This is a genomic window from Pseudoalteromonas sp. T1lg23B, assembly GCF_002964665.1.
Classification (GTDB): Bacteria; Pseudomonadota; Gammaproteobacteria; order Enterobacterales; family Alteromonadaceae; genus Pseudoalteromonas.
The window spans coordinates 190,059-305,401 of the sequence record NZ_PQBZ01000030.1 but is presented as its reverse complement, the minus strand read 5'-3'; the positions used below and the strand labels follow the sequence as shown (position 1 = coordinate 305,401).

At 42.7% G+C, this 115,343-nt stretch carries 109 protein-coding genes, 3 tRNA genes and 1 pseudogene (2 of these 113 cut by a window edge); 43 read left to right on the top strand and 70 right to left on the bottom strand.

The window, feature by feature from the left end; translation table 11 throughout:
- Nucleotides 1-170, top strand: the end of a protein-coding gene (locus C2M32_RS08115) for a hypothetical protein (protein ID WP_105167944.1). Its footprint begins 592 nt before the window's first position; the window shows 170 of its 762 coding nt (coding positions 593-762); its start codon lies off the left edge, out of view; the stop codon is at nucleotides 168-170.
- Between the two features lie 38 nt (nucleotides 171-208).
- Here C2M32_RS08115 and C2M32_RS08110 read toward each other — a convergent pair whose 3' ends face one another.
- Entirely contained in the window at nucleotides 209-1,498 is a 1,290-nt protein-coding gene (locus tag C2M32_RS08110; protein WP_105167943.1) for an NCS2 family permease, read from the bottom strand.
- Between the two features lie 119 nt (nucleotides 1,499-1,617).
- Between C2M32_RS08110 and C2M32_RS08105 the strand changes: the two genes are divergently transcribed.
- The 3 genes from C2M32_RS08105 (at nucleotide 1,618) to C2M32_RS08095 (ending at nucleotide 3,143) form a co-directional block, all read left to right on the top strand.
- Nucleotides 1,618-2,067 carry a tetratricopeptide repeat protein gene (locus C2M32_RS08105; RefSeq protein WP_105167942.1) on the top strand — a complete coding sequence of 150 codons (450 nt, stop codon included), beginning with the start codon at nucleotides 1,618-1,620 and terminating at the stop codon, nucleotides 2,065-2,067.
- 167 nt (nucleotides 2,068-2,234) lie between these two features.
- Nucleotides 2,235-2,672, top strand: coding sequence for a SulA-like leucine-rich domain-containing protein (locus C2M32_RS08100; protein WP_105167941.1), 438 nt, complete (start codon nucleotides 2,235-2,237; stop codon nucleotides 2,670-2,672).
- Between the two features lie 12 nt (nucleotides 2,673-2,684).
- Complete coding sequence (locus C2M32_RS08095; RefSeq protein WP_105167940.1) at nucleotides 2,685-3,143, top strand: YchJ family protein; 459 nt, start codon at nucleotides 2,685-2,687, stop codon at nucleotides 3,141-3,143.
- Nucleotides 3,144-3,152: 9 nt separating this feature from the next.
- Here the strand turns inward: C2M32_RS08095 and C2M32_RS08090 are convergent, their stop codons facing one another.
- Nucleotides 3,153-3,674, bottom strand: coding sequence for a VC2046/SO_2500 family protein (locus C2M32_RS08090; protein WP_105167939.1), 522 nt, complete (start codon nucleotides 3,672-3,674; stop codon nucleotides 3,153-3,155).
- 112 nt (nucleotides 3,675-3,786) lie between these two features.
- Between C2M32_RS08090 and C2M32_RS08085 the strand changes: the two genes are divergently transcribed.
- From C2M32_RS08085 to C2M32_RS08075, 3 genes are all read left to right on the top strand, one after another.
- Nucleotides 3,787-3,871: transfer RNA gene (locus C2M32_RS08085), tRNA-Tyr, on the top strand.
- 21 nt (nucleotides 3,872-3,892) lie between these two features.
- Nucleotides 3,893-3,977, top strand: a tRNA-Tyr gene (locus tag C2M32_RS08080).
- A 17-nt stretch (nucleotides 3,978-3,994) separates the two neighbouring features.
- Nucleotides 3,995-4,079 (top strand) — tRNA-Tyr (locus C2M32_RS08075).
- A 5-nt stretch (nucleotides 4,080-4,084) separates the two neighbouring features.
- Here C2M32_RS08075 and C2M32_RS08070 read toward each other — a convergent pair.
- The gene (locus C2M32_RS08070) at nucleotides 4,085-4,756 is read right to left on the bottom strand and encodes a M48 family metallopeptidase (RefSeq protein WP_105167938.1); all 672 of its coding nucleotides are present in this window, start codon (nucleotides 4,754-4,756) and stop codon (nucleotides 4,085-4,087) included.
- 91 nt (nucleotides 4,757-4,847) lie between these two features.
- On the opposite strand from C2M32_RS08070, the gene C2M32_RS08065 reads away from it, so the two are divergent.
- Nucleotides 4,848-5,828, top strand: coding sequence for an ion channel (locus C2M32_RS08065; protein WP_105167937.1), 981 nt, complete (start codon nucleotides 4,848-4,850; stop codon nucleotides 5,826-5,828).
- 16 nt (nucleotides 5,829-5,844) lie between these two features.
- Here the strand turns inward: C2M32_RS08065 and C2M32_RS08060 are convergent, their stop codons facing one another.
- The gene (locus tag C2M32_RS08060; RefSeq protein WP_105167936.1) at nucleotides 5,845-6,471 is read right to left on the bottom strand and encodes an HD domain-containing protein; all 627 of its coding nucleotides are present in this window, start codon (nucleotides 6,469-6,471) and stop codon (nucleotides 5,845-5,847) included.
- Nucleotides 6,472-6,659: 188 nt separating this feature from the next.
- Between C2M32_RS08060 and C2M32_RS08055 the strand changes: the two genes are divergently transcribed.
- On the top strand, nucleotides 6,660-7,850 hold the full coding sequence (locus C2M32_RS08055) for a class I SAM-dependent methyltransferase (protein WP_105167935.1): 1,191 nt from the start codon (nucleotides 6,660-6,662) through the stop codon (nucleotides 7,848-7,850).
- A 231-nt stretch (nucleotides 7,851-8,081) separates the two neighbouring features.
- Nucleotides 8,082-8,555, top strand: coding sequence for a hypothetical protein (locus tag C2M32_RS08050; RefSeq protein WP_105167934.1), 474 nt, complete (start codon nucleotides 8,082-8,084; stop codon nucleotides 8,553-8,555).
- Nucleotides 8,556-8,574: 19 nt separating this feature from the next.
- Here the strand turns inward: C2M32_RS08050 and C2M32_RS08045 are convergent, their stop codons facing one another.
- The 11 genes and pseudogenes from C2M32_RS08045 to pgi form a co-directional block, all read right to left on the bottom strand.
- Nucleotides 8,575-8,865: a PilZ domain-containing protein gene (locus C2M32_RS08045; RefSeq protein ID WP_105167933.1), complete on the bottom strand. Its 291-nt coding sequence runs from the start codon at nucleotides 8,863-8,865 to the stop codon at nucleotides 8,575-8,577.
- A gap of 10 nt (nucleotides 8,866-8,875) precedes the next feature.
- Complete coding sequence (locus C2M32_RS08040; protein ID WP_070986943.1) at nucleotides 8,876-9,259, bottom strand: response regulator; 384 nt, start codon at nucleotides 9,257-9,259, stop codon at nucleotides 8,876-8,878.
- An 88-nt stretch (nucleotides 9,260-9,347) separates the two neighbouring features.
- Nucleotides 9,348-13,231, bottom strand: a pseudogene (hrpA, locus tag C2M32_RS08035) (ATP-dependent RNA helicase HrpA).
- 405 nt (nucleotides 13,232-13,636) lie between these two features.
- Complete coding sequence (locus C2M32_RS08030) at nucleotides 13,637-14,065, bottom strand: CBS domain-containing protein (RefSeq protein WP_105167932.1); 429 nt, start codon at nucleotides 14,063-14,065, stop codon at nucleotides 13,637-13,639.
- Nucleotides 14,066-14,133: 68 nt separating this feature from the next.
- A complete protein-coding gene (locus C2M32_RS08025) occupies nucleotides 14,134-15,168 on the bottom strand; it encodes an isoaspartyl peptidase/L-asparaginase family protein (protein WP_105167931.1) in 1,035 nt (344 codons plus the stop codon).
- Between the two features lie 139 nt (nucleotides 15,169-15,307).
- Complete coding sequence (locus tag C2M32_RS08020) at nucleotides 15,308-16,018, bottom strand: SapC family protein (protein ID WP_105167930.1); 711 nt, start codon at nucleotides 16,016-16,018, stop codon at nucleotides 15,308-15,310.
- Nucleotides 16,019-16,291: 273 nt separating this feature from the next.
- Nucleotides 16,292-17,815: a tryptophan halogenase family protein gene (locus tag C2M32_RS08015; RefSeq protein ID WP_105167929.1), complete on the bottom strand. Its 1,524-nt coding sequence runs from the start codon at nucleotides 17,813-17,815 to the stop codon at nucleotides 16,292-16,294.
- Between the two features lie 57 nt (nucleotides 17,816-17,872).
- Nucleotides 17,873-20,527 (bottom strand): TonB-dependent receptor, encoded by a 2,655-nt coding sequence (locus C2M32_RS08010; RefSeq protein ID WP_105167928.1) that lies wholly within the window; start codon nucleotides 20,525-20,527, stop codon nucleotides 17,873-17,875.
- Between the two features lie 613 nt (nucleotides 20,528-21,140).
- Nucleotides 21,141-21,848 (bottom strand): 6-phosphogluconolactonase, encoded by a 708-nt coding sequence (gene pgl / locus C2M32_RS08005; RefSeq protein WP_105167927.1) that lies wholly within the window; start codon nucleotides 21,846-21,848, stop codon nucleotides 21,141-21,143.
- Nucleotides 21,848-23,320 carry a glucose-6-phosphate dehydrogenase gene (zwf, locus tag C2M32_RS08000; RefSeq protein WP_105167926.1) on the bottom strand — a complete coding sequence of 491 codons (1,473 nt, stop codon included), beginning with the start codon at nucleotides 23,318-23,320 and terminating at the stop codon, nucleotides 21,848-21,850. The genes pgl and zwf overlap by 1 nt, the downstream gene beginning before the upstream one ends.
- 355 nt (nucleotides 23,321-23,675) lie before the next feature.
- A complete protein-coding gene (pgi, locus tag C2M32_RS07995; protein WP_105167925.1) occupies nucleotides 23,676-25,316 on the bottom strand; it encodes a glucose-6-phosphate isomerase in 1,641 nt (546 codons plus the stop codon).
- Nucleotides 25,317-25,614: 298 nt separating this feature from the next.
- Between pgi and C2M32_RS07990 the strand changes: the two genes are divergently transcribed.
- Nucleotides 25,615-26,646, top strand: coding sequence for a LacI family DNA-binding transcriptional regulator (locus C2M32_RS07990; RefSeq protein ID WP_105167924.1), 1,032 nt, complete (start codon nucleotides 25,615-25,617; stop codon nucleotides 26,644-26,646).
- Nucleotides 26,647-26,667: 21 nt separating this feature from the next.
- Here C2M32_RS07990 and C2M32_RS07985 read toward each other — a convergent pair whose 3' ends face one another.
- Nucleotides 26,668-27,753: an AI-2E family transporter gene (locus C2M32_RS07985; protein WP_105167923.1), complete on the bottom strand. Its 1,086-nt coding sequence runs from the start codon at nucleotides 27,751-27,753 to the stop codon at nucleotides 26,668-26,670.
- Nucleotides 27,754-28,130: 377 nt separating this feature from the next.
- On the opposite strand from C2M32_RS07985, the gene C2M32_RS07975 reads away from it, so the two are divergent.
- From C2M32_RS07975 to C2M32_RS07955, 5 genes are read left to right on the top strand one after another with little or no spacing between them, the layout of a single operon-like run.
- Nucleotides 28,131-28,796 carry a hypothetical protein gene (locus tag C2M32_RS07975; protein ID WP_105167921.1) on the top strand — a complete coding sequence of 222 codons (666 nt, stop codon included), beginning with the start codon at nucleotides 28,131-28,133 and terminating at the stop codon, nucleotides 28,794-28,796.
- A gap of 1 nt (nucleotide 28,797) precedes the next feature.
- Entirely contained in the window at nucleotides 28,798-30,252 is a 1,455-nt protein-coding gene (locus C2M32_RS07970; protein WP_105167920.1) for a M48 family metalloprotease, read from the top strand.
- Nucleotides 30,253-30,302: 50 nt separating this feature from the next.
- Nucleotides 30,303-30,650, top strand: coding sequence for an arsenate reductase (glutaredoxin) (gene arsC / locus C2M32_RS07965; RefSeq protein ID WP_105167919.1), 348 nt, complete (start codon nucleotides 30,303-30,305; stop codon nucleotides 30,648-30,650).
- Nucleotides 30,650-31,201 carry an NAD(P)H:quinone oxidoreductase gene (gene wrbA, locus C2M32_RS07960; RefSeq protein ID WP_105167918.1) on the top strand — a complete coding sequence of 184 codons (552 nt, stop codon included), beginning with the start codon at nucleotides 30,650-30,652 and terminating at the stop codon, nucleotides 31,199-31,201. The genes arsC and wrbA overlap by 1 nt, the downstream gene beginning before the upstream one ends.
- On the top strand, nucleotides 31,198-31,641 hold the full coding sequence (locus C2M32_RS07955) for a DUF2069 domain-containing protein (protein ID WP_105167917.1): 444 nt from the start codon (nucleotides 31,198-31,200) through the stop codon (nucleotides 31,639-31,641). The genes wrbA and C2M32_RS07955 overlap by 4 nt, the downstream gene beginning before the upstream one ends.
- 31 nt (nucleotides 31,642-31,672) lie before the next feature.
- Here the strand turns inward: C2M32_RS07955 and C2M32_RS07950 are convergent, their stop codons facing one another.
- Nucleotides 31,673-33,004 (bottom strand): ankyrin repeat domain-containing protein, encoded by a 1,332-nt coding sequence (locus tag C2M32_RS07950; RefSeq protein WP_105167916.1) that lies wholly within the window; start codon nucleotides 33,002-33,004, stop codon nucleotides 31,673-31,675.
- Between the two features lie 197 nt (nucleotides 33,005-33,201).
- Here C2M32_RS07950 and C2M32_RS07945 point away from each other — a divergent pair, with 197 nt between their 5' ends.
- Entirely contained in the window at nucleotides 33,202-33,366 is a 165-nt protein-coding gene (locus tag C2M32_RS07945) for a DUF2897 family protein (protein WP_105168034.1), read from the top strand.
- Nucleotides 33,367-33,414: 48 nt separating this feature from the next.
- Here C2M32_RS07945 and C2M32_RS07940 read toward each other — a convergent pair whose 3' ends face one another.
- Together C2M32_RS07940 and bamC are read right to left on the bottom strand one after the other, a co-directional pair.
- Entirely contained in the window at nucleotides 33,415-34,788 is a 1,374-nt protein-coding gene (locus tag C2M32_RS07940) for a YjiH family protein (RefSeq protein WP_105167915.1), read from the bottom strand.
- Nucleotides 34,789-34,857: 69 nt separating this feature from the next.
- A complete protein-coding gene (gene bamC, locus C2M32_RS07935) occupies nucleotides 34,858-35,919 on the bottom strand; it encodes an outer membrane protein assembly factor BamC (RefSeq protein ID WP_105167914.1) in 1,062 nt (353 codons plus the stop codon).
- A 348-nt stretch (nucleotides 35,920-36,267) separates the two neighbouring features.
- Here bamC and C2M32_RS07930 point away from each other — a divergent pair, with 348 nt between their 5' ends.
- Together C2M32_RS07930 and bcp are read left to right on the top strand one after the other, a co-directional pair.
- Nucleotides 36,268-36,801, top strand: coding sequence for a glycine cleavage system protein R (locus C2M32_RS07930; protein WP_105167913.1), 534 nt, complete (start codon nucleotides 36,268-36,270; stop codon nucleotides 36,799-36,801).
- An 8-nt stretch (nucleotides 36,802-36,809) separates the two neighbouring features.
- On the top strand, nucleotides 36,810-37,280 hold the full coding sequence (gene bcp, locus C2M32_RS07925; RefSeq protein WP_105167912.1) for a thioredoxin-dependent thiol peroxidase: 471 nt from the start codon (nucleotides 36,810-36,812) through the stop codon (nucleotides 37,278-37,280).
- A 63-nt stretch (nucleotides 37,281-37,343) separates the two neighbouring features.
- Here the strand turns inward: bcp and queE are convergent, their stop codons facing one another.
- Nucleotides 37,344-38,009 (bottom strand): 7-carboxy-7-deazaguanine synthase QueE, encoded by a 666-nt coding sequence (gene queE, locus C2M32_RS07920; RefSeq protein WP_105167911.1) that lies wholly within the window; start codon nucleotides 38,007-38,009, stop codon nucleotides 37,344-37,346.
- Nucleotides 38,010-38,131: 122 nt separating this feature from the next.
- Between queE and queC the strand changes: the two genes are divergently transcribed.
- From queC to C2M32_RS07905, 3 genes are all read left to right on the top strand, one after another.
- Nucleotides 38,132-38,791, top strand: coding sequence for a 7-cyano-7-deazaguanine synthase QueC (queC, locus tag C2M32_RS07915; protein ID WP_105167910.1), 660 nt, complete (start codon nucleotides 38,132-38,134; stop codon nucleotides 38,789-38,791).
- Between the two features lie 151 nt (nucleotides 38,792-38,942).
- Nucleotides 38,943-39,716, top strand: coding sequence for a class I SAM-dependent methyltransferase (locus tag C2M32_RS07910; RefSeq protein WP_105167909.1), 774 nt, complete (start codon nucleotides 38,943-38,945; stop codon nucleotides 39,714-39,716).
- Between the two features lie 16 nt (nucleotides 39,717-39,732).
- Nucleotides 39,733-40,140, top strand: a complete 408-nt coding sequence (locus C2M32_RS07905) for a lysozyme inhibitor LprI family protein (protein ID WP_105167908.1) — start codon at nucleotides 39,733-39,735, stop codon at nucleotides 40,138-40,140.
- A gap of 63 nt (nucleotides 40,141-40,203) precedes the next feature.
- Here the strand turns inward: C2M32_RS07905 and C2M32_RS07900 are convergent, their stop codons facing one another.
- From C2M32_RS07900 to rpoE, 14 genes are all read right to left on the bottom strand, one after another.
- A complete protein-coding gene (locus C2M32_RS07900) occupies nucleotides 40,204-40,788 on the bottom strand; it encodes a hypothetical protein (RefSeq protein WP_158678169.1) in 585 nt (194 codons plus the stop codon).
- 35 nt (nucleotides 40,789-40,823) lie between these two features.
- Nucleotides 40,824-43,283 carry a YHYH protein gene (locus C2M32_RS07895; RefSeq protein WP_158678168.1) on the bottom strand — a complete coding sequence of 820 codons (2,460 nt, stop codon included), beginning with the start codon at nucleotides 43,281-43,283 and terminating at the stop codon, nucleotides 40,824-40,826.
- Nucleotides 43,226-43,543 (bottom strand): hypothetical protein, encoded by a 318-nt coding sequence (locus tag C2M32_RS07890; RefSeq protein WP_105167905.1) that lies wholly within the window; start codon nucleotides 43,541-43,543, stop codon nucleotides 43,226-43,228. The genes C2M32_RS07895 and C2M32_RS07890 overlap by 58 nt, the downstream gene beginning before the upstream one ends.
- A gap of 192 nt (nucleotides 43,544-43,735) precedes the next feature.
- The gene (locus tag C2M32_RS07885; RefSeq protein WP_105167904.1) at nucleotides 43,736-44,602 is read right to left on the bottom strand and encodes a kinase; all 867 of its coding nucleotides are present in this window, start codon (nucleotides 44,600-44,602) and stop codon (nucleotides 43,736-43,738) included.
- A 58-nt stretch (nucleotides 44,603-44,660) separates the two neighbouring features.
- Nucleotides 44,661-45,395 (bottom strand): pyridoxine 5'-phosphate synthase, encoded by a 735-nt coding sequence (gene pdxJ / locus C2M32_RS07880; RefSeq protein ID WP_105167903.1) that lies wholly within the window; start codon nucleotides 45,393-45,395, stop codon nucleotides 44,661-44,663.
- A gap of 4 nt (nucleotides 45,396-45,399) precedes the next feature.
- Nucleotides 45,400-46,089 carry a DNA repair protein RecO gene (recO, locus tag C2M32_RS07875; RefSeq protein ID WP_105167902.1) on the bottom strand — a complete coding sequence of 230 codons (690 nt, stop codon included), beginning with the start codon at nucleotides 46,087-46,089 and terminating at the stop codon, nucleotides 45,400-45,402.
- Nucleotides 46,090-46,989: a GTPase Era gene (era, locus tag C2M32_RS07870; protein WP_105167901.1), complete on the bottom strand. Its 900-nt coding sequence runs from the start codon at nucleotides 46,987-46,989 to the stop codon at nucleotides 46,090-46,092.
- Nucleotides 46,979-47,656, bottom strand: coding sequence for a ribonuclease III (gene rnc / locus C2M32_RS07865; protein WP_105167900.1), 678 nt, complete (start codon nucleotides 47,654-47,656; stop codon nucleotides 46,979-46,981). The genes era and rnc overlap by 11 nt, the downstream gene beginning before the upstream one ends.
- Before the next feature lie 2 nt (nucleotides 47,657-47,658).
- Nucleotides 47,659-48,594 carry a signal peptidase I gene (gene lepB / locus C2M32_RS07860; protein WP_105167899.1) on the bottom strand — a complete coding sequence of 312 codons (936 nt, stop codon included), beginning with the start codon at nucleotides 48,592-48,594 and terminating at the stop codon, nucleotides 47,659-47,661.
- 13 nt (nucleotides 48,595-48,607) lie between these two features.
- Nucleotides 48,608-50,395, bottom strand: coding sequence for a translation elongation factor 4 (gene lepA, locus C2M32_RS07855; protein ID WP_105167898.1), 1,788 nt, complete (start codon nucleotides 50,393-50,395; stop codon nucleotides 48,608-48,610).
- 68 nt (nucleotides 50,396-50,463) lie between these two features.
- Nucleotides 50,464-50,913, bottom strand: a complete 450-nt coding sequence (locus tag C2M32_RS07850; protein ID WP_105167897.1) for a SoxR reducing system RseC family protein — start codon at nucleotides 50,911-50,913, stop codon at nucleotides 50,464-50,466.
- Nucleotides 50,910-51,860 (bottom strand): MucB/RseB C-terminal domain-containing protein, encoded by a 951-nt coding sequence (locus C2M32_RS07845; protein WP_105167896.1) that lies wholly within the window; start codon nucleotides 51,858-51,860, stop codon nucleotides 50,910-50,912. The genes C2M32_RS07850 and C2M32_RS07845 overlap by 4 nt, the downstream gene beginning before the upstream one ends.
- A gap of 4 nt (nucleotides 51,861-51,864) precedes the next feature.
- Complete coding sequence (locus tag C2M32_RS07840; protein WP_105167895.1) at nucleotides 51,865-52,476, bottom strand: sigma-E factor negative regulatory protein; 612 nt, start codon at nucleotides 52,474-52,476, stop codon at nucleotides 51,865-51,867.
- Nucleotide 52,477: 1 nt separating this feature from the next.
- Nucleotides 52,478-53,059 carry an RNA polymerase sigma factor RpoE gene (gene rpoE, locus C2M32_RS07835; RefSeq protein WP_105167894.1) on the bottom strand — a complete coding sequence of 194 codons (582 nt, stop codon included), beginning with the start codon at nucleotides 53,057-53,059 and terminating at the stop codon, nucleotides 52,478-52,480.
- A gap of 266 nt (nucleotides 53,060-53,325) precedes the next feature.
- Here rpoE and nadB point away from each other — a divergent pair, with 266 nt between their 5' ends.
- Nucleotides 53,326-54,921 (top strand): L-aspartate oxidase, encoded by a 1,596-nt coding sequence (gene nadB, locus C2M32_RS07830; RefSeq protein WP_105168033.1) that lies wholly within the window; start codon nucleotides 53,326-53,328, stop codon nucleotides 54,919-54,921.
- Between the two features lie 395 nt (nucleotides 54,922-55,316).
- Here nadB and C2M32_RS07820 read toward each other — a convergent pair whose 3' ends face one another.
- Nucleotides 55,317-55,568 (bottom strand): FAD assembly factor SdhE, encoded by a 252-nt coding sequence (locus C2M32_RS07820; protein WP_105167892.1) that lies wholly within the window; start codon nucleotides 55,566-55,568, stop codon nucleotides 55,317-55,319.
- A gap of 199 nt (nucleotides 55,569-55,767) precedes the next feature.
- On the opposite strand from C2M32_RS07820, the gene ygfZ reads away from it, so the two are divergent.
- The gene (ygfZ, locus tag C2M32_RS07815; protein WP_105167891.1) at nucleotides 55,768-56,685 is read left to right on the top strand and encodes a CAF17-like 4Fe-4S cluster assembly/insertion protein YgfZ; all 918 of its coding nucleotides are present in this window, start codon (nucleotides 55,768-55,770) and stop codon (nucleotides 56,683-56,685) included.
- Nucleotides 56,686-56,697: 12 nt separating this feature from the next.
- On the top strand, nucleotides 56,698-57,183 hold the full coding sequence (locus C2M32_RS07810; RefSeq protein WP_105167890.1) for an FKBP-type peptidyl-prolyl cis-trans isomerase: 486 nt from the start codon (nucleotides 56,698-56,700) through the stop codon (nucleotides 57,181-57,183).
- Nucleotides 57,184-57,200: 17 nt separating this feature from the next.
- Here the strand turns inward: C2M32_RS07810 and C2M32_RS07805 are convergent, their stop codons facing one another.
- The 3 genes from C2M32_RS07805 to C2M32_RS07795 all read right to left on the bottom strand — a co-directional run bounded on the left by C2M32_RS07805 (nucleotide 57,201) and on the right by C2M32_RS07795 (nucleotide 58,827).
- Nucleotides 57,201-57,641: a hypothetical protein gene (locus C2M32_RS07805; RefSeq protein ID WP_105167889.1), complete on the bottom strand. Its 441-nt coding sequence runs from the start codon at nucleotides 57,639-57,641 to the stop codon at nucleotides 57,201-57,203.
- Nucleotides 57,642-57,652: 11 nt separating this feature from the next.
- On the bottom strand, nucleotides 57,653-58,438 hold the full coding sequence (locus tag C2M32_RS07800; protein ID WP_105168032.1) for a DUF481 domain-containing protein: 786 nt from the start codon (nucleotides 58,436-58,438) through the stop codon (nucleotides 57,653-57,655).
- Nucleotides 58,439-58,503: 65 nt separating this feature from the next.
- Nucleotides 58,504-58,827: a DUF440 family protein gene (locus C2M32_RS07795; RefSeq protein ID WP_105167888.1), complete on the bottom strand. Its 324-nt coding sequence runs from the start codon at nucleotides 58,825-58,827 to the stop codon at nucleotides 58,504-58,506.
- A 163-nt stretch (nucleotides 58,828-58,990) separates the two neighbouring features.
- On the opposite strand from C2M32_RS07795, the gene C2M32_RS07790 reads away from it, so the two are divergent.
- The 4 genes from C2M32_RS07790 to C2M32_RS07775 all read left to right on the top strand — a co-directional run bounded on the left by C2M32_RS07790 (nucleotide 58,991) and on the right by C2M32_RS07775 (nucleotide 61,737).
- Nucleotides 58,991-59,782 carry a crotonase/enoyl-CoA hydratase family protein gene (locus C2M32_RS07790; RefSeq protein WP_105167887.1) on the top strand — a complete coding sequence of 264 codons (792 nt, stop codon included), beginning with the start codon at nucleotides 58,991-58,993 and terminating at the stop codon, nucleotides 59,780-59,782.
- Nucleotides 59,783-59,897: 115 nt separating this feature from the next.
- A complete protein-coding gene (locus C2M32_RS07785; protein ID WP_105167886.1) occupies nucleotides 59,898-60,209 on the top strand; it encodes a CidA/LrgA family protein in 312 nt (103 codons plus the stop codon).
- A complete protein-coding gene (locus C2M32_RS07780; protein WP_105167885.1) occupies nucleotides 60,202-60,891 on the top strand; it encodes an LrgB family protein in 690 nt (229 codons plus the stop codon). The genes C2M32_RS07785 and C2M32_RS07780 overlap by 8 nt, the downstream gene beginning before the upstream one ends.
- 30 nt (nucleotides 60,892-60,921) lie before the next feature.
- On the top strand, nucleotides 60,922-61,737 hold the full coding sequence (locus tag C2M32_RS07775; protein ID WP_442792700.1) for a mechanosensitive ion channel family protein: 816 nt from the start codon (nucleotides 60,922-60,924) through the stop codon (nucleotides 61,735-61,737).
- A 52-nt stretch (nucleotides 61,738-61,789) separates the two neighbouring features.
- Here C2M32_RS07775 and C2M32_RS07770 read toward each other — a convergent pair whose 3' ends face one another.
- The 3 genes from C2M32_RS07770 to cysS form a co-directional block, all read right to left on the bottom strand.
- Nucleotides 61,790-62,245 (bottom strand): hypothetical protein, encoded by a 456-nt coding sequence (locus C2M32_RS07770; protein WP_105167883.1) that lies wholly within the window; start codon nucleotides 62,243-62,245, stop codon nucleotides 61,790-61,792.
- Nucleotides 62,246-62,489: 244 nt separating this feature from the next.
- Complete coding sequence (locus C2M32_RS07765; RefSeq protein ID WP_105167882.1) at nucleotides 62,490-63,359, bottom strand: mechanosensitive ion channel family protein; 870 nt, start codon at nucleotides 63,357-63,359, stop codon at nucleotides 62,490-62,492.
- 79 nt (nucleotides 63,360-63,438) lie between these two features.
- The gene (gene cysS, locus C2M32_RS07760; protein ID WP_105167881.1) at nucleotides 63,439-64,818 is read right to left on the bottom strand and encodes a cysteine--tRNA ligase; all 1,380 of its coding nucleotides are present in this window, start codon (nucleotides 64,816-64,818) and stop codon (nucleotides 63,439-63,441) included.
- Between the two features lie 202 nt (nucleotides 64,819-65,020).
- Here cysS and ppiB point away from each other — a divergent pair, with 202 nt between their 5' ends.
- Together ppiB and C2M32_RS07750 are read left to right on the top strand one after the other, a co-directional pair.
- Nucleotides 65,021-65,512, top strand: a complete 492-nt coding sequence (gene ppiB / locus C2M32_RS07755; RefSeq protein ID WP_105167880.1) for a peptidylprolyl isomerase B — start codon at nucleotides 65,021-65,023, stop codon at nucleotides 65,510-65,512.
- A gap of 51 nt (nucleotides 65,513-65,563) precedes the next feature.
- Nucleotides 65,564-66,298: a UDP-2,3-diacylglucosamine diphosphatase gene (locus C2M32_RS07750; protein WP_105167879.1), complete on the top strand. Its 735-nt coding sequence runs from the start codon at nucleotides 65,564-65,566 to the stop codon at nucleotides 66,296-66,298.
- Between the two features lie 32 nt (nucleotides 66,299-66,330).
- Here C2M32_RS07750 and miaE read toward each other — a convergent pair whose 3' ends face one another.
- Nucleotides 66,331-67,089, bottom strand: a complete 759-nt coding sequence (gene miaE / locus C2M32_RS07745) for a tRNA isopentenyl-2-thiomethyl-A-37 hydroxylase MiaE (RefSeq protein WP_442792699.1) — start codon at nucleotides 67,087-67,089, stop codon at nucleotides 66,331-66,333.
- Between the two features lie 432 nt (nucleotides 67,090-67,521).
- Between miaE and C2M32_RS07740 the strand changes: the two genes are divergently transcribed.
- The 3 genes from C2M32_RS07740 (at nucleotide 67,522) to C2M32_RS07730 (ending at nucleotide 72,153) form a co-directional block, all read left to right on the top strand.
- A complete protein-coding gene (locus C2M32_RS07740; protein ID WP_105167877.1) occupies nucleotides 67,522-68,121 on the top strand; it encodes a Yip1 family protein in 600 nt (199 codons plus the stop codon).
- Between the two features lie 196 nt (nucleotides 68,122-68,317).
- On the top strand, nucleotides 68,318-69,694 hold the full coding sequence (locus C2M32_RS07735; RefSeq protein ID WP_105167876.1) for an alpha-xenorhabdolysin family binary toxin subunit A: 1,377 nt from the start codon (nucleotides 68,318-68,320) through the stop codon (nucleotides 69,692-69,694).
- A 71-nt stretch (nucleotides 69,695-69,765) separates the two neighbouring features.
- A complete protein-coding gene (locus C2M32_RS07730) occupies nucleotides 69,766-72,153 on the top strand; it encodes a hypothetical protein (protein WP_105167875.1) in 2,388 nt (795 codons plus the stop codon).
- Between the two features lie 49 nt (nucleotides 72,154-72,202).
- Here C2M32_RS07730 and C2M32_RS07725 read toward each other — a convergent pair whose 3' ends face one another.
- The 10 genes from C2M32_RS07725 to C2M32_RS07680 form a co-directional block, all read right to left on the bottom strand.
- On the bottom strand, nucleotides 72,203-72,829 hold the full coding sequence (locus C2M32_RS07725; RefSeq protein ID WP_105167874.1) for a response regulator: 627 nt from the start codon (nucleotides 72,827-72,829) through the stop codon (nucleotides 72,203-72,205).
- A gap of 13 nt (nucleotides 72,830-72,842) precedes the next feature.
- Entirely contained in the window at nucleotides 72,843-74,399 is a 1,557-nt protein-coding gene (locus tag C2M32_RS07720) for a sensor histidine kinase (protein WP_158678167.1), read from the bottom strand.
- Nucleotides 74,400-74,572: 173 nt separating this feature from the next.
- Nucleotides 74,573-76,054 (bottom strand): transporter substrate-binding domain-containing protein, encoded by a 1,482-nt coding sequence (locus C2M32_RS07715; protein WP_105167872.1) that lies wholly within the window; start codon nucleotides 76,052-76,054, stop codon nucleotides 74,573-74,575.
- A gap of 211 nt (nucleotides 76,055-76,265) precedes the next feature.
- Nucleotides 76,266-77,789 carry an amidophosphoribosyltransferase gene (gene purF / locus C2M32_RS07710; protein ID WP_105167871.1) on the bottom strand — a complete coding sequence of 508 codons (1,524 nt, stop codon included), beginning with the start codon at nucleotides 77,787-77,789 and terminating at the stop codon, nucleotides 76,266-76,268.
- Nucleotides 77,790-77,806: 17 nt separating this feature from the next.
- Nucleotides 77,807-78,301: a CvpA family protein gene (locus C2M32_RS07705; protein ID WP_105167870.1), complete on the bottom strand. Its 495-nt coding sequence runs from the start codon at nucleotides 78,299-78,301 to the stop codon at nucleotides 77,807-77,809.
- Nucleotides 78,302-78,362: 61 nt separating this feature from the next.
- A complete protein-coding gene (locus C2M32_RS07700; protein ID WP_105167869.1) occupies nucleotides 78,363-79,007 on the bottom strand; it encodes an SPOR domain-containing protein in 645 nt (214 codons plus the stop codon).
- An 11-nt stretch (nucleotides 79,008-79,018) separates the two neighbouring features.
- Complete coding sequence (gene folC, locus C2M32_RS07695; RefSeq protein WP_105167868.1) at nucleotides 79,019-80,281, bottom strand: bifunctional tetrahydrofolate synthase/dihydrofolate synthase; 1,263 nt, start codon at nucleotides 80,279-80,281, stop codon at nucleotides 79,019-79,021.
- A 26-nt stretch (nucleotides 80,282-80,307) separates the two neighbouring features.
- On the bottom strand, nucleotides 80,308-81,183 hold the full coding sequence (gene accD, locus C2M32_RS07690) for an acetyl-CoA carboxylase, carboxyltransferase subunit beta (protein WP_105167867.1): 876 nt from the start codon (nucleotides 81,181-81,183) through the stop codon (nucleotides 80,308-80,310).
- A gap of 150 nt (nucleotides 81,184-81,333) precedes the next feature.
- Nucleotides 81,334-82,119 (bottom strand): tRNA pseudouridine(38-40) synthase TruA, encoded by a 786-nt coding sequence (gene truA / locus C2M32_RS07685; RefSeq protein WP_105167866.1) that lies wholly within the window; start codon nucleotides 82,117-82,119, stop codon nucleotides 81,334-81,336.
- Between the two features lie 125 nt (nucleotides 82,120-82,244).
- Nucleotides 82,245-85,226 (bottom strand): EAL domain-containing protein, encoded by a 2,982-nt coding sequence (locus tag C2M32_RS07680; protein ID WP_105167865.1) that lies wholly within the window; start codon nucleotides 85,224-85,226, stop codon nucleotides 82,245-82,247.
- Between the two features lie 341 nt (nucleotides 85,227-85,567).
- Here C2M32_RS07680 and C2M32_RS07675 point away from each other — a divergent pair, with 341 nt between their 5' ends.
- Complete coding sequence (locus C2M32_RS07675) at nucleotides 85,568-86,722, top strand: chorismate mutase (RefSeq protein ID WP_105167864.1); 1,155 nt, start codon at nucleotides 85,568-85,570, stop codon at nucleotides 86,720-86,722.
- 69 nt (nucleotides 86,723-86,791) lie between these two features.
- Here C2M32_RS07675 and tyrA read toward each other — a convergent pair whose 3' ends face one another.
- The 6 genes from tyrA to C2M32_RS07645 form a co-directional block, all read right to left on the bottom strand.
- The gene (tyrA, locus tag C2M32_RS07670; RefSeq protein ID WP_442792698.1) at nucleotides 86,792-87,913 is read right to left on the bottom strand and encodes a bifunctional chorismate mutase/prephenate dehydrogenase; all 1,122 of its coding nucleotides are present in this window, start codon (nucleotides 87,911-87,913) and stop codon (nucleotides 86,792-86,794) included.
- Between the two features lie 185 nt (nucleotides 87,914-88,098).
- Nucleotides 88,099-88,458, bottom strand: coding sequence for a 50S ribosomal protein L19 (gene rplS / locus C2M32_RS07665; RefSeq protein ID WP_070992439.1), 360 nt, complete (start codon nucleotides 88,456-88,458; stop codon nucleotides 88,099-88,101).
- Nucleotides 88,459-88,491: 33 nt separating this feature from the next.
- The gene (trmD, locus tag C2M32_RS07660; protein WP_105167862.1) at nucleotides 88,492-89,274 is read right to left on the bottom strand and encodes a tRNA (guanosine(37)-N1)-methyltransferase TrmD; all 783 of its coding nucleotides are present in this window, start codon (nucleotides 89,272-89,274) and stop codon (nucleotides 88,492-88,494) included.
- Nucleotides 89,274-89,807, bottom strand: coding sequence for a ribosome maturation factor RimM (rimM, locus tag C2M32_RS07655; protein WP_105167861.1), 534 nt, complete (start codon nucleotides 89,805-89,807; stop codon nucleotides 89,274-89,276). Before rimM ends, trmD begins: the two co-directional genes overlap by 1 nt.
- A gap of 17 nt (nucleotides 89,808-89,824) precedes the next feature.
- Complete coding sequence (gene rpsP, locus C2M32_RS07650) at nucleotides 89,825-90,073, bottom strand: 30S ribosomal protein S16 (protein WP_105167860.1); 249 nt, start codon at nucleotides 90,071-90,073, stop codon at nucleotides 89,825-89,827.
- A 221-nt stretch (nucleotides 90,074-90,294) separates the two neighbouring features.
- Nucleotides 90,295-92,382 (bottom strand): TonB-dependent receptor domain-containing protein, encoded by a 2,088-nt coding sequence (locus C2M32_RS07645; protein WP_105167859.1) that lies wholly within the window; start codon nucleotides 92,380-92,382, stop codon nucleotides 90,295-90,297.
- Between the two features lie 215 nt (nucleotides 92,383-92,597).
- Between C2M32_RS07645 and C2M32_RS07640 the strand changes: the two genes are divergently transcribed.
- The 6 genes from C2M32_RS07640 (at nucleotide 92,598) to C2M32_RS07615 (ending at nucleotide 98,536) form a co-directional block, all read left to right on the top strand.
- On the top strand, nucleotides 92,598-93,413 hold the full coding sequence (locus tag C2M32_RS07640) for a heme/hemin ABC transporter substrate-binding protein (protein ID WP_234401255.1): 816 nt from the start codon (nucleotides 92,598-92,600) through the stop codon (nucleotides 93,411-93,413).
- A complete protein-coding gene (locus C2M32_RS07635; protein WP_105167857.1) occupies nucleotides 93,410-94,459 on the top strand; it encodes a FecCD family ABC transporter permease in 1,050 nt (349 codons plus the stop codon). Before C2M32_RS07640 ends, C2M32_RS07635 begins: the two co-directional genes overlap by 4 nt.
- Nucleotides 94,452-95,249 carry a heme ABC transporter ATP-binding protein gene (locus C2M32_RS07630; protein ID WP_105167856.1) on the top strand — a complete coding sequence of 266 codons (798 nt, stop codon included), beginning with the start codon at nucleotides 94,452-94,454 and terminating at the stop codon, nucleotides 95,247-95,249. The genes C2M32_RS07635 and C2M32_RS07630 overlap by 8 nt, the downstream gene beginning before the upstream one ends.
- Complete coding sequence (locus C2M32_RS07625; RefSeq protein WP_105167855.1) at nucleotides 95,242-95,994, top strand: HugZ family pyridoxamine 5'-phosphate oxidase; 753 nt, start codon at nucleotides 95,242-95,244, stop codon at nucleotides 95,992-95,994. Before C2M32_RS07630 ends, C2M32_RS07625 begins: the two co-directional genes overlap by 8 nt.
- Before the next feature lie 829 nt (nucleotides 95,995-96,823).
- Entirely contained in the window at nucleotides 96,824-98,329 is a 1,506-nt protein-coding gene (locus C2M32_RS07620; protein WP_105167854.1) for a tetratricopeptide repeat protein, read from the top strand.
- Nucleotides 98,330-98,332: 3 nt separating this feature from the next.
- Complete coding sequence (locus tag C2M32_RS07615) at nucleotides 98,333-98,536, top strand: hypothetical protein (protein ID WP_105167853.1); 204 nt, start codon at nucleotides 98,333-98,335, stop codon at nucleotides 98,534-98,536.
- A 127-nt stretch (nucleotides 98,537-98,663) separates the two neighbouring features.
- Here C2M32_RS07615 and C2M32_RS07610 read toward each other — a convergent pair whose 3' ends face one another.
- Nucleotides 98,664-99,029 (bottom strand): HopJ type III effector protein, encoded by a 366-nt coding sequence (locus tag C2M32_RS07610; RefSeq protein ID WP_105167852.1) that lies wholly within the window; start codon nucleotides 99,027-99,029, stop codon nucleotides 98,664-98,666.
- 165 nt (nucleotides 99,030-99,194) lie between these two features.
- Between C2M32_RS07610 and C2M32_RS07605 the strand changes: the two genes are divergently transcribed.
- The gene (locus C2M32_RS07605; protein WP_105167851.1) at nucleotides 99,195-100,568 is read left to right on the top strand and encodes a hypothetical protein; all 1,374 of its coding nucleotides are present in this window, start codon (nucleotides 99,195-99,197) and stop codon (nucleotides 100,566-100,568) included.
- 179 nt (nucleotides 100,569-100,747) lie between these two features.
- Here C2M32_RS07605 and C2M32_RS07600 read toward each other — a convergent pair whose 3' ends face one another.
- Nucleotides 100,748-108,304 (bottom strand): Ig-like domain-containing protein, encoded by a 7,557-nt coding sequence (locus C2M32_RS07600; RefSeq protein WP_158678166.1) that lies wholly within the window; start codon nucleotides 108,302-108,304, stop codon nucleotides 100,748-100,750.
- Nucleotides 108,305-108,467: 163 nt separating this feature from the next.
- On the opposite strand from C2M32_RS07600, the gene C2M32_RS20480 reads away from it, so the two are divergent.
- Nucleotides 108,468-108,617, top strand: coding sequence for a hypothetical protein (locus C2M32_RS20480; protein WP_158678165.1), 150 nt, complete (start codon nucleotides 108,468-108,470; stop codon nucleotides 108,615-108,617).
- A 373-nt stretch (nucleotides 108,618-108,990) separates the two neighbouring features.
- Here C2M32_RS20480 and C2M32_RS07590 read toward each other — a convergent pair whose 3' ends face one another.
- From C2M32_RS07590 to C2M32_RS07535, 10 genes are all read right to left on the bottom strand, one after another.
- Complete coding sequence (locus tag C2M32_RS07590) at nucleotides 108,991-109,161, bottom strand: hypothetical protein (RefSeq protein ID WP_158678164.1); 171 nt, start codon at nucleotides 109,159-109,161, stop codon at nucleotides 108,991-108,993.
- A gap of 186 nt (nucleotides 109,162-109,347) precedes the next feature.
- The gene (locus tag C2M32_RS07585) at nucleotides 109,348-109,755 is read right to left on the bottom strand and encodes a hypothetical protein (RefSeq protein ID WP_105167847.1); all 408 of its coding nucleotides are present in this window, start codon (nucleotides 109,753-109,755) and stop codon (nucleotides 109,348-109,350) included.
- Between the two features lie 159 nt (nucleotides 109,756-109,914).
- Entirely contained in the window at nucleotides 109,915-110,460 is a 546-nt protein-coding gene (locus tag C2M32_RS07580; RefSeq protein ID WP_158678163.1) for an RDD family protein, read from the bottom strand.
- A 368-nt stretch (nucleotides 110,461-110,828) separates the two neighbouring features.
- On the bottom strand, nucleotides 110,829-111,311 hold the full coding sequence (locus tag C2M32_RS07575) for a DUF1579 domain-containing protein (RefSeq protein WP_234401254.1): 483 nt from the start codon (nucleotides 111,309-111,311) through the stop codon (nucleotides 110,829-110,831).
- 773 nt (nucleotides 111,312-112,084) lie between these two features.
- Nucleotides 112,085-112,462, bottom strand: a complete 378-nt coding sequence (locus tag C2M32_RS07565) for a hypothetical protein (protein WP_158678162.1) — start codon at nucleotides 112,460-112,462, stop codon at nucleotides 112,085-112,087.
- Nucleotides 112,463-112,673: 211 nt separating this feature from the next.
- On the bottom strand, nucleotides 112,674-113,087 hold the full coding sequence (locus tag C2M32_RS07555) for a GNAT family N-acetyltransferase (protein ID WP_105168031.1): 414 nt from the start codon (nucleotides 113,085-113,087) through the stop codon (nucleotides 112,674-112,676).
- Nucleotides 113,088-113,198: 111 nt separating this feature from the next.
- The gene (locus C2M32_RS07550; RefSeq protein ID WP_105167841.1) at nucleotides 113,199-113,513 is read right to left on the bottom strand and encodes a hypothetical protein; all 315 of its coding nucleotides are present in this window, start codon (nucleotides 113,511-113,513) and stop codon (nucleotides 113,199-113,201) included.
- Nucleotides 113,514-113,876: 363 nt separating this feature from the next.
- On the bottom strand, nucleotides 113,877-114,716 hold the full coding sequence (locus C2M32_RS07545) for a hypothetical protein (protein ID WP_105167840.1): 840 nt from the start codon (nucleotides 114,714-114,716) through the stop codon (nucleotides 113,877-113,879).
- Nucleotides 114,717-114,789: 73 nt separating this feature from the next.
- A complete protein-coding gene (locus C2M32_RS07540) occupies nucleotides 114,790-114,951 on the bottom strand; it encodes a hypothetical protein (RefSeq protein WP_199886133.1) in 162 nt (53 codons plus the stop codon).
- A 94-nt stretch (nucleotides 114,952-115,045) separates the two neighbouring features.
- A protein-coding gene (locus C2M32_RS07535) for a LysE family translocator (RefSeq protein ID WP_105167839.1) crosses the window boundary here: on the bottom strand, nucleotides 115,046-115,343 show its final stretch. The gene runs 320 nt beyond the window's last position; 298 of the gene's 618 nt are visible here — the last part of the coding sequence; the start codon falls outside the window, past its right edge — the gene reads right to left on this strand; its stop codon occupies nucleotides 115,046-115,048.

Below are 115,343 nucleotides of genomic sequence, written 5' to 3'. Positions count from 1 at the left end.
CAGTTTCATATACTGATGACTATGTTGAAGAAAAGAAAGCACAACTTACAACTTTGCTTGATGAAATCAGCTCCGAGCTTAAAGCTTCAAACGCTTCAGCAGTTAAGAAGAAAAAAGAAAGAGAAAAAGACGATCTGGATGTGTTATTTGCACCAAAGAAAAAGTGGTAATCAATACCACTTTTTCCAGCCCATTTCTCATACCTTCATCATTGCATAGCAAATTTTAAAACAAATAATACTGTTAGCAGCCACACACTGAGCGTGATTTCATGTGTTTTACGGCACACCACTTTAACAGCTGTATAAGCAATAAAGCCCAATGCAATCCCATGAGCAATAGAAAAAGTCAGTGGTGTCATTAATAACACCACGCTGACCGGGATTGCATCACTCATGTCATCCCAATTTACAGACTTAAGATTTTGCAACATCAATACTGCAACATACAAAATTGCACCAGCAGTGGCATAAGCCGGTACCATCTTGGCCAGCGGCGCAAAAAATACCATCAATAAAAAACAAACGCCAACGGTCACGGCAGTTAAACCGGTTTTGCCTCCCACCGATACGCCTGACACTGACTCTATGTAGGATGTGGTTGTTGATGTTCCTAGCATAGAGCCTGCAATCGTCGCGGTACTGTCTGCCGATAGTGCCCGGCCCAATCGTGGCATTCTACCTTGTTTGTCAGCCAGTCCAGCTTTGTGAGTAACCGCAACCAATGTGCCTGACGTATCAAATAGGTCAACGAATAAAAAGGCAAATACAACGCTCAACATCGAAAGCTCAAATACACTGGCAATATCCAATTGCATTATGGTCGGTGCGACGCTGGGTGGTGCAGATATCAGCCCCTGATATGACACTAAGCCCAAGCTTAAAGCCACTGCCGTCACCACAAAAATGCTGATCAGAACACCACTTTTCACCTCTCTGAACATCAGTGCCGCGATTATGAAAAAGCTCAATATTGCCAGTAAGGGACCCGCCTGAGTTATATCGCCAAGCTGTACCAAAGTGGCGGGACTTGCGATGATAATACCGGCATTCTTTAAAGCGATAAGTGCTAAAAACGCGCCAATTCCAGTTGCGATCGCTTGCTTTAAAACCAAGGGAATGGCCTGAATCACCCACTCTCGTATTTTAAAAATACTTAACAGCAGGAATAAACACCCTGATAAAAACACCGCGCCTAAAGCAGACTGCCAACTATGGCCCATTCCTAACACCACACCGTAAGTAAAAAATGCATTCAGTCCCATACCTGGTGCCAACGCCAGTGGGTAATTGGCCCAAAAGCCCATAATAAAACACCCAATGGCAGCAGCAACGCACGTTGCAACAAATGCTGCGCCGAGGTCTATGCCCGCTTCAGCTAACATTGGAGGATTTACAAAGATGATGTAGACCATAGTCACAAATGTCGTCAATCCAGCAGTGATCTCCGTCCTCACTGAGGATCCTTGCTGGCGTATTTTGAATAGGCGTTCTAACATAATAAAGGTTTGAAATTGGAAACAAGTGTTTGGATTTTAACATAAACTACTGGTTTATTCGGACAAATTCGTTAGAATTCAACTACACTTGCTAATGGGCTTATTATTGCGGTTAAACTATGGAACGAGATCAATTCGAAAATTCAGCAAGCCAAGATTTGGAGCAACAGCTGCTTAATGTATTGGACTTTGTAACTTCCCCAATTAGCAGTGATGCCCAGCTACCACTGGATAATGATCCTCAGCTCGCTTTTAAAAAAGGCTTATACTACCTTAAAGAGCAGGCATATCCACTTGCAGCTAAGTGGTTTCGTATGTCAGCCATGTCGGGTAATTATAAAGCACAGTTTTATCTAGGCTTACTTTTTGTCAAAGGGCAAGGGGTGCCACAGAGTCCATTCCATGCCATGGCTTGGTTGGTACTAGCACAAAGTCAGGGAATGGAAGCCGCTAGTGCGATGATAGAGCAATTAAAGCCTCACTTGAGCACAAAACGTATCAAAGATGCCCACTGCTATGCCGCAACACTGTACGAGCAAATACATCAGCTAACCTTTATTCAGTCATAAGCTAACCACTATTTTTTCATTTAATTTCATAGACGTGGCCAGTATCCATGCAATATCTCACAGCCACAATAGCAACATTGTATAAAAAAGTGACAATTTTCGCTTGCATCTAATTACTGTATAAACTACTGTATACATATACTGTATATAACACCAGTGAGTTGATTATGTTGCACACAAGTTCAGTTTTAGAAATTACGGCAAGTTTACCAAAATCACCTGTAAGTAATATCCATCATGTGACAACGGAAGATGATATTTGTGCAAGCTTGGCTTTGCTCAAAATTGTTCATCAGTGCAATCAAAAACAAGGGTGGACATTATTGATAGCCCCCGACAATGTACCAAATAAAGCAATGATGGATAGCTGTTCAATTGATACCAACAAGTTATTGGTGATCAGAAGAAAACATATAGTGGATTTAAAATATGTTCTATCATCTGCGTTAAATAATGGTAACTTTGCGGCGGTAATTGCCTGGACGGATATTTTGAGCTCCACTGAGTTAACTGATATGAACTTACCCTGTTCAGATACTGAAATTTTCTGTTTTTCTCAAGCTAAACAACCAGAAAAGTGTACAATGTCCGCATTTATTTCTTAATGTGTGTAAGTTATGTGTTATTGCTCAAACGAAGCATCTTTTCAACAATGTTGCGAACCTTTTATTTCAGGAACCGAGTTTCCTAAAACTGCACAGCAGTTAATGCGTTCACGCTATAGCGCATACGTGGTTAAGAATGCGCTATACATCAGAGAAACTTACGCTGAAGAAGAACAAAAACACCATAGCATTGAAGATATTTTGGCATTTGCAAATGCCGTAGACTTTATTCGATTGGAAATATTATCGACTGGCGATACAACTGATGGTAGTTTTGTTGAATTTAAAGCCACATATATTGCCGAAAACAAAATCTGCGAACTTCATGAACGCTCTAATTTTATTTTAGAATCTGGTTTATGGAAGTATTTAGACGGCCACATTTATGAAACACCTGAAATCAAACTGGGTAGAAATGATGTGTGCCCTTGTGGCAGTGGCAAAAAATTTAAGAAATGTCATAGCAACTAATAAATGTGCTTAAGCGGTCAGCTGCAATGCACTTTGCATTTGCCCACTGGCAAGTTGATCATAGAAACCCGCTGCATTCATAGCGGGTTTGTCTTCTTTTGAAACCCCATTTTTCACCGATTCCAATCTTTTTCTTACAGCTATTTCGCAGTTATCTACGATAACCAATGGTATGTGAGTCTTATCATCGCGTATTGCCAGTGGCTCAGGTGATAAGCATTGCTGAAGTTTTAATGTCGTTAAGCTACTCTGTGCTAATCGTGATGCATTATCTTGACCTATCAACATGTCATATGTTTCTGGTGCTAGCGCTTGCTGAGGGCCAATTTGTAATTCTTTTTTAAGTGCTAATTCTGAGAGGTCAGCTTCAACTAGTTCTGACTCTGGTAAATGAAATTGACTAAATTCTAAGGCGTCTTGAGAAAGCATTGCCAGCAGCATGGAAAAATCGGCACGACGATGCTCGGTCACGCTGACCGAAAGTGCATTGCCAAGCTGGTCTTCCCTGGTTAATACCACATCAATTTGCATAGAGTTTCGCCAATTAATCACTGAACTATGTTTTTATCGGCATTTTTTAAAATTTCTTTAGCAGTTTTCTTTACTTAATAAGAAACTTTGATATTATCACCGCCGTTGTTGAGGAGGGGTTCCCGAGCGGCCAAAGGGATCAGACTGTAAATCTGACGGCACTGCCTTCGCTGGTTCGAATCCAGCCCCCTCCACCACCAACAACACAAATACAATTTGGAGGGGTTCCCGAGCGGCCAAAGGGATCAGACTGTAAATCTGACGGCACTGCCTTCGCTGGTTCGAATCCAGCCCCCTCCACCAAATTGTATGCTCCCTGAGGAGGGGTTCCCGAGCGGCCAAAGGGATCAGACTGTAAATCTGACGGCACTGCCTTCGCTGGTTCGAATCCAGCCCCCTCCACCACTTTCTTATTCCTTAGCTATGAATAGCTGCTTACCATTTGTTTTAAACCAGTTAACTGCACTCTTGTAGTCTGGGTCATATTGCGCCACAAGCAGCCAGAACTTCTTGCTGTGCGATAGAATGTGACAATGGGCTAGCTCATGTACCATCACATGGTCAATCATTCTCTTTGGCGCACCAGCAAGCAATATATTGAATGTAAGTGCGTACTGACTAGAACAACTTCCCCAACGACTTTTATATTCTCTAAGCTTCACACTTACTACGGGCGCATTCATTTGTGTACTGAGCTGAGGTAGTTTGCTGTCTATATATTGCTCAAGTTCCACCGCTAACAACTTCATAAGTTGCATTCTCATTGATTTAACAGAAGAGCGTGTAGATGTTTTGATGACAACCTGTTTTTTTGGATGATCAATATAGGATGAGCGACCAAACAGCAGTTCAAACTCATCACCAAAAATAAGTATCTTGTTACTTTGCCAAGGTGTTTGTATTTGTATACCGTCCGCGAGCCGGCTTTGTTGAGCCTTTACCCAAGGCTGTTTTGTATTCAGCCACCTTTCTATCTCAGTCATACAAGCGCCGTACGGTGCATACACATGGACACCTTTGTCTGTAACTTTTAATGCGACAGTCTTGCGTCTTTTGCTGAGTTTTAGCTGATATTCAAACATCTTAAATAAAAAAAAGTTTCTCTGTGTTCATTCTACCCCGCCAATTAGCTGCTAATCTATAAAAATAAATGGCTAAAGAGATCAAATATCTATGAGTGATAAACCAAGTTGTCAATATAAATCACCCGACGGTCATCAATGCCAAGAGATTGATATGGGGTCAGGACTTTGTTTTTGGCACGATGCTAAATTTGACAAAAGTGGCTTGGAACTCACCCAAAAGCTTGAGCGTTATGCAAAACGTGGTGGGCTATTACATGGCTTAGAATTAAAGCGTGCCAACCTCGAAGGGCTTAATTTGGTTAAGTTCGGCGACCATAGTGGTTATGATTTGTCATACTGCAACTTTTATCGAGCAAATTTACAAGGTGCTCATCTATTTAATAATACGATACGCCATGCCTCTTTAATGAAAGCAGACTTAAGAGAAGCTAATTTACACTGCTGTCATCTTGAGGGCACAAACCTGCTCGGTATTAAGCTCAACAATACTCGCATTGATAATCTTTATTTGGGCGACAAACTATTGCAGGAACAACAGGCGTTTAGCGCCTTAAAAGAAAAACGCATTGATGACGCTAACGATCTATTTCTGCAGTCTGAAGAAATATATCGGTCGCTTAGAAAAGGAGCGGAGCAACAAGGTCTATTTGAAATGGCGGGCAAATATACCTATCAAGAATTGCGCATGCGTCACCAACAATATCCAAAATTTTCGCAAAGGCGGATTGTTTCAAGTTTCATCAATTTAATATGTGGCTATGGAGAAAAACCGGAAAACGTCATTCGCTTTAGTTTAACAATGATAGTATTTTGTGCGCTTATGTACTTTATATTTGGCGTAACTTACGACGAGCAACGCTTACAATTAGACTTTGCCAGTACGTTTTCAGACAATATCAGTGCATTACTCAATAGTTTCTATTTTAGTGTCGTGACATTTACCACGTTAGGCTATGGAGATATCACCCCTGTAGGGGTATCGCGGTTTATCGCAGCCGTTGAGGCCTTCACGGGAAGCTTTTCGTTGGCACTATTCGTGGTCGTTTTTGTAAAACGCATGACTCGATAACATGCGTTTTTATATATTAAGCGATCTCTTGTTTCAGTTGGTCCAAAAACGCACTCATAAACTCGGTACGCTTGCGAGCCTCTTCTCTGGCTGAGGGCGTATGCATTTGCTCAGCAATGTGCAAAAGTTTAATAAAAAAGTGATCTAATGTGTAGCGCATATCATCGGCTTCTCGGCGCTCACAAAATGGGTCCTCTGGATGGTATAAGTGACGTGCTATGGCCCCTCCCACCTTCATGCATCGACTCACACCAATCGCACCTAGTGCATCCATTCTATCTGCGTCCTGAACAATTTTAGCTTCTAATGTCTCTGGTATGACATTAGCGCTAAAGCTGTGAGCAACAATGGCATGATGAATTGCGTCAAGCTTTGACGTGTCGTAATCAATCGACTGAAGAAACGTCACTGCTTTATCAGCAGCCATTTTTGACGCTCGAGCTCTATCCGGATGATTTTTCGCTACAGCAACACAGTCATGCAGCCATGCGGCAGGCAGCACGACGGCCAAATCAGCCTGCTCTTGCTGAGCAAGCTGCTTGGCGGTTTTAACGACTCTTTCAACATGCGTCAAGTCATGAGCGGTATCAGCAAAGACGCTGTTTAACATAAAGTTCTTACATGCCTGTTCAATGTTATGCATTACATTCTCTTATGATTTTTAAAATCTGTCCGAACGATTAATTCTATCGCTGACATACAAAGTCATCACTTTGGTGGTTCACTCTTTGCCAACACTGGAGTCTAGCTCACCATTATTCATGAGTTAAGATTGTATGTTGGCATGGCCTTCACTAAAATGGCAAGCATTCTATCAAGTAAGGAATTTTTATGTCTTGTGCCCTGTATTTACAGCCCGGTCGAGAAAAGTCGCTTAAACGTAAACACCCGTGGGTTTTCTCTAAAGCAATCAAGAAAATAAAGGGCAAGCCCGCCTTAGGTGACACGGTTACTATCTATACACACGACGGTCAGTATCTTGCGACTGCGGCCTATAGCCCAGATTCACAAATTCGTGCCCGCGTGTGGAGTTTTGACCAAAACGAACAGATTGATACACAGTTCTTTGTGAAACGATTGCGTCGAGCATTAGATGCAAGACAACAAACGATCGAGGAAGGCGGATTATCTGGCTTTCGATTATCAGCAGCAGAGTCTGACGGCCTACCCGGCATTACCATAGACAAGTTCGATAACTATCTAGTTTGCCAATTACTTAGCGCTGGCGCAGAACGCCATAAAGGTGACTTGCTCATGGCGCTTCGAGAGCTATTTCCCGATTGCTATATTTACGAACGTTCAGATGTTGATGTGCGTAAAAAAGAAGGGTTAGAGAAAACCACAGGAGCCCTGTGGGGCGATGCGCCCCTTGCACCTGTGCTAATCGAAGAAAACGGGCTAAAAATAGAAGTTGATATTATCAATGGTCATAAAACAGGTTTCTACCTAGACCAAAGGGATAGTAGAGCAGCTCTAGAACGTTTTGTTAAAGACAAAACCGTACTTAACTGTTTTTGTTACACTGGTACGTTTGGCTTATATGCACTGCGAGGTGGCTGTGAAAAGGTCATTAACGTTGACGTATCTCAACCTGCTCTTGATACCGCAAAACGCAATGTTGAACACAACAATTTGGACCTATCCAAAGCTGAATTTGTTAAGCAGGATGTATTTAAGCTGTTGCGACAATACCGTGATGAAGGTCGCCAGTTTGACACCATCGTGATGGACCCGCCAAAATTTGCAGAAAGTAAAGCTCAGCTCACTGGTGCATGTCGTGGTTATAAAGACATTAACATGATAGCTATGCAAATCCTTAAACCGGGTGGCACTTTGCTAACTTTCTCTTGCTCTGGCCTTATGGAGCAAAACCTGTTTCAAAAGGTCGTTGCAGATGCCGCACTCGATGCAGGGAAAGAGCTATTGATTATGGAACGTCTGAATCAAGCCGCAGATCACCCTATTTCAGGTAACTATCCTGAAGGCTTCTATTTAAAAGGTCTAATTTGTAAGGTTTACTAAATTAGCAGCTTATCGGCCAAAGGCGTTGAAAACACGCCTTTGCGGTCTCCAGTCTTCCCAAATCTCATCACTCTATAGAAGCGTTTTCTTACGATCATGTGTACGACCGTATTTGCGTCATATTTACCTATTGATAAAGTGGCGATAAGAAATAGCTGTTCTATATTTGCATTCAACGATAGCTTTTTCGGCCCAAAGCTATACCAGCTGTGAAACCAAAAGGAGTGAGTTATGATAGCCCCAGAGATCCAATTACTAATTAAAGAAAAGGCCGATACGGCCAGAAATCAAGCGATAGGTGCACTTGCATTTGTGGTTTTGATTGTCACTCTACTGACCAGCCTTGGCATATATCAGTTCGTAGTCGAGCATACCGAAGACAGCGTTAAAAAAGCATTAAAAGAGCAAACTATTGCTAAGATCATTGAACGACTCAAAACAAGCGATCAAGAGGCTCTTAAGATTGTTGAAAAGCTACGTAAAAAGGAGCAAGAGCTGAGCAGCTACATTGGCGGTATTCATATCGACCTTGAAGATATTCAAGTATCTAGTTGGCAAAGCAAGTTTAAGTTACATCAAACATATCTATGCCCTGACGATCGCGTCATGGTCGGCCTTGATTTTAAGCATGAACACGGACAAAACCTAACATTCCAAGAACAATACCGAGCACACTGCGCTAAGCTCACAGTTACTGCAAAGTAAGGCATTTTGTAGTTAGTCGTCAGTTAAACTGAGTAATTTCCAAGCCTAATATATATGTGCCATCTTGATCTTGAGCACAACGCACCACGTTAGCATGTGCATTCAATGGCGGAATTGAGTCACTAGTGGAATTAATGTGAACTTCCATCATGGTATTGGGTTCAATGGGCTCACTGACTTCAATTGACAATCCCGTTGCACTTAAGTCATGGCATTTGCCTTCAAACGTCAAACCCGTCTCCAAGATCGTCAATCTGGCTTGAGCATTGATCAACATACGCATAAACCTGCGCTTATCTTCATGCAACATCGCTATCCCCTTATACCATTGATTTTAGTTTTTCTAATAAGGATTGGATGGCAAATGGTTTGATCACGTAAGCATCACAACCGGCTTCATAGCCAGCTTGTTGCTCTTGTTCTGACTCTAAGCCAGATACCATCACAACAGGAATATCTTTAGTTTCTGGAGTATTTTTTAACATACGACACGTGTCGTACCCATCAAGGCCTGGCATGCACACATCAAGCAAAATTGCATCGGGCTTATGAGCTATCGCATTGGATAAACAGCTCTTTCCCGAGTCTGCATAACTAAGCTTAAACGCATCAGACAAAGCCATACTGAGCATTTCATAGTTAAAATACTCATCGTCTACCACAAGTACATGCGGCGTGTTATTCCCTTTTTTGCGAGTGGACATAGTTGATGTCACTTCCTTTTCAAAATCCAAAAACTTTTCCTTCTAATAAGGTAATTGGCTTAGAGTAAATTGCAAGCTTATTAAGCAATTATTCGCAGTCCTTTATTGCATTCATCACCCGCTTCGCGGAGATTGGATATGGCGTACCGAGTGTTTGTGCAAACAACGAAACTCGAAGTTCCTGCTGCATCCAAAAGATACTCTGTACATTATCAGGCAAAGGGTGTCCTTTTGGAATACGTGTGACCACTTTTTGATATGCCTGTGCTACTTTCTCAAGCTCAAGCACACACAAGCGGTCACGGTTTGGGTCAACCGGTAGCTTCTCTAGTCGCTTTTCTATCGCTTTCATATAGCGCAGTAAATCGGGTAATTTGTCTGCTCCGTGTTCACTTACAAAACCTTTGAAAATAAGCGTTTCTAACTGCGATTTAATGTCTCCGTGGGCTGTGATCATAGTTAGATCCACGCGCCCTTTCATACGTTTATTAATAGCGTGAGCAATGCTTAATACCTGCTCGACCTGTGTCGCAATGCGCACCACCGTGTCGCCAAGCTCACCACGGATACGCTCTTTTGCTTGTTCAAAACTTTGTTCATCACGAATGTCAGAATGCTGAGCTAATAGCAGATCAACACCGGCGGCTATGCAGTCATCGATGAGATCCTGTACTTTCCCAAATGGATTAAAGTACAAGCCCAGTTTTGCTTTGTTTGGTAAGTGCTGTTGTAGGTATTTAATGGGTGAAGGAACATTTAGCAACACCAAACGACGGATACCTTTTTGATGCGCAACTTCTGCTTTGATAGAGCTATCGAATAGCTCTATTGCGGTGCTAGCTTTTTTATCTACTAAAGCTGGGAAGGCTTTAATTTCATAGCTACCCTGTTTCTTAGTGTATTCTTTGGGTAGTTCACCAAATTGCCACTGGGTAATATCTTGTTGCTCAATCCCTGCTTCTGCGACCTGTGAAAGTGTATCAGATACACGGCCTTGCAATTTATCTTTCAGTGCTTGTAAGTCAAAACCATGAGCTATGACTTTGCCATCATCGCCAATTACCTGAAACTGTATTTTTAAATGAGGTTCAAGCGCACTTAGATCCCAATCCTCTTGCTCAACTTTAACCCCTGTCATACGCAATAGGCGCATTGCTAAGGCATCAAGTAAAGTACCTTGCATGGGCTCTAAACTTGCCAGTACCGCATCAGCATAGTTTGGTGCAGGCACAAAATTACGGCGAAGATTCTTGGGCAAGCTTTTGATCAAACCACAGATCAATTCATGTCGAAAAGCTGGTACATGCCAATAAAGCCTTGCTCATTAACTTGGTTTAACAACGCCAGCGGTATATTTACCATCACCCCATCCACGGGCTGGCCCGGCTCGAAATGATATTCAAGAGGTAACATCAGATTACCTTGGTGCCATACATCAGGGTAATCAAACTCGGTGATTTGCTGCGCGTCGTGCTGCATCAACTGCTCACGGCTCATGTGTAAAAAGCGCTTGTCTTTTTGCTTTTGACTTTTCCACCAATGATTAAAACCAGCGCGGGTGCATACGTCTTTGGGTATACGCTGATCATAGAATTCAAACAACGTTTGTTCATCGACGAGAATGTCACGACGTCGTGCCTTTTGCTCCAGCACATGAATGTCATCAATTAAAGACTGATTATGCTGCAAAAATGCTTCATTTTGGCCAAGCTGCTGTGCCACCAACGCTTCTTTGATAAATAACTCTCGACATAACACGGGCTCAATTTGGCTATACACGGTGCGCTTGCGCGCGACAATGATCAAACCAAATAACGTTTGCTGCTCAAAAGCTATGATACAACCTGGTTTTTTCTCCCAGTGTGGCTCGCTAAAGCTGCGTTTGACCACATGTTGCGCCAAAGGCGCTATCCAATTCACATCTATTTTAGCGTTGACTCTGGCATACAACTTACTGGTTTCAACTAGCTCCGCTGACATTAACCATTTCGGACTTTTCTTGAATAAACTTGAGCCTGGGAATATATGGAACTGACTGTTGCGTGCGCCTTTATAATGTTGCTTCTCATCTTTAGCGCCTATGTGGCTGAGCATTCCACTGAGCAAAGCTTGATGAACATTGTCCAAATCAGCTGGGTTATCACTCAATTGCATGTTCATTTCTTCACAGATGGTGCTTAGTTGGTAAACAATATCTTGCCACTCTCGAATACGCATGTAGGCAAGAAAATCTTTTTGACATAGTTTGCGAAACTGCGCGCGCGTAAGGTCTTGTTGCTGCTGTTCGATGTAATACCATAGATTCAAGTAAGCAACAAAGTCTGAATCGGGATGTTCAAAACGAGCATGTTTCTCATCCGCCGCACCTCGTTTTTCTTGTGGCCGTTCGCGAGGGTCTTGAATAGATAATGCTGCGACTATGACGATCACTTCTCTTAGCGCGCCCAGCTTGTCTGCTGTAAACACCATTTTCGCTAAGCGAGGGTCAATAGGTAGACGGCTGAGCGTACGTCCAGATGGCGTTAATTGGGTACTTTGGCGGCGCTTACTCGGATGCACCGCCTCCAGCTCTTCGAGCAACGCAATACCATCATTAATATTACGACTGTCCGGCGCTTGTACAAACGGAAACTGTGAAATGTCACCCAGCCCTAAGCCCAGCATTTGTAGAATAACTGACGCTAAATTTGTACGTAGAATTTCTGGGTCCGTAAATTCTGGTCGGGACACAAAGTCATCTTCCGAATACAATCGAATACAAACCCCCGCTTCAACACGCCCACAGCGGCCTTTTCTTTGATTCGCACTGGCCTGAGAAATTGCCTCTATCGGTAACCTTTGTACTTTTGTTCGATAGCTATAACGACTAATTCTTGCCGTACCCGGGTCAATAACATATCTGATCCCAGGAACCGTAAGTGAGGTTTCTGCCACATTAGTCGACAAAACAATACGACGTTGACTGTGTGGGGCAAAAATACGGTTTTGCTCGGCATTTGATAAGCGCGCATACAAGGGAAGTACTTCTACCCCTTTGAGGTTACGCTTATCGAGGGCTTCTGCTGTATCCCTAATTTCACGTTCACCATTCATAAAAATGAGGATGTCACCGGGCCCTTCGGCACACAGCTCATCAACCGCATCAAAGATGCCCTGCAACTGATCGCTTTGCGCTTCGCTATCATCAGATGCCGTGTCAAGAATGGGTCTATATCTCACTTCAACGGGATATGTTCGACCCGACACTTCAATGATAGGCGCATTGTTAAAGTGCTTAGAAAAACGCTCTGGGTCTATGGTTGCTGATGTAATGATCACTTTAAGATCGGGACGCTTGGGCAATAAATTTTTCAAATAACCCAAAATAAAGTCGATGTTTAAACTGCGTTCGTGCGCTTCATCAATGATGATAGTATCATATTGATTTAAATAACGATCTTGCTGTATTTCTGCTAACAAAATACCATCAGTCATCAACTTAACATAGGTATTGTCTGACACTTGATCACTAAAGCGGATCTTAAAGCCAACCTGCTGGCCCAGCTCACATTCAAGTTCTTCAGCAATACGATTGGCTACACTGCGTGCCGCTAGCCTTCTGGGCTGAGTATGACCGATGTAACCATCAACGCCTCTGCCAAGCTCTAGGCATATTTTGGGTAACTGCGTAGTCTTACCTGACCCCGTTTCACCTGCAACAATAACCACTTGATGCTGTTCAATTGCAGCTTTAATGTCATCTTTTTTCTGGCTAACAGGAAGCTGTTCTGGATAACTCACTTTAGGTAGTTGCTCAGTGCGTTGTATTTTTAACGTTTGGCTTTTTTGAATTGCCTGTTCAATCGAAGCAACCACTTTGCTTTGCTTGTTCGCATCTGTAATTTTATTCGCACCATGCAAACGTTTTTTAAGGAGAAACTGATCTTTCTTTAGACAAGACTTTAGCTCAGCAAACAGTGGTCCTACACTCACTACACATTACCTATCATCGTAAATTTAAGAGCGCGTAGTGTATCAAAAGACGTTCGCTGAGCCTATGCTCTAGGCGTAATAATATATCCCTTCGTATGTTAAGAAACACTGGTGGATAGCACTCACTCTCTTTGTTCTATGAACTTGGTTAAGTTGTTATTATCACCAAGATATACCTAGTACAAAATTGCTTAGTATTCACAACTTATGGTTTATTCAGGTATCAGAAAAGGTGATCTAGATAATGAAACAGCGTTAAATTTTAGAAGTACGCAGTGATTAAAGAATGAAGATTTTTAAACGCTCAATAGGATAGTTTGAATCATTGAGCGCCTATCAAAAATTTAGTAAGCAATACGGTTAGCTAAGTGAGTAGTTTTAAATCTTTAACTCCCGTCAGTAACTTTATACATACCTATGCCCAGATAAATAGGTATCATGTAAGTGCTTGTCCAATGCTAACAGTACGTTAGCACGACTGATCACACCAAGCAGACGTCCATCATCATCGATTACAGGGTACAGTTTGGGCTTATTAACTGTCATTTTATCGGCTATCTGCACAATGCTATCTTCAGGTTTTACACAGACAGGATTCGCCGTCATCACATCTCCTACCACGCTGTGAGATTCATTTTGATAGGTTGCTTCGAGCATTTTTCTTAAGCAGTCTTGTTCGGATAAAAAACCCACTACTCGCTTGTTTGTATCAATAACTGGCCCCCCAGGTTGGCCACTTTGTAGCAGCTTCTCCACTGCTGATTCAACTCTCATTTCTACAGAAAAGGTAACGGGGCGATGATTTAAATAGTCCGCCACTTTAATTGATTGCATAATTATTTGCTCCATATAAAAACGCCAGCATCTTAACTATAGCTGGCGTGTATGGAATTGCCTGTTTTTCAATCCTTTTTAAAGATTCCCACATAGGTTGGCTGAGTATCTGATTTGCTCGCTCGATACATTCCTTTGGTATTAAATGGCATATTGATATTGCCTTTAGTATCAACAATGATGACGCCTCCTGTCCCACCTATAGGCGCAAGCACATTGTGAATAACCTCGTTACCAGCCTCGTCAATTGACTGATTTTGATACTGCACGCGTGCGCAAATATCGCTGGCGACGCTGTAGCGAATAAAGTACTCGCCATGACCTGTGGCTGATACCGCGCAAGAGCGATTATCCGCAAAAGTACCTGCACCAATTACTGGAGAATCTCCAATGCGACCAAAACGCTTCGCTGTCATTCCTCCTGTAGAAGTCCCTGCCGCTAAGTTACCTTGCTTGTCCAATGCAACTGCACCAACCGTCCCCATTTTAAATTCGTTTGGCAAAGCGCGGTGTGCAGCTTGATAGGACTTATCTTGCTTTTGTGCAGCATCAAGCTTTTGTTTGGCCTTTTGTAGCGCTTCAAAACGATGTGGTGTATCAAAATAGCTATTATCTATTAACTTGAAACCCTGCTGCTTTGCAAACTGTTCAGCGCCTTCTCCACTGAGCATCACATGTACAGAGTCCGTCATTACTTTGCGAGCTAAGTTTATTGGATTTTTTATATGCTTAACTCCAGCCACAGCCCCCGCTTGCCGATCCCTGCCATCCATGATGGAGGCATCTAACTCATGCTGCCCTTCGTAGGTGTACACGGCTCCTTTGCCTGCATTAAAGAATTCAGAATTTTCGAGTATATTAATCGCGGTAGTTATGGCGTCGAGACTTTGTCCTCCGCTTTCCAATACCGCGTAGCCAGCTTCAACCGCCTCTGCAAGCTTAGCTCTGTATGCCGCTTCTTGTTGTTGACTAAAACGACTTTTGTCTATGGTCCCTGCGCCACCGTGAATAGCGATGGCGATGGGCTTAGTTTGCGCTATTGTCTGGTTGCTTGTGGCTAACAGAAGCCCCAATATTGCTATTAATATCGGTTTATTTTTCATGTTGTTTCCCCCATTAAAACCTCAAAATGCAATGCAACGTGAGCACTTGCAACTAAACGCGATTAACGACACACGATTTTATTTTCTGGCATAAAAAAAGCACCCTAAGGTGCTTTTTAACGTTATCATTTATTAATGATTATGCTTCAGAGCGCTTTGCTTTTAAGCGCGCTAAACGTGCAACCTGATGTGTTGACGTTAAGAAAGCGAAGATAGGCGCTAGATAGCCACGCTTGCGTAACTCTAAATACTCTTCATCACTTAGTTCGTTTAGTTTACGCTCATCAACAAGGTGAATACCGTTGATGTCTTTCTTCTCACCCTTGATTTCCACTGTCAAAGTTTGTGGGATCAATAGCTCTTTGTCTGCAAGGTATTGTGTGAAAGTTTCAGTAACACGAGAGAACTCAATAAAGTTAACCAAAGCTTCTTTACGGCGTGTTAAATATTCTGTTTCTTTACCGTCTTCAAACAAAGCGTTACCTTGTTCTTCACTCACCAGTGAACTCGCTTCATCAATAACAATACCGTACTGATCGCCTTCAGGGTGCTTAACTAAGCCAAATGGGTAACGAGTAACAGCTAACGGTGCAAAACCAGCTGTCCATTTACCATCTTCAACAAATAAGTTCTCACCTGGCTCTAAGCCGAACATAGCAACAGCTTGGAATTGACCAGTTTCGTTGTTCTTTACAAACGCCATTGGAAATTCAGTTGCAACACGTGCGAACTCATGCGCTACTACTGGGATTAAGTGCTGTGATTTAAGAAATTCAACATTGATGCCATTTTGTACTTTAGTGTTGGCATGCTTCTCGTTGTGTAAAGGCTGCACTTGTTGCTCCGCCATAATACTACTCCATTCATTTACGTAATTATTACTTTTGTGGCCCTAAGGCTAAAGGTTTTGGGCACAAATTGGAAGCGAAAACTGACATATAATTAACCCTGCTTTTGTAAACCTAAAACAACTCGTCAGAACGTGATACACAACTACTTATATAACAGCCCATTATGAAAACCATAGTGTATCTAAGTTCATACTAAGACATTACTTCAGCGAATATCTCGTTCTTAAAGCCGCGAGATACCTGCTTAGTTAATGCCTCATTTGAGACACAAATTATTCACCATGTATCTTTTGGTATGCAGATTTTAACGCTTCTAGCCAACGACGATGACCTAGTAATCGTTCTTTTGCGTTACTGATCATTTGAGCATTTTGCGCCAATAGCTGCTGGCTCATTTGCTTTTCAGTGTCGGATAACTCCTTGACTTCGGTATTAAACTCCATGCCATAGAGAACATATAAGAAGTTTTTGTGATCAAACAAATCAAAACGACTGAAAAAATCTGACTGAGTTGGAGCTCTGAATTTAAACTTACATAAACGCTGTTTGAGCTCAGAAGAACTCGCTGACATATCTCTGTTTGCCTGCCAGAAATCCGAATCAACCCTGTCTGAAATACAATAATGAAGCTTGATAAAATCAGTCGTTCTTTCCCAAACATATTTCATGACATCGTTAAAATACGTGCTCATCGTGTTACTTTCTTCAATGCTTCTGGGAAAGTTCTTGGCTAACAGCTCGGCGCAAAAATCAGTCAACAGGATGGATGTCGCTTCTAAAGGCTCCACAAAACCTTGCGCTAGACCGAAGGAAACACAGTTTTTGGACCAACATAGCTCTCTAAAACCGACTTTCATATCCAGTTTACGTACACTCAGATCAGCTACTGGAATATTTAGATAATCCGCGTAATTGGCCCTAGCCTCTTCCTCGCTCATATACTGGCTTGCATACACAAATCCTGTGCCACGGCGAGTTGTTAGAGGAATATCCCATATCCAACCTGCTTTGTGTGCCGTTGCTGTAGTATATGGAGGCAATTGCGCGTTTTCGTCCAGAGGTATTTGTTTTACAAGTGCGGTGTCTACCAGAAGTTCTTCGCTTTTATCAACAAAAGGGACTTTAAGTACTTTATCTGTAAGTAATGCGCTAAAGCCACTACAGTCCAAGTAAAAATCAAACTCAAACTGCTGACCTTGCTCATCCACAAGGCTTACAATATTCCCTTGTTCATCACATTTCGCATCAACTATTGTGGCGAACTGGTGTTTTACAAAAAACTTCTCCTTTGCGTTACTAGCCAACAACGCAGCAAATTTTGCCGCATCAAAATGGTAGGCATAGGCCAGGCTGCCTTGATACTCCACATCACTTTTCTGTTTGGGCGCTAACCCAAGTTCACATATTTGCGCCTGAATCCCTACATTTTCAAATTTAATCCGTTCACTTAATAAATAGTTTGTGATGTCATAGCCTTGTGCAAAAGGCTCGTCAAATGGGTGGTAATAATAATTGGAGCCATGAGTATCAGGATTCAACCAGTCGACAAATTTAATTCCTTGTTTAAACGTTGCGTCACACTTAACGAGAAATTCCGCCTCCGAGATACCAAAACGTTTTAGACTATTTTGAATATAAGGCACAGTCCCTTCACCGACGCCAATCGCATCTATCGTTGCTGATTCTATGACTGTTATTTCGACATCGCTCAGGTGGCTAAGCGCATGACCAATGTGATTTGCACTGAGCCACCCTGCTGTGCCTCCACCTAGGATTGCAATACGTTTAATTTTCATATTTTTACCCACAAAAAAGCCCAGCTAAGCTGGGCTTATGAACTTCATTTTACTGAATTAGTAACGGAAGCTAACGCCTAACTTATAAGTCGTTTCACCACGGAAAGACCATGTAGGGAAGTTATCTTTTAATGCCGCTTTAACATCACTGTTTACCCCAGCTGCACCGTATTGAACATCATCTTCCTCTGTAAGGTTAACGATTTCGAGAGTCGTGGTGATGTTCTCGGTTACGTTCCAGCCAAGTGTAACATCTAGCGTACCAAAATCATCATGCATGCGGTTACCATAGTAGTAGCCATACTCACGGATCATATACTCTGAACGCCAGTTGTAGGCTGCACGAGCAGAAAACTCGTCATTTTCCCAGTAACCAACCAAGTTAGCACTGTGTTTTGATGACTCAGTGAACAAGCTTAAGTTATCTGTATACACTTCTGCAGGTGCTTGTGCATCTGTATACGTATAGTTAGCATTTACACCAAAGCCATTATCGAATGCGTGGTTAATCTGGAACTCAATACCCTCGATTTCACCGCCACCGGCATTCTTATAGTTATTCACAGTCCATGTATCTGCTGGCTCTGGAATATCGTTGTTGATAACGCCAATCTGCTGATCAAATTGTGTTGTTGCAACGATGAAGTTACTGATATCTTTGATAAAGTATGTTGCTGATACTAAGTTACCGTCACCGTAGTAGTACTCTAAACTCAAGTCAGCTTGTGACGACTTCATTGGTTTTAGCGCAGGGTTACCATAAGTGATCTGCTCATTGAAATCACGGTCATCTGGGTAGCCACTTGAACTAGATAAGAATAGCGTATCGTAGTTTGGACGCGTAATCGCTTGACCCGCGGAGAAACGTAAGATCATGTCTAGAGACAGGTCAAACGAAATATTCACACTTGGTAATACGTCGCTGTATTCACCTTCCACAGACTTAACCGCACTGCTCCAACCTGCGTTTACAGCAAGGTTATCAGCTGGCGAGTTATCGATGACGTGGCCACTAGAAGTTACGTCAGTACTGATGTAACGAACACCGAAGTTACCGCGAATGCCATCTGCATCAAAGCCAAACATCGCATAAGCTGAGAAGTTATCTTCTTCAATCTTGCCATACGCTGGACGGCTATAAACAAACTCATCAACTAAAGAGATTGTGCTGTTGATCATCGCATCCAAGTTAGCTTTCGGAATTGTCCAACCGTCATAACCAAGTGGCATTGTACCGCTGTAAAGGTCTTCCGTATTGAACACATTTCGATCCGCAACATCATCAACATATACAGCACGGTACTCTGACTTCACAAATTCGTGGTCAGTAACACGGATACCCGCTTCAAATTTGTTGATTGCACCCAGATCCAAGTCTAAGTCTAAGTCGATTTGAGCATAAGTTTCTTCATCTGAGTTTGGACCTTTGATACCGGTCCAAGTAGATGTACCAACTGTGCTGTCTAATTGATCACGCGTGAAACCCATATCACGGCCATTCACTTTGATCTGTTTGCCCTGCGCATCAACTGTACCGGCCCACTTCACTTGATGGAAGTTATCACCCCACCAACCGTAACCGAAGTTTGCACTCATTTGAGTACCACCTTCAGCCTTGGTGTTACCCGCTACCGCGCTGATCACATAGCCTTCGCCTTCGTACTTCGCATTGAGTTCGAAAGTATCAGAAGTCATTTCACCTTTACGAGCCCAGTTTTGGAAGAAGACACGAGATGCTTGCTCTTCAGGCGTCACACTCAATGTACATACACCAGCACCATTGAATTTTTGACAGAACGAATCACCTTCACCCCAGTCGGTGTCGGTATTGATGTACATGTTTGCACCAATACTGTCAGCACCAAGCTCTAGGGTCATAATATGCGCGCCCACTTCAAAACGATCATTCGGGCGATATTGTAGTGTTGCATCAATTGCCGTGCGCTCTTGATCTTGTAAGAAGCTTGATGGCTGGATTGAAGAGCGAAGCCCCCAATCTAAGTCAGCTTCAGTACCTTGACGTAAATATTCACGGTCTACGTATGCACCTGAAACTAAGATACCAAATGTCTCATCTTCGTTCTTCCAGCTATACAATGCAGAAAGATCAGGCGCTACATTTTCGTTCAGTGAGCCATACTCACCTTTTACCGAAGCGAAAACTGTGTTTGCTTCTAAATCCAATGGCTTGCGAGTCTTGACGATTACCGTACCACCAATACCACCTTCAACAATATTTGCTTGTGTTGATTTGTACACTTCCATGCCACCAATCAGTTCTGCAGGTAGCATTGAGTAGTTGAAAGAGCGGTCGATATTAAGCTGATCGTACCAACCTGTTGACGCAACGTTTTGTCCGTTCAGCGTTGTCAATGTCATGCGAGGGTCAGTACCACGAATCGATACTGAACCACCTTGACCAAATGAGCGGCCAACCGTGATCCCAGGTACACGACCCAAAGCTTGACCTACGTCAGAATCAGGAAATTTACCGATATCTTCAGCAGTTACTGCATCAACAACGGCATTTGAAAAACGTTTTGCGTTAATGTTGGCTTTGTTTGAGGCGCGAAGACCGCGCACTTCAATCACTTCAACATCTTCTTTAACTTGGTTTTCATCAGCAGCATAAGCCATGCCAGATACACCTGCACTTAGTACAAGTCCGACATTAACTGCTAGTAAGCTTTTTTTAAAATTATTAGCTAACACAGGATTCCCCTTGAATCATTTTGTTGGATTTTTTAATCACTTCTGCCCAGTGATGATGACAACGCTGTCATCTAATAACAAACCATACACCGTAAATTACAAATCCGCTACATCTTTTTTGTCGAATTAATCAAAAAATATTCAACAATAAAACTAAAACATTGATTTTAAACGATATTAATTTACCAGTGTTATGCTTTGTTACAAATTCTAGATAGAATATAGCATGAAAAAACACTTTTTAGGGACAAAAATAACTCTGTTAGACAAGTTAGTAACTTTAAGTGGCATTATTATAACCATAGAGAATAGTTGCATGAGCGTAGAGAAACTTTGGCAGAAGTGTTCAAGGGTAATAATACGCAAAATGACAACGCTGTCATTATAGATTTTCATGCATCTTATGTCTAGGTTAATCGCTTAGAAAAGCACGGCTATGACAAGGTTTAATAAGGATAACGCTCGTTATGTACAGCTAGCTCATCAAAAATGCTAACTATTAGATCTATTTGGGGATAAAACGATAGGAAGTAAAGGCTACGTTGGTGTTAATTGAAGTGTCAAGGTACTGTATCACCAGTACCTTGAACCCGTTATTTTATCGCTATCTAATTCAGGGACACCAAAAAACAGTTAAATTAATATCTGAGTGGTTCAATACAGCTCTTAATGGAATGTCTAATTCTGAACCTGATTGCTTGGCTTGCTCATACATCGCACGCTTTTCATCGCCACTGATCAGTAGAACAACTTGTTGCGAGTTTGCGATTCCATTTAAAGTCAAGGTCATACGTTCAGTAATACTACCCGTTACTTCACTTTGTTTGGCATTAATTGCACACACAATATCCGCTGTATTCAGGCCGTGTTCTAACCCATCAGCATGAGGGAATAAAGAGGCTGTGTGACCATCAGGACCCATTCCTAAAATCGTAACATCGGCTTTGCCAAGTTCTCGATAGGCTTGTTCACATTCCTCCTGCCCGGCTTGTGCAGTTGCAGCAGAATTTTTCATGGTGACAAAGTTAGCTTTTGCACCATAGTTTTGTAACAACGTAGATTTGATAAAGGCTTCGTTCGATTTTTCGTGATCAGCATCAACCCAGCGTTCATCTACCATAGCAACAGAGATTTTATCCCATGCTAATGGGAGCTCCGATAAGTGTCGATATGCTGGTGCAGGTGAAGAACCACCCGATACCATAAGAACCGCGTTGCCTTTTTGTTCAATTCCAGTCACAAGACCCGCTTCAAGCAAACTGGCCAACGCATTACTTAGTTGTTCTTTTGAGTCAAAAAATCGCTCTGTTATGTTCGCCATTAAGCTTGTTCTCCAACATTAAACCACGCATGGTTATTTTCTTGTAGCAACTCATCGGCATCTTCAGGGCCCCATGAACCCGCACGATAAAGCGCCGGTGTCCCTTTACTTTGCCAACGTTCGATAATCGGATCAATCCATTGCCATGCCTGACGAACTTCGTCACGGTGGATAAATAGAGCTGGATTATCAGCTGCGGCATCTAACATTAAGCGCTTGTATGCATCTGAGTGAAAACTAGAGCCGTATTGCTGACTAAGTTCAATATTCAACGTAACGGGTTGCAGCTCCATATTCAAATTATCCATACGTTTAGACATCAGAGTTAACTGGATAGTCTCCTCTGGCTGCAAACGAATAACAAGGCGGTTTGGTTGAATTGCTCCCACCGACTCGTCATAAACATTGTGCGAAACACGCTTATACTCAACGACAATTTCAGCGCAGCGCTTTTTCATGCGTTTACCGGTTCTAAGGTAAAATGGCACACCAGCCCAACGCCAGTTATCAATGTGCGCTCGAATTGCGACAAAAGTTTCGGTTTTACTTGAACCTTCACCTAGTTCTTCTAAATAGCCAGGCACCATTTTACCACCTAGCTCTCCGGGCACGTATTGACCACGCACGATGTTATCATCTACCTGTTCACCCACTAGTGGACGTAGTGCTTCCAATACCTTTAACTTCTCCGCACGGATACTATTGGCATTCAGTTTGTGCGGAGATTCCATCGCAACTAAACATAAGAGTTGTAGTAAGTGGTTTTGCACCATATCACGCAGTGCACCTGCTTTGTCGTAGAAGCCAGCACGTGATTCAAGACCGACAGTCTCAGAGATACTAATTTGGATATTATCAATTGATTTAGCGTCCCATAAGTTCTCAAACAGTGCATTTGAGAATCTTAACGCCATTAAATTCTGTACAGTCTCTTTACCTAAATAGTGGTCAATGCGGAAAATCTGTTCTTCAGCAAAATACTGTGCAATCTTGCCATTAATTTCCTCCGCTGATTCACCACAGTAACCAATGGGCTTTTCAACGACAACTCGCGATGTTGCGCTAATGAGCTTTTTCTTTGATAGGATTTCACAACAAGTGCCGTAAACCGCAGGTGGAAGAGATAAGTAGAATACTCGAGATTTATCCTCTGCATCTTGCTGCAAAAGTGCCCGCAACTCATCCCAATGTCCATCGGCTTCAGTAACATTGATGACCACAGGGACTAAATATTGAGAAAATGCTTTCCAATCACGATTGTTAAATTCCCCGTCACCCAAGAATGACTTCAGTGCCTGTTGTGCTGTCTCGATATATTCTTGTTGTTTACTTTCTTCGCGAACAGTCGGCAAAATACGAGAGCCCTCGGGTAGATTACCTTCTTGATATGCGCGATACATTGCAGGCAATAGCTTGCGTAGTGCTAAGTCTCCGCCCCCACCAAAAATTACAATATCAAAAGGATTAAGCATAAATTACTCTCTACAAGGTTAAGCGCAGCAAAACAGTCCTGTTCACTGTCTGCGCATTTGTTGTTAATGTCTGGTCATGCCATATTCCTAGCCTACCAGACTATTCGCATTTTAGCGGTTATGAATTCGATTGTAACAGTTCAACTGTGAAGTCAGGCAGCAATCCTAAAATCCAAATTGCCTCATCAGGAGTGGCTGATAAAGAAATGCTCAGCCTGATAAATGAGCCTTAGGGGCACTGTAATTCCTCTCACAAAAATACAGGCCCTAAGAACTCCAGCGCTACCCGTTCAAAGGTATATTTTTCACATTGAGTGAACTGGTTGCTTTCACAAGGAAAGCGAATTTATTTCAATTATCGATTATTTTTATAATATCTAATCAAACCTGCCGTAGAGCTATCATGAGGGTTAGTCACCCCTTCACTTGTCAGCTCAGATTCAATGGCTGATGCCAAGCCTTTACCCAGCTCCACACCCCATTGGTCAAATGAACATATCTGCAATAATATGCCCTGACAGAAGATTTTGTGTTCATATAACGCAATGAGTCGGCCTACTGCTTTTGCATCAACAATATCTAATAAGATTGATGTTGTTGGTCTGTTACCTTGATGTATTTTATGAGCAAGTAATTGCTCAATCTCTTCAGGCGTTTTACCTTTGGCAGCCAAATCAGCTCGAACCTGTTGCGCATCAACGCCACTCATCATCGCTTCTGTTTGTGCAAAGAAGTTTGATAATAAAATATCGTGATGCTGGCCCATCGCGACTTGTGGTTTAAGCGACGCTATAAAGTCAGCTGGAACTATAGTATTACCCTGATGTAAGTACTGATAAAACGCGTGCTGACCATTAATTCCCGTCATACCCCAGATCAATGGTACAGTGGTATACGGCACTGTATCACCAGAGAAAGTAACATGTTTACCGTTACTTTCCATTTCACCTTGTTGCAAATAAGCGGGCAGCATATGTAGTGCCTGATCATAAGGTAGAATCGCCTGAGCGGTATGACCCAAAAAGCTACTATTCCATACGCTTAGTAAAGCCATTATGAGCGGAATATTTTTATCGAACGAGGCACTTTTGAAATGCTCATCAATCTCAAACGCGCCTTCTAACACCTCAATAAAGCGGTCAAATCCTACATACAACGCAATAGGCAAGCCTATGGCGCTCCACAAAGAGAAACGACCGCCAACCCAATCCCACATCGTGAACACATTATCGTCCGCAATTCCGAATTCACGGGTTTTTTCTAAATTTGTACTGACCGCGACAAAATGTTTTGCAATTGCTTCTTGCTGTTGCGCATGCGCCACAAACCATTTTACAGCCGAGCGTGCATTAGTCATCGTCTCAGAGGTCGTAAATGTTTTTGAAGAAACCACAAACAAAGTTGTTTCTGGGTTCAAATCTTTTAACACCCCCGCTAACTGTACACCATCAACATTAGAAACATAATGTACGTTAAGCGTATCGTCTGCGTAATTTTTCAACGCTTCGGTGACCATTTGAGGGCCGAGATTTGAACCGCCGACTCCGATTGCCACAACGTCTTTAACCGATTTTTGCGTATACCCTAACCATTGACCACCACGTACTTTATCAGTGAACGCTTTCATTTTTGCCAATTCATGGTTAACCAAGGGCATTACGTCTTCCCCATCTACCATAATGGGTGAGTTTGCTCTATTTCTAAGCGCTACGTGCAATACAGCTCGCTGTTCAGTGAAGTTTATTTTTTCTCCACTAAACATTTTACTTCGCCACGTTGCTATATCAGTTTGCTCTGCTAGTGAAATAAGCTGAGAAAATACACTCTCATCAATAAGTTGCTTTGAGTAGTCAAATAAAACCCCCGGAATTTGACATGAAAATTTGGCGAAACGCGCCGAATCTTGTGCAAATAAGGTTTTTAGGTGCTGTTGCTTTAATTTTGTTGCTGACTGCTCTAAAGCTTTCCAACTACTCAATTCACTGCGGCAACTCATACTCATTCCTCTACATAGTAAACAGCTTATTGTTCACCTTAAAAGGCTGTTTCAACAAGCAAAAGATTATTTCCAGCGTTCACAATATGCCAGAATGACAACGCTGTCAATTATCTAATTTCCAATTCTACAATGTGGATAATAACGCAATTTTATGTTTTTGACACCGGTATCATTCATTTATTTGTGATATTTGTACTGCTATTTTTGTTTTAGATTAGATAGACTAAGCTACTCACATGATCATTTAATGAATTTTGAGCGAACTACATGCTCTCGTACATAAAAGAACAAAAAAATGAAAGTCACCATTAATGATGTCGCTAAGTTAGCCGGTGTTTCAATGAAGACCGTCTCACGGGTGATCAATAAAGAACCTTCGGTTCGTAAAAAAACCTATGATTTAGTAATGAGTGCAGTAAATGAGTTGAATTATCAACCTAACATTGCTGCACGAAATCTGGCTGGCACTTCCTCATTTGCTATCGGGCTCGTGTACGACAACCCCAACGCTTACTATGTTATTGACATGCAAAATGGTGTGCTCTCTCGCTGTAAAGATGAGGGCTACGAATTGGTCATTCACCCGTGCAGCTACCTTGATGATAATATGCAAGATGAATTCAAGACAATGATCAAGCGGTCTCGTCTTGCAGGCCTAGTACTCACTCCTCCCTTATCAGAACAACAAAGTATTATCGATATGCTTGACGAGTTAGGTGTGCAGTATGTGCGATTACTCTCAGGGCGCGAAAGTGACATTTCAGAACGGAACAACTGTATTTTAGTCAATGACTTCGCGGCGGCATATGAGATCACCGAGCACTTAATCTCATTAGGGCACAAGCGCATCGCCTTTGTCCTTGGGGATAAAGAACATAAATCGACCTCAGAGCGACTGGCAGGATATCATCAAGCGTTGCAAGATCATCATATCGAGTCCAGTGATGACCTGTTATATGAAGGTAGCTACTCATTCGAATCTGGTGTCAATGGCGCTAAAGAACTCTTGAAAAACGGCAACCCAAATAAGATCACAGCCATTTTAGGTGGTAACGATGAGGTGGCTGCAGGTGCGCTGTTTGCAGCCAGATTAATGAATATCGATATTCCTTCAGAACTTTCTATCACAGGATTTGAGGACTCTCCTTTCTCGCGTCAAACATGGCCAAAACTCACTACTGCACACCAGGCGAATGATGTGATTTCAGAACATGCCGCTAGGCTGTTATTTAGCAAAGCGAGAGGCTCAAGAAAGCAAGACAAAGATATAAAAACCACCTTTACGCCCAGTATCGTTATCCGAGAAAGTACTGGGCCAGCGAAATAGGCTAACGCAATGAAAAAGGCACTAAACAGTGCCTTTTTCTTCTTTAATTTCAGAATCTTCGCGTTTGTTTGACCAAGCATTAGCTAATGCTTTAACCAAAGACGCGAGCGGGATAGCGAAAAAGACTCCCCAGAACCCCCATAATCCACCAAAAAACAACACGGCCACAATGATATAAACAGGATTCAGGTCCACTGCTTCTGAAAAAAGGAGCGGTACTAAAACGTTACCATCCAAAGCTTGAATAATCCCATAGACAATAATCACGGTCCAAAACTGTGCCTCAACTCCGAACTGGAACATCGCAACTGCTGCTACAGGAATCGTCACCAATGCTGCACCAACAAAAGGGATAAGCACCGACAAACCAACGAGCGCCCCTAACAAAGCGGAATAGCGTAAATCTAATATTGAAAAAGCAATGAAACTCGCCCCTCCAACAATCCCGATTTCAAACACTTTGCCACGAATGTAATTCATAATTTGGTGATCCATTTCTGACCAAACTTGGCTGATTAAGCGTCTTTCTTTTGGGATTAAACTCTCGATACCACGCGTCAGCACAACTTTATCTTTCAGCATAAAGAACACTAACAATGGTACAAGAATAAGGTAAATAAGCCACGCCACTGCGTCTTTTAAAGATGTTAAAGATACCGACACGAGCATTTGACCGAGCTCAAAAGCCTTTGACTCAACGCTAGTCACTAAAGTACGCACTTGATCCGTAGAAATCAGCGTGGGGTAATCTTCGGGCAGATGTAACAAGAATGCTTTACCTTGCTCAATCATGTGTGGGCTTTCTTGTAGCAGGTTACTCAACTGATGCCACAAAACCGGCACAATGCCCAGCAACATTGCAAGACACAGCCCGACAAAAAGCAAGATAACCAATGTGGTTGCCAGCACCCTACTAGGTACAAATCGCTGTAGTCTCGTTACAGGCCAATCTAGTAGATATGCTATCACCAGAGCAACTAACACAGGCACAACAAAAGGTCCAAAAAAATATAGTACGGCAACTGATGCAATCAACAACAACAGTAACGTAACGGAATGAGGGTCTGAAAACTTATTTTTGTACCAAGCTTTTACTAAGTCAAACATGGTTAATGCTAACCTCTATGGATGGCTGAGCACCATTACAGTGCATATATGAATATTGATGTTGATCCAGATAACGGACTATATCACTAATATCTTGTTCTTGATGATAATAAAACTGAACTTTAGCATCTGATTGTTGAGCTTGGCGCAGGTGCCACTTAAACTGTACAAACAATTGAGGGCATTGATATGTAGACAGGTCCACCTTAACTAGAGTCTTTGCGCCCACGTTTTAAACTCCCAACTGGATAATTCCCATACCGACAAAGCCATATGTTAGCACTAAGCTAAATCAACTTAAAAGCCTTATACTATGGCCTGACATCAAACAATGGTTTATTCTTTTATATAGAAATAGAATTGGAGTATTGCTTGCCATGTCCAGAGCAAATAGCAAGGCTATATTGCCTACAAACCCTACTCTCAAAGAAATAAATTGGTATAAAAAGCAGATTAATTGGGGTGAACTTCCCCCTTTCTATCACATGGTTGCATCATCAATTAGTGAAACTGAGGGAATATTACATCATGGTTTTGACAATGCTGTAAAAAGAGTACTTGATAAGCGAAATTGGAATTTAGAACTACTCGGTGGTTATGAAGATGATCACGGTGTGATCTTTTGCGATGACAAGCCTCAGGTATCCCTGCATCAGGTATTCACGGAAAGAGGCTTTGAACTTTGGGCCTTCCCTGTAGCTAAGAATGTGAAAGTTGATAAATACATGAGAGATAATCGCTTTCTTGGATTCAATATCTGGGATCCACATAGCATGAAGAGTCTCCTCAGGATCAATCAATTACATAAATTTATTGGCTTCTATTTTGAGCGCGGAGATTCGGCTGACAAAGCGCTCATATTGCACGCACATAAAGCTGTACACAAAGTTATTAGTTTTTTGCAGGCAGAATTGAACATCACCTCCGTTGATGGGGTCACAATAAAAGATTTTTATTTAATGTGTGAAAAAGAAAACCGTACCAGCAGCGATGAATATGATCTTGCTCGACTAAAATACGGTGATGGTATTAAGAAGGAATAATATGCAATTAACTTCTCTGGTTCGTGCCGCAGTTGGGACGGCGATGCTACTTGCGAGCCTAACCAGTCACGGACAAAACGCCTTAAAATTACCCGATTTAGGCACTTCTGCACTCCAAGTGCTACCACTAGAAAAAGAACAAGCCATCGGCGAAGTCATGATGATGCAGATCAGAAGTCAATCGCCTTTAGTGCAAGACCCTGTACTCGATGAGTATTTAACCAGTTTAGGGAATAAGCTGGTAGCCAATGCTAATGACGTACGCTTCCCTTTTTCATTCTTTTGGATCAATAACCAAGCAATTAACGCCTTTGCGTTCTATGGCGGCCATGTAGGCGTTCATACCGGGTTGATAGCCCAGGCTGACAACGAGTCGCAATTGGCCTCTGTTTTAGGCCACGAAATAGCTCACGTAACACAGCGTCACCTTGCTAGACGCATACAACAAGCTAAAGACAATAACGCAATGACGCTTGCTGGTATGATAGCGGGTATTTTGACAACCATAGTTGCACCAGATGCTGGTATGGCAATATTAGCCGCTAACTCAACGCAAGCGCAGTTGAGCCAGTTAACTCATAGCAGAAAAGCTGAGCAAGAAGCTGATAGATTTGGTATGCAAACACTCTATGAGGCTGGTTTTGATCCCTCACAAGCCAGTGAGTTCTTATCTAAACTTTCGGCTCAAGTACGTTATCAAACTAAGCCACCCACATTCTTACTGACTCACCCCTTACCCGATTCACGAGTATCGGATGTCAGGCTCAGAGCACAACAGTTTACCGCAAGGTATGTTCCTGCGAGTCTAAAGTTTGAACTAGCGAAAAGCCGTGTACTTGCTCGTTACCAATATAAAAGTGCGGATGCACAAGCTTATTTCGAAAGCCAGTTACGACTCAAAGCAACAGAAATGAGTAAACAAGCCCTCGAATATGGTCTTGCTCTGGCGCTGTTAGACCAAGAAAAACTAGAGCCAGCTCAAGTACTCTTGGACAAATTACTTAAGCAGGACGAAAACAACTTGTTTTATCTCGATGCTTATACCGATCTATTGATTGCGCAAAAACAACCTGAGCAAGCGACTAAATTGTTGCAGTTGAAGTATGAGTTTAGGCCCAACAACCAAGTACTCACACTGAATTTTGCGAACGCTGCAATTGAAGCCAAACAGTTCGATACCGCAGAAAAAATTCTTAAGCTATTTTTACTAGATAAACCAGAAAGTACGTTAGCAAAAGATTTACTGAGTAAAGTGTATAAAGAACAACAGGACAAAGCCGCGTACCATGAAATGTATGCGAGTCTGCTTGCCCAGTATGGTGCTTACATTAAAGCAGCAGATGAAATCCAGCGAGCGTTGAATCATATTGATGAGCAAGAAACAGTCAAAGAGGCCAGACTGAAAGCCTTGTTGAGTCAATATAGGCAAATGCAAAAAGAGCTCGCTAAGCTTTAAGTCAGTGAGTACATCCTTTAAAATAAACCAAAAATTATCAGGACCTATTTATGTCAGTTACTATTTATCACAATCCTCGCTGTTCAAAATCTCGCGAAACGCTAGCACTGCTTGAAGCACAAGGGGTCTCAGCTAGCGTTGTGGAGTATTTAAAAGAACCAATTAGTTTAGAAACATTAAGCGAGTTACTTACACAACTAGGTTTTGAGTCTGCTCATCAACTTGTACGCAGCAAGGAAACTCTTTACAAAGAGCTAGGGTTAACTAAGGACACAGACGAAGCCACATTACGTCAAGCTATGATTGATAACCCAAAGCTCATTGAACGTCCTATTGTGGTTAACAACAACAAAGCAGCCCTAGGACGCCCGCCTGAATCTGTGTTGAATATCCTTTAATGGTCACTGTAGTTGTTCTGTATCATTCCAGCCATGGCTCTGTGGAAGCTATGGCCCATGAGATAGGCGATGCGTTAGAATTTCACGGCGCGAATGTGAAACTCAGAACCTTCGAAAAAAGACATGAACACGACCAAATAATCAGTAAAGCGGACCTCATAGAATGTGACGCTTTAGCATTTGGCACTCCTACACGGTTTGGCATGATGGCAGCACAAGCCAAAGCCTTTTGGGAAACCACTAGCGATATATGGCTAAAAGGCCAGCTTATTGACAAACCCGCATGTGTTTTTTCTTCTTCTAGTAGCATGCACGGTGGTAATGAGGCTACTTTGCTCAACTTATCTCTTCCTCTGCTGCATCATGGTATGATGCTGCTGGGTGTTCCCTATGACGTGCCAGAGCTGTTAAGTACGCGCTCTGGAGGCACTCCTTATGGTGCAACTCATGTCGCTGGAAGTGATAACTCGAATGAGCTCAGTGAATGCGAAATGAAAATTTGTCGTGCCGTTGGTACTCGATTATTTAATATTGCAAGTAAACTAAAATGACAACACCAATTAAACAGCCCCTCACTATTACCTATCAACGACTAGCTTTGTTTGGCTATGTGGGGCTATTACTCCTTATGCCAATTTGGCTTTTTATCATGGTTCCACGAGAGGGCTACAGTAACGGATTTATATTTGCGGTGTATATATTGCCGCTATTGTTACCACTCAAAGGCATTATTCAGGACAAACCATATACCTACGCATGGGCGAACTTCATTGTTATGATTTACTTCATCCATGGTTTGAGCTTACTCTGGGTCTCTCCTGAGGAACTCATATGGGTGATCTTAGAATTAGTCTTTGCGACATCTATGTTTGTTGGATGCACCTACTACGCCCGACATCGAGGCCAAGAGTTGGGTTTGAAGATACGTAAACTAAAAGATGAACTAGCTGAAGAAAAAGCGGCCCATCAAGAAGCAGACAAAAAAGACTGATGTTATTCAAAAAGGCTAAAGCAGCAATGCTTTAGCCTCTGAAAAATGCGCTTAAAATTAATAAAGCAAACAAGACTTGTACACTAACACTCAACCAGCTAATTGCCGTCAATCCTTTTAGTGACCAAGGATGAGATAAATTGGGATACAGCTGCCCTCGTCTAACATTACGAGCAAAGGCAAACAACAATAAACCTATGGCCGTTCCCCCCCACACAAAAAGCGATTTATCCTCTATTTTTTCACTAAAAAATAAAGCAAGCTGGATTGGTAATAGTAAACTGGCCAAAGCATATAAGATATGCACCTGCTTTATTTTCAACAACTTCCCTTTTTCTGAAAGCTCTTTAATACCGTGTTGTTCTAAGGTTTTTTTTGCCACCAGCGCTGAAAGTTTCATGGCCAGACGATAAGGACTTTGACCTTGTGTGTCTGTTTGAGTTGCGTCAACTCCGGACGCTATTATTAAATCAACCATACTCGCCAAATTAGACTTAACAGCAAAGTGCATTAGTGTCTGGCCTTGTTCATCACGGTCATTGATATCATGATATGCAATAAGCTTTTCAACTACATTAACGAAACCTTTTTCAACCGCCCACATAAGTGCAGAGCGCCCTTGTTCATCACGTACTGTGCCTTGGGCACCTTGTGATAAAAGGCCCATCAATTTAGGCTGTTTCACATCATCAAGCATGACTTGAGCCAACAGAGCTTGTTCTAACAATAGTGATATTTCTGCCTTATCTTCAAACAGTAACTCTAGCAGAGGATAATACTCTTCACCTTGTAGCAGTTTATCTGTAGCGAGTGTGGCGGTGAGCTCTCTTTGTCCGATACACGTTTCAATATGCTTCTCAATAGCCACCCTAAACTCTTCTACCTGCCACGCAGCAACCACTTCGTGAGCCGTAAGTGACATATGTGCAGCCAGACACCAATCGAATACCTGTTCATGCTTTAAATTAATAAGTAGTTCGAAAAAATTAGGTAATGTTATCGACTCAATTTGCAACGCGAGGTCACTGTACTGAGCCAAGCGCTCCATCAGCATGATACTAATCGCCTGACGCGTCATACCCGATTGCTCAATATGAGCAAACAACTGCTGTGTATACGTCTGTTGTTGCTGATCATATTCGTCTATGTGTTGGAAGTAACAAGACTCAAATGGCTCAAGGGGCTTTAGCCATTGCAGGTAAAACACAGGAGGAAGAATAGTTGTATCAACACCTTGTTCATCTTTACTCGTACTACAACTTGGCCAAGATTCCAAAGCATCTAATATAAATGCCCCATTTTGTTCTATTAACCCACGCAATAATAAAGGGTACTGGGATGGCCACAGTAAAACATGTTCCATGAGCGAGTTATTCACCTTATTTAAACCAAATTTACGACTTGTATCAGCCTAAGTGCTTTAGTCTGACTGTTAGGTGAATGATACCAATATCGTAATAAAATTGCTTAACAAATCTTGCGGTTTATGCCTCAGAGCTTTCATATCTTTACCTTATGCAGCTACAATATCTATAGTAAGCATTCTGAATGGGTAAAAACATGTTGGAGCAATTGGAAACTTGGCACATCGTACTGATTATAGCGACGGTTATTGCTGTTATATGGAGTAATATCGCCTTGCTCAAGTACTCAGCTAAATTTGATTTTAAAGGGAAAATTGATAAGCAAACCAAGCCTGATGACAGCGACAAAGATAAAAAATAAATTGGTGGTTGAACATGATCGAATGCTCAACCACACCAAATATCGACCCTAACCTACTAGCCAATGCGCCATAAATGCAATCACCGGCAAAGTTACTAAGGTACGCAATATAAAGATTGCAAATAACTCCAATAAATTCACTGGGATTTTGCTACCCAATAACAGCGCGCCCACTTCTGACATGTAGATCAACTGAGTCACGCTCATTGCAGCGATGATGAAGCGTGTTACATCGCTTTCAATGTTACTGGCCGCCAGAATAGACGGGATAAACATATCAGCAAAGCCAACGACAATTGTTTGCGCCGCCTGTGCTGCCTCAGGCACGTTCAGTAGCTCTAAGTAAGGCACAAATGGTGTACCCAACACTTGGAAAATAGATGTGTGCTCAGCAACGATTAGCGCTAAAGTTCCCACGGCCATTACCACTGGTAGAACAGCAAATAACATATCAAGTGCGTTACTTACACCTTCTTGCAAAGTGCCTTTTACACCCGGCGCTTTTTGCGCTTTTGTCAGTGCTACATCAAGCGCATGCTTAAACAGAGTTTTACCTTCAGGCACCGCTTCAGCATCGCTATCTGGCACGGTGTCATCAATATAGGTATTACTTTTGAACCTAAGCGGAGGTAAACGAGGAACGATAATCGCGGCAACAAAACCGGCTAAACAAACCGTTAAATAGAACGGCGCAAACAGATGCTCGAGTTTTACCTGACCGATAACGACTAGACAAAATGTTATCGACACGGCGGAAAAAGTCGTACCTATTATTGCTGCTTCTTTTTGCGTGTAATACTTGTCTTCATATTGGCGAGCGGTCATCAAAATCCCCACGCTGCCATCTCCCAACCAAGATGCCACACAATTAACTGCACTGCGACCCGGAACACCAAATAGTGGACGCATCACCTTAGTTAATAAGGTGCCGACCAGCTCTAACAAGCCAAAGTTCAGCAACAAAGGCAACAGTAACCCTGCTAAAATAAATACCGAAAATAGTACAGGCAGCAAATCATTCAATACCAGTGCGCCCGTATGTGATGAATTGATAATACTAGGGCCGACCTGAAAGTAAGTCATTAGAATGAACGCCATACCAACCAAGCGCGTCACTAACCATATCCAGCTGACTTCAAACAGGTGTTTGACCAAGGCTATTTTCATTAATGGTGCAGGTTTTACAAGCTTCACCAACAGACTCATTACACCTGTTGTACAAATAACAAAGAGGATCAGGGTATCAACATATGGTCCGACAAACCCTTGTAGTGACTTTGCCATAACAGCGATGGGAATCGTCATTGCTTCGCCAATGGCAACGGGGGTCATGAATAAAAATACCCCAATCAATGAAGGAACGATAAATGCAAAAAGTGTGCGCCAATCGGGCGTCACTGTACGACTTGTTTGTGTTGTCATTATATTTAGCCTACAAAAACAAAGAAAAGAGCCTAAAGCTCTTTTCTCAATTAAAAAACGACCAACTGATTAAATAGTCAGGCCCTTATCGCGCAATACTTCTACGAGTATTTGTTGTAACTGCGCCATAACATCTGTATCTAACACATTTCCTTGCGCATCTCTCCAAGTGATTGACGTACTTCCCTCTTTTGTAGCGGCAACGGAAATTTTATAATCACCGCTTTCAAGCGGAAGTCGTACCGCGTCATCACCCCAGATAGAATCCCAGACACTATCCTGTGGTTTTTCGTAACGAGTTGAAATCAAGCCATTGTCTTTGTCTATCTTGATAATGGTAAAATTCACACGTTCTAAAAATCCAGCAAATCGGTCAATAACAATATCACGTTTTTGTTCTGTGATCATAGCGCCATTACCTTCATCATCAAAGCCATTAGCTAACGACAATACCCCCTGCTGTTTTCTAAGCTGAACTTCTAAAATGCGATACAAATAATCAAATTCAGCAACCACTTCGTTTACGGCTCTTGCTTCTAACTGTTGCTTGAGCAAATCATTTAGAGGCGTGTTGTCACTGCGATAATCTACCAACTCTGCGCGTAACGAGGCGGTTCTTTGATGTTCTTTTTGCTCTACAGTAAAGCGAAACTTTTGTTCAGAAACAATAACATCATCTTCCCAAAACCAACCTTCTACCGGTTTGATGAGTGAATACCATCCCGTACTCACAACACCTTGTGCTCGGTTGTCTTGCTCTAAAGGCGCGTTATGTTCAGCTACAACACTATCTACGGCTTTCCAAATAAACGCTGTTAGGTCGTCTATGCCATCATTTTTGTCAAAAAAGACCCTAGCTTGGCTTTCATTTTCTTCAACCCAACTACCTGTGGCTACCGTTAGCACCTGCTGAGGTGGACGAAAGCTCTTTGCCTCTGGGTCACTATCAAAACTTGCTACTGGCATTTTATAGGTCGGATCTTGTGATGGCTGTTGTAGATGTGCTGGTACCTTAACGGGCTCATTTACACGATAGTTACGCTGGTGGTGCGCATCATTCGTAAAAACACTACATCCAGATAAACCAATTAATACGCTGAAAGCCAACGTTTTTGGGATCCAATACTGCACTGATTATTCTCCTTAGCAGACCCGTTAATTTTTATTTCATTACTATGAGTAGGGAATGCTGGTTTGGTTCACTGTCAATTCGAAAAATTCCTAATAAGATGACAACTTCATTAGGAATGAATAGGTTAGTTGTTATCAACCGAAAAATTTGCAACTATGGTACTTTCCAATGGGAATAAACACAAGAAAGCCTTAAAATTATCCGCCCAGTACCGTAATAAATCCCAAAACAGGCATGTTAAGCGCCAAGTTCTGTGGTACTATTTTTGGTTAAATATCAATTATCCACTGTATTCTTCATGGCACTTTGTATCGATAGAGTACATTTACAGAGGTTAGGTTTCATTAATGACTGCTTTTGCCAATCAACAACTGGTGTTAACCGCAATAGGTGAAGACCGCTCAGGGATAGTGAGTGAGCTAACGCAACTTGTGAGTGACTGTCACTGTAATATCATTGACAGTCGTATTGCTATTCTTGGTAACGAGTTCACGTTTATTATGCTGCTTAGTGGTGATATGTCTGCTATCAGTAGAGTTGAGCATAGTTTACCGGTTAAAGGAATGGAACTTGGTCTACTGACCATGATGAAACGCACCAGCTCACATCAGCAAGGTGATTTCAGCGCGGGTTACACACTTGAGTATCAAGGTCTCGATACTCCAGGTACATTAAGCAAAGTAACACGCTTTTTTGCTGAGCAAAGCGTGAGTATTTGTTCATTAAAATCAGATACCTTTGAGCAAGATGAACAATTACATATGCGGTGCGAGCTGGAGTTTAATATTCCCAGTAGTGTCGATTTAGATAAATTTAAAATCCAATTTGAAGATCTTTCTCACACATTAAACGTAGATTACATTTTAAGACGAATTCGCTAAGGATTGACATGAAAACACTTACCGCAGGCGAACAAGCGCCACTATTTTCATTAAAAAACCAAAACGATGAAACCGTTTCTCTGGCTTCTTTGTTAGAGCAAAACCAAGTACTTGTGTACTTCTACCCAAAGGCATTAACACCGGGTTGTACTGTGCAAGCAGAGCAATTACGTGATCATAAGTCTGAACTGGCGAAACTCAACACGGTTGCCGTTGGAATAAGTCCAGATCCCGTAAAAAAACTGAAAAACTTTGAAGACAAGAAAGATCTTAACTTTGATCTTTTATCTGATGAAGATCACGCCATTGCAGATGCTTTTGGTGTTTGGGGCCTGAAGAAATTTATGGGCAAGGAGTACGATGGTATCCACCGCATCAGCTTCTTAATTGGACAAGATGGTAAAGTTAAGCACGTGTTTAATAAGTTTAAAACCAAAGACCACCATCAGGTGGTGATTGACTATCTACAAAGTAACTAACCCTGTAAATCACTAAAAAAGGCGCTTAACCAAGCGCCTTTTTGCTATTTATTAGCTAAAGCTTTAGTTGATACCAATATATTTATGGACCTGCACGGATAGCCGCCAGTTCTTTTTCATACAAGTATCAATCGCTAGCTTGGTTGCCTTGGCTTTTTGGCTGATAGGCTGTAAATACACGAGTTTCGGCGTTACACCTGTTTGTTCAAATAAGGCTTCTAATTCTTCTACGTGCTTTTGCATCGCTACCGGATGCTTGATTTCATTCGCTCGTTGCATTGCACTGGCTAAAACTTCATAGCCTCCACGCATATTGATCTTTGGTGAAACCGTCACCCAAGTTTGCTCTGGTACTTTAATTTCAAACGTACCGCTGGTTTCAATTTGTGTACTGTAACCATTCTGATGCAGCAGCTCGCAAAGTGGAACTAAATCAAACATACACGGCTCACCACCAGTGATCACTACGTGTTTTGCTAGGTAGCCACGCATCTGAAACAGTTCAAGAATTTGTTCGGCATTAGCCTCAGCCCACCACTGTGAGTCTGTTTTTTTCTCAACCGTACCATCTAACGAAATTTTATATGTCGAGTCAACTTCCCACGTTTGCTTAGTGTCACACCATGCACACCCTACAGGACATCCCTGTAAACGTAAAAAAATTGATGGGACGCCGGTATAACTGGCTTCACCTTGAATGGTTTCAAAGATTTCGTTTATTTTGTACAAAACGGCTCCGTAACAACTTCACAAACTCAAAAAATCACCAATGGAAATTGTTATTTCCACGGCGGCCGTGTAGTATATCGCGCCCTGACGTAAACCTCTATCAAAATCGAGGCAAAACACCTATGAGCGAAAAAGTCGTTGTCATTTACTCCGGTGGTATGGATTCATACACCGTTCTTAACAAAGCAATTCGTGCCGGCTATGAAGTCTATGCGCTGTCTTTTAATTACGGCCAACGCCACGTAAAAGAGCTACAAGTTGCAGAGCAAGTATGTAACAGTCTCAATATCGCTCATAAGATTGTCGATATCTCAGCAATCAACCAGCTTATTGGTGGATCGTCACTCACTGACGACATAGACGTGCCTGAAGGCCACTACGAAGAAGAAAGCATGAAAAGTACAGTCGTGCCAAATCGAAATATGATTTTGCTATCTTTAGCAGTAGGTTACGCAGTCTCTCTTAAAGCCAACAAGGTATTTTATGGTGCGCATTCTGGCGATCATGCTATTTATCCGGATTGCCGCCCCGAGTTTGTTAAAAAAATGGACGATGTATGTCGTATCGCTAACTACGAAGAAATTGAAATTGTCTGTCCATACCTTAACAACAGTAAAATCGACATTCTAACCGATGGCCTGAAAATGGGTTTAGATTACAGCCACACTTGGACCTGCTATAACGGCAGAGAGAAAGCTTGTGGTAAATGTGGCGCCTGCCAAGAAAGACTGGAAGCGTTTGCACTCAATAATGCGCAAGATCCTCTTAGCTACGAGGCTTAAAAAACAGGGAGTGATTTCACTCCCCAACATCCCCCTTCTCTCACATAACCTCTTGTAACTGTTTGCGTTTGGCCCGGTAAATATCCGTAGTGCCTACCTGTTAAGCATGCTAAGCTACCTATTTGACCTCATTGCGCAGTGAGTTGAATAAATGGACTACCTAAGTATTAATAAACAAGCGTGGAATAAAAGAACTCAAATTCACTTAGAATCCAAATTCTATGATGTCGAAGGGTTTAAAAAGGGTCAGTCTTCACTGAACCCTATCGAACTAGAACAACTCGGTAATGTCACTGGAAAATCGCTACTTCACCTACAATGTCACTTTGGTCAGGATACCCTATCATGGGCTCGCCGAGGGGCGAAAGTGACAGGTGTCGATTTATCTGCTGATGCGATTATGCAAGCAAACCTGCTCGCCCAATCGTTGGCGTTAGAAGCAAACTTCATCGAAAGCGACATCTACCAATTTGGCCAAGATAACCAACAACAGTTTGACCTCGTTTTTACATCATATGGAGCAATATGTTGGCTACCAGATTTAATCGAATGGGCAAAAGTAATCGCCAAGTCACTTAAAGTCGGCGGTGAGTTTCATATGGTCGAGTTTCATATGTTTAATGACCTACTGAGCGGAATGCGATATTTCCCAAACGGCCAAGCGGATGTCGACCAAGAAGGTACGTATACAGAAAATTGTGATGGTACACAATCTACAATCGTTACTTGGTCTCATTCATTAAGTGAAGTTATCAATGCATTGATTGGTGCAGGTCTTAATATCGAATCTTTGAACGAGTACCCCTACAGTCCATATGAATGCTTTGATGACCTAGAATATGTGCAAGGTTTTGGTTATCAAAAGCTTTATCAAAATCAGCAAGTGCCTCTGCTATATTCTGTTAAGGCTATAAAATCGCAATAACAACGGGAGAAAGTTGATGAGACTTGACACATTTATCGCGCTATTTTTCTGTGTTGGGGTGTTTGCCGAAGAACCCTTGGATTGCAACAATGCTTGGACTACGGTGCAGATAAACCAGTGTATGAACAAAGAACTGATTGCTGCAGAAACCCTTATGGAACAGTACTTAGCAAAGAGTATTTCGCGTTATACACAAGACCCTACCAGCGTCTCATCGATCAATAAAAGTCAGATGATTTGGCTTGATTATCGACAAGCGCACTGTGGTGCCGTTTTTAATACATGGCGTGAAGGGACAATCAGAACGGCCATGAGTGTGGACTGTAAAATAAAATTAACGCAGCAAAGAACACATTCTTTGTGGACATCATTTTTAACCTTTGAAGACTCAACCCCAGCATTGTTACCAGAACCGCAGAAGTAATCCACATAAAAATAAAAAACCGTGGTCTGCCACGGCTTTTTATTCAAAGTTAACCCAAAAAAATTATTTCCGCAAAGCCTGAATATATTGGCTACCCTGCTCCGTTGGCGTTAGCGTTTGTATTTGCGGCTTGGTGTAACTTACCAACACTTGCCCCAGCTCTTTTGGAAAGCTAGCACTTAGCATGCGTGGTGTATCCTTACCAGCTGCGATAAAACCATCCACTTCTATGCGGAAAAAGTTTTTAGGTTCAGCATGGTGACTCTGCTCATGCTGATGCGCACTCAAAACTTGCTCAGCCAGTTCAGCTTGCAACAGCTTTTTGAGTTCTTCCTTTGGTGCAACTCTAACTTTTACAGATTGCAATGGTTGCTGCGCTACTGACAAGTTCATGTTGTTTCTGAACAACTCCACTAAGGCCTGTCGAAACTGACCAAGCTGCTGATCTGAGCCATTCGCCAAATGCATCAGCGATGCTGGTTTACCTTGATAGTTCATATGCTGATACAGTTTCGCCACTGGCGTATGCATCGTAATAAACAAGTAGTTATCCTGACGCTGAACCACTTGCGCAGTACTCATTTGTAAGCCATGCGCTAGCAGTGAACCTGTCCAACTAAACAGCGTAACCATTAAAGCAATTTTCATACTAGTAACCGTCTTTAGCATACTAACCTCTTCGCTTATCGGCAATGCTCTGAATATGTATCATTAGTGCCTGCGGTATCTGTGCTATCAAGACGATATCTGAACGCATAGCAATTGGCGTTAGGATCATAACCACTGTCTCCACTGACTAACTGTCGATACATAATTAGCGCTTTTTTACCAGCTCCAATACGGTTATTGCTTTCGCCTGGAGTTACTTCAATAAATTGCCAAGTCATACCGCCAAAGCTCATGGTGTCATAATCGGTGAGTGAAACATCATTTCCAGACCAAGACAAATCTCGTTCCTGAACCCAATGAGGACCACTTGGCACTGAGCCTTCTTGGTCGGCTTGCGCTCTAAAGCAACCGATACTATATGGCGCATCAGTCGTACTGTAATAAACATACTCACTGCCATCTCCGTGCAGATCGTAAGCATTACATTCATCAAGCGGATTACTGCCATCTTTCACATCTGCTGGCAAATAGTTCAAATCTTCATAGCGACCAGCACCATAGTCAGTGCCATCTGTTGTTTTTACGCCCCCACCTGTACCAAAATACAGCGGTAAGCCATCAAACATATACGCCAATGGCTGTGAAGGGTCGTGGCTGTCCATCAAACAAATCGGTGCCATATGATAGTGATAATCTTCACCATTGCCCGCATGACCACCACATTGGTCGATTTCTCCCAACAACACGGTATCACGACTGCTATAGTCTTGACCCAGTTGAGCAATCTCATCTGGTTCACTTTCTTTGGCATAATGAAGAATTGGAACCCCCTCTACCGACACCCCCACCGCATGGTGGATATTGATGTTACTCTGTGGCTCAGGCAAATAAGTAGGCGTGATTGGCAAAGTCCAAGTTAGCTGCTCTGGGATAGGAACACGTCCAATCCATGAACGAATGCCGACGTTTGCTTTATCACTATCTAACTGAGAACGATAAGGTAGCAGTGTATGCGTGGTGACACTCATGGTATTGCCACTACAGCTCACAGAAACATGATCACCATAAGCTTCAAATGCCGCTGATTTTGTAGCACATGTCGTGGCCACACTCTGTGGTACATGTTGATCATTGTTAGGGTTATAGCGCGAACGCGTCAGTGACAAAGTGGCTGTACTCAATGTATGAGACGCGATAGCATCACGAAGTGTGGCGAGATCGGTTGTGCTACCCGTTAATCCCAAGCTGTTTACTGCGGATGAAAGAGCGTAGACAGTGATTGTATAATCATGTTCACCTGGGTCTGCGGAGCATGGCGGTGCATATTGTTGCTGACTATTCACACTGTTGATACCAAATACACCAACAGAGGTTTCACCCGCTGCCAGATTATCGGTCGCGGCTGGAATGTCGTAAACCGTCCAGTATGAATGTGCTTTTGAGAAGTCATCTGCATCATTTGGATTAGGAAAGTGATGCATTGAAAGCGCGTATGATTGTGTGCCAGAAGGTGCACCACTCCATTGCAGCGGAATTGACATGCCTCCGTTGGCACCGTCACATGTTGCAGACAGCGGTACTATATTATCGCTTTTCACTGCTTTACTAGTTAGCTGAAAATCACCGCTATCAGTGTCACCGTCTCCACCATCGGTGTCGCTACCGATTGTGCCGCGCACTAACACTTCGTTATCTAATACTAAGTTTGAGCTCCAAATAAACTGAGCATCACTTTGAGTATCATCAAATACGGAGGTAAAGTTGGTATAAGCCTGTTTGTTATCTACACCCACAGTCTCATTGGTATAAGTTGAAGCACTTGGCCAGCTACTGTCGTCAAAGTTTGCACTCATCCAGTTTGTCGGTCTGCTCCAATGTACGCCATAGACCGAAGAAATATCACTAACAGCTCCTGTACTACAACTTGTAGATAGACGCTGACTGCCCGACTCACTCAAACATGACTGATCAACAATAGGTGCGGTGTAATAGGTTTGTGCTTTCCACTGATTGTTTGTTACACCAACAATTTGTCCATTACTGTCTTTGAATACTGCAACCATCCCCCCATCACCGGCGGCATAGGCACTTCCTTGGTTATTTTCAGTACCCGTTCCCAGAGTCTCTTCCCAGTCAACAAGTGCCATTGCAACGGTAAAAGGCTGTTTCACCTTAAAACGCACAATGTTGGAATTAAACTCAGTGAACGGCACAGGATCTTTACCTACCGCGTTCCCATTGACGTACATCTCAAAGTAATTGTCAGCAAAGATGTATGCGGTGATCACCTCACCATCGGCGTCAATTTCAATGATATCCGTACCATCCAAAGCAGCCTCAGCAGCGGCAACATTGGCGTAATTGTGGCCCGATACGTAACTGTTGTATAAATCCGATGCGAATGGCATCGCACTGTCTTGGAACAGCGTCTGTGCAGGAACTATCCAGCTTTGTTGACTGCTATCTGTGATACTACCTACCGCCGCAACACGGCTACCTGCTGCAAACAAGTTGCTGATGGTTGTCGTCGCCACACCTTGAGTGAGCGCACCGGAACCTTTGTATGAGCCATCATCAGAGAGTCATCGTCTGAACCATCGTCGTCAGGATTATCGCCCGAGTTATCCCCTGGTGTATCACCTGAATTATCCCCAGGCGTATCACCCGAGTTATTGTCGGTAGGAGGGGTGACGGTACTAGAATCGCCTCCAGAACCACCACAACCACTAAGTAGCGTAATGGTTAACAAGCCTAACAACAGGCTTGAAGCTAGTTGCCTGATTACTTTTATCATTGTTTGCACCTTAATACATATTATTAGGGAAGTACTAAAGTTAAGCACACAATGTGGATGAAATATGCACACAGTAAGAAAAACATACTGGTCGGATGAATTTAACTGGTAATAAAGGACCAAGAAAGGAACATGACTGCATTTCAGATCCAGTCTGAAAGATTGGTATTTCCGTCTAACTTAATGAATTATTTACTTTTCTAGTTTGGTAGACTCGTCACTTGCAATGGCAAATCTATGGTTTTGATCAACCTTGATATGTAGATCACAGCGCTTTGGTAAATATTCAAAACCCCACTCAGTGAGCCGTTGAAAGTACTGGATAAAGTCATAAACTTGTGTTTCTGTCATGCCAGTGCCAGAAGCAGCCTTTAGTTGCTGCTCTTGCTGCAATCGCCAATTAAATACACGCTCAAAACAGCTGACGTCAAGGTAAATAAGTTTATCCAAATAGGCGAAAACACTTTGATATTCCCCTGCCAAAAACTGATTTACCTGCGCTCTAAATTTACCATCGCTGTCTTGTTGTTGCTCAAAATCATTGACACTTTTATTGAGCCGTAAGTTAGGCTGAGCACCAAGGCCTATGCACCACCCTTCAAGCAGCAGTACGTCAAGCTGGTCTTCACACCGTAACCATTTATGCTTTGGTTTGGGCGAATCTGTAGATTTATCAAAACTTGGCAGCACAATAGTCTTTTGATTCTTAAAATCGCTCAATACGCAGTTTAACAGCGCCATATTATGTGTTCCTGGCACCCCGCGAGTTACAAATAGTGGATGGTATTTATTCGCCACTTTTTCACGCTCACGGGGTGATAAGTAGAAATCATCTATGGACACACTTTGTGTTTTATAGCCTAAGTTACGTAAATGAATAGTCAAAAACGCAGCCAAAGTTGATTTACCAGACCCTTGAGCGCCATTGATCCCGATACACAAAGGCTGTGAGGTTGACGTCACAAGCTCAGTTAGCCACGTACAAAGCGGCTGTGCGTCTTCAATATAGCTAAGTGGAAGTTGTTGCTGTGCAATAAAACGCTGTTGCCAAGAGAGCATGGTCAATTCCTTTGGTAAAATAAAGGCCACTCAGGTGGCCTCTATTTTTTCATAAAATTTATGCTTGTCTTGCTTCAAGCATCAGACGTTTCATATCTCTCACAGCTTTTTCTAGACCATCTATTGCGGCACGGGCAACGATGGCATGACCTATATTTAGCTCATAGATTTCACTCATTTGCGCTATCGGCTTAACATTATGATAGTGTAAACCATGGCCCGCATTGACGATAATGCCTAAGCCATGCGCATACTTAACACCTTCACGAATACGCTCTAATTCTGCGGCTTGTTCTTCGTCATTATGTGCATCCGCGTAAGCCCCTGTGTGAATTTCGATGTAAGGTGCGCCGGTTGCTTTGGCTGCATCTATCTGAGTCTTGTCAGCATCAATAAACAACGAAACCTTGATACCCGCATCTGAAAGTGTTCTAACCGCGTCAGTTATCTTCTGTTGATTACCAATAACATCCAAACCACCTTCGGTAGTAAGCTCTTCGCGCTTCTCTGGTACTAAACATACGTACTCAGGTTTAACTTCTTGCGCAATCGCCAACATTTCATCGGTAACGGCTATTTCAAGATTCATGCGAGTTTGAATCGTCTTTGCCATCACGTATACATCTCTATCTTGAATGTGACGACGATCTTCACGCAAATGAATCGTAATACCATCCGCTCCCGCGTGTTCCGCTACACTCGCTGCATGGGCTGGATCTGGGTAGCTGGTGCCACGTGCTTGCCTTAAAGTAGCGATGTGATCCACATTCACACCCAATAAAATATCTTTCATAGCCTTACCTTGATATAAATAATTCCCGACTTTTTAAAGCCTTGTTTCCTAATAATGGTTTCAATAAATACCGACTAAGATGTTTTGCCGCTGCTCTTACGGTAGGTTTAGCAAAATCATGCTCGGCCATCGCCAGTAGCGCAGCACCAGCAAAACCATACTGAGGTATATCAGTTGGCACAAAGCCGAGCTCCGGTATGTATTGATAGCTTAAATTGGCACTGATTGGATCACCGTGAGCATCAATATCAAACTCAACACCAAACCCCAATAAGCTAAGCAACTGAAACTCAAAACTGCGTAACACAGGTTCTACATCTGTTTGCTGCACCAATATATTCAAATGCTGCTGATAAAGCGTAAACACTTGTTCCTGAGGTTCATTGCGTGGCACTATCCGATAAACCAATTCGTTTAAATAAAAGCCACAATATAACTGTTTTCCATGTAATGATAATGGATTTTGGGCCAGTTCAAAGGAGTTTAAATATTTTAAATCATGGCGACCGCCATATTGAGCCAAAATGGGAGTAAAAGGTCTAAGGTGAGCATTATGTTTGAGCGCTTGACGGCCCTTGACCCTCGCAATCATGCTAAGGTGACCGACTCCTTCAACAAGTGTATTAAGCATTAATTGCGAGTCGCTATGCGCACGTCGATGCAATAAATACACTTGTCGAAAGTCGTTTTGCAATCAGTCTTCTCCGTATCCTAAGCTACGCAGGGCACGTTCATCATCAGCCCAACCAGACTTCACTTTGACCCAAAGTTCTAAAAATACTTTGTTGTCCAGCATACTTTCTAAGTCTTTGCGAGCTTCACGACCAATCACTTTGAGTTTTTCACCCTTGTTACCGATCACCATCCGCTTTTGTGACTCACGTTCTACCAAGATCAACGCATTGATTTGCCAAACACCATTGTCTTGCCATTTAAACTGTTCGATCTCTACCGTTACAGAGTATGGCAGTTCATCTCCCATAAAACGCATGAGTTTTTCGCGAACAATTTCTGCAGCCAAAAAGCGCATTGAACGGTCAGTGACATAATCTTCAGGGAAATAAAACTCACATTCAGGCAAGCGCTTACGCACAGCATCTTTAACAAGATCGATGTTCTTGTTCTGCTTAGCCGAAACCGGAACTATACCGACAAACTCACCTTGCTCAGATAGCCACTGCATGTGTTTAAGCACATCTTCGTGCTCTTTAACCTGATCAACTTTGTTCATAACCACAAGTACGGGACGACCACTTTGCTTAACTTTATTAAGCACCATCTCATCATCGCTGTTCCAAAGAGTTCCCTCAAGAACAAAAATGATGAGTTCCACATCACCAATAGAACTAGACGCTGCACGGTTCATTAAACGGTTAATGGCCCGCTTTTCTTCTATGTGTAACCCAGGTGTATCCACATAGACCGCTTGATAGTTGTCTTCGGTGTGAATCCCCATGATGCGGTGACGAGTGGTTTGTGGCTTGCGTGAAGTAATACTTACTTTCTGCTCAACAATTTTATTCAAGAGTGTTGATTTACCGACATTTGGGCGACCAACAATGGCAACCATGCCACAATGTGTATTAAGCGTCATTTTTTAAAATCTTCAATGCTTTTTCGGCAGCTTTCTGTTCTGCTTTACGGCGAGAGCTACCTACTGAAATTATGCTCTCCATCCCTTCAACAATACATTCAACCGTGAATGTTTGGTTGTGTGCTTGACCTTTTGTGTCTATCACAGTGTAGCCTGGCAGTGGTAATTTGCGCGCTTGCAAATATTCTTGCAGTAAAGTCTTAGGGTCCTTCTGATTATGACCTGGTGAAATAGCCTCTAAACGTGAAGCATACCAAGTTAAGATCAATTCACTGCAAGTATCTATATCTGAATCTAAAAACACCGCGCCAATAATCGCTTCGACCGCATCAGCTAAAGTCGACTCACGACGAAAACCACCACTTTTTAATTCACCCGGTCCCAATCTTAAATAATCACCTAGGCTAAACTCAACACCGAATTCAGCTAACGTTTGGCCTCGTACTAAAGTGGAGCGCATCCGGCTTAAGTCGCCCTCACGCGCTTTTGGAAACTGGTGATACAAGGCATTGGCGATTACAAAACTCAAAATTGAATCTCCAAGAAATTCTAATCGCTCATTGTGTTGGCCTTTATGACTGCGATGCGTCATAGCCTGTTCAAGCAATGCCTCGTTGTTAAAGTGATATCCTATCTTACTGTATAATTCTGCTACGTTTCTTTTCATTGTTACTGAATATTACCTAGGCGTCCAAAACGAACACCAGTTGGAACCCAACCTGGAAGCAGGCTATCTGGGCCATTTTCAAAATCAAAACTCATCCAAATAAAGACCGCTTTACCGACAAGGTTTTCTTTAGGAACGAATCCCCACATGCGACTATCTTGGCTATTGTTACGGTTATCACCCATAGCAAAATAGCTGTTTTCAGGCACAACCCACTCATCGCGGCGCGTACCATCTTGCTGGTAGTAACGCTCAGTCATTTCGATAGCTTGTGGATTAATTAAAATATCATGTGGCACATTTGGCAAATCTTCTGTCAAACGTACCAATGGCATTGCGCCCTGCGTATACTCATCTCGGTTCACTATATCTAACTTAATCTTGTTGTACTCACCACACACTAAGCTACCTTGCTGTAACTCACCCTCAGCACAGTTAGGCTTGATATATAGTTGACGATTTCGATAAACAATATGATCCCCAGGAAGACCTATGACGCGCTTGATAAAATCAATACGCTCATCTAGAGGAAACTTGAAAACAACAACATCCCCACGTTCGGGTTGACCCACTTCAACTAACTGCGAACGCCATACTGGGTCTTTAATGCCATAAGCATACTTTTGCACCAGAATGAAATCGCCATCAAGTAAAGTTGGCATCATAGAACCTGACGGAATTTGGAAAGGTTCAAAAATAAATGAGCGAAAAATTGTGATCGCTGCAATCATCGGAAAAATTGACTTTGCACCTTCGATAATGGCAGGCTCAGGCGCTATTTGTGCGATAACATCCTCGTCTAGAGGTTGCTCTGAAGCACCTTGAGCAATTGCGATCCGTTCTTTTCTCTTTGGTGCATAAAGCAGGTGATCTAGTAACCAAAGTAAACCTGAACCTATGGTTAGTACCACCAAAAATATTGAAAAATAGCCTGCCATCAAAAATTTCCTGTTATTTGCCCACTTTTAATATGGCAAGAAACGCATCTTGAGGAACTTCTACGTTACCCAACTGCTTCATGCGCTTTTTACCTTCTTTTTGTTTCTGAAGTAGCTTTTTCTTACGACTTACGTCACCACCATAACATTTTGCGATTACGTTTTTACGCAATTGCTTCACTGTAGTACGGGCAATGACATGTCCACCGATAGCTGCCTGAATTGCAATATCAAACATCTGACGAGGGATCAGCTCTTTCAGTGCGTCCGCTAATTGACGACCACGACTCTGTGCACCATCACGGTGCGCGATAATCGCAAGTGCATCAACACGGTCACCATTGATAAGAATATCAACACGAACCATATCAGAGGGTTGGAAGTGCTTAAAGTTATAATCAAGCGAAGCAAAACCACGGCTAGTAGATTTTAACTTGTCAAAGAAGTCCATAACCACCTCAGCCATTGGTAGCTCATAGGTTACCGCTACTTGCTTACCGTGATAAGCCATCTTGGTTTGTACACCACGCTTTTCAATACATAGCGTGATCACGTTACCCAAGTATTCCTGAGGAACCAAAATATTCGCCTCTACAATTGGCTCGCGAATCTCAATAATATCGTTTACTGGCGGCAGCGCTGATGGATTGTCGATCTGAATAGTACCGTGCTTGGTTTCTATCTCATAGATTACCGTAGGCGCTGTGGTGATCAGATCCATATCATATTCACGTTCTAAACGCTCTTGGATGATCTCCATATGCAACATGCCAAGGAAACCAACACGGAATCCAAAGCCAAGTGCTGTAGAATTTTCTGGTTCAAAGAACAATGATGCGTCATTAAGGCTTAATTTGTTCAGTGCATCACGGAATGATTCATAATCATCCGATGAAATTGGGAACATACCAGCGTAAACTTGTGGTTTAACGCGCTGGAAACCTGGTAAACGTTCAGGTGCTGCATTCTTGGTTAAAGTGATGGTATCACCTACTGGTGCACCATGGATGTCTTTAATACCCGCAATCACATACCCTACTTCGCCGGTTTTCAACGTACCTGTATCTTTTTGTTTTGGCGTGAAAATACCTACTTTATCGGCAAGGTGTGTTTGGCCCGTAGACATGATCTTTATCTTATCACCTTGGCGTAATTCACCATGCTTAATACGCACGAGTGAAACAACGCCTTGATATGAGTCAAACCAAGAATCTATGATCAACGCCTGTAGTGGCGCATCAGGGTCACCGACTGGAGGCGGAACATCACGTACGATATTCTCGAGTACATCCTCAATACCAACACCCGTTTTAGCACTACATTGCACGGCATCCAAGGCATCGATACCAACGATATCTTCAATTTCCTCTGCAACACGTAGCGGGTCGGCTTGCGGTAAGTCTATTTTGTTCAGAATTGGAATAACTTCTAAATCCATTTCGATTGCGGTGTAGCAGTTCGCCAAAGTCTGTGCTTCAACGCCTTGACCCGCGTCCACAACCAAAAGAGCCCCTTCACATGCAGCCAAAGAACGTGACACTTCATAAGTAAAGTCAACGTGTCCTGGCGTGTCGATGAAGTTCAACATGTATGTTTCACCATCTTTGGCAGTGTAATTAAGAGTAACACTTTGCGCCTTGATGGTGATACCGCGCTCGCGCTCGATGTCCATCGAATCCAGAACCTGCTGTTGCATTTCGCGGTCTGTAAGGCCACCGCATACTTGAATTAGGCGGTCAGAAAGTGTTGATTTGCCATGGTCAATGTGGGCGATGATAGAAAAGTTACGGATATGCTTCATATACTGGATTCTAAACTTCTATTAAGTCACTAAATGGATTAAAGCGCAGATTTTACCTGTTATTTAACTCAATCACCATCTATTTGCGTCACAGCCATGCTAATTGGGTAAATTTTTACCACTTTTACATCATGCTTTATCGACTGAACGCGCCTTTTGGCAACTAAGAAACCTAGAAAACCGCCCGCTATCGCTGATAAAATCTGCCAAGGTTCACTGAGTTCCAATCCTAGAGAAACAATGAATGCGCACATAAATGCCATTAGCAACGGCAACATATACACATAAAAGGCATGATTGACCACTTTGGAGTCATCTAGGCTGAGTTTGACTTTTTGACCGATTTGCAAAGATTCTTCGATTTGGATTGGAAATGTTTTTTTGTGAGTGCCAAAAAGTTTACTAAAGATTTGGGAGCCGCATTTGCCATTACAGCCTTCACATGCGGTTTTTTGCTTGGCTTTTAAATAAGCTGTAGTGCCAGATACTGACACCACAGTTAATGTTTGTTCAATCATAGTGGCCGCTTTACTGACTCAGCTATACTTTTTGCCGTCATTGCGGGGATGTTGCCCACCACAGAGACATCGAATGCCCCAGAGTTGTGAACATATACTGTCGTTGCACCAGAGGACAATGCTCCACTTGGTCGTTGTCCAGGCAATGGACGCTGCACAAAGACAGAAACATCAACTAATCCGTCAGAAAACAAATAGTAATCAGCCAATTCATTGTTTAAATCTAATTTATGTCTATCTGATTTTAACAATTTAAATCCCTCAGGTAACCAACCAATTTGCCAATTATTTTGTAATGTATCTTCTTTGTTTAATTTCAGCGCGGGTAATGGTGTTGGGAATTCTCTTTGGGTTAACTCTAATAACTGTTCTGCTGGCTCAGGCGTTACACTGATATGTGTAAGCTGTAGTTGCTCAAGTAACTCACCTTGCTGGTTAACATATGCAGCCTTCAATAATAAAGAAGACTGTGTGTCGATCCATAGCCAATAGTTGTATTTACTACTATCTTTGGCTTCTACCCTAACTAATTGTGCAGGCCTACCTGCTATACGACCTTTCCCGCCTAGAACAAAGTCATAATGTTCTAAAAGTGTACTCACATCTTTGAACAACACTTCAGGAATTGGTCCTGCTATTGAGTCAGTTTTCACTGAATAAGGTGCAGACTGTGGTTCATAATAGGTAACTAGATCATCGACTCTTACAATTTCTAAGCCTGCTCCGTTTAGCAAGCTTAGTAACTCTAACTCTTTATTTTCGTGCTTTGCATGAACCCAACGATAAGGCTCCATGCCTTTACCTTTGAGCACAACAAAAGACGCATCAAAATTTCTGTTGTGGACCGCTGAAGCCATGTTTTGTAGTAGCTGCCTAGCAGAAACGACTTCCTCAGCATGTGCCCATGAAGCCAAACATAAACCTAAAATACAGGCAAGTAATCTCATTTAACTACTTCTTATCCTCTGGTTGTTCTGATTCAGCTTTGCTCTTTTGCTGTAAAGCATAAGCAACGCGAGACTGTCTTTGATGCTCAAGCACAAGTGCTCCAATGCGTTGCTGCTGCAAATCACGAATACCTTTCTCGGCACTTTGCAGTGCAGACTGCTCCGTCGAAAAACTCACTGGAGCGACACCACCAGCTAACGGTCGCGACTGTAAGACTGGCATTTCGTCAATGGCAGGAGCACTTTGTTGTGGCATGGTATTGACGCCTAGCACAGCGACTAGCGCCACGCTTGCTGCAATTGCTACTTGAGAAATGGGTCTACGCCAAGCACTTAGCTTTACAACTTTAGTTCCTTGAGCAATTTGCTCCTGATGCTCGCTTTGCAAGCTTAGGTTGTGACATGGCTCGTTTTCCAAAGCTGCTGCCACTTTTGCTGTAATATCAATGCTAATACCACCCGTTTGAGCTTCACGCATTACATCACCTATTTGTGCATAGCGCGCAAACTTGGCTGCGTCTATTTGACTCAAAGATGATTGGTCAAGCTGCAAATCGCCATCAAGTGCGCGTGATGCTATCTCTTGTGGTGATTTTGTGAGGTTCGCTTTTGTCATGTTATGACTCACCTATTAGTGGGTTTAAATTGTTATCTATTGCTTCTCGCGCTCTAAAAATTCGAGAGCGAACAGTACCAACTGGGCAGTCCATTACCACTGCAATTTCGTCATAGCTCATTCCTTCGATTTCTCTCAAGGTGATCGCTGTTTTTAAGTCATCAGGTAAACCATCGATAGTTGAAAATATTACCGACCTTACCTCATCACTTAGCAATAAGTTCTCAGGGGATGCATTTGAGCGTAATTGCTCAGCTCCATCATAAAATTCAGCTTCTTCAGCATCCACATCATTGGCTGGGGGTTTTCTCCCTTGAGCCACCAAATAGTTCTTTGAGCAGTTAACCGCTATACGATACAACCAAGTGTAAAACGCACTTTCGCCCCTAAAATTAGGGAGTGCACGATACGCTTTGATAAACGCTTCTTGTGCGACATCTGCTACATCACCGTGGTTTGACACATAACGTGAAATCAACGCGGCGACCTTATTTTGATATTTGGCAACTAAAAGGTTGAAGGCGTTTTTATCTCCTTGCTGAACCCGCTTAACCAGTTCTAAATCCAAATCCTGCTCGCTCATTCGAGCCGGTACTCCTCTTTGTTATCGTTATAACTTAATGTTTCGTTGCCATTATTTACTGCTACTCTGACTAGGCGATGAATAAAAAGTTCTGTTTTTTTGATATTTTTTTTAAAATAATGACAATCGGAACGTCTGACACAGACTTTTACGTGTCAATACGGCTCACACAAAGCACATATGGTTTACCCCAATTAGGTGTATAATAGCAAAAAATGCTGCATCTAGCTGTATTTAGTGCATATAAAAAGCGAAGATCCAAAAACATGAAGTCAATTAAAAATCATAGCACCGATGTGGTTGTAATCGGAAGCGGCGCCGCGGGTTTAAGCCTGGCCTTGTCTTTGGCAAATCATTGCCATGTGACTGTGATAAGCAAAGGCGCCTTGAAAGAAGGCTCAACACTTTACGCACAAGGTGGCATTGCAGCTGTATTTGACAAAAAAAATGACAGTATAGAATCACATGTGGAAGACACTCTAGCTGCGGGTGCGGGTTTATGTGACCGAGATGCCGTGCATTATACTGCAAGTAACGCTAAAAACTGCTTAAAGTGGTTGATTGAACAAGGTGTTCCTTTTGATATGGAGTTCGACAGTAAAGGTAAAGAGCGCTACCACTTAACTCGTGAGGGGGGCCACAGCCATCGTCGAATTTTACACGCGGCTGACGCGACTGGTAAAGCTGTACAAACAACCTTGGTAAGTCAGGTGCAAGCGCACGGTAATATTACGATACTAGAGCAATATAATGCTATTGACCTCATCAGCGATAAAAGTGCCCCAGAACGCCGTATCCACGGCGTGTATGTATTCAATCGAGAGAAAGATCAAGTAGAAACAATTTCCGCAAAGTTTGTTGCGCTCGCAACCGGTGGAGCAAGCAAAGTTTATCTTTATACATCTAATCCTGATGTCTCTAGTGGAGATGGCATTGCTATGGCTTGGCGTGCAGGCTGTAAGGTAGCCAACATGGAGTTTAACCAGTTCCATCCGACCAGTTTATATCACCCAGAACTGCAAAACTTTCTAATTACTGAAGCGATGAGAGGTGAAGGTGCTTTATTGAAAAGGCCTGATGGCACTCGGTTTATGCCCGATTTTGATGAACGAGAAGAACTTGCTCCTCGAGATATCGTTGCCCGAGCTATAGATTATGAAATGAAGCGTTTAGGGGCTAATTGTGTATACCTCGATATTTCACATAAAGATAAAGATTTTATCATTGAACACTTTCCAACCATTTATGCTAAGTGCCTGAGCGTTGGTCTAGATATCACTAAAGAAGCCATTCCCGTCGTCCCAGCAGCCCATTACACTTGCGGTGGTGTAATGACTGACTTTAATGGTAAAACGGATATAGACAACCTATACGCTGTCGGCGAAGTTGCATACACAGGTCTTCATGGTGCAAACCGAATGGCCAGTAACTCACTACTCGAATGTATTGTATTTGCACACGCTGCTGCCAAAGATATCTTGACCAAGATTAAGTCAAGCCCTACCCCACCTGAGTTACCTGAGTGGGATGAAAGTCGCGTAAGTGACTCAGACGAAGAAGTGGTTATTACCCACAACTGGCATGAGCTGAGGCTATTTATGTGGGACTACGTTGGCATTGTGAGATCAACAAAGAGGTTGGAACGGGCATTGCGTCGTGTTGAACTACTACAGCAAGAGATTCAAGAATATTATGCTCATTTTAGAGTGAGCAATAACTTGTTGGAATTAAGGAATCTCGTTCAGGTAGCCGAGTTAATTATTCGCAGTGCTTTGGCTCGCAAAGAGAGTCGTGGTTTGCACTACACCATTGATTATCCAAAACAAAGCCAAGACCCCAAGCCGACTATTTTGATTCCGTAGTCCCATTGTCCCGCAAACTTAATCGGCACAGGCGAGCCCAAGCTTGTGTCGAAAGCGCTGAGCGCACTATCAATACTCTTTTACGCACACCAGAGTAACTTTCTAGCTGCAAACATAAAATGTCGCACAACAGAAAAGCGCTCGATATCTTGCCGACAAAATCAGTATCACCATAAAACTCAATAAAATTATCATCTTGCCTTAGCAGCACAATACCTTGTTCAGGTGTGTACAAACGGCAATGGCGAAAACACAACCAATAACCGAGTAAACCAAGCAACAGCGCAAGAATAATCGCTGGTAAATGAGGAAACAATAGGATAGAAATAAATGTTACACAAGCGAATAAGACCACAAAGGGCTTGTGGTCTAGGTGGTTATTTTTAAAAGAAAACCTATACTCTGACTCGGTCAAGGATCAGCTTTACCATGGCGTCAAGTTCAGCATCTGGGCAACGTTCGTGACCCATAAACCATGCGAACAAGTCTGGGTCTTCAACGGCCAATAAGCGCTGAAAAACAAGCTTATCTTGCTCACTTAATGCGTCATACGCTTCATCTACAAACGGCCCCAACAACACATCCAGTTCTAACATACCACGACGACATGCCCATTTTGTGCGAGACTTTGAATACAGCTCTGCCATTAAAATACCCTTAATCTAATCTATCATTGTTTTATTTGTAGCGTTCTGGATTATATCTTAGTTTATGGAATGAAACACAGATCTTTACTTGAAAAACAATACGAGAGACGCCATCCATACAATTCTTTTGTTGTGAGCGTTTATGCTACTGTAGATATAAGTTACCATTACGCCAATTCTCTTTTTAAGGATTCATTCTATGTCACTTGCGTGTGCCTTTAATCTCCCATATCAATTAATTGCTGTTTCAGGTACGGAGCAATTAAGCTATTTACATGGTCAACTGACCCAAGATATGAACCTGATCACCGAGCATAACTTCCTGTGGGCAGGCCACTGCAGTCCAAAAGGAAAACTGTGGGGCGCATTTCGTGTTTTCAAACATCAGCAACGCTTTATTCTATTGGGCTCAGAAGCTGAGGTTCAAGCGTCTAATAGAGAGCTAAAAAAGTATGGCGTCTTTGCAAAAGTTGAAATTGACACGGTAAAAGAACCACGAGTAATTGGAGTTCACAGCCATACACAATTGAACAATGTATGTGATTTGCTAGGCTTAAAATTTGAGGGTGAAAACACAGCCTGTGATTTCGGTAATAACAAAGCGCTAAAACTCGATAACCAGCGTTTGCTGCTATACGTCGATAGCGACTTCTGTTTACCTGAAGATATCGCATTTAATGAGGATCCAAGCTTATTTATCGAAGCAGGGATCTTAGCTGGCGAACCGCAAGTTAATGAACAGAACATTGAAGAGTTTGTACCGCAAATGGTTAACTTACAAGCACTCAACGGCATCAGCTTTAAAAAAGGGTGTTACACGGGTCAAGAAACGGTAGCGCGCATGCGTTACTTAGGAAAAAACAAACGAGCGATGTACATCGTACAAGGCCCATGCTCTGAAGCGATTGCAGAAACAGAACTTGAATTACAGCTTGGGGATAACTGGCGCCGTGCAGGTAAAGTTATTCATCAAGTATTTAATAGTGCCACAAACACCTACAGTGCATTGGCAGTATTACCCAACGATACGGAGCAATCGGTAAGTCTTCGTGCAAAACATTCACCTGAGGTCGCATTAACCATTATGCCCCTCCCTTATTCTCTAGATGACCAATAAACGGGATATATTATGAAAATCGCACCAAATAAAGTGGTAAGCATGCATTACTCTGTTTTAGATAATGACAACAACACCATTGACAATACATTTGATGGTGAACCACTGGTGTTTATCGTAGGTACTGGCTATTTAATTCCAGGACTAGAAAATGCGTTAATGGATAAGCAAGCGGGTGACAAAGTCAGCGTAACAGTAGATCCAGAACAAGGTTACGGCGAACGCCACGATAACCTCATGCAAGCAGTGCCAAAGTCAATGTTTGAAGGCATGGAAATTGAGGTAGGCATGCAGTTTCGCGCAACCACAGACGATGGTGACCAAATGGTCATGATCATTGATATACAAGATGACGAAGTAGTCGTTGATGGTAATCACCCGCTGTCAGGGATCACCTTAAATTTTGATGTTGAGATCCTTGAAGTTCGTGATGCAACAGAAGATGAGTTAGCCCATGGCCATGTCCATGGTGAAGGTGGTTGTGGCCACGACCACTAACCACACGATTGCAAGCGCTAATCGGCGCTTGCAACTTTGTCACTTAATGCGGTCAGTAAATTAGCCTGATCATTGGTCCCTAACCTGTACTTCATACCATCGGGTAAACTTACCTCAATAGCTGAAAACCCAGATGCCGAATACACCCAGCCGTCATTAGTAATTCTCATCCCTACGCCGTGTCGAAACGAGTTGGTCACCCCTTTGATCTCGGTTATATCATCAAATCCCAGTGTTTTCTTAGCAACTCCCGGACCAAACCACCAGCTCAGAGTACGCTGTTCTTTATTCACTTCGATAGTTAACGCATAAAATGTGCAACACAATACGCCTAAAATTACGGCAAAAACCAACACCATAACGTTATATCCAAGCAGCCAAGTCGCCAGTATTAAGAAACTTGCAACCCAAGCTAATATTGCCATGATAGCCCATGAAAATTGAGTATGTCGGTACATAACTTTCCTCTTTAAAAACTGTATACCAAAGTAGCACCAAGTTCTGTGTCGGTTTTCAGTTTACCTTCTTCTGGCTGGGAATTATATCGATAGCTGTATGATACCTTCAATGACACGCCACCTAAGACCTGACTCACAAGTGCTGTTTCGCTCACCATACGATCGTTTAATCCGGACAGCGATATTTCCATACTCATATCGTGATTAAAGCGGGTTCGTTTGGAAATGTTGCGTTCCCATTGTAAAGCTAAGCGCAACAAATGCCCGCGCTGCAACCTTGATTGCCCTTCGATTAACGTTGTTTCCTCATCGGTTTTCGACAAATACAAACCAGGGCCGATATCAAAATCAACCGTGTTCTTACGTCCCTCAAACAATCGGTTGCCATAACCTATTGCAACGGTTGTGGTATAATCTTTACCGCTGAACTTATCATTTAAGTAATCACCGTAAATAAAGAAAGACTCATTGTCTTGACCGACCTTGTAGTTACCTTGACCTGAAAAGAAGTATCTAGAAGCTGTTACTTCATTATCTCCAGTGTCTGTGTCACTATCCTCACGGTACAACGCATCGATTTTGAATTGATTACGCCACTGAGTAAAATCTTGATATACGTTACTTTTTAACTTAAAAGCCGTATTATGAGAATTGCCCTTATTAGCAATTAAGCCAAATTCAACATCCCCATAAAGCAAATCTCCGACATGCAGCTTGTGAATTTCATCATCTGAAACTTCACCGTACTGATGAAAGTCCTCGAGAGGATCAGCGCTATAGCCGTGTGGCAACCACATCAGACTAAAAACAAAAATACACGTTTTAAAGTATTGCACTACTTAACAACAACTCTTAAAAATAGTTACTCAGAATCGTTTTGTTTCCACAAAACATGACAAAATGGTGCATCGAGATCACGGCTGATCAGTATTTTCACAAAGACTTCATCACCGTCTTCATACTCAATACCAATGAGCACTTGCACAAAGTGTTCAGGCTCTATCTCCAAGGCCACAAAATCTTGCCAACTATCATCTGGCTCGCTATCTTCGATAAAACCATATTCCTCATGATGTAGGTTAAATTGTTCAATATCCTCATCTGATAAATTATCTGGCGCTAATTGCTGAAAAATTTCATAAGCTTGATGTGCGATTTCTTCAACGCTACATAAACGGGCTGACATGGTAGAGGTACTCATTATTAATGCATTAATCGTTATGATAGCAAAATCACAAAATTAAAGGCTATGGTGTTTCGTTAAATGGGCAAATTTCTATGCTGAAATTATTATCATTAGAATATAAACTCTAATTCAAATACTTATAACAGACAAACAGGATGCCAAAATGCTAACTCTAGAATACCACGGTGATGTTGCATGGCTAACGCTTAATCGCCCAGAAAAACAAAATGCACTCACTTTTGAGATGTTTGTTGCTATAGACGGCACCATTAAACAGCTAACAAAAAACCGCAAACTAAGAGCTGTTGTAATAAAAGGTGCTGGAGATAATTTTTGTTCTGGGCTGGATGTTAAATCGGTAATGAAAAGGCCCTCTGCTATTTTCAGACTACTGTTTAAATGGCTACCAGGCAATGCAAATTTGGCACAAAGAATCTGCTTAGGCTGGCGCGCACTTCCAGTACCCGTTATCGCATTAATTGATGGTAACTGTTTTGGTGGCGGTATGCATATCGCCCTAGGCGCTGACTATCGAATTGCTACGCCGCAAGCCAAACTAGCCATTATGGAATCACGCTGGGGACTGTGTCCAGATATGGGTTCAGGGCCACTTCTACCAAGTACTATGCGCTATGATCAAGCATTCAAGCTCGCATGTCTGGGATCACCGATAGACAGCCAAGAAGCTTTGGATATTGGTCTAGTCTCTATGGTTAGTGATGACTTACATTTAGCGTGCGAAAAATTACTGTCACAAATATTAACGCGCTCTCCCGATGCTTTAGCTGCAATAAAAACAGTTAACCAGACGGCCTATAGGCACAACCGCAGAGCAACCTTAGCTAAAGAAACATATTCTCAAATAAGACTATTATTAAGCAAAAATACGCGAATTGCGATGCACAATGCCACAAGCGAAGAACACAAACCTTATCAACAACGTGCCAAGTGGTAAATTAGTCCAATTGAGGTATCCTAGCTGGTCAATTATTATTGGCCAGTCATCCCTATCTACGGAGCGTAACTTGTTAACTATCGCAAGGTTTTGCACAGCCCTGGCTCTGCTGCTTATGTGTTTATTTAGCGCTAAGCTACTTAAAGTTTGGCTGCAATTGTCGATACCCGCACCATTAATCGGTATGGCACTGATGTTGTTATTACTAAACTGCAAAGTGTTAAAACCGCAATGGTTAGCGCCAGCATGTGCACCCATTTTAAAATATATGGCGCTGTTTTTTATTCCAGCGGGCGTAGGGATTGTGCAATACACGTCACTGCTTAACACTCACTGGCCACTGTTATTGAGCGTATTGATTGCAGTGCCTCTTAGCGGATTATGTTTGGTTGGTTTAATTGCAAAAAAAGTGACCTTTCATGATTAGTTCGCTATTTATATGCACCTTGCTCTGTATGCTTTTTCTCCTGTTTCGCAGACTATATGCAAAGCACCGGTCTGCCATTTTTAACCCATTGCTATTGTGCATTATAGTAATAAGTACTTGGTTATTAACATTTGATGTTAATTACCATGAATTCTTCCAAGCAGCACAACCTATACATTTTTTTCTGGAAGTTGCTGTTGTCGCACTGGCCTACCCTCTGTACTCTCAGTTTCGTAGTATTAAACATTACTTTTTGCCACTCGTGGCATGTAGCTTTGCTGGCGTAACCAGTGCCACCTTAGTTGCTTTTTTGCTTTGTCGCTTATACACCACCGACGCTCAACTGAGTGCCTCGTTAGCCGCTTTGTCTGTAACGACTCCAATCACACTGCTGATCAGTGAAAGCTTGGGCGGTATGAGTGCCATCGCCGCTATCATGGTGATCCTTGTAGGAATATTTGGGGGCATATTCGGCGTGACTATACTGACTCAGCTAAATGTCGTACACCCACAGGCAAAAGGTATTGCATTGGGTGTATCCTGCCATGCGATTGGCACGGCAAGTGCGTTAGAATATCACCCTGCAGCAGGCGCTTACGCATCTGCTGCAATGACCATTAGTGCAGTAGTAACCGCTGTGTGGGTTCCACCTTTCTACCGCTGGCTTACTATGCTCTTATAAAAAGGATGCGCGATTTTGATTGAACAAGAAATGAAACAGTTTGAACATTATTTCAACCTGATCAGAGACTATTTAGTCACTTACAGTATGCAAGTATTAGGTGCTCTGATCATTCTATTGCTCGGGCTATGGATATCCAACCGATTATCAAAAATGGTTGAAGCACTTATGCATCGCCATCAAATTGATATTACTTTAACCAATTTTATCAGTAATTTAGTTAAAGTTTTACTGATAGTCATGTTCGTTATTATAGCGCTTGGCAAAGTTGGGATCAGTGTGACTCCTTTTGTTGCCGCGATTGGTGCCGCGTCATTGGGCGCTGGCTTAGCACTGCAAGGCATGTTATCAAACTATGGTTCGGGTCTTGCTATTATCGCCACACGCCCTTTTATCGTTGGAGATACCATCCAAATCAAGGGAGTCAGTGGCCAAGTTAAAAAGATTGAGCTGGGTCACACCATATTGATCAATGAAGAAAAAGTAGAAATTACCATCCCCAACAAACATATCATTGGTGAGATTTTACATAACTCCTTTGAATACTCGCTGGTAAAAGGTGAAATAGGAATCGCTTATAGTGCTTGTAGCGATACCGCAATCAGTGAAATCGTCACCGTTATTTTAGCCAATGATCAAGTGGCAAAAAGTCCTCAGCCACAAGTGGGCATTGAGCATTTTGGTGACAGTGCCGTGATTATTAGCTACCGCTATTGGGTACCTACTACACAAATTATTGAAACCAAACTCGCTATAAACAAACAAGTTTATAGCGCTATTAAAGCCGCGCAAATAGAAATACCTTTCCCACAGCGGGTTATTACATTGCAAAAAGAGTACGATTAAACAAAGAAAAGGCACCTTGCGGTGCCTAATAGGTTGGGAATTGGTTTGATCGCTAATAGACTAAATTGCTTGCCAGTGCTCTGGCTGCGTCGTGATCTGACATCATACGGCACAACAATTCCTGTACACATACAGACTCTTGGGACAATTCATTCTCTTCTAAGAAGAATGCCATCGATGGGCCTCTGCGGATCACTATGAACATGGGTAAAATACTATGGCCTTGAGCTTTGAGCGCGTCCACGACCGCTAGCTCCTGCTCGCTCCAACTACAGTCAAAGCTATCAAGTCTTGTTAGGGAAAACTCAGAAACTTCTCTACAAATAAGGATGGTTTCAGCATCTCGAAATGGACTTTTACGTCGAGCATACAAACGAAACTGGACCCCGCTGCGCGCCATAGTCCTGAATGTAAACACCTTGCTGCAAAGGTGACTAAGCCCGCTATTCATGGCATCAATAAAAGTAGCTGTATGATCAAAATCAAACTCCACTACACCATCAGCCATAGGCTCAATCACTCAGTTAAATTACACTAATTTAACTATAATGCTAATTTCATTTTATGCAAAATTAAATATTTACAGGATGACAACTTTAATCTCAAAAAAGTTAAACATATCACTTTTTGCGGTTATTCGAATGATACCAAAAACAAAGGCTTATTTAGCACTCGTTCATTGTTACAGAAAATTGTGAAACCATTATTCTAACTATTGCTATGATCCGAGTGCCATAAACGCCACAAATTATTTAATTATTCTGCACAATACTCTTATCTGCCGTTGACCGAATATGAATATCTCGTTGTGGAAATGGGATCTCAATGCCATATTTGCGAAGCGCATCATCAATCGCCCACAAGTAATCTGAAACCAATGCGGTTGGACGCTTCACCTGCTCAGGTTGCACCCACACACCTAATGTGAAATTTAAACTGCTATCTCCAAAGCCCGTCATCCACACGGTCGGCTCTCTACCTACGCTATTTAATGTATAAGGCACATTATCAGCAGCCTCTAGAACTGCTTTTTTAACCAATTCCTTGTCACTTCCATACGCCACCGAGAATGAGATACGAAATCGTCTTACCTTCTCAGCCAACGTCCAATTTGTGACCAGCCCAGATACCAGTTCAGCATTAGGAATGAGAATATCCACGTTGTCATTTGTTCTTATCAAGGTTGCGCGCATATAAATAGCCATGACCTCACCAACCACATCATTAGACAACTCAACAAAATCACCCACTTTCACTGTTTTTTCGAGCAGTAATACCAATCCAGACACAAAGTTGTTTACCATACCTTGTAAACCGAGGCCAATCCCTACCCCCAAGGCACTGGCGATCAGCGCAAGCTCGGTCATTTCCATTCCCAAAGCGGTCAGTGCGATGATAAAACCAATAAACAAAACGATATAATGAATAATACGACCTATTACATAGGCTGAAGTATGCGCTATCACCCCTTGACGCATAGCTAAACGTTGGAATGCGGCTCGCAATACACGAGATAAAACGAAAGTTACTATGATCACCACAAAAAATGACAATAACTCTCCCACTAGCAAAGAAAAATTGCCAACCTTGATCAACTCTTGATCCAGCCAACTCATATCCATTTATTTTTCCTCAAAAAAAACGCCACACTTTTGAGTGTGGCGTTTACATTTAAAATTCGCAACTTATTTGGGTCGAGGCTTAAGCCTTACGCCAAGTGGTTTTACCTGCGCTATCTTCTAGCACCACACCCAATGCATTCAATGCATCACGAGCCTCGTCGGCCGCAGCCCAATCTTTGTTTGCGCGCGCTTCATTACGTTTTACGATGAGAGCTTCAATTTTTGCTACTTCATCGTTGTCTTGCTCGCCCTGTAAAAAACGTTCTGGTTCCTGCTGTGCAATACCCAACACACTTGCCAATTGAACGAGTATATATGCATGCTCGCCCGCTGCGGTGAGATCTTTATCTTTTAAAAGGTTTACTTCCTTAGCCAATTCAAAGATCACAGGTAATGCTTCTGGCGTATTGAAGTCATCATTCATTGCCGCTTCAAAACGTTTCGCGTATTCGTTCCCCTCAAGTGTCACTTCGACTAACTCAACACCACGTAATGCCGTGTAAATACGCTCCAGTGATGAGCGAGCTTGATCTAAGTTCTCTTGCGAGTAGTTCAACTGACTACGATAGTGGCCATTAATCAAAAAGTAACGAACCGTTTCGCGGTCATATTGCTTCAATACTTCACGCACAGTAAAAAAGTTGCCTAGAGACTTAGACATTTTCTCTTTATTTACTTGCACCATGCCAGTATGGATCCAAGTATTCACATACTTGCCATTATTGGCACAACATGACTGGGCAATTTCATTTTCATGATGTGGAAACTGTAGATCAGAGCCACCACCGTGAATATCAAAAAACTCACCTAAATGCTTTGAACTCATAGCGCTACATTCAATGTGCCAACCAGGTCGCCCCTCACCCCAAGGTGACTGCCAAGCCGGTTCGCCAGCTTTGGCTTTTTTCCATAACACAAAATCTAACGGATCATCTTTGTCCTGTGCCACTTCAACACGTGCACCAGCTTGCAACATATCTAAATCTTGCTGTGATAATTGACCATATTGTGCAAACGTTGAAACATCAAATAACACGTCGCCACCGCCCGAAACATAAGCATGGCCTTTAGCGATCAGTGTTTCTATCATCGCTATAATTTCATCCATATGACCCGTTACCGTGGGCTCAATATCAGCAGGAAGAATATTCAGCGCGTCAAAGTCTTCATGCATGGCTTTGGTCATACGTACGGTTAAGTCGTTGATTTCTTCTTGGTTTTCAGCAGCACGCTTGATAATTTTATCATCTACGTCGGTAATATTACGTACGTAGGTTACGTCATAGCCAAGATAACGTAAGTAACGATTCATTACATCGAATGACACATACGTACGTGCATGGCCTACATGGCAGAAATCATAAATGGTGATACCACACACGTACATGTCGACTTTGCCTTCGACAAGAGGTTTAAATGGCGCTTTTTGGCGAGTAAGTGTGTTGTATATCTGCAACATGTAGTGTTATTCCTAAACAAAATAGACATGAAACCTAATGATAACACTTGGCCCGTCACCACTCTATACCCAATTCGCTGCTATTTTCCCAAATATAAAACATTTTAGCGGGTAGACGATTAAATCCTTCTGGAAAATTGTCAGACTAGGCGGTTCTGCTATAGAATAGCCTCTTTTATATATTAATGATTAGGAAGCCGAAATGGTTGTTCTACACACTAACTTTGGTGAAATCAGCATTGAACTATTCGCTGAGGACGCACCTAAAACAGTTGAAAACTTTTTAAACTACGCAAAGTCAGGCTTTTACGATGGCACAATTTTTCACCGTGTTATCGATGGTTTCATGATTCAAGGCGGTGGCTTCGCACCGGGTATGGAGCAAAAGTCAGTTCAAGCGCCAATTGAAAATGAAGCGAACAATGGCTTAAGCAACAAGGTTGGTACGCTAGCTATGGCACGTACACCGGATCCACACTCAGCAACGGCTCAGTTCTTTATCAACGTTAACGATAACGACTTCCTAAACTTCAGCAGTGAAACGTCACAGGGCTGGGGATATTGTGTATTTGCAAAAGTGGTTGAAGGCATGGACGTAGTTAACAAAATTAAGTCTGTCGCAACAGGTTCATCTGGCTTCCACCAAGATGTACCACTTGAAGATGTGATCATCGAAAAAGTAACCGTTGCCTAACTGGCAAGGTGTTTAAGCGGGCACAGTCCCGCTTTACTTACAAAGAAGCCCATGCGTAAAACCTATTTTATCTCCGACCTACACTTAAGCGAAGATCACCCCGCTATCACTCAAGCTTTCTACGAGTTTTTATCTGCGCACATGAACCAAGATGTCGATGCGCTATATATCCTCGGGGACTTTTTTGAAGTTTGGATTGGGGATGATGAGCATTCGGTGCTTGGCCAAGAAGTTGCCCAACGGCTGGCTGCTTTGCAGAAAATGGGGATCCGCACGTATTTCATACACGGTAATCGAGATTTCCTATTAGGAAAACACTATGCCAAACAAGCAGGTATGACCTTACTGCCAGAGCAGTGTGTTATCGACCTATACGGCACTCCCACGGTTATTTTACATGGTGACGAAATGTGTACCGAGGACTTGGCCTATCAAAAGTTTCGTAAAAAAAGCCGAGGTTGGTGGTGGCCAAGATTGATTTTATCTTTACCTTTGAGCGTTCGTCGCAAAATTGCTCGTGACGCAAGAGCCAAAAGTAAAGCCAATCAAATGGGCAAAGCTGCCGAAATTTTGGATGTGACACACAGCGCGGTAATAGAGATGTTTGAGCGCTATCAAGTCACACAGATGATCCATGGCCACACGCACCGCCCTGGCGTGCATCGATACGAGCACAAGGGGAACACTTTGACTCGCACCGTGTTGGGAGATTGGTATAGCCAAAGTGCGTACTTAGTGGTCAATGAATTGGGCGAACAAACGTTAGTTAAAGATCAAACCGCTTAGCGCTCTGATCTGTGAGGAGCCAACCCACAGCTTCATGCATGGACAGGCACACCACTATGAAACTTAAAATCTTCATCTGGTGATGAGATAAGCTCAGCTTCAACCTTACCAAAATAAACCACGCGCTCCGTGATATCAAACTCACTGATCTCTTGTGCCAATGTCAGGTAATCTTGATAATGACGAGCTTCTGAGCGCAGCAATGAGATATAAAAATCCCCAAGGCGTTTATCAACATGTGGTGCAAGCTTAGCGAAACGCTCACACGAGCGCGCTTCGATGTAAGCTCCTACAATTAGCTTATCAACCAACGCGTCAGGCTCATAGGTTTTAACGTGTCTGAGCATGCCTTTTGCGTAGCGACAAGGCGTGATACTTTGATACTCAACCCCATACTCATCCATGATCTCTAACACTTGGTAAAAATGATGTAGTTCTTCTTTAATCAACATCACCATTTTATCAATCAACTCTTGCCCATAAGGCGTATTTGATTTTGGGATCATTGATTTAGTTAGCTTATTTTTATCCGCTAAGTCACGCCAATTTCCGTCACGCTTATAGATAAGCGTTTCAAACGGCTTTAACCACTCAAGTAACGCATCCCCACTGTCTTTATCAACCGCATATTTGCGAATTAAAAACATAGCTGACTGGGCGGCCTTCAATTCGCATATTAAGTGGTCTATCAATACAACTGGCAGGTTTTCTTCTTTTGTCGCTGCTTGGATCCATTCGTTGGGCGTGTCACAGCCCAAAAACGCTTTGATCGGTTTTAACAAATCTTCCAATTTTATATCTCTACATAAGCAACTGCTTTTTAACAGCTACTGAAAATCTCAATATTAATCTACAGGTCATTCTACCATAAACAACCATGAACTGACTTAACTGGGATCAATTTCATATCTGACACTATGCTACTAAATTTTAATATCTAGAGGTAATGATTTTATATAGGCGTTATGAATAGCATTGTTCGTTACGGTGCGTGTATACCTGATAACAAAAGTATATGAAAAGTGGTTTATGTAATAAACCTGTATAAACCAAAAGACCCCTGTAAAATACACTTTCTTATGCCGAATTGGTTGATTTCGATCAATTCTGAAAGTTTCAATTAGACAAAAGTTTAACCTATTCTTGACAAAAATCAGACCGTCTCTCATAACTAAACAGGTACTGTATAAAAATAACACAACACATTTTATGAGGGACAGGTTATGATCCTTAACCATTTATGGGGCTTATATGCTCATCCACTCGAAGAGTGGCAAACTATCGACAACCGTCACGAAAGCATCAAATATAGTTTATCTCACATTGCCCTTATTGCGCTTATTCCAAGCATTATGGGGTATTACTCGTCAGTTCATCTAGGTTGGAAAATCGGTGCAGGAGACGCGGTATTTCTCACCCATGACAGCGCCTTAATGATTGGTGTCGCTATGTACTGCGCATTAATCGTGGGTATTTTTGCTTTGTCTTATCTATCCCATTGGATGGCAGTCACTTTTGGTGCGAAACCCACGTTTACACAAACACTAGAGTTATCCGCTTACACTGCGACTCCTATGTTTATGTCCGCGTTTTCGGCCTTTTACCCAGAGCTATGGTTTGTGGCAAGCGTAGGGCTTATAGCATTGGCTTATTCAGTCTACCTACTCTATACGGGCGTGCCGATTCTTATGCACATTCCTGAGGAGCGTGGCTTTATCTACGCCAGCTCGGTGGTGACCTGTGGCCTTATCCTATTGGTAATTATTTTGGCTGCAACCGCCATTCTGTGGACTAACGGTATTATCAGTCCAACCTTTAGTTAAGGTCTTATCACTCTTTATCAGGAAGAAGTATGTGATGCTTCTTTCTGATGGGAAAATCACATCTCTCTTTTCCATAGCCCCACTATTTTAACATGAGTTATGTCTACTTTTAGGGTAATTACCCTATATAGCGCCACCCAAAACTTTGCAACACTAACCTCGTTTTCAACACATTTAGTTAATTCGAGGAGCTGTTATGAAAATAACCAAACGTTTTTCAATCTCTTTATTAAGTGCAACCATGTTAATGAGCATGAATAGCTATGCTAATGACTATGTAAAACCAGGCGAGATATGCCCCAGTAACCTGCGCCATGTCACCTTAGCGGAGGTTCAAGCCAATACTCAAAAATACTGTGAAATGATTGGCATGTGGTCAATCGTAAGAATTGGTGATGGCGCATCTATTAGTGGTCGTGGCTATGGATGCCCTGTTTTCCAAAATGATACGCGAGGAATGGGTGAAACAATTTGTACCGACCAACCAACTCTCAGCACTTTGTCACCAAAAACACTCTTTACTGATGATAAGAACTTTCTTCTTACGGCAGATGAATGGATAGATATTCAAAACTATGTCTCTACCTCTTTCGCTTTACCAACAGATGAACCTTCTATGAGGCTGCAACTTCATATGCCATCTGATTTAGCATACAGTGCAGAGTTCCAAGCATTAGCGAACCTGTACACCCAAGTAAAGTCAAATGCAAGAAATTGGCGCGTAGATACCTATCCCTCAGCTGTAAACTTAGCACATACTATTCATTCATACGCGGGTGACATAGAAGACTATTACGGCCCACTAATTGAAGCAATAGATGATTTCATCGACAATGACAATGATGGCTCCGCTGAGTTCGCACAAGTTTTACTCGCTGACTTGGCAGCAACTGCTGAAGAAAACCAGTTGGAAGCGCAACATGTCTTTGAAAAAATCCAACAATTCTCCGCTAACAACAATGAATACCATGCTGCATTGGTTAGAATGCAGGATGGATTCAAAAAAGATGTTTTGAGTCAGAGGCTTGAACAAGTACGTCAACGACTAGCAAATGCACATGCAACCCTTAATGATGTAGAAGATGAGTATCAGCATTATGTGACTGTCGCCGCCACGACTCCGACCTATGCATGGGTGCCTTTTTACGGTTGGGTTGCAGCCCCAGTAGTCGCTGGTATTTTTGGCTCAAAAGCCGCACAAGCAATGTCAGCAATGCATGATGTAGAGAACGAAATACATGAATTAGAGCAATCAGAACGTCATTTAGTGATCACCATTCAAGCTTATGATGCATCGGTTAATAGTCTAAAAAGTACTGAGCAGTCTTTACAAGAAGCCCAACAATCCGTCGCTAAGATTGAGGCGCATTGGCAGTTCATTAAAAACGACCTAGGTGAAATCGTTAAAGATCTTGATGATGTGAATAGTAGCCTCGAAAAGCGCTCTGCAATCAAAGCTCGCCTAGCCAAAATCAAGCTAGAAGGGCGAAATGGCGTGATCAACGATTGGAAAGAAGTTGGCAATAAAGCTTACCAGTTTATGGCGAACGCTTACGCTGTATATTCCGAATAATCAAAATATTCAATTCTATAGTTAAATACCAACGGGTAGCATTCTTTGCTACCCCTTGATCCGGGATTATTATGAAACATAAAACTGTTATCACTTTAATATTTTCAGGGCTGTTACTGCTTAATACCTTCACACACCCACAAGCGCAAGCACAGTCTTGGGAGCAACACCACCAGCTTACTAATATTCAATCACATGAATTTCGATATGAGACCCACTCAGATAGCAGCTATTTTCTATCTTCACCATTAATTGAATTCGATTCATTGCTAAACAGTAGCCATTGGAATAACGACAATATTCTATATGTTTTGTTAGCAGATACCTTGGTCATGCCCACTCAGGATCTCAACCTAGGTGATAAAATTGTGCTCGTCATTGCTCGTGAAGTGTTCTCACCCAATGATGAAACTTTCATTTTACTGGATGGTGAAGAAAGCTCGATGGGTTCTTTTATCAGCTTACATCAAAATTTTAACGGAAAATTGCAATTTGGTGCATTTCTCCCCAATGGTTCGGAGCTGTATCACGATTATCAGCAACAAACATCCAACAGTAACAAATTGGGGTTTGAATACCACTTTAGCAATGGCAACATTCAGTCTGGATTGGTGTCAGATACGTCTGAATATTTAGCGTTAATGAATGATGTTCAAGCAGATCAGTTTTATGAATTTATGAAGTTAGCGATGACAACTTTCGCTCAAAACCAGTCTCTAAGTATTAAGCAGTTCGATTGGCTTGAGCGAGTATTCCACTCAGGACAAGGTATACAAGACAACGATGAATTCTCTCAGCTATACCTAGATGTCGTTGCTTCAAAATCATTTTATCAGTCAACATACATGGCAAATCAAATTAATGCCAGCTATGTGCCTACGCTTAATCAAGCTCTGTATATTGATGCATTCGACGCACACGCTTCTCGCATGAAGTATTACCAACAGCAATTCGAACGCTTTTCTGACACAGCGAGTTCATTTAATGAAAAAATAAGTTCAACCAATGCGATGAAAGCACTCCATCAAGATACTTCTTATGCGCACGATCAAATCCTTACCCGTATCCAAAATAATATTGATGGGTTGCTAGTAGACATTCAAAAAAGCCGAGAAACGATATTCAGTCAACAACTGTCACTTCTCAATGCCCAAACACAATTCAGCATTGGATTAACCCGTTGGAAACACGATCAAATCATTGGCGCAATCATAAATGGCTTAAATGCTTCAATGTCTTTTGCAAAGGGCGCGGCTAGCGTTTCTGCTGGTGACCCAAGCGGCTCATCAGACATACTGTCTGGCATCACTTTGGCACAGTCAAGTTCTGTTTCTTTAGCAAAAGCTATGAAGTCACTTAGTGCCATGGTAGACAACTTAAACGCCATAGAAACGCAATTGGGCAATTTATATAGCGAGCTGAATGCTGATTTACAAGTGTCTGAAATAGTTGAGAAGTTACAAGCTATGGAAGCAGTTTCTGTGCGTACAGAGTTAGATTTAATGCTATGGGATGCATTTTTAGCTGAAGCTTCAATCAACATTCAAACTGCAATCTCAAAAGGTGTTGCTGGCGCATCAAATTATTTAGCTGAGTTAAACAAGCTAGTAATTTATAGTAAGACATTGACACAAATGAAAAATACCATTGCTGTTGAGCAAGCGAAGTATTTAGATATTCTACTCATGGACAAAGTTAACCAGAATCATGCTCAGCGACTTTCATCATTAATTGATAATTACCATACGACTGAGCAAGGGTATGACACCTTAGTCAAACAAATTGAGCGTGAGCTTGAGCAGGCTAAACGCCCTCTATTCACAACGCTACAACACTATATTAGCGCATATGAGTATTGGAGCTTGAAACAATCCAATGTCACTCTCTCCTTTGGCATGAGCTATGCGGAGCTATTGTCATATCGTTCACAAATTGAGCATGACTATCATCAAGCATTACTCGCGTTTCCAAGGTACCCCCAGACATTTTCCAGTATCAAGCTGAACATTGATAATGAAACGCAAATTAATCGTCTCAAAGAGACTCGCTCCCTGAGCTTCACTGTTCCATTATCACAACCGGAGTTTGCAGGCTTGAGCCGAGTAAGGCTAAGCAAAGTCAGAGCTTGGATTAAAGGTGAGAATATTCCACTTAGCACGAAACTAACCCTCAATATAAAAAACTCTGGGGTATATGAAGACAAATACAATGGCAGCACATTTAGGTTTGCAGGAAAAGCAACAAAACGAGGGTTTCAATATTACAATTGGGCACAATATCCAGAGATACTAATAGATGGAGATGTGAGCAATGAGTTTCAATTTGCTTACTTCGAGCCAACGCCGTTTACTCAGTGGCAAATCAGCTTGCCAAATGATGGGTTAAATCAAAACTTTCAAATACAGGATATTGAGAGTGTAGAGATAGAGTTTTTTGGTAACGCCATCACACAATTTTAAATGCGTTCCATTTACAATGAACGAGTACTTATTACCTTCGTGAGCTCGGCTAAATGTCGAGCTTTTCATCAAATGCATAGCGTGCAAGTTCAACAGATTTATGCAAATTAAGCTTACGCATAATTTTAACTCTATGTGCATCAACTGTTTTATGTGATATATGAAGCCTTTCACCAATTTCCTTATTAGCATATCCATTGGCTATCAGCCTGACAATTTCTTTTTCTCGCTCTGTTAGCTGTTGCTCAGGTGAGTTTGCTCTGTACGTATCGAGCTCTTGCTGTATTTGACTATTTAAAAAACACTTTTTCTTAAGAACACAGTTAATTCCTAAGGTCAATTCTTCAAAAGCTGCATCCTTCACAATATAGCCATCCGCTCCAGCGCTCAAGGCGCGATCTACAACGCGTACATCGTAATGCATAGAGAGAATGAGTACTTTGCAAGATAGCTGTCTTTGTTTCAGTCTACGAGTGAGTTCTATACCGTTTAACATCGGCATGGAAATATCCAAAATCGCCACATCAGGACATTGCTCAAGAATAAGCCTTAATGCAGTTTCACCATCCGATGCTTCTCCATCTAAATGTAATTCAGGCTTCGACTCGATTAGAGATATAAGTCCCTGCTTAAAAATTTTATGGTCATCTGCTACAAATATTCTTACATTTTTCATCGCACTTCTCCTTTTAAAGAGGTAACTGAAATTCAACTCGCGTCCCTTTCGGATTCACTGACCTAATCGAAAATTGTGCACCTATCAAGTTTGCTCGCTCTTCCATCGTCAAAAGCCCTAGCCCCGTCTGCTTATCTAATGACGAAAGCCCTCTACCATTATCTTCAACAACCAGTACAATACATGTGCCGTGGACACTCAGTTCAACGCGAATAAGTGAGGCGCAAGCATGCTTTTGAGCATTACACAGAGCCTCCTGGAAGCAACGAAAAAGGTGTTCTTTATGACTCTCATTACTTAGTTCTATACTGGCAAGAGACAACTGAATCTGTATTTCATTTCCTGCGAAATTTTCTACAAACCCTTTAATTAGCTGAGATAAAGAGCTTTCAGCATAATCGGGCGCTCGTAGTCCATGTGCAAGATGCCTTAAATCTTGAGAAGCTGATGTGATCATATCTACCACCTTCGCCAAGGGTTCCTCAGCGTGGGCAGATGCAATACACATTTGAATATAAATTTTCACTGCTAGTAGCTGAGGTGCAACGCCGTCATGTAGCTCTCGGGAAAGTCGAGTACGTTCTTCTTCTTGCGCATTGAGTAGCTTTATTGCCAATGATTGTCGCTTGTTTGCCAACAACTTCGCCCGCATAGCAGCCTTTTTTAGCTCAGCCCTCTTTTGAGCCACCTCATCTCCTCGTGTGACTACTTCATCAAGCAATAGTGTGTTATTAAACTTCAAAGCTTGTTGACCACGGATCTTTTCCCCTAGCTCACTTAACATGTGTTGCCGATTAATGCATAAGGCGTCGATAAATCCTTGTATAACACTCTGCAAACTTTTTACTTCATGACATGAAATATGCACAATAGGCCACAAAGTGCGTGTTGTGAGTAACTTAGGTGCACCTTGCAACTTGGTAACAAAAGCGGTTAGCTTGTCGATACTTCGTACCACTCGGTGATAGTTTACGTGGTAGTAAGCACATACAAGTCCTCCAATCAATGCCAATAGAACTAAGCTTGCCAAAGGGTAATATCTAGAATGCACAAGGCTGTATTCATCGCCTAACTCAACCCTGAGATACATACGATTAATAGGTCGCGCCTTATTTGCCCGAACCGTGTAGCTATCAGCGATATATATTGGAAATGTCGCATTATTTGGCGCGATAAAGTGCCCATGTTCCTGGGCGGCCTTGTTTTGAACAAAAGAAAATTTAAGTCCTGTCATTATCTCTAGCTGTTTGGATTGCCTTAGTGACAACAACTGCCTTGCAATCCAAATAGTGGGCTCTTCATCATATTCATCGTTAATAAACTGAGTTTCTAATACCAACTGTGAATCTTCGTTTAGATTTGGCTCAGAAAGTAATCGTATTTCTGGAGCTTGTCTTAACTGGGAGTAACTTGGTAGTGAAGAAAATGCAATATCATGTTTGCCTACAAAATGGGTATGTAAAGTGTTAGAAGACACTTTTACTATCTGCATACCTCTTGGGAATAGTGGGCTTTTAAACAAATCTGTGTCTATTGCACTGTGTTGAACATCTTGAATTATTTGCAACATAATGATGTTATTACTTGCTTGGAGAAATAGCTTCTCTAAAAAAAGATTAGCTCCGCTCATTAGGTGGTTTTGAGTTGCTGTATTTAGCCTGCTAACTTCCTGAGTTATTAAAACCACCGCCAAGACTAAAAATATATACAACACCATTAGCCGCTTAACTGACTTTAACATAGTCACAACACAACTTTATCTTCTGGCATAAATGGGCGATGTTGCATTGGATATGTCAAAACAACATCTTTCCCTTTTTTGTAATTAGAAAAGCACGAAGACATAGCATGAACATATGCTAAAATGTCATCATAATCATTGTCTTTTGGGAGAAGCATTGAAGATGTCATATTCGTTCCTTGGTTGACCCCTCTATAGCTAATTTCATATCTCACATGTTCGGCTATAACGATTAAATTACTCGCATGAGCTCGGGGAATGAGTACCAAATAACTATAATTGAACCAATTCCCTATATAGCTACCATCAGGTAGCAGATCTAAGCACTGCATTTCGAATTGTTTCTGAATTTTAAAGAACCTCCCAAGCCCTAACTCTTCTACTAATGCGTCAGCTTCGTCTATCTTTACTAGCAGAGGGACGTAACCACCCACTGTTTCTTGATAAGCGGGCCCTATAAGTATCTCTTGAATTTCGCTTCGACTATATATTCGCTTGTTCTGCTGAGGTGAATCTTGAGACTGAGTTAATTGGGAGAGACTGTATTGTTTCTTTTTGAATAAGAATATAGAAATAAAAATGGACAAGATAGCTGCCAAGAAAACAATGGCGACTTTGGAAAATAAAAGAGCCCAAGTCGGCACTAAATCTGTCGTAACATACTTTGCCTCCCAATACTCTTGGATCTCTCTTTTTTGGTTTTCATTAATATTTTGTACTGCCTTATTTAAAATGCTTAACAGAACATCATCATCGTTTCTAACCGCGATACTTAACCTCATGTGTTCAGGCAAACGCTCCGCTATTTTCAAATTCATATATCCATCATGGTTAATTGAATAGGCAATAACCATCGCACTATCTACAAACCCATCCACTTTGAGTGCTGACGCTAAGTCCATTCCTTCACGCACCGATTTAACGTGGCGCAACTTAATACCAGGATAATTAGCTCTGAGCTTTTCTTCGTATGAGTAACCCTCCACCAAAGCGATTGTTTTACTTTTATATGATTCGCTAGTACTCCAATCTGCATCTTTATGAACTGCTATAGCAAATGCATACGATAGGTACGGTTGAGTAAAGTTTACATAAAGCTCCCGTACCTGAGTTTGCATTGCAGCAGATACAAAGTCACAGTCTCTTTGCTTAATGGCTTCTAGTGTGCTCGTCCAACTATTGGTAGGAAATAATTCGAAATTGATGCCCAACCCATGTGAAATAAGTGCTAAGTAATCTGCGATATAGCCTTGATGGCGGAAACCGTCATCTATCCACTCCAATGGCTTCCATTGCGGGTCTGCACAATATGTAAATGAAGAATTTTCATTCAAATACTCTATTTCTTCAGAAGTTAAGTGTTCGAGTAAAAGCTCTTTATCTTGATGGAAAAAAATTTTTGTTTCTCGCCCTTCACATGTATTCCAAAGCACTATGTAAAAAAGGGATATAGTAAGGACAACTCTCAGGCAAACAAGTCGCATAAGATACTCTCAAAGAAGTACAACAACCCATTACAATTGATACCAAAAATTAACATAAGTTTCAACATTGGAGACCTTTATTTTACAAATATACAATGAAATATAAAGGCTGTAAGACTTATACTCATAAAAAATGCCCGATGAAAAACATCAGGCATTTTAGGGGTAACTACAATGCAGGTATTAATAACAGAGTAAAAAGTTAACTTTATTACTCTTCACCCTCTTCTTGATTGTGCAGCTCTAAACTCGCTGACATGGCTTTCTCACGTGTTGACTTCGCAGAGTCATTACGCAGCGCATCTACGCGGTTCAGGTAATTCTGGTCGATATCACCGGTGATGTATTGACCGTCAAATACTGACGTTTCAAAGCGAGTGATCTCAGGGTTTTCTTCACGCACCGCGGCGATTAAATCGGGTAATGATTGATAAATCAAACCATCTGAGCCAATGCTCGCATTGATATCTTCTACTTCACGGCCATGTGCAATCAATTCAGCAGCCGATGGCATATCTATACCATAAACGTTCGGGAAACGTACCTCAGGTGCCGCCGATGCAAAGTAAACATTTTTTGCCCCGGCTTCACGTGCCATTTCTACGATTTGCGCTGAGGTTGTACCACGTACAATAGAGTCATCAACCAATAGAACATTCTTGCCCTTAAACTCACTGTCAATCGCATTGAGCTTACGGCGTACAGACTTCTTACGCATTTCTTGGCCCGGCATGATGAATGTACGGCCGATGTAACGGTTTTTCACGAATCCCTGACGATATGGTAAATCCAGCACAGATGCGATTTCTAGTGCGATATCACATGAAGTTTCAGGAATTGGAATAACCACGTCAATTTCTTTATCAGCCCATTCTCTGGCAATTTTCTCACCAAGCTTGGTGCCCATGTTCACACGAGTTGCATATACAGACATTTTGTCGATGACTGAGTCAGGGCGCGCAAAATAAACAAACTCAAAGATACAAGGCGCATGTGTGGTCTTTTTAGCACACAACTGTGAATGAAATTCACCGTCTTCTGTTACGTAAATTGCTTCACCTGGTGCAACATCACGTACAAAATCATAACCATCAATTTTCAGTGCAACACTCTCAGACGCAAACATATACTCTGTTCCCTGTTGCGTCTCACGCTTACCGAATACTAATGGGCGAATACCGCTTGGGTCTCTAAACGCCAAAATACCATGGCCGATGATCATCGCAATGCTTGCATAACCACCTGTCGCTTGGGCATTCACTTCACTGATAGCAGCAAACATATCTTCTGCATCAAGCTTCATTTTTTCAGACTTACCAAGCTCATAAGCTAAGATGTTCAGTAACACTTCTGAGTCTGATGTCGTGTTAACATGACGGCGTGCCTGTGTGAACAATCGTTCTTTTAACGCTTCCGCATTCGTCAGATTGCCGTTATGCGCAAGCGCAATGCCGAACGGTGAGTTAACATAGAAAGGCTGCGCTTCTGCGGAGCTTGACGAGCCTGCAGTTGGGTAACGCACATGCCCGATACCGATACTGCCTTGTAGTCGCTTCATGTGACGAGTATGAAATACATCCTTCACTAAGCCGTTTGCTTTACGTAAACTAAACGTATTGTTGTCAATGGTAATAATACCTGCCGCATCTTGGCCACGGTGCTGCAAAACAGTTAAGCCATCATAGATCGCCTGATTAACAGGAGACTTTCCGACTATCCCAACGATACCACACATTAAAATTTCCTCGCCGATTAACGGTTTACTGAATTCAAAAAGCTGGAGTTATGTTCTAGATAGGCAAAAAACCACTCTATAACAAAGCCAAATTCAGGGATCAAAGTTGATGCTGGCCACCACTGCGTATTTGGCGCACCGGTGAATGCATCGAGAAAAAACAATAAGGCGCTCACGACCAATACGCCCCTTAATGCACCAAAAACGAGTCCGAAGATTCGATCGGTACCGGTCAAGCCTGTGCGTTGCACAATCTCACCTAAAATATAGTTAACAAACCCGCCCAACAGTAAGGTCGCAAAAAATAATATGGTTATTGCGGCTGCATTTCTTAAAAGGGGTTCTGAAATGGAAGTTAGGAAGGTTGCTAGATATTGATAGAATAAGCTGGAGATGAAAAAGGCACCAATCCAAACGGCTAATGACATGGCTTCTTTAACAAAACCACGAATTAATCCGAAGAATGTCGATAAAGCGACAATACCAAGAATTGTGTAATCAACCCAGTTCATATAAACCAATAAGTCGTTAATTTGGGGCGCATTCTATAAGAGCCGCTGGGCAATTACCAGATCATTTTGCAATTTCGAATTGTGTCAAACGCCCATTAAGCTTAGTTAATTTCTTTAATTCTGGTAACTTAGCTTCAAGTTTTGCCTTATTTAAATCTGGCCCAACGAACACCTTTGTCAGAGTGCCATTGGGAGTTTGTACCGGACGAGTGAACGCCTTAAATCCATTTTTGGTCAATTTTGCAACCAACGCATCGACATTGGGTTTGTGAGAGAAACTCCCCAATTGAATCACATACGCCATACTGGTGAAGTTAGAGCTAGACGCCCGTGTCGGCGTAGGAGTTTTTTCTACAACTTTTGATTCACTCGTACTAGGGCTCTTAGTTTCTTTCTTAGATGGCTCTGTTGACGTGGTGCTGCTTGGTGTTGCCGATACTTCGTCGTCTGTAGTGGCCGCTACATACTGTTGATCATCAGCGGCAATATCTTCAATTGGCGCGCCAGCCACTTTGGGTGCCAGCTCAGCTCTCTCATCAATATCTTGTTGTAAATCAACAGTCGTGAATTCAGGCCGCTCAGGAATAGCTTTAAACCCCTCTTTATAGTGAACCTTTTCACCATCAAGAATGTTAGGAATAAAAATTATGGCAGCTACCACAACAATGCTGGTACCCACTAAGCGATTTACAAATCCTGAATCCACTTTACTACTCTCTATTTTTGCCAATATTTAATGGCGTCAGCCACCGTGAGGAATGAACCAAATATGATTAACACAGTATCATCCTTCTGTGTTGCCAATATTTTATCCAATGCAGCTTTCACGTTGTCATAACCTAAACACTCTGCTCGCGTATGCTGTGCCACCAAGCTCTGCAAGTTCTCTGCTTGTTCAGCTCTTGGCCCATGCAACGAGGCGCATGACCAAACATCAATCACATCAGAGACTTCTTGAATAACGCTTGCTTTATCTTTGTCTGCAAGCATAGCGATTAATGCATGGATTTTAAACCCTCGTTCCTTAAATAGAGCCATTTTTTGCTTCAAATATCGAGCCGATTCAGGGTTATGCGCCACATCTGTATAAACTTTAGGCGAATCACTAAGTTGCTGAAAACGTCCTTCTACTTGTAACTGTGACAAACATGAGCGAATCACCTGCTCACTTGGTAGTAACGTTAGCTTAGCTAAAGTAGTCAATGCGGTCGCCACATTTTGTATTGGGATGGCTGGCGTCGCAAATTCATAGTTGTATTGCTGATAGCGCCACTCAAATCCTTGCTCTGTGACAACATGGCTAAAGTCGCGATTTGCCAGTACCATATCTGCATTGATTTGTGTGCCATAGTCAGTCACTGTGTGCGGAATATTTAAATCACCCACAATTGCTGGGGTATCACTTCTGAAAATACCTGCCTTGTCATAACCCACCAATTCTCTTGTATCACCCAAGTACTCCTTGTGATCTAAGTCTATTGTGGTTATCACACTAGCATACGGCGTCACAATGTTAGTGGCATCAAAACGGCCACCTAGGCCCACTTCTAACAGAATGTAGTCCACGGCATAACGCTTGAAAATGGCAAGCGCGCCAAGGGTGCCATATTCAAAGTAAGTCAGTTGTGTGTCACCTCTGCCCTGTTCAAGCATATGGAAAGCGTCTACATGGTCCTGATCGCAAAGTTGTGCGCCATTTATGCGCACACGTTCATTATAGTGAACCAAGTGAGGTGACGCGTAAGTGCCTACACTAAAGCCTTGAGCAAGCAGCAAAGACTCTAAACAGCGCGCGGTTGTTCCTTTACCATTGGTGCCACCAATGAGGATAATTTTACTTGAAGTGTTAAGTAACTGGGTTTGTTCGGCAACGTGCTTAACGCGCTCTAGGCCCATTTCGATGTTTGCAGGGTGAACACCCTCTAAATAACAAAGCCAATCATCAAGACTAGATGATTGGCCAGGGATTTGAACTGTCATCAATAAAATAGCTTAAATGGAAAAAGTTACGCTACTCTATGCTCTTGTTCGGTAGAAGGCAAGTTCATAAACTTAGCCAAAACACGTGCAAGGGTGTCACGCATTTCTCGGCGGTCAACTATCATGTCAATAGCGCCGTGTTCGAGCAGGAATTCACTGCGCTGGAACCCCTCTGGTAAAGTTTCACGCACTGTTTGCTCGATAACGCGAGGGCCCGCAAAACCAATCAATGCTTTTGGCTCTGCCACATTGATATCTCCTAGCATTGCTAACGAGGCCGATACGCCACCCATGGTTGGATCTGTCAGTACAGAGATAAACGGTAAGCCACGCTCAGACATTTTGGCCAGTGCAGCACTGGTTTTAGCCATTTGCATCAGTGACATAAGAGCTTCTTGCATACGTGCACCACCTGATGCAGAGAAACATATCAACGGCATGTTGTGTGCCAAACACTCATCGACTGCATCGACAAATCTAGCACCTACAACCGATGCCATTGAACCGCCCATAAACGCAAATTCAAAAGAAACCGCCGCTACAGGCATACCTTTTAAGCGACCTTTCATTGCAACTAACGCGTCTTTTTCACCACTGACTTTTTGCGCAGCAGTGATACGATCCGAATACTTTTTCGAGTCTTTAAACTTTAATATATCTTTTGGCTCATGATGCGCGCCTAATTCTTGGCGATCTGCATCATCCAAAAATAACTCAAGACGCTTTCTAGCGCTCAAACGCATGTGATGATCACACTTAGGACATACGTTTAAAGACTTCTCTAATTCTGCTTTGTATAAAATAGAATCACAATCTGTACATTTAGCCCAAACACCCTCAGGGATTTCTTTTTTACCTGACGATTTTGTGGTCTTAGGTAAGATTTTTTCTAACCAACTCATGGCAACTCTCTTATTGCTAATCTGTGTCGCTAGTCTGTATCTTTACAGACAAATTTTCTTAATTAAAACATGAATTAGTTATCAGAGATATAAAAAACTGGTCTTAGTAGTCCAATATTATTACATTCTCTGAAAACTATTTAGATTAATCTATTCTGGTAAAAACAGCGGCCCCAGTGGCGTTGAAGGGATCTGCCATTTTTCAGGATAATCCACATCCACCAAATATAGTCCATTTGGCTTAGCTGTGGCACTTGCTTGCGTTCTGTCTTTTATATCCAGTAGATGCTGCATCCAATCAGGAGATTCTTTACCAATCCCAATATCTATCAAACACCCAGTGATGTTACGCACCATATGATGTAAAAACGCATTGGCTTTAATATCGATCACTACATAATTTCCCACACGTTCCACGTTGAGGTGATGGATATTACGAAACGGTGTGTTGGATTGGCAGTGCACTGCGCGGAAGGAAGTAAAATCTTGCTCACCAATCATTGCAGGACACGCGGCCTGCATAAGCTTTTCATCCAATGCATGATGATAATGTGTCACGCCGCTGCGTAAAATTCCTGGGCGAAACGGGTGATTGTAGATTACATAGCGGTATCTTCTAGCCGTTGCACTAAAGCGTGCATGAAACTCATCATCTACTTGTTGCGCATAACGAATCGCAATGTCATCAGGTAACTGAGAATTGAGACCCAATGTAAAGGCACTCATATCACGCTGAGCGTGCGTATCAAAGTGCACGACTTGACCTGTAGCATGAACACCTGCGTCGGTACGACCTGCGCATACGATATCGATAGGATGATTACAGATCCGCGACAACGCGGTTTCTAATTCTTGCTGAATACTATTTACATGTGACTGTCTTTGCCAACCACTATAACTTGCACCGTTATACTCGATACCTAATGCAACACGCATACTGACTACTACCTCCATACACAATAGCGGAGCATTTTATGCGATTGCACCGATGAATAAAAGCTTAGTGGCGCTCTAAGCCCAGTTATTACATATTTATCGCTAAATTAGATAGTCGTTTTGAGCTATACCTGACGCTTCAAGCTTTGGGAAAATCCGTGAACCTCAGACCCTTTGATAGGTGGGCTATAAAAGTAGCCTTGTACAATAAAGCAATTGTTCTTTTGTAGAAAATCTATTTGTTCTTGCGTTTCTACACCTTCTGCAACCACTTGGAGCTTAAGCTTTTGCGCCATCGCGATAATCGCTGCGGTGATCTCCATATCGTTTTGGTCCTCAGGTATATCTTGTACAAAAGAGCGGTCAACCTTGAGCATATCAACGGGGAAACGCTTCAAATAACTCAATGATGAATAGCCTGTACCAAAATCGTCAATCGATAAGGCAACACCCAGCTTTTTAATTTCGTGTAACTGTGTGATAGCCGCCTCGACATCACCCATTAGCATACTCTCTGTGAGCTCTAAATGAAGCAAATGCGGTGGCATTTTTGTACGCTCTAACACATCCGATAAAGTGCTTATGAGGCGGTCATCTTTAAACTGACGTGCCGATAAGTTGATAGACATATTACCCGCTTGTCCCAACGCTTGTAATTGCATTGAAAAGCGACAAGCTTCGTCAATCACCCACTCACCTAGCTCCACAATCATGCCGGTTGCTTCTGCTATATGAATAAATTTATCAGGCGGGATAAACCCTTTTTCGGGATGATACCATCTGATCAAGGCTTCATAGCCAATCACTTCCAAAGTTTGGCTGTTAACCTGCGGCTGGTAATTTAGCTTAAATTGCTTTGCTTTGAGGGCAATGCGCAACTCATTTTCAATAAACAGCCTTTCATTCGCTGCTGCATCTAGTTCTTGAGAGTAAAAATGAAAGGTGTTGCGCCCTTTTGCTTTTGCTTCATACATGGCCAAATCAGCATGCTTTAGTAACTGCTCTTCTTCTTGGCTATCAAACGGAGCCATGGTAATACCAATACTGGCACTAACAATAACTTCGTTATTGCCAAGCTTGATGGGCTTATTGATGGTTCTCTGAATAATATGAGCCACTTCCATGGCGTTATCTCGATTGTCGATGCCACTGAGTAACACCGCAAACTCGTCTCCGCCTAAACGTGCTATGGTATCTTCCGCACGCAAACGGTTTTTTAGGCGCTCAGCCACTTCCACCAACAACCTGTCACCGGCATCATGACCCAATGTATCGTTTATTCGTTTGAACTCATCCAAATCAAAATAAAACAATGCAAATGCATAATGACCACGCCCAGCTAACGCCATTGATTTGCGTAACTGCATCCTGAAAAACGTTCTATTCGCCAATCCGGTTAAGGTATCAAAGTACGCCAACTCTTCCATCTTGCGCTGGCTTTCTTTAACGAATGAAATATCTTGTGCGGAGGCAACATAACTTGAGATGGTGCCATCGGCTTCACGTATCGGCGAAATACTTAAACTTACCCAGATTGGGTCTGTTCCAGCGCCTTCAAGTACGGTGTCCCCACGCCAGTAATTACGGCTTCTTAAATCAATATCTATATCATCAATTAAAATAGCCATATCCGATGAAATAATGCTTAATAAGGGGGCATTTATAAACTGTGCTTCTTCAAACCCCGTCATTTCAATCATTTTCGGATTAACATATTCAATTTCAAAATTGCCATTGGTGATAGCCACTGCCGTTCCCGAGAAGGATACTGCTTTTGATAAACGGTTGGCTTGCTTTTCGGCTTTTTCTTTTTCTTGTATACGTTGGTTTAAGCCACCGACTAAGGCTTTGATCTCAGCACTCATTTTATTGAATGCGTCATTCAACAAACCTATTTCGTCATTACTGCTAGGCAGGTTTGGCGTCTCCCACTGCCCTTTACCAAAACCAGATACTGCACCAACTAAGGCATTGATTCGGCTGAGAACTAATTGATACAACACCTGATGCAACAACAACGCCACAAACACGGCATATAGAATAAACAGACCAAACAACTTAACTTTTAACGCTTGAATGTTGGCAAGAGTTACATCTCGCTTTTTGTAAGTGCCTACATACCAGCCCAGCTTTTTGAGAGAAGTGATATTGATTATGTGATCCTGACCCTCACGTTCAAACTCTCCTTGGTATTCTGCCAACTTAGAGGACAACACAGGCTGAAAAACCTTACTTAATGCAGGAAATAAGTCTGACGTTTCTTCGGCGCCATGATTTTGCAATGTGGCTTTTCCCAAACTCGGCGCAGCAATGATTTCTCCCTCGGCACTAAAAATGACATAGCCTTGATGCTCATCAGGAGAGAGTATCTGAGCCAGCATATGATTGACTTCAATGTCTGACCCCGTAAAACCAATGTATTCATCTTTATGGTACAGCGGCACCAACACGCTTATTACCCACTTGTTCCAGACTTTGTCAAAGTGAACATCTGACCACAATGCCTCTCGTGTTGGGTTTAGCTCTTCAGTGAGTAAAGGCAGGATATGAGCATTGAGCACTTTTTGTCTGTCAATTTGATTGATTAAAACATTTGGCGGAGCAACTCGTACAAAATCACCAGTGGTATATAAATAAAAATTAAAGAAATCTTGTAATAGTGGAGGCGCTAACACATTCCATAGGGATTCTGATTGAGCAAATAGGTGCGTTTGCTGTTCATTCAAACTAGCCTCAGATGTTAGCTGTGCCGCTGATAAACCATTGCTCGCGGTGCTGGCGTACACCCCATTTTCTTTACGAATTTCGATAAACGGTGCGTTAACGGTATTTCTTATCTGTGAATATAGCTCTTTTGCAACGATAGCGTTTGCTTGCTCAGCCAGATTGGTTTTGTGATCAAGATGATGGTTAAACTGCTGAATTAGCTGATTACTAACGCGTTTAAGTTCATTGTACTCTTCGTGGATCAGTTGTCTTTCTTCAGATTTCAGCATGAGTGCCGCAGCAAAAATTCCCGCGATCACGCACACTGCCGAGATAAGTATGGATAACTTAACACTGAGCGAGTGTATTCCAAATCGTGAAGGGGGTCGGCGATTGACCACAGCTAAACCCTTATATTAGTTGTTATTTTTAAGCATTTAATCGGACAAATATAACAGATACTTAACTGTCACGCCAAGCCTATAAAATACCAATTGCACCGAAAGTTGGTTTTTATAAGGCCTTATATAAAACTAATGCTTGTAGAAACAAATTAAAGTATGTTAATAATGTAGGCAGATTACTTAGATGTTAAAACCTAACCATGAATTTTATTGTTACACGCACTTACAATTTTTCTTTTTTAGCTTCTTCCGATGAGGAGGCTTATCTGTTTGCGCGTAACACAAATAGTAGGCCTCCCAACTGGGAGGTTTTTTTTTGCCAATGGGAATGAGGACCTATGACTGAAGACACTTTAAACGCTCTGCGTAGCGATATAAATGAGATTGACTCCGAGCTGTTAATCCTATTAGCCAAGCGCCGCCGCATAAGCTATAGCGTTTTAGAATATAAAATAGCAAATCAGAAGCCTATTCGTGACGAACACCGCGAACAAATACTTCTAGAAAAACTAATAAGCTATGGCAAATCACTTGGACTAGATGCTTTTTATATCAATAATGTATTTCAAATCATTCTGGAAGACTCGGTTTTAAACCAACAAGCTTTATTACAGAAGAATTTAAACCCAGAAGCGGTAGGCGACACGCACCGCGTTGCCTACTTGGGTGGCCCGGGTTCATATAGCCAGTTAGCCTGTCACAAGTATTTTAGTCGCAGACCCGGTAAACTTATCGAAATGGGCTGTCAAAGTTTTGAGCAAATCACTGAACAAGTAGAAAAAGGGCAAGCTGATTTTGGTCTTCTTCCTATTGAAAACACCAGTTCAGGAAGTATCAACGAAGTGTTTGATTTACTGCAACACGCACAAGTTTCTATTGTTGGTGAAGTCACGCACACCGTTGAACATTGTCTACTGGCACTACCTGATACACAGCTCAAAGATGTCAATAAGTTATTTGCTCACCCGCAACCATTTGCCCAGTGCAGTAAGTTTGTTCAGGGCTTAGGGGATGTGCTGCACGAAACTTGTGATTCAACGTCAAGCGCCCTACAAAGTGCTCTGAATACGCCAAACAGTGCTGCCATTGGTTCTGCACAAGCAGGTAGAGATGTAGGCCTTGAAGTCATAAAAACAGGTTTGGCTAATCAGGCCGAAAACCACAGCCGCTTCATTGTTGTTGCACGTAAGGCTCTACAGGTATCAACACAGATCCCAACTAAGACGAGCCTGATAATGGCCACTAAACAACAGGTTGGTTCACTGGCTGATGCATTAATGGTGTTTAAACAGCACAATATTAATATGGTGAAACTTGAATCACGCCCAGTACCTGGCAACCCATGGGAAGAAATATTTTACGTCGATCTAGTCGCCAATATTGCCTCGCCAGATGTGCAAAGGGCACTAGAGGAACTCAAAGATCACACACAATATGTGCGCATATTAGGCTGCTATCAAAGTGAATCTATAAAAGCTGTCGAGGTACTTTAACTTTACTCTTGTAGATAATGGACAAGCAAAGGAAGTAAATCTCCCTTTGCTTGACACAATTGTTAGCGCTTAGTCTAGCACTTTTGCGTCATTGGCTTTGTTTAACAAACCACGGCTTTGGCTTAAAAATTGCGCTGCGCTATCTGAAAAATACTGTTTCGCTTGAGTAAAGGCATCTATTAGCGCTTCTTTATCACCCCTTTGCAGCTTTTCTAAGGTACTGGCAAAGGTTTCTTGATAGCTGGCCAATAACCCTTCAACATCATCAAATTGCGCGAGCATAATGTCTGAATATAGCTCAGGAGATTGTGCAAACAACCGCCCAACCATCATCAATTCCAGCTGATAGATAGGCGATGAACAGCTGCGCAGCTCTTCTAGCGTGTGACATTGTTTTGATAAAAACTGACCATAAACAAAGGTGGTCAAATGTCGCATAACCTGAATGATTTGCATGGCTTGATCATGCTTCTTCGCATCTATTTCAACTAATTGACTGCCCCACACACCAAGCTGCTTTAACAAACCAGTACATTGCGCATGGGCACGCCCTTCACAAACGACAATGGTTTGTTTTACCCAATGAGAAATATCAGGACCAAACATTGGATGCAAACCCACTACGGGCCCGCTATGCTTGTTAAGCATGACCTTTAACGGCTGTTGCTTTACAGAGGTAATATCAGCCAAAATACATTCTTCGGGTAGCGCGGGTAGACTATTCACCACGCTCTCGATGGCATTGATAGGCACACTGATCAGCACCAGTTTAGCATCAGCTAACAGTACACTAGCTTGCGCCTGATCGTCTTTATCCAAAATTCTCACTTCATAGCCAGAGCGCTCTAGCTGTTTTGCAAACAATTGCCCCATTGCTCCTTTACCACCAACAATCACCACTGGTGATAGTTCTGGCGCAACACATGCTAGTCTACTTTGTTGATTTTCATATGCCTCGCGCATCATTCTGCGCAGGATATCTTCAACCAGATCTGGGTTTACATTCAGGTTTTGCGCTTGCTCGCGTCTTGACGCTATCAGTTGCGCTTCTCTGTCTGGAGCGTGCAATGGCGCGCCTGTTTGTTGTTTGATGGTGCCAACCTGCTCGGTCAGCGCACGGCGTTTTGCCAATAAGTTCACCAACTCAGTATCACACTGGTCAATGCCTTGTCTTAATTCATTTAAATCCATTACGCTCGCCAAAGGGTGTAAAGATAAAATTACAGAAGTAAAAAATACGATACAAGGAGTCTATCAAGATAGTGAAGAGGATAAAAGCGCAAAGGCACTTTATGTTAGCTGAAATTTTCGAGGTTACAAACCAAAACAGGCCACTCAAAGAGTGGCCTGTTTTTTTAGCGAGGTAAACGCCCGTATTAGTTAAGTTTCTCTTTAATACGTGCTGATTTACCTGAACGCTCGCGCAAGTAGTAAAGCTTAGCACGGCGAACCGCACCACGACGCTTAACTGCAATGCTGCTGATTAGAGGGCTGTGCGTTTGGAATACACGCTCAACACCTTCACCGCTCGAGATTTTACGAACTGTGAAAGCTGAGTGTAGACCACGGTTACGCTTAGCGATTACAACACCTTCAAAGGCCTGTAGACGCTCTTTTTCACCTTCTTTTACACGAACCTGAACAACAACTGTGTCACCAGCGCCGAATGCAGGTACGTCTTGCTTAAGCTGTTCAGCTTCAAGCTCTTTAATAATATTTTGGTTTACTTTTGCCATTTTATTTCTCACATTCCTAGGTGTAACTGTCTTCTAGCCACAAGCTTCTTGGTACTCGTGCTGAAATTCAGCGAGTAGTGTCGCTTGCTCCTCAGTCAGAGCTAGGTTACGCAACAAGTCTGGACGTCGTAACCAAGTTCTGCCTAACGACTGCTTTGTGCGCCATTTGGCTATCTCTTGGTGGTTTCCACTGAGTAATACAGCAGGCACCTTTTTGCCATCCAATGTTTCTGGCCGAGTATAGTGAGGGCAATCCAACAAGCCATCCGAAAATGAGTCTTGCTCCGCAGATTGGTTATGACCTAACACCCCTGGCACTAGTCGCGCGACTGCGTCGATTAATGTCATGGCTGGAAGTTCACCCCCGCTGAGGATAAAATCACCAATGGACCATTCTTCATCTATATAAGACTCGATGATCCGCTCGTCTATACCTTCGTAGCGACCAGCTACTAAAATCAATTTTTCAGACTTGGCCAATTCGACCGCGCCTTGTTGATCTAGTTTTCGCCCTTGAGGGGACATATAAATTACTTTAGCGCCTTCGCCTGCTGCCGCTTTGGCCGCAAGTATTGCTTGTTGCAATGGCTGCACCATCATCAACATGCCAGGACCACCACCGTAAGGTCTGTCATCCACCGTTCTATGCTTATCAGTTGCATAGTCCCGAGGATTCCAACAGTTAAAATCGATTAAACCGTTTTTAACTGCGCGTCCTGTAACGCCTTGTTGGGTAATTGCATCAAACATCTCAGGAAAAAGTGAAATCACTCCGACCCACAGAGAATGTTGTTGCAAAGGTTTTTCCTGGCTCATTAAAAGCTAGGATCCCAATCAACAATAATTTGTTTTTCTTCGTGTTTAACTTCTTTGATAACTGAATCAGTTAGAAAAGGAATCAAACGCTCAGATTGACCAAATGCATCTTTCTTGTTTGCTTTCACAACCAAAACGTCATTTGAGCCCGTCTCCATCAAGTCATCAACTTGTCCTAAGTCATAACCTTTATCGGTTACAACAGACATGCCAATGAGATCTCGCCAATAGAACTCCCCATCGGGTAGTTCTGGCAGTTGCGCAGCATCTACAGAAATTTCTGCATTGGTGAAAGCCATTGCTTGGTCTCTGTCGTTTACTTGCGCGAACTTGGCGATAAAGCCCTTGTTGTGGCGACGCCAGTCGCTTACTTCAAGGGTTTGCCATTTACCTTGTTGCCCTATCAACCATGGGCTGAAATCGAAGATCCCTTGGGGATCATCAGTAAATGAATGCACCTTAAGCCAGCCCTTAATACCATAAGGGGCACCAAGTTTACCTACTACAATAATCGTGGTGTTTTCTTGACTCATGGTTACACTTACGCCTATTAAGCCGCTTTACGAGCGTCTTTAACTAACTTAGCTACGCGATCTGTTAGAGCTGCGCCTTGACCTACCCAGTGTTCAACACGAGCTAGATCTAAACGAATTTTCTCTTCCTGACCTTGAGCGATAGGGTTAAAGAAACCTACTTTCTCGATGAAACGACCGTCACGCGAGAAACGGCTATCCGCAACCACAATTTGATAGAAAGGACGCTTTTTAGCGCCACCACGTTGCAAACGAATAGTTACCATACCGTCCTCTGAATAGATTGACTGTTTTCATTAATAAGATTTACTTCCCACTATTGGGAAGCTGGGGAATTGTACGAGTTTTTTTCAACAATGCAAGTAAGAATTGACTTTTCTCACTATGTCACTTGAATTGTGCGCACTTTAGCGGCACTGAGTATATATAAAGTGTACAGGATGAGTAACAGGGTGGCGCTTGAGTAAAGCGCACCCTGACAATTATATTACAAAGCGTACTTAAAGTTTATCGCAAAATGACGACCGGGCTGGCTATATTGGCTCAAATCGTCCTCAACACTCTGACCTGCCACACTATTATAGTGGGTGTAATGTTTATCCAAAACGTTAAATAACCCGCCGTTTACCTGCCAGTGGCCGAAGCGATATTGCGCGAATAAGTCTAATGTGCCCCAACCTGGGGTCTTTGCACTATTCTCAGTCGGCACTTTGTCCATCTTTTTTGCCGCTCGCATAGCAGCAGTGAAAGACAAGTCTCCTAATTCATACTTCGCTTTAAGGTAACCATGGAGTGGGCTAATCGATTCTAGGTAGCTATCGTTCACCTTATCCTTACCGTGCATATAGGTTACCCCGCCATCAATCGCAAACTGGTCAGAAAACCAAACCGTATATGAGGCCTCTACCCCTTCTATTTCTACATCAGAGAGATTTTGATATTGATAGTAGGCTTTGTTAACCCCCGGTATACGGGTAGCTTCACTACGAACCAGTTTAGAGGCAATAAAGCCATCAAATTGCGTGTTGAAGGTAGTGAACACAAACTGGTGATTATCAAAATCACCGCGTAAACCTAACTCAACACCTTCACTGTACTCAGGCGCTAACTGTGCATTAGGCAATATTTGATAAAAAGGCTCTACACCGTGACTTTGATAGGCCTGATCATGCGGTGGGATCTTAAACCCTTCAGCATATTGTGCATACACACGTAAGCTGTCAGTGAATGAATAAACTAGACCGATTTTTGGTGAGAATGCTGTTTCGTCAATATCTTTAAATTCACCACTATATAAACTACTTTGCTTAGCGCGCATATCAAATCTGTCCCAGCGCAATGCCATTTGCAAGTCGAGGGTATCTTTAATCAAGGCTGCGTTATTTTGCACAAAAATCCCTAACATGTCGGTATCCGCGCCCGGAAATGCTTTTTGTGGCTCATTCAAAAACACGCTTTGCCCCGACATGTCAAAACGCGACTTTAGCCTTGGGCGTACCGTGTCATAACGCTCAAAATCTACGCCATAAACAAACTGATTTTTGATGCTGTCCGCTGTCCATACTTTATCCAACACCAACTTGGCACCCATTATTTGTTGCTCAAAACGGTAGTTATTGCTGTCGATATATGGACCTGAGCGTCCATTACCAGCGCGTAGTTGGTCACTGCGCTGCTCAAAATTGGTGATATAGACTTGTGCGTCTAAGTTGTCATAAGCCAGTGTAGGAAGTGTACTTTTATATGCCAAAGAGAAAGATACATTACTATTGTCATCTTGGGTTTCATGGCTACCAAGGTCGACTAATTGCTCGGTTTCTTGCCTAAAGTAATCCACCGATGCCAGTAACAGGCTGGTATCTGTCAAACTATGCTGAGACTTTAAGACTAGCGCGGTACTTTGATAATCAAACTCGGGCAGTGTTTCTTGGTAATTTTGCGTCTCGCTACCATCGCGGTGAGTTAATTGAATGGATGTGGCATTGTCGCCAAAACGTTTTGCAAATACACCCGAGAGTGACGTTTCATCACTTAAGCCATTAAACCCCGCTTGTAGGCTAACATATTGGTCGCCGCCACTTAGGTAGTCGGTTGGGGTTTTGGTAGTGATCACCACAATACCACCCAATGCATCAGAGCCATAAAGCGACGAGGCTGCGCCTTTTGCGACTTCAATTTGGCGAATGCCATCTACATCCAAGTAGCCTCGACCTACTAATAATCCCTGCCCTCCATCATAGGCGTCGTTTACTCTGCGGCCATCTTTAACATAAACCACACGGTTACCACCCATACCTCTAATATTGAGTGCTTGAGCCTGCCCTGCATTGCCCGTTGCATTAATCCCTGTTTGATAGCGGAATGCCGTACTCAGATCAACCGCCAGCTCGTCTTCAAGATCTTGTTCGGTAACAACATTCACACTCCCCGCCACATCGCCAAGCGCCTGCTCTACACGCGAGCCCGTTACGACGATCACGTCCTTATTTTTCTCAAATTCTTCAGCCTGCACACTCGGAGCTCCCGACCAAGCGACTAGAATACCCAAGTAAATTGCCGTGTGTCTAAATACCATTTGTAAATACCTCAAAAAGGGAATGCTTCATTTTTTTTGCACTATAAAAGCACCTGAGAATAATTGCAAATAAAAATAGTTATCATTTGCATATTTATATGGATTTAGAAATTCTAATTCGCTATGATCCCTCATACACTCACAACCAGACTGCGCTCACGGCATATCGCTTTGCTACTTAGCGCACACTTTATGAGAAATTAATGAGGTACAGAATGAAATTACGCTTATATCTGCTGGTCGCTCTATTCACCCAAAGTTTTGCAGCACACGCGGAACGCATCGCGATCGCTGGCGGCACACTAACAGACATTGTTTTTGCCATTGGTGCAGGCGAGCAAGTTGTCGCGATTGATACCTCAAGTACCTCCCCTGCACGGGCTCAATCATTACCCAAAGTCGGCTATTACCGTGATTTATCCGCAGAGGGAGTGCTATCACAATCTCCTTCACTGGTGTTAACACTCGAAGGCAGCGGTCGTGCGGAGGTGCTGACCCAACTTAAGAGCACGGGAGTACGTGTTAATCACTATCCAAAACCAACGCAAGTCAAAGAGCTGTTCGCCCTAATCGACAGACTCGGTAGCGACCTAAACAAACAGCAACATGCCAGAGCGCTAATTCGTAAGTTGCAACAACAGCTTCCAGAAAAAGCTGCACTGACACAAACTAAAGCCATGTTCATTCTATCGGCGAGTGAGCGAGGCATTTTGGTCGCAGGCTCCGATACCGTGCCGGATATTTTGTTCAACTACGCAGGAGTTGAAAACCTTGCCACTGAAGCGGGATTCAAACCTTACAATATAGAATCCGTTGTGGCCGCTGATCCGGACTTTATTGTCGCGCCAAGCCACACCGTCGACTCGCTAGGAGGGAAGAAAAAGTTTTGCCAGTTACCTTCCCTCGCACTTGTGCCTGCTGCACAAGAGTGTCGCTTACTGGTCATGGACTCATTAATTTCAATTGGTATGACATCTCGTTTGCCTGAAGCCATTGCGCAACTTAGTGCGTTCCAACGAGAGATATTATGAGCAGTTTGGCATCTCCTTTTGTCGAAAATAAGCGTCATATTCAGTGGTATTGGTTCAGCTGTGCGTTGTTAGGGCTGCTCGCATGGCTATCCCTTAGTAGTGGAGCTATTGGCTGGGATTGGAAAATGCCTATCGTATGGTTGCTGCCCGAGTCAATGACGGGTGATGTACAACCTCTACACTTGACTGTAATGACACAAATTCGCCTGCCAAGGCTGCTACTAGCAATTCTAGTCGGCTCAGTGCTTGCCAGTGCTGGCGCTGCAACCCAAGCTCTGTGTCGAAACCCACTGGCCGATCCCAGTCTCATGGGGGTCACAGGTGGCGCAGCTGTAGGTGCTGTGTCAGTGATAGCGCTCTCAGCGCAAGTCAGCTTTATTCACGAAGCCATGGTTGCGCCAGCTGCTTTTGCGGGAGCTTTAGCCGTGACGGGGTTAATCTACAAAATTTCTAACCACCACGGACAAATTCAAATCACCACTTTGTTATTGGCTGGTGTCGCGATAAACGCCATGGCCATGGCTGTTATTGGCTTATTTAGCTTTTTTGCTGATGACAGCTCACTGCGCTTAATGACCTACTGGCAAATGGGCTCTTTGGGCGGTGCAAGCTGGTCTGGGATGCAGTACGGCGCTCCGCTTATTGTACTAAGTATCTATGCCCTCTTTGTGCGCCGCAAGAAAATCAATGCCTTGATGTTAGGCGAGCGTGAAGCCCGCCATTTAGGTGTCAATGTGAAGCAGCTAAAAGCTGAAATCGTGTTTATTGTGGCATTGGGTGTGGGTAGCGCGGTGGCGCTTTCAGGCATGATTGGCTTTGTCGGCTTACTGGTCCCGCATATCGCGCGATTGTTAGTCGGCCCTGACTTAAGACGCATGTTACCGCTGAGCATCTTACTTGGCTGCGTCGCATTGCTGCTCGCAGATTGGGTGTCACGCTTAATTGTTGCCCCCTCGGAGTTACCCATAGGCATAGTTACTGCGTTATTTGGTAGTCCATTTTTTATCTATCAACTATTAAAACAAAAGCGAGGCCAGCATGCTTAGCTGTCAAAATGTATCAATTGAGCGCGGTAATAGGCGAATCTTGGACAGCATCAACTTCACAGCGCAAAAAGGAGAGTTGATTGTTTTACTGGGTGAAAATGGTGCTGGTAAATCCACACTGTTAAGTGCCATCTGTAACGATATCTCGTACACCGGACAGATCACCATAGATAATCAACCGCTCCAGAGTTTTGATGAGCTCACGCTCGCCACAAAAAGAGCGGTGCTGTTACAAAACAATCAGGTTAACTTTTCATTTAGCGCCACAGAGCTTATTGCGATGGGCCGCTATCCTTATCATGAATCGATACATGAACAAAAACAGGTGGTTAAGCAACTCATTGCGCAATTAACTCTGGAAAAGCTGGCTGTGCGAGATGTGACGGCATTGTCAGGTGGAGAATTTCAACGTGTGCAATTTGCACGCTGCTTAGCACAACTTGATGCCCATAAAGCCAATACCAAAGGCAAGCTGATGCTACTGGATGAACCCACATCCGCTCTTGATATGCACCACCAGCATTTAACATTGAGCAAAGCTAAGTCATTTGCCCAACAAGGTAATATCGTCATTGCAGTTTTACATGATCTGAACTTAACTTCTCTGTACGCTGACCGTGTACTACTGCTAAATAACGGACAACTATGCCATGACGGCACACCAACAGAGGTTTTACAATCCTCAGTACTACAACCGATTTATAAGACACACATGCAAATAACAACGCATCCAACTTATCAAATACCCATGATATTTTCAGAACCACAACTAGGAGTTACCCATGCGTGAACAAGCTGCTTTTGAAGCACGCACTTTAGTCAGACAATCCAATGTTTGCGTTATTTCAACCATTTCAAAAAACTTAGCTGGATATCCATTTGGCTCTGTCTCCCCATTTATGAGCGACAATGAAGGACGCTTAATCTTCTATATCGCAGGCATAGCGCAGCATTCTCGCAATCTGACTGAGAACAGCAAAATGTGTGCAACCGTGTTTGATGCCGCCGAGCAAGGGGATCAAAATGCCCATGCCCGCGTCACGATAGTAGGCGACGCCGCCCCCGTTCCACAAGATGAACATGACGCCCTACTCACTCGCTATGAACGTCAATATCCAGAAGCCATAAGCTACCGCCAAGCGCACGACTTTCAACTATGGCGCATGGATGTAAAGCGTGTACGCTACATCGGCGGTTTTGGTCATATTTTTTGGATTGAAAAAGACGAGTGGCAGCAAAGTTCGCCGCAATGGGGTTTAGAGGACGAAACGCACATGGTCAACCATATGAACCAAGATCACAGTGACGCAAACCAACTGATTTTAAAGCTCACGCACGGTATCGACAGCGACGATGTAGTGATGACCACCCTCGTCAGCGATGGCTGCTATCTGCGTGCCAATGAAAAAAACTACTATGTGCAATTTGATACACCCTGTTTAGAGAGCACCGATGTGCGAAAAGCACTGGTGAAGCTCACCAAAGCAGCGCGAGAGCAGCCACCACATGTAAGAACAGTCGTTGTGAGCGAGTAACCCTAGCCGCCTCCTTCCAAGCAACTTATCAGGCTTGATAGTAAAGCGACTATCAAGCCTAGATCTGCTCCTCACTTAAATAAACACGGCACAATCTAGTACCTTAACTCTCTCACTTTCAAAACCTGCGCCTTTAATAGCGTAACGCTCACATTACAAGCATGTCTGCGCCTCCCATAAAGACAATACACTCTCCTAAAAAGCTATAATTTAAAAAAAAGAAAATGGCTACAAGACAAATTAGAATCCATGATTATGGTGGTTTTTTAGTCATTCACATTGCTGTTAAATGATGCTAACTTTGTTACTGATAAGGGGTCGCAGTTTGAATTTATCAACCGAACCGCTTATTTATTTGTATAAATCTACACACAAGGAAAGAAACCATGAAAGAACTAAACCTTAAAAACTGTCAAAAAGTGGTTGGTGGTAATTCATCTAGTTCAGCACATTTAGAGCTTGGCGTCTCGAAGCCTACGAGGCCTAAATAGTTAAGCCAAAAACTTAAACACAAGGAAACAAACCATGAAAGAACTAAACCTTAAAAACTGCCAAAAAGTGGTTGGTGGTAATTCATCAAGTTCAGCACATTTAAAGGTCGGCGTCTCGATGCCAAAAAAACCTAAGTAGCCCTACTTTTTACAACCGCTGCTACATCACTGCCAGCGGTTGTCATGCTCCCTAAATCAGCCTCCCGGCACCTTAGCAACTTGCCTCTCGAACTTTCAAAAAACGCCATACATTACCGCTACCATGCAATTTTTTTGCATTTGCTGTGACGCTTCTCTAACATCCTACTGGGTATAGGTCAGTTTTAGGGATAGCGCGCTTGGTCAAATTAATAGCAGTACTCATCCGTTGGTTTAAGAAAAACGATGGCGTTTCTCAAGGTGTCACGGGTAATGACAATTCGTCGGTTCAAGTTGGCGGCAATGTCTATGGTGATATCATTCTGGGCGACCCGAAAGCGACAGCCGCAATTGACGCATTAACAAAACAACTAGAAAGCCAGCAATTAGAGCTGGATATGAAAAACCAGCTTGTGCAATCCCACACCGAAATTATTGCCAGCCTCGTGGCCGCTAAAAATAATCATACCTTAACGGAGCTTGAGGTAGATAACGGGCTGCAAGCCATTATTGACAGTGGCAATGTAGAACGTGCAGAAGCGCTACTGGATAAACAAATTAACCAGAGTGAACCGTCGATTTTATTAGCGGCTAAATGTCACTACCAAAAAGGCACGTTAGCGTATTTACATAACACCCATCGCGCTCTTACTCATACCCTGCGCGCCACACAGCTTAACCCCGACTACATGGAAGCTTGGAATCAACTGGGTTATCTTTATGTAAGAACGGGCCTGTTGGATAAGGCCATAGAGGCTTATACTCACTTAAAAGACCTTGCTCAAGGTAATAACGATAACCTCTGGATTGCTATATCAATGGGCAATATGGGCATTGTATATCTGACACGCGGTGAGCTGGATACCGCCCTTAAGATGTTTCAGCAAAGCCTGTCACTGAGTGAAGCACTGGGCCGAAAAGAAGGCATGGCCAACCAATACGGTAATATGGGCCTTGTGTATCAAGTACGCGGTGAGCTTGATACCGCCCTTGAGATGTTTCAGCACAGCCTGTCACTCAATGAAGCGCTTGGTAGCAAAGAAGGCATGGCAGCTAGTTACGGCAATATGGGCAATGTGTACCGAGTACGCGGTGAACTGGATGCGGCCCTTGAGATGTTCCAAAAAAGCTTAGCACTGAGTGAAGCGCTGGGGCGCAAGGAAGGCATGGCCAGCCAATACGGTAATATGGGCCTCGTCTATGGAGCAAGCGGTGAGCTGGATACTGCCCTTGAGATGTTTCAGCACAGCCTGTCACTCAATGAAGCGCTGGGCCGCAAAGAAGGCATGGCCAAACAATATGGCAATATGGGCCTTGTCTACCAAATACGTGGCGAGTTAGATACCGCCCTTAAGATGCACCAAAAAAGTCTAACTATCGAAATAGAGCTGGGGCGCAAAGAAGGCATGGCAGCTAGTTACGGCAATATGGGTCTTGTCTACAGAGCACGCGGTGAGCTGGATAGCGCCCTTGAGATGTTCCAGCACAGCCTGTCACTCAATGAAGCGCTGGGGCGCAAAGAAGGCATGGCCAACCAATACGGCAATATAGGCAGTATCTACCGTAAGGGCGGTGAGCTGGATAGGGCTAAAATGATGTGGTTAAAGAGTTTAGCGCTATTCACAGAAATAGGAGCCACAGCAAAAATCGAACAGATTAAAGCGCAGTTAAATTCATTGGCTGAACCAATACCAGAGGATGATTAACATATGAGTTGGTTTTACAATCACAGCATTGAGGTGCAAGTTGCACTGATTACATTACTTATTGCAGGCATCGGGGTTTTATTTACCGTATTACAGTATTTTAAGCGCTCTCAAAACAAAGCAAAGGCCACACAGTCGGTTGCAGGCGATAACAACAAATCTGTGCAGGTTGCTGGCGATAGCCAAGGTGATATTAATATTAAATAAGCCAGAGCACTGGTAACAGCTATGTCGAGTAGCTTGAGCGCATCCGTCCAATATATTTTTATATCTGGTGGCTAAGCTAATACACATCGGGCGGCGTGGTTTGCCACACCGTCCCTCAGACGCTCACCTAGCGTGCGTGTAACGCGGGTTGAGAAAACGACACCCCTTGCCAACCAAACTTTATAAAGTTTCTAATATTGCCATGATCGCTGCCCTGTGGATTTTGCAGCACGTCCTCTCGATAGTACCGTCCAAAACAGTTTAATGTTGCTCTCTCATCAAGTCGATGTAACTTCGCAAAAGCCAATATCTTACATGAGCCAAGGTTGGTCCCTGATTCATTGTGTTGCTCGCCATTGCTAAAGGCCACAGGAGTAAATTGGTAATAGCGGTCAATCAATGCAATAGTTTGTTCAAATTCAATGCCCTGCGCATCCTCGCTCAACTTTTTGATAAAGGCATTTATGTCTAACGAGCTTGGTGTATGTGTCATACATTCTCCTTGGTGAAAAACCAACTCTACCATTTACACACCGCCATTATCATTATTTAGTTTAAAATACCGTATTTAACATCGTAAATTTCAACTTAAGCCAATGTTACGTAAGGATTTGTGCTAAACTGAATAAGAATACATTTAAGGAGATAATGATATAGCGTGAGCAGAGCCCAATTAAGCCAAGATGAAAATCTATCCTTTAAAATCCACTATCAACTCCTACCCAAAGAGACCTGTCAACTCGACCTATATTTTTCAATCCCAACAGATATGGGGATCAACGAAAGTACGCTCAGTGAGGTAGACTTTTTTAATGCCAATATAGAAAGCCACAGTGCTTACTATTCAGAACAACTGCATTTACCACTGGTTCATAGTCGTTTCATCAGTCAAAATAAGGGTCAAAAAACCGGTTATCGTCTCAATCTCAACCTGTTTTGTTACCAAATTAAAATTGCCCTTGATTCCGATGTGAAAGCTGCGCTGCAACTTAAAGAACCTGAAGAGTTCTTCCCAGCAGCAGCGATGTTAGTTGAGCAAACGGATCGTCTGCTGAAAAAGTTAAGGCGCTACACGCCTCCCGATAATAAGCTGAAGTCTTATTTTCAAAATGCCGATAACTACCTCAGTTGGCATACCGAACAAGCCTTTTTGAAGCTGCTTGCAAATGGCCCCAAGTCCAGCGAATTTAGCGAAGAGCGTGCTGTTCTTATCGAATTTTGTCAGTTAGAGAATCAATATCGGACAGACCAAACATACAATTCGCAAGTGACCTTGGATGATCCGAATCGGATCACCAATAAAATGAAGCTACTTGCTCGACTTATCGAGTACGGTGTGGTGTTTAATAAACAGACTATTGATTTAACGCTCAATTTACGACGATTGGTGAAAGGTCTAGTAACTGGCGTGATCATGGCGTTTGTGATGTTTATCGTGCTCAATGCCCGTTCTAACTTCCAAGAAGTGACCGTCGCACTCATCGCCCTTCTTGGTGCTATCTATGGACTCAGAGAAACCTTTAAAGAAGACCTCACTCAATGGGCATGGCGGATAATTCAAAGGGGTCGGCCAAAGTGGCGTAATCGATTTAAAAGCTCGGTAAGTGATGACATTGTTTGTACACAAACCATCTGGCTTGAGCATATTCGCAAAAAAGATTTACCCCAAGAGGTGGTGAAAATCCTCAAACAAAGAAGACAGCAAAATAAACAAGCCGCCAACTTGATGCATTTTTGCTGTAAGAACCAAGTTAATATCAGTGAGTTCTTACCTGGATACGATGAAGTTCAGCAACGTATCACCTTCAACATGGCCTCATTTGTTCGCTACCTGAAAAAAGGGGCTGGGAAACTGTATAGTTTAGAGGGTCAAAAGGTATCTAAAAAATCCGTAGAACGCCGTTATCAAATTAACCTTGTACTGCGCTTCACCTCAAAGCAAGGCATGCAACTTGAACGCTATAAGCTGACCATGAATCGCTCGGAAATCGTCGCCATTGAGCTTATGGAAGAAGGCGTTGAGGATGATTAATAAAGCGTAATCAGCGGGCATCGCGTCACTGGGTGGACGCAACAGCGAGTGGTAGATTGGAAAAGCCACAGGCGCCTTCCAACAAAGCCTTACAAGTATCTCCTAAGCCTCGATTAATAACGCAAAAAAATACCGAACAATATCATGTTCGGTATTTTCTGGGCTTGTTGATTAAATGTCTAGGCTACCCGCCTGCGTAGTACTAGCAACGGTGCCATCAGAAGTAGCCAGAACACACTACCGCCACCGCTGCCATCAGAGAGCGGCTTAGTCACTGTTACCGCTACTATGCCTTGGGCTTGTTCGCCATAAGCATCGGCAATCACATAGCGGATAGTGTCCATGCCTACATACCCTGATTTTGGTGTGTATCTGAGTAAACCATTACTCATTACAGACACACTGCCTACTTCCGCGCTCGCTGATAGCAGTGTGATCTCATCCATTTCAGGGTCGGTATCATTACCGAGTACATCAATGAAAATGGTAGAGATGTTATCTCCAGAAGCGGTATTGGAGTTTGCCACTGGCGGTTGGTTTTCAGCGACTGAAATAAATACCTGAGCCTCTGCGACGCCTCCTTTACCATCACTGATACGATATGTCAGTGTATCCTCTCCAGCAAAGCCGCTTTGAGGCACATAACCGATGGTTTTACCGTCGTTAATAAATGTACGGCCGTTTTGTGCACTCGCTGAAGTTACTGTTAATTCATCACCGTTTGGATCTGAATCGTTTGCCAACACATCAATCACCACCAAACTGCGATTTGCCGTTTGTGCAATATCATCAACTGCAACTGGCGCCATATTGCCAGCGACGGTGATTGTGGCACGACTAAAGCCTGTTCCACCTTGTCCATCACTGATGCTATAACTAATCACGTCGACACCCGCAAAATTGGTGACCGAGGTGTATCGAATGCGCTGCTCAGGGGTGATTTCCACACTACCAAACTGCGCGCTGACATGCACGATACTCAATGTATCACCATCATCATCGGTGTCATTGGCAAGCACATCAAACTCTGCGCTACTGTTCCATGGCATCGTGAAAGTATCTTCATTAGCAATCGGAACCTGATTGCCTGATGAATAAACACCAACACCACTTGGGTCGACTATTGTGCCGTTTACCTGTGCGTCCGCATCATTAGGACCACCATCTTCAACTTCCAGTTGAATGCACCAGTGGCCTTCTGTCATGCCCAACTGCCACTGCTCTGCGCCCGGAGGAGGACAATAACCAGGTTCGCCCGCGCTGCTATACACTCGGTTGTTAGCATCTTCAATGAAGTCTCGCCACCCTTGCTCTGGTGTAAACTTGCGATACACAGCATTGGCTGGGATTGGGAGCCTTTGCGGTAATACTAACCGATAGGTTTGTCCGGGTTCAGGCAGGCCATAGGCAATATAATCAAATATCCCACCAATATTAGACACCCCGTCATCTTCACCAATAACAGCTTGTTGATTACCTGACTGAAGTTGTAGACCACCACGATTATTAAGCGCCGCTACCGAGCCTTTTCGTAAACAAACACCGGGATCGCCTTCGGCAAGGAAACCAACCTGATTGCTCACTTGCTCGGGCACTACGTTACATTCATTGATCGCATCCAAATAATCCGCAATTCCATCACCATCCTCATCGGCATAACCTTCGAGACTATCGGGGATCAAGTCACCATCTTCATCATCATTGCCAAGTGTCACAAGTTCGGTCACCACATCAATATAGACCGTTTCTTTTGCACTTAGCGATGGCGTACCGTCATCTGACACCGACACAACCACCGAGTAAACCCCAGGTTCAACATTTGATGGGTCAAATACATATGTTGTATCGCTGGTACTTTGCGCGGCCAAAGACGAACTCCAACTGCTGCTCAGCACATCTCCTTGATTGGCGTCTTTAGCATTTACAGTCACGGTAACTGGCCCTTCAACTTGACTCACTGTGAGTCTATTTTGTTCATTCTGCATCACGCTCAACTCAACCGTCGGCGCTATGTTTCCTTCCAGAATACGAATCGTTGTCGTACGTTTATTACCAAAGTTACCGGCACCGCTGAGCGAGACCTCTATGGTTTCAGGTTCCTCAACGACATCATCATTGAACACAGAGAATTTGATAGCTGCGATGGTGCCACTGGTGAAAGTCACCGTGCCTGCTTGGGCATTGTGATCCTGTGCATCCGCCGTTCCAGCAATACTGTATGCAACGGTCAGTGGATAACTCGGGGCTGTACCGTTAAGAATCGCATACACAGTCACTTCGTTGCCTTCTGTAACCACTTGGTTTTTACTCAAAGAGATAATTGGGTGAATAACGACTGTTTGTTTTGCCCTTGTTTGTAGACCATTACTATCCGTTGCTTGCCAATAAACATTATTAACCCCAGCAGGGAATATTGGCGTCTGGTCAACCAAGGATACAGGCACTGGATTACCCAAACTATCTACCGCAGACGCAACCCCTAAGTCTACTTTGGTATATAAACCAACCGCATTGGTTTGTATATCATCAGGTAATGTCAATATCGGTTTGTCGTCATCTGATGGTCCAGTGATCCGTAAATCAACATTGGCTGTGTCTGTGCCTTTATTACCATCAGAAATGACGTAGCTAAGCTGTACTTCTCCACTAAAGCCACTGAATGCTTGATAACTTAATGTGCCATCAACAATGCTCACACTACCAATGCTGGCTTTAGCGCCTACAATACTTAGGCTATCACCATCTACATCCGTATCGTTGTTAAGTACCGGTAAGCTGTAAAGATCACTATCATTAAGTGCTTCGGTGATTGCATCATCAACGGCAACAGGCGCATCATTCACAGGCTCGACAGTGATACTAACTACAGCAGGTTCTGAGGTAAGCTCTCCATCATTGGCCGTATAGCTAAAGCTATCTTGCCCATTGAAGTCAGCGTTTGGTTGATAAGTCCACCCATTGTTTGAAGCACTTAGCGTTCCATTTTCGGGCGCATTGGCTATCGCAAAGCTCAATGTGTCCTGCTGCTCATCCTCTCCTTTGGCAATAATGGTCAGCGTTGAATCTTCATCCACACTCAGATTTTGCGGTGTCGCTACCGGTGCGGTGTTTTTCTGCACAACCGTTAGATCAAATGTCAAACTAGCAGACAAACTACCATCACTTACCGTGATCACAATATTCGTGGTACTCCCCACGTCACTTTGCGTGGGCGTCCCTGACAATCCGCCTGTGCTGGAGTCAAACGTCAGCCAACTCGCTAAGCCGCTCACACTAAACGTCAGCGAGTCACCGTCAACATCACTGGCTTGAGGGATGAAGCTATATAAGCTGTCTTGTACCGCGCTTGTACCCGGTGTTCCCGAGATGGTGGGGGCATCATTTACGTTAATCACCTGAATATTAAATGCTGGTAAACTGGCAGACAGCGCGCCATCGAATACCGAAATAATAATCCCCGAGGTGGTACCAACGTCATCATTTTGAGGGGTGCCACTGAGTGCGCCCGTGCTGGTATCAAAGCTCGCCCAACTAGGTTGATTAACAATACTAAAGCTCAGTGTATCTCCATCAGCATCACTTGCTTGAGGCGTGAAACTATAGCTAACTCCTTGTTCTATTGAAGTTGTGGGGGTTCCTGTGATGGTCGGTGCATCATTCACATTAGTCACATTGAGGTTAAAAGGCGCCAGACTAGATGATAAAACACCATCTGACACGCTAATCACTACGCCTACGGTGGTACCCACATCGCTATTAATCGGATTGCCCGTCAACGCACCGTTGGCGGTGTCAAATGATGCCCAACTCGGTTTGTTTGAGATGCTAAACGTCAAAGTATTCGAGTCCACATCCTGAGCGCTTGGTGTAAAGCTATATGACCCCCCTTGAACTACCGAGGTCGCAGGCGTGCCAGAAATAGTAGGCGCATCATTGACAGCACTCACATTAACTGTCACCGCAGCAGACACCGTACCAAATGAGCTATCGGTTAATTGCACTGTTACTGTACGCGCTGAGGTCGATGGCGCGTCAGAACTATTTTGATAACTGAGCGCACGTACCAGCGCTTGAGTGATCGCGTTGGTACTCGCCGTTAAGCTCACGGTTAGACTGTCACTGCCAGTAACAACACCATCGTTAGCCGTGCCGCTGCTATCAGTTAGAGTACCTATCACGGTATTCTGATAGCTTAATTGACCGCCACTAATACTAAAGTCCCCAGCCGTGCTGATGCTCAAACTATCTTCTGATAGGCCGCTAGCAGTAATTGACGCCACAAGCTGTGCACCATTTCCTTGCCAACTTGTGTCTCCGTCTGAATCATTCGCCACAGCCTGAGCATCCAATGCAGTAGCCGCCGAATTTTCTGAATAATCAAGCAGCTGTGCCATGGTTAATGTAGGTAATGCATTTTCCACCAATGTGATGGTAACGCTCTGAGTGCCTGACTCTGTGGCATTACCGCTAGTGATGGAGTCGATATCAACAATAACCGTTTCATTGTTGTCTACTGTTGGTGCATCATCTACACCTGTCACAGAGAAAGTTTGAGATGAGTTTGCGGCACTGATGGTTACACTGGTGCCTGATATTCCTCCCGACAACGAATAATCAGTACCAGCACCGGTTGCTGTGCCACTAAAACTTAATTGCACCACCACATCAGCTGGAGCACTAAATACTGTACCAGCCGCATCAACCAACGACAGTGACACCACCGCTACACCAGCGTCTTCAACTATGCTGGTGTTGTCAACGGTCATGGTAACATTGGCCGCTACCGTAAATGTGTAACTAGTATTGTCATTGATCCCAGCAAATTCATTGCCATTTGTATCGGTGATTGCAGAAGGTGCAATCTGTATTGCATAACTCGTACCCGCTGAAAGGTTTGAGCCTGGGTGAACACTGAGCGAGTCAGCGCTGATAGACACAGAGCCTCCATTATCGCCTTGCGCTGTTGTCACCTCAAAGTTTTCTACCACGGTTGCTGATGCCGTACTAATCAACATAATACTACCGCTACCAAAAGCGATATTCTCTGAGAACTTAAGCGAAATAGTGCCACTGGCCGCATGCCCATAACTTGCGTTTACTGGGGACGAATTCGCCCCATCAAAAGTCGGTGCAACGCCATCGATGACAATGGCTTTGTTGGCAGATAACGAATTAGCAGTACCAGGTGTAGCCAGCGTTAAACTCGCAGTGTTGCCCGCAGTATCACTGATTGTTCCACCATTTAGCGCCAAAGCGCTGGTAGATACATAGGCTAAATCACTACTGGAATCGCCGCTTTGCACCGTATACGCAAAGCTCAGTGTCGTTCCTCCAGAACCACTGCTATAGCTGGCTGTCCTATCTGTCGTACCTGTTTCTAGCGTTAATATGGGCGTACCTGTTACGCTCACTGCCTCACTGAACTCAATCGTAACAGTGATGACATCTCCTACACCATATGAACCGTTTGCTGTACTTGAAGACACACTACTGACACTCGGTGCCACACCATCAATAACTAACGCCTTATTTGCTGACAGTGAGCCAGCTGCGCCGAGTGAAGGTAGCGTCAATGATGCAACATTGCCTGATGCATCGCTGATGGAGCCACCCGCAAGCGCTAAAGCAGATGTGGAGAAGTAGTCTAAATCACCACTGGTGTCGCCAGATTGCACCGTATAACTAAAACTCAATGTTGTGCTGCCAGAACCACTACTATATGAAGCTACCGTGTCATTGCTTCCGGTTTCCAACGTGAGCTCTGGCGTGCCAGTTACTGTCACGGTGTCATCAAAAGTAACCGTAATCGTGAGCACGTCCCCAGCTATGTAAGTGCCGTCTGTTGTCGTTGAAGATACACTACTGACCGCGGGCGCAACGCCATCAATCACCAGTGCTTTATTGGCGGAAAGTGAATCTGTAGCCCCTGGCGTTGGCAGCGTCAAGGTCGCGGAATTTGTTGCCGAATCAGTAATTGTTCCACCCGCTAAAGCCAGCGCTGATGTAGAGCCATAGGCCAAGTCACTGCTTTCATCACCAGATTGTACCGTGTATGCGAAAGTTAGTGTGGATGTACCGCTGCCAGAGCTATAAGTTGCAGTCCTATCGTTCGTTCCCGTTTCCAACGTTAAAGTGGGCGTTCCAGTCACAGTGACGGACTCGGTAAATGTAACGGTAATTGATATTGAATCACCCGTTTTGTATGTACCGTCCGCGTCACTAGACGTCACACTACTCACCGTTGGTGCATCGGTGTCTACCGTGTGCGCTTCACCATTAAAACTCGCTACATAACCGTTTGTGTTATTACCATTACCAAGTCCATCAACAATATTGGTATTCGCGTTGAGATCTAACCGCAAGCTACCCGTACCGGTGATGCTACTTACAGTAATATCCATCGAAGAACCAGAAGATGACGATACGCTTGAGACTGTGCCACTGGCATTACCTGATACCGTAGTTACAGTAAAATCATCGGTAGACACATTAGCAACCGACTCATCGAATGTAATGGTGTAAGTGAGTGAGGAGTCCGATGCACTGGGCGTACCCGATAGGTCCAAAGCGCTGACAGAAGGTGGCGTTGTATCTGACACCGCGGCTTCAAAGTCAATGGTGTCAATCTGAACAAAGGTCACAAAAGTACTTTTACCCGATGTCGTAAAGCGCACCTCATCAATGTTTTGCCACTCACTGTCAAAAGTCAAAACGCCATCATTATAACTGTTATTCTTGGTGTAAGTTACGGAGTTCGCACTATCAGATACCTGAAAATCTATAGTATCGGATACCACGCTGGCACTGTCTCGATAACCTGTGATGGTAACCACATAGTTAATACTATTGCTTACGGCATTACCCTCGTTGCTGATACCACCTTCTTCCATAGATACCAGTTTAAACTCATCACCACTAGAAGTTGCAAAGCGAAAGTCCACATCACCCGTCGGCGCATCCAAGGTGCCGCCATCAGACATATGATAAAGCAAGATATTGTCGGTATTTTGACCATCGGCAGTACCAAAATTGTCATTGCCGGTCACTGAATCATTATAGCGAGCCATTTTACCTGTCGCGGGGAGAGCATGAGAGTAAGTTACGCCATCAAAAGTGACGGGGTTACTCAGCAGCGCAGGACCACCATTTTGAAAGGTCACGTCATTTGGCGCGGCTAATACTCCCTGAAAACCTTCGATATTTTGCGCGAGCTGCCAGCCATTTGAAGCCCCATCAGATGAGTACTCCAAACGCCAGTCGCCGCCATTTTCAGGGTTACCTGTTTTATTGGTCGATGCATAAACAGTACGATTCAGTCGTTTACTCAATAAATCAACAAACTGCTTACCGTCGCCATCAGCCAAGTCACAACCATATAGGAACAACTTACCTGTTGCCGTAAGGTTTGCATCAAGGATCTCAGCTAATTGACTGAATTCATTAGTATTTGCATAGACTCGCTGTTCGTTGATCAGCAACCAACCGGAGCCACCGTGAGAGAACAAATGAATTGCACCATACTGATGACGACGCTCACCGGTTAAGAATGCGTCTACAGGCATAATGCTTGAACTTAACGAAAGCGCCGCTAGTACACGTTTATTTTCTACTTGTGAATCAATAACCACTAACTGGTTATCATGTTGTGTATCTGGCTGCTGCGCAAATATATGTAGGCAAAAAAACAACATTAACGACCAAGCAAAAAACGTTGGCGCCCGTTTAACACAATTCATATAACACCCCATGTCGACACGAAGTTTAAGCTTCTTTTTGAACGAAAGTTGTATGCGCGATTAAATACCAAAATATTCAACCCTTATGGTTAAATCCATTTTGCTTTCTGCGGTTGCATCAAACCATACTGTAGTGCTTTCTCAGTTTCCTTTGAGGACGGGTATGCAACTTTGCTCTGGTGGCACTCCAACTGAGCTAGAAACCATTTTAATGTTCTATTTGTCAGTAATTCAGGGGGTATTCAGCACAAAGAGTCACTACTGTGACTTTAGTACACATTTGTTGATTATCAATGTTATCGACAGCGCCTAACATCCTAAATAGACACACACTTCAGCGCTTATTGAGAAAAATACGGTCATGTTAGATACACGGCGCAGGACAGCAAAAGGCTTAAGTATCGGCATACAACTAGGGAGGCTGTTTGGCTTTATTCATTGACTCTTCGCGTTGCGCCAGATAAACAATCAGAGCGTCGCTATACCATGTGCGCCAAGTTGTCATAACTGAGATATGTTGATTACTAATTTGATAGTTACTAGCGCTTTTTGCCAGCGCTATGTAAATTTCTGAAGAAAAACTTGAGTGATACACCATTCGCATCCGTTTTCAAACCAAGTTTTAAATTAAGGTTGAAGTTGGCAATGTCCCCTGAGCACCTAGGCTTTAATGGCTGGCTACAGGATCAATCACCACCACCACCGCCATCATCTCCTCCACCGCTTGGGCTACTTGGCCCATGATCACAATCACCTGAATGTGCCTCAAAGCCAAAAAAGAAATAGCCTCTTGCTAATTTCGAACAGAGCATCGCCATTACAAATAAAGGGAGCCCCAACGAGTACTGTTCGCTCAATAAAAAATATATCGCTCCAGCAAATAGCGTCAAAATTAATAGGTTTTTGAACTCTCGTATTCTCTCTTTATTGTTTTACACATCGACATAGCGCCACTATACATAACCATAATACGCAGAATAAAATTGACACTAAGCTAAGCGAGTTACTGAAACGGCCTAGCTTAAATATCTGGTTATTGATGTTTATAGCAAAGTGAAACCTTTTGGAGCCATTGGCTTGTTGAACTTATACAAATTCACATGAATAACAACTGGTTCAGGTATGCCTTCATAAGATAACTGGTACTTGTCTAATAAACCGCCGCCAAAGGGCATGGATGAGTCTTCAAATGGACAACAGCTTCCAATACGCTGCACTGTCACTTGTTCACCATTTGGCCCCATCAAGCTTTCAAAATACTCCACATGCGAGCCATGATATTTACTACCAATTAAGAAACCACCCAGTTCTATAGGCTTGCTAGCGCTGTAACCATATTCTGGGTCGCTTGAAGTCATTTCTGCTGACATTGCCACCACAGAAGGTTTGTGAGTTGAGTTACATGCAGCCAGAAATAAAATAAAAGTACACAAGTACAGCTTTTTTAACATTACTTTCCCTAACATTGACGATAAAACCAAAACAAGAATAATTGGAGTTACAATATTAATCCAACAAAATGAGCCCGTTATTTATCTCAAATTTGACAAATATTCAGCAGATGTGCATCAAGAAACATGGTTGATAATAATACTTAACAAACATAGTTCTTATAGCCTGACGACTTTGGTTCCAGCACAAAGATCAGCCAACGACCTATTGTTTTTAATAAAAAGTAAGCTTAGGTTTTGAATAAAAAAATAAGCGATAAATAAACAGGTTATTGTTGCTCCATTTGGAGTATTTATAAAGGTTGAACCAAATGCTGCTGCACCACTTGGAGCAAGTTGATACCACCAAGGTATATAACGCATGGACAATAAATCTTTAATAATTAAATGATTTAATTCCAACATCCCTTCATTTGATCTCACCACTTTTATTCTCGCTATAAATTTACCTAAGGTAAATCCAAACACCTTGTGGCAGGCAACAAAATAAACAAAGAATACCAATAAAACAATAACGTTCGCGTTATATCCAATATGTATAATCCCGCTATCTAACTTTTCAGCAAATCTAAACTCTACACCTATTAGCTTTAAGGCGATGAACAATATTATGAAGTCGAGTGCATAAGCTGCAAACCTCCTCCATGGGCTGGCTGGTTTTGTTTCTGCATTTGAGGTTTCGTTTTTAATTTCTGCCGCTTCCAATGGTATATCTCCTTAGCATCGCTACGCCCTTTAATTAGGCTTTAATCGGCTGGATATAATATTGAACAAAGCGAATAGGTCAATAAAATTCTTCTATTATTTATTCCCTTACTAAATTAAATAAGTAAGAATAGGCGACCCGTACAGAGCATTCATTGCGCCGTAACGGTGACTCGTCGAACATGCTTGTGCTCTAAGCCAATGGGAAGACTTCTATGATGCGATTACTCACGGTAACTTTACCTTTCTTGGTTAGCACCAGTTAAGAAGCTTTATAATAGTTGATAAAGAAAACGCACAGTATTGTTAAGCGTTGACCAACAAACCATAAAAAGCTCCTCGAATGGCGCTCTAGGCTTTTCTAGCAATTAATTGCTGGGCGTAAATTCCATTTGCCAATTAACTTCCCAAGTTTTCCCTTCATCCGCAGAAAATGCCTGCTCCCATGTGGGTTTATTTGGGTTTGTGGCATTCCACACAAACCTGATTTTAATAGCTTTGCCATTATACACTTCGTCCGCATAAAACCGCCCAACGCCATCAACGAATTTTCCCACAACTGGGGTATCTAAACTATTTGGATCACGACCATCTAACCACCAAATTGACCACTCTCCTGTTTTGGCGTTATAAGATCGTATGGCTTTTGCTCTTATAGATGCGTCTGGAAAATGCAGGTGATTATCCTCTATATTCCCGAACCCTCCGAGCGTCTTAACGGTGGACGACTGACCGTCAAATTCAACCCACTGCTCACCGCCATTTAAAATATCCTTTAGTCGTCGATGCTTAACATTCCACTGACCAATGATAAAATCAAAATCTTTTGGAGCGCTGGGATCTAAATCCATTAACATTGTTCTACCTTGTATCTTGTTTTAATTTTGCAATACCATAGCACAACAACTGTTTATTTATACAGTTATTAATAACGAAATTCGACAACGTAACAGTCAAATGCAAAGACAGGCCACTGAAGAACACGCTACTCTATGGTGACAGACTGTCAAGACGAATGAGCAAACGCTCAATTTAATGATCGGCCATCATCGCCGCATAGAGGCTACGACACGATACCGTAATCATTATGACTTTGCGGTTTTTTCCAAGATAGCTAATAATGTGAGTCAAACAGAGGGCTCAAAACCTTATCGCGCGATGTAACGAACTTTGCCCGACAGAACCTTTAACTAGATAGCAAGTGCGATACCTGAAACATTATTTCTTGAAAGGCTTATAACTCAATATAGGTAAAACAGACCTAGAGCTAAGATTAGAATAAGTAATACAATCCATTGTTTTTTTGATTCTTCTAAATTTTCACCGCACGCAGGACACGATATTACTGCCACAGGGTGGCCATCAATACTTGTGGTCTTTATTCTTGGCGAAGTAATTTTTGATTTACACTTTTTGCACTTCATAAATATTCATTCTAATTGGAGTTGAACTAAATGTTCGTAATCGTTGTTCGCTAATTTTTCCATAAAAATAGCGGCGCGCTCAAGGGAAGCATCATGATGAACTTCTGTAGAGCACTATACGTGCTAACAAAAGTTTATTGCCATGTTATCAACATGCTGTCGCAAAAGACTTAAAACTTGCCCCATCACAGCACTTCCAATTAATGATGATTGGCTGAGCTCGAAGAATAAATTCGAGTTCTGTGAACATAGCCACATTCCTGACAATGGTAGGTGATAGGTACCTTCTTGTAGCCACAGAGTATGGCCTTCTCTTTACGGCTAGCTCGGTATTTGGAGCGCCCACCACATTTAGGACACAGCGCGGTGATCAGATTGCGAAATACATAGTCTTTAACAAGAAGCGCTAACGCGGCTGGCACCATCCCGAAAACAATAAATACCACCTCTTTGACCTGCAAAATGTCAGGTAGTAAAGCCTCCGAGGCTTCATGAACAAACATGCCCAACATAAAACCACCAAGCAAAGCGGTGATCTGTGCTAGAAATAACAAGATTAGATGCAGTGTAATTGGCATGATATGTTCCTTGTGTTCGTTGTTCATGAACCATTCTCATACGTTACTTACAACTGATATGTATGAAAATATTCCCAAAAAATCTGTCGCTAAGAAAAAACAGTCAACTGCCTACCCTGTTCAAAGCTTGTTAAACGAAGTTGTTATTTCACAACTACACAGCGCAGTATCCATCGCGATTTTTTCATTAAACCCAGCGCATTCAAAATGATTATTCAACAAACTTACACATGCCTAGACCAAGTGGCTCTCCAGTTCGACTACTGTAACCGAATTTTGAGTAGAATTTTTCTTTGCCATAAGCAGCCAGCAAGGCGATGGTTGCGCCTGATTTTGCACTTCCCGCTAAAAATAGCTCAATTTCATGCATGACCAAGGTGCCCAGTCCTTGGTTTTGATGGTCTGGGTCAATAACAATGTCTTGAACATAAAAATACATCGCACCATCGCCAACAATACGACCATAACCTACCAATCGTGATGCGATATACACACAAATATGAAAAAGTGAATTATCTAAGCTTACTTGAACAGTGTCAGGCTCTGGGTTTGTCCAGCCGACCTTGCTACGTAGAAGAATGAACTGTTCAGCATTTGGTGCCTGATTTGTAAGGCTCAACGCCATGATACCTCCAAATTTCTCTAACGCCGCAGGTGGTGACACACAATAACAGGATCTCCTTTAGCACAAAGGAGTTAAAGTTAGTTAACATCGCACGCTGCCACAATTAGCGTGCTATACCCTGCTCTCAATAGTGAGGTATTTATTCTTACCTAACGAAATATAATAAAAAGTTAAAAACAACACTTTGACTATATTTCCAGCAAAGGTATTTTTAATCGTGATTTTTTTGGATTTTAACTCAGATAATTTCACAGGCTCGCTAGAACACCAATCAATTTTAGCCTGAATAGCTTTTGTGTCGTCTGGTAATGACACTACTTGAGTAACGCCTCGTTTGATTACAGCAACCTCTTGACCATCGGCAAACAATTTATAGTCTCTTGCCATATCTTGATATTGTTTAGGTCGGAAAACTTCAATATCCATATTTTCCCTCATTATTGTTATATTTTTAACTGAGCCATATTAAAAAAACTATTTTAATTCGTAAAGATCATTCCTTGCAAAGAACGTTGATTTATCGAAATATTCAAGCTCCGCATAGTGTTTTAAAACAAAGAGCAGTCACATGGTGAATCACAACTTTTCTTCAGCGCACAGCTTTTAATATCACAAGCCTGAAGGTCACGGATTTCACTAAAACTCCTTTTAAAGGATAAGATGCCCTTAATTAAGCCCTGTTATTTGAGCTATTTTTCCAATTAAGATAATGATAATTAAATAATCCCATTGTGATTATGGGATTAACACTAAATGCTTTTTTAATCTGATTGCGGATGCAAAAAATTGTTAAAGTATCAAGCGAAAAGGGTCAACAAAGTTGCCCATCACCATAAATGCACCATCATCCGTTTCAATTGAGTTGCTATTCATATCGATCCCCGCATAGTAGTATGATATTGCTCTGATTAACCCATTCTCATCCTTATGTTCTTCTGCAATTCCGAGCATGTAAAATTCATTATTACTATCGAAAGTCCCTACTTGAATATTTCCCCCCACAGAGGAGATCCTCCCCGACTTAATCAAGCTTTGCAAAGCATAAAGCGGTCTTTTAGAAATAGGCTTCTCTTTGTGGATATCTAGATGCAGTGAAAATTCGTTTTCTCCAGACCCAATATAGTAAATTGGTTGACTAGCACTTTCATAAGAAATGATTTCATACTTAGGTTCAAACTTATCGATAGCATCCCCATAGTCTATATAAAACTTTGCAAGCATCGTTCTTTTGTTATGGGGACAGTAACCAGCAAGAAAAAAATCTATGCTATCAGTTTCAATTTCACTCTGTAATTTCGTTGATAACTCGGCGTATATTTTGTCTACTATTTTGCATATATTTAAAAAAGAGACATTGGTAAAGGTTGGTACAAACTGTAAGCGTTGTAATGTAATCGCTAAAAAGTTTCTAATGACGGACGCACCTGAGAACTCACCGGCAAAGCACATTCCGTAAACACTATCAAAAGCAACTGGAGGAGGCGCACCATCCTTTGCGGGTTCAAAAACCTTGACGTGAACAGGCACTATTTTTACACCATAGTCAGAGCTTTTATCTCCTTTTGAGATTCTAGAGTCTGACGCAAAGTGTAGACCTGATGGACTGTTCCAAACTACAGCAAGAGTCATTTTAGTTCCTTGTATTAATGCCTCAAACGAAGCAAAACATATTTTATTGTTGAGCGCGGCTCATTGGCATTCATTACTTGCTAGTCGCTAAACGAGTTGCCAAGCCTAAAAAGATAACCCCTAAAAGACCATCAATATGACGACCTATATTTAACTTATTGTCCATTAATTTACCAAGCTGACTAAATGCTATAGAAAAAACACCATTAATCAATAAACCAAATAAACTAAGCATTGATTTTTTAATCTGCTTAAGGATAAACACTAAGTTGAATTAGAACGGAAATTGCCTAAGTTTAGTGATTAGTTAGCTCAACAGCTTGCTCGTTTTATTGCTGGCGACTAAACAGCAGGTTCACTCCAGATATGGCAAGAAAAGTAGCGCATGCTCTGTTAAAGCGCTTCGTCATTGTCGGCCTAGTAAACCATTGCCTTAAATATATCCCAAACATGGCATAAACAGATATAGCGGTCATTTCTAACATCAAGAATATAATTCCAAGAATAAAGAACTGTTCGTTTACACGGGCCGAAACATCGATAAACTGAGGAAGAAACGCGGTGAAAATTAAAATTGCCTTAGGATTACCCGCTGCTAATACAAACTCTTGCTTAGCTAAACCCAAA

Bases quoted from the DNA above. Each gene is read 5' to 3' on its own strand.
- C2M32_RS08110 (WP_105167943.1), bottom strand. From the start codon at position 1,498: ATGTTAGAACGCCTATTCAAAATACGCCAGCAAGGATCCTCAGTGAGG.
- C2M32_RS08105 (WP_105167942.1), top strand. From the start codon at position 1,618: ATGGAACGAGATCAATTCGAAAATTCAGCAAGCCAAGATTTGGAGCAA.
- C2M32_RS08100 (WP_105167941.1), top strand. From the start codon at position 2,235: ATGTTGCACACAAGTTCAGTTTTAGAAATTACGGCAAGTTTACCAAAA.
- C2M32_RS08095 (WP_105167940.1), top strand. From the start codon at position 2,685: ATGTGTTATTGCTCAAACGAAGCATCTTTTCAACAATGTTGCGAACCT.
- C2M32_RS08090 (WP_105167939.1), bottom strand. From the start codon at position 3,674: ATGCAAATTGATGTGGTATTAACCAGGGAAGACCAGCTTGGCAATGCA.
- C2M32_RS08070 (WP_105167938.1), bottom strand. From the start codon at position 4,756: ATGTTTGAATATCAGCTAAAACTCAGCAAAAGACGCAAGACTGTCGCA.
- C2M32_RS08065 (WP_105167937.1), top strand. From the start codon at position 4,848: ATGAGTGATAAACCAAGTTGTCAATATAAATCACCCGACGGTCATCAA.
- C2M32_RS08060 (WP_105167936.1), bottom strand. From the start codon at position 6,471: ATGCATAACATTGAACAGGCATGTAAGAACTTTATGTTAAACAGCGTC.
- C2M32_RS08055 (WP_105167935.1), top strand. From the start codon at position 6,660: ATGTCTTGTGCCCTGTATTTACAGCCCGGTCGAGAAAAGTCGCTTAAA.
- C2M32_RS08050 (WP_105167934.1), top strand. From the start codon at position 8,082: ATGATAGCCCCAGAGATCCAATTACTAATTAAAGAAAAGGCCGATACG.
- C2M32_RS08045 (WP_105167933.1), bottom strand. From the start codon at position 8,865: ATGTTGCATGAAGATAAGCGCAGGTTTATGCGTATGTTGATCAATGCT.
- C2M32_RS08040 (WP_070986943.1), bottom strand. From the start codon at position 9,259: ATGTCCACTCGCAAAAAAGGGAATAACACGCCGCATGTACTTGTGGTA.
- C2M32_RS08030 (WP_105167932.1), bottom strand. From the start codon at position 14,065: ATGCAATCAATTAAAGTGGCGGACTATTTAAATCATCGCCCCGTTACC.
- C2M32_RS08025 (WP_105167931.1), bottom strand. From the start codon at position 15,168: ATGAAAAATAAACCGATATTAATAGCAATATTGGGGCTTCTGTTAGCC.
- C2M32_RS08020 (WP_105167930.1), bottom strand. From the start codon at position 16,018: ATGGCGGAGCAACAAGTGCAGCCTTTACACAACGAGAAGCATGCCAAC.
- C2M32_RS08015 (WP_105167929.1), bottom strand. From the start codon at position 17,815: ATGAAAATTAAACGTATTGCAATCCTAGGTGGAGGCACAGCAGGGTGG.
- pgl (WP_105167927.1), bottom strand. From the start codon at position 21,848: ATGGCGAACATAACAGAGCGATTTTTTGACTCAAAAGAACAACTAAGT.
- zwf (WP_105167926.1), bottom strand. From the start codon at position 23,320: ATGCTTAATCCTTTTGATATTGTAATTTTTGGTGGGGGCGGAGACTTA.
- pgi (WP_105167925.1), bottom strand. From the start codon at position 25,316: ATGAGTTGCCGCAGTGAATTGAGTAGTTGGAAAGCTTTAGAGCAGTCA.
- C2M32_RS07990 (WP_105167924.1), top strand. From the start codon at position 25,615: ATGAAAGTCACCATTAATGATGTCGCTAAGTTAGCCGGTGTTTCAATG.
- C2M32_RS07985 (WP_105167923.1), bottom strand. From the start codon at position 27,753: ATGTTTGACTTAGTAAAAGCTTGGTACAAAAATAAGTTTTCAGACCCT.
- C2M32_RS07975 (WP_105167921.1), top strand. From the start codon at position 28,131: ATGTCCAGAGCAAATAGCAAGGCTATATTGCCTACAAACCCTACTCTC.
- C2M32_RS07970 (WP_105167920.1), top strand. From the start codon at position 28,798: ATGCAATTAACTTCTCTGGTTCGTGCCGCAGTTGGGACGGCGATGCTA.
- arsC (WP_105167919.1), top strand. From the start codon at position 30,303: ATGTCAGTTACTATTTATCACAATCCTCGCTGTTCAAAATCTCGCGAA.
- wrbA (WP_105167918.1), top strand. From the start codon at position 30,650: ATGGTCACTGTAGTTGTTCTGTATCATTCCAGCCATGGCTCTGTGGAA.
- C2M32_RS07955 (WP_105167917.1), top strand. From the start codon at position 31,198: ATGACAACACCAATTAAACAGCCCCTCACTATTACCTATCAACGACTA.
- C2M32_RS07950 (WP_105167916.1), bottom strand. From the start codon at position 33,004: ATGGAACATGTTTTACTGTGGCCATCCCAGTACCCTTTATTATTGCGT.
- C2M32_RS07945 (WP_105168034.1), top strand. From the start codon at position 33,202: ATGTTGGAGCAATTGGAAACTTGGCACATCGTACTGATTATAGCGACG.
- C2M32_RS07940 (WP_105167915.1), bottom strand. From the start codon at position 34,788: ATGACAACACAAACAAGTCGTACAGTGACGCCCGATTGGCGCACACTT.
- C2M32_RS07930 (WP_105167913.1), top strand. From the start codon at position 36,268: ATGACTGCTTTTGCCAATCAACAACTGGTGTTAACCGCAATAGGTGAA.
- bcp (WP_105167912.1), top strand. From the start codon at position 36,810: ATGAAAACACTTACCGCAGGCGAACAAGCGCCACTATTTTCATTAAAA.
- queC (WP_105167910.1), top strand. From the start codon at position 38,132: ATGAGCGAAAAAGTCGTTGTCATTTACTCCGGTGGTATGGATTCATAC.
- C2M32_RS07910 (WP_105167909.1), top strand. From the start codon at position 38,943: ATGGACTACCTAAGTATTAATAAACAAGCGTGGAATAAAAGAACTCAA.
- C2M32_RS07905 (WP_105167908.1), top strand. From the start codon at position 39,733: ATGAGACTTGACACATTTATCGCGCTATTTTTCTGTGTTGGGGTGTTT.
- C2M32_RS07900 (WP_158678169.1), bottom strand. From the start codon at position 40,788: ATGAAAATTGCTTTAATGGTTACGCTGTTTAGTTGGACAGGTTCACTG.
- C2M32_RS07890 (WP_105167905.1), bottom strand. From the start codon at position 43,543: ATGATAAAAGTAATCAGGCAACTAGCTTCAAGCCTGTTGTTAGGCTTG.
- C2M32_RS07885 (WP_105167904.1), bottom strand. From the start codon at position 44,602: ATGCTCTCTTGGCAACAGCGTTTTATTGCACAGCAACAACTTCCACTT.
- pdxJ (WP_105167903.1), bottom strand. From the start codon at position 45,395: ATGAAAGATATTTTATTGGGTGTGAATGTGGATCACATCGCTACTTTA.
- era (WP_105167901.1), bottom strand. From the start codon at position 46,989: ATGACGCTTAATACACATTGTGGCATGGTTGCCATTGTTGGTCGCCCA.
- rnc (WP_105167900.1), bottom strand. From the start codon at position 47,656: ATGAAAAGAAACGTAGCAGAATTATACAGTAAGATAGGATATCACTTT.
- lepB (WP_105167899.1), bottom strand. From the start codon at position 48,594: ATGGCAGGCTATTTTTCAATATTTTTGGTGGTACTAACCATAGGTTCA.
- lepA (WP_105167898.1), bottom strand. From the start codon at position 50,395: ATGAAGCATATCCGTAACTTTTCTATCATCGCCCACATTGACCATGGC.
- C2M32_RS07850 (WP_105167897.1), bottom strand. From the start codon at position 50,913: ATGATTGAACAAACATTAACTGTGGTGTCAGTATCTGGCACTACAGCT.
- C2M32_RS07845 (WP_105167896.1), bottom strand. From the start codon at position 51,860: ATGAGATTACTTGCCTGTATTTTAGGTTTATGTTTGGCTTCATGGGCA.
- C2M32_RS07840 (WP_105167895.1), bottom strand. From the start codon at position 52,476: ATGACAAAAGCGAACCTCACAAAATCACCACAAGAGATAGCATCACGC.
- rpoE (WP_105167894.1), bottom strand. From the start codon at position 53,059: ATGAGCGAGCAGGATTTGGATTTAGAACTGGTTAAGCGGGTTCAGCAA.
- nadB (WP_105168033.1), top strand. From the start codon at position 53,326: ATGAAGTCAATTAAAAATCATAGCACCGATGTGGTTGTAATCGGAAGC.
- C2M32_RS07820 (WP_105167892.1), bottom strand. From the start codon at position 55,568: ATGGCAGAGCTGTATTCAAAGTCTCGCACAAAATGGGCATGTCGTCGT.
- ygfZ (WP_105167891.1), top strand. From the start codon at position 55,768: ATGTCACTTGCGTGTGCCTTTAATCTCCCATATCAATTAATTGCTGTT.
- C2M32_RS07810 (WP_105167890.1), top strand. From the start codon at position 56,698: ATGAAAATCGCACCAAATAAAGTGGTAAGCATGCATTACTCTGTTTTA.
- C2M32_RS07805 (WP_105167889.1), bottom strand. From the start codon at position 57,641: ATGTACCGACATACTCAATTTTCATGGGCTATCATGGCAATATTAGCT.
- C2M32_RS07800 (WP_105168032.1), bottom strand. From the start codon at position 58,438: ATGTGGTTGCCACACGGCTATAGCGCTGATCCTCTCGAGGACTTTCAT.
- C2M32_RS07795 (WP_105167888.1), bottom strand. From the start codon at position 58,827: ATGTCAGCCCGTTTATGTAGCGTTGAAGAAATCGCACATCAAGCTTAT.
- C2M32_RS07790 (WP_105167887.1), top strand. From the start codon at position 58,991: ATGCTAACTCTAGAATACCACGGTGATGTTGCATGGCTAACGCTTAAT.
- C2M32_RS07785 (WP_105167886.1), top strand. From the start codon at position 59,898: ATGTGTTTATTTAGCGCTAAGCTACTTAAAGTTTGGCTGCAATTGTCG.
- C2M32_RS07780 (WP_105167885.1), top strand. From the start codon at position 60,202: ATGATTAGTTCGCTATTTATATGCACCTTGCTCTGTATGCTTTTTCTC.
- C2M32_RS07775 (WP_442792700.1), top strand. From the start codon at position 60,922: ATGAAACAGTTTGAACATTATTTCAACCTGATCAGAGACTATTTAGTC.
- C2M32_RS07770 (WP_105167883.1), bottom strand. From the start codon at position 62,245: ATGGCTGATGGTGTAGTGGAGTTTGATTTTGATCATACAGCTACTTTT.
- C2M32_RS07765 (WP_105167882.1), bottom strand. From the start codon at position 63,359: ATGGATATGAGTTGGCTGGATCAAGAGTTGATCAAGGTTGGCAATTTT.
- cysS (WP_105167881.1), bottom strand. From the start codon at position 64,818: ATGTTGCAGATATACAACACACTTACTCGCCAAAAAGCGCCATTTAAA.
- ppiB (WP_105167880.1), top strand. From the start codon at position 65,021: ATGGTTGTTCTACACACTAACTTTGGTGAAATCAGCATTGAACTATTC.
- C2M32_RS07750 (WP_105167879.1), top strand. From the start codon at position 65,564: ATGCGTAAAACCTATTTTATCTCCGACCTACACTTAAGCGAAGATCAC.
- C2M32_RS07740 (WP_105167877.1), top strand. From the start codon at position 67,522: ATGATCCTTAACCATTTATGGGGCTTATATGCTCATCCACTCGAAGAG.
- C2M32_RS07735 (WP_105167876.1), top strand. From the start codon at position 68,318: ATGAAAATAACCAAACGTTTTTCAATCTCTTTATTAAGTGCAACCATG.
- C2M32_RS07730 (WP_105167875.1), top strand. From the start codon at position 69,766: ATGAAACATAAAACTGTTATCACTTTAATATTTTCAGGGCTGTTACTG.
- C2M32_RS07725 (WP_105167874.1), bottom strand. From the start codon at position 72,829: ATGAAAAATGTAAGAATATTTGTAGCAGATGACCATAAAATTTTTAAG.
- C2M32_RS07720 (WP_158678167.1), bottom strand. From the start codon at position 74,399: ATGTTGCAAATAATTCAAGATGTTCAACACAGTGCAATAGACACAGAT.
- C2M32_RS07715 (WP_105167872.1), bottom strand. From the start codon at position 76,054: ATGCGACTTGTTTGCCTGAGAGTTGTCCTTACTATATCCCTTTTTTAC.
- purF (WP_105167871.1), bottom strand. From the start codon at position 77,789: ATGTGTGGTATCGTTGGGATAGTCGGAAAGTCTCCTGTTAATCAGGCG.
- C2M32_RS07705 (WP_105167870.1), bottom strand. From the start codon at position 78,301: ATGAACTGGGTTGATTACACAATTCTTGGTATTGTCGCTTTATCGACA.
- folC (WP_105167868.1), bottom strand. From the start codon at position 80,281: ATGACAGTTCAAATCCCTGGCCAATCATCTAGTCTTGATGATTGGCTT.
- accD (WP_105167867.1), bottom strand. From the start codon at position 81,183: ATGAGTTGGTTAGAAAAAATCTTACCTAAGACCACAAAATCGTCAGGT.
- truA (WP_105167866.1), bottom strand. From the start codon at position 82,119: ATGCGTGTTGCATTAGGTATCGAGTATAACGGTGCAAGTTATAGTGGT.
- C2M32_RS07675 (WP_105167864.1), top strand. From the start codon at position 85,568: ATGACTGAAGACACTTTAAACGCTCTGCGTAGCGATATAAATGAGATT.
- tyrA (WP_442792698.1), bottom strand. From the start codon at position 87,913: ATGGATTTAAATGAATTAAGACAAGGCATTGACCAGTGTGATACTGAG.
- rplS (WP_070992439.1), bottom strand. From the start codon at position 88,458: ATGGCAAAAGTAAACCAAAATATTATTAAAGAGCTTGAAGCTGAACAG.
- trmD (WP_105167862.1), bottom strand. From the start codon at position 89,274: ATGAGCCAGGAAAAACCTTTGCAACAACATTCTCTGTGGGTCGGAGTG.
- rimM (WP_105167861.1), bottom strand. From the start codon at position 89,807: ATGAGTCAAGAAAACACCACGATTATTGTAGTAGGTAAACTTGGTGCC.
- rpsP (WP_105167860.1), bottom strand. From the start codon at position 90,073: ATGGTAACTATTCGTTTGCAACGTGGTGGCGCTAAAAAGCGTCCTTTC.
- C2M32_RS07645 (WP_105167859.1), bottom strand. From the start codon at position 92,382: ATGGTATTTAGACACACGGCAATTTACTTGGGTATTCTAGTCGCTTGG.
- C2M32_RS07640 (WP_234401255.1), top strand. From the start codon at position 92,598: ATGAAATTACGCTTATATCTGCTGGTCGCTCTATTCACCCAAAGTTTT.
- C2M32_RS07635 (WP_105167857.1), top strand. From the start codon at position 93,410: ATGAGCAGTTTGGCATCTCCTTTTGTCGAAAATAAGCGTCATATTCAG.
- C2M32_RS07630 (WP_105167856.1), top strand. From the start codon at position 94,452: ATGCTTAGCTGTCAAAATGTATCAATTGAGCGCGGTAATAGGCGAATC.
- C2M32_RS07625 (WP_105167855.1), top strand. From the start codon at position 95,242: ATGCGTGAACAAGCTGCTTTTGAAGCACGCACTTTAGTCAGACAATCC.
- C2M32_RS07615 (WP_105167853.1), top strand. From the start codon at position 98,333: ATGAGTTGGTTTTACAATCACAGCATTGAGGTGCAAGTTGCACTGATT.
- C2M32_RS07610 (WP_105167852.1), bottom strand. From the start codon at position 99,029: ATGACACATACACCAAGCTCGTTAGACATAAATGCCTTTATCAAAAAG.
- C2M32_RS07600 (WP_158678166.1), bottom strand. From the start codon at position 108,304: ATGAATTGTGTTAAACGGGCGCCAACGTTTTTTGCTTGGTCGTTAATG.
- C2M32_RS20480 (WP_158678165.1), top strand. From the start codon at position 108,468: ATGCAACTTTGCTCTGGTGGCACTCCAACTGAGCTAGAAACCATTTTA.
- C2M32_RS07585 (WP_105167847.1), bottom strand. From the start codon at position 109,755: ATGTTAAAAAAGCTGTACTTGTGTACTTTTATTTTATTTCTGGCTGCA.
- C2M32_RS07575 (WP_234401254.1), bottom strand. From the start codon at position 111,311: ATGGATTTAGATCCCAGCGCTCCAAAAGATTTTGATTTTATCATTGGT.
- C2M32_RS07565 (WP_158678162.1), bottom strand. From the start codon at position 112,462: ATGCCAATTACACTGCATCTAATCTTGTTATTTCTAGCACAGATCACC.
- C2M32_RS07555 (WP_105168031.1), bottom strand. From the start codon at position 113,087: ATGGCGTTGAGCCTTACAAATCAGGCACCAAATGCTGAACAGTTCATT.
- C2M32_RS07550 (WP_105167841.1), bottom strand. From the start codon at position 113,513: ATGGATATTGAAGTTTTCCGACCTAAACAATATCAAGATATGGCAAGA.
- C2M32_RS07545 (WP_105167840.1), bottom strand. From the start codon at position 114,716: ATGACTCTTGCTGTAGTTTGGAACAGTCCATCAGGTCTACACTTTGCG.
- C2M32_RS07540 (WP_199886133.1), bottom strand. From the start codon at position 114,951: ATGCTTAGTTTATTTGGTTTATTGATTAATGGTGTTTTTTCTATAGCA.